General features: G+C 37.4%; 96 protein-coding genes. 43 read left to right on the forward strand and 53 right to left on the reverse strand.

Annotation, left to right across the window (positions count from 1 at the left end):
* The first annotated feature begins 131 nt into the window (after positions 1–131).
* Positions 132–626, forward strand: a complete 495-nt coding sequence (locus tag HC728_RS13970; RefSeq protein WP_190395689.1) for a DUF1415 family protein — start codon at positions 132–134, stop codon at positions 624–626.
* Between the two features lie 40 nt (positions 627–666).
* On the forward strand, positions 667–894 hold the full coding sequence (locus tag HC728_RS13975; protein ID WP_005423709.1) for a glutaredoxin family protein: 228 nt from the start codon (positions 667–669) through the stop codon (positions 892–894).
* A 100-nt stretch (positions 895–994) separates the two neighbouring features.
* On the opposite strand, the gene HC728_RS13980 is transcribed toward HC728_RS13975, so the two are convergent.
* From HC728_RS13980 to HC728_RS13990, 3 genes are all read right to left on the reverse strand, one after another.
* Positions 995–1,366: a YgiW/YdeI family stress tolerance OB fold protein gene (locus HC728_RS13980; protein WP_005423711.1), complete on the reverse strand. Its 372-nt coding sequence runs from the start codon at positions 1,364–1,366 to the stop codon at positions 995–997.
* A 347-nt stretch (positions 1,367–1,713) separates the two neighbouring features.
* Positions 1,714–4,173, reverse strand: a complete 2,460-nt coding sequence (locus HC728_RS13985) for an ABC transporter permease (RefSeq protein WP_190395672.1) — start codon at positions 4,171–4,173, stop codon at positions 1,714–1,716.
* Position 4,174: 1 nt separating this feature from the next.
* Positions 4,175–4,855 (reverse strand): ABC transporter ATP-binding protein, encoded by a 681-nt coding sequence (locus HC728_RS13990; protein WP_026029282.1) that lies wholly within the window; start codon positions 4,853–4,855, stop codon positions 4,175–4,177.
* Between the two features lie 155 nt (positions 4,856–5,010).
* On the opposite strand from HC728_RS13990, the gene tesA reads away from it, so the two are divergent.
* A complete protein-coding gene (tesA, locus tag HC728_RS13995; RefSeq protein WP_017018978.1) occupies positions 5,011–5,625 on the forward strand; it encodes a multifunctional acyl-CoA thioesterase I/protease I/lysophospholipase L1 in 615 nt (204 codons plus the stop codon).
* A gap of 78 nt (positions 5,626–5,703) precedes the next feature.
* Here tesA and HC728_RS14000 read toward each other — a convergent pair whose 3' ends face one another.
* Complete coding sequence (locus HC728_RS14000; RefSeq protein ID WP_158007223.1) at positions 5,704–6,093, reverse strand: DUF413 domain-containing protein; 390 nt, start codon at positions 6,091–6,093, stop codon at positions 5,704–5,706.
* Between the two features lie 79 nt (positions 6,094–6,172).
* On the opposite strand from HC728_RS14000, the gene hdfR reads away from it, so the two are divergent.
* Positions 6,173–7,033: an HTH-type transcriptional regulator HdfR gene (hdfR, locus tag HC728_RS14005; protein WP_005423718.1), complete on the forward strand. Its 861-nt coding sequence runs from the start codon at positions 6,173–6,175 to the stop codon at positions 7,031–7,033.
* A 153-nt stretch (positions 7,034–7,186) separates the two neighbouring features.
* Positions 7,187–8,536 carry a magnesium transporter gene (locus HC728_RS14010; RefSeq protein ID WP_005423719.1) on the forward strand — a complete coding sequence of 450 codons (1,350 nt, stop codon included), beginning with the start codon at positions 7,187–7,189 and terminating at the stop codon, positions 8,534–8,536.
* A 58-nt stretch (positions 8,537–8,594) separates the two neighbouring features.
* On the opposite strand, the gene HC728_RS14015 is transcribed toward HC728_RS14010, so the two are convergent.
* Positions 8,595–9,521: a LysR family transcriptional regulator gene (locus tag HC728_RS14015; protein ID WP_065597812.1), complete on the reverse strand. Its 927-nt coding sequence runs from the start codon at positions 9,519–9,521 to the stop codon at positions 8,595–8,597.
* Between the two features lie 148 nt (positions 9,522–9,669).
* On the opposite strand from HC728_RS14015, the gene HC728_RS14020 reads away from it, so the two are divergent.
* The 3 genes from HC728_RS14020 to HC728_RS14030 all read left to right on the forward strand — a co-directional run bounded on the left by HC728_RS14020 (position 9,670) and on the right by HC728_RS14030 (position 12,928).
* The gene (locus HC728_RS14020) at positions 9,670–10,863 is read left to right on the forward strand and encodes an MFS transporter (protein ID WP_190395673.1); all 1,194 of its coding nucleotides are present in this window, start codon (positions 9,670–9,672) and stop codon (positions 10,861–10,863) included.
* Between the two features lie 275 nt (positions 10,864–11,138).
* Complete coding sequence (locus tag HC728_RS14025) at positions 11,139–11,807, forward strand: SDR family oxidoreductase (RefSeq protein WP_190395674.1); 669 nt, start codon at positions 11,139–11,141, stop codon at positions 11,805–11,807.
* A 20-nt stretch (positions 11,808–11,827) separates the two neighbouring features.
* Positions 11,828–12,928, forward strand: a complete 1,101-nt coding sequence (locus HC728_RS14030; protein ID WP_190395675.1) for an alkene reductase — start codon at positions 11,828–11,830, stop codon at positions 12,926–12,928.
* 58 nt (positions 12,929–12,986) lie between these two features.
* Here HC728_RS14030 and HC728_RS14035 read toward each other — a convergent pair whose 3' ends face one another.
* The 3 genes from HC728_RS14035 to HC728_RS14045 form a co-directional block, all read right to left on the reverse strand.
* Positions 12,987–13,832, reverse strand: a complete 846-nt coding sequence (locus HC728_RS14035) for a universal stress protein (protein ID WP_065597814.1) — start codon at positions 13,830–13,832, stop codon at positions 12,987–12,989.
* Between the two features lie 10 nt (positions 13,833–13,842).
* Positions 13,843–15,330, reverse strand: a complete 1,488-nt coding sequence (locus HC728_RS14040) for a SulP family inorganic anion transporter (protein ID WP_190395676.1) — start codon at positions 15,328–15,330, stop codon at positions 13,843–13,845.
* Positions 15,331–15,666: 336 nt separating this feature from the next.
* Positions 15,667–16,542: a DMT family transporter gene (locus tag HC728_RS14045; RefSeq protein WP_065597816.1), complete on the reverse strand. Its 876-nt coding sequence runs from the start codon at positions 16,540–16,542 to the stop codon at positions 15,667–15,669.
* Between the two features lie 241 nt (positions 16,543–16,783).
* Between HC728_RS14045 and HC728_RS14050 the strand changes: the two genes are divergently transcribed.
* Positions 16,784–17,173, forward strand: a complete 390-nt coding sequence (locus HC728_RS14050) for a 3D domain-containing protein (RefSeq protein ID WP_155685435.1) — start codon at positions 16,784–16,786, stop codon at positions 17,171–17,173.
* A 107-nt stretch (positions 17,174–17,280) separates the two neighbouring features.
* Here the strand turns inward: HC728_RS14050 and HC728_RS14055 are convergent, their stop codons facing one another.
* The 10 genes from HC728_RS14055 to HC728_RS14100 form a co-directional block, all read right to left on the reverse strand.
* Positions 17,281–17,979 (reverse strand): hypothetical protein, encoded by a 699-nt coding sequence (locus HC728_RS14055; protein ID WP_017020220.1) that lies wholly within the window; start codon positions 17,977–17,979, stop codon positions 17,281–17,283.
* A 12-nt stretch (positions 17,980–17,991) separates the two neighbouring features.
* On the reverse strand, positions 17,992–18,639 hold the full coding sequence (locus HC728_RS14060; protein ID WP_017020221.1) for a DapH/DapD/GlmU-related protein: 648 nt from the start codon (positions 18,637–18,639) through the stop codon (positions 17,992–17,994).
* A 3-nt stretch (positions 18,640–18,642) separates the two neighbouring features.
* On the reverse strand, positions 18,643–20,778 hold the full coding sequence (locus tag HC728_RS14065; RefSeq protein ID WP_017020222.1) for a peptidase domain-containing ABC transporter: 2,136 nt from the start codon (positions 20,776–20,778) through the stop codon (positions 18,643–18,645).
* 3 nt (positions 20,779–20,781) lie between these two features.
* Complete coding sequence (locus HC728_RS14070; RefSeq protein ID WP_065622492.1) at positions 20,782–22,050, reverse strand: HlyD family secretion protein; 1,269 nt, start codon at positions 22,048–22,050, stop codon at positions 20,782–20,784.
* Between the two features lie 14 nt (positions 22,051–22,064).
* Positions 22,065–23,060, reverse strand: coding sequence for a radical SAM protein (locus HC728_RS14075; protein WP_190395677.1), 996 nt, complete (start codon positions 23,058–23,060; stop codon positions 22,065–22,067).
* A gap of 268 nt (positions 23,061–23,328) precedes the next feature.
* A complete protein-coding gene (locus HC728_RS20340; RefSeq protein WP_065622490.1) occupies positions 23,329–23,625 on the reverse strand; it encodes a hypothetical protein in 297 nt (98 codons plus the stop codon).
* Positions 23,626–23,691: 66 nt separating this feature from the next.
* The gene (locus HC728_RS14085; RefSeq protein WP_065604668.1) at positions 23,692–24,864 is read right to left on the reverse strand and encodes a glycosyltransferase family 2 protein; all 1,173 of its coding nucleotides are present in this window, start codon (positions 24,862–24,864) and stop codon (positions 23,692–23,694) included.
* A 12-nt stretch (positions 24,865–24,876) separates the two neighbouring features.
* Positions 24,877–26,262 carry a protein adenylyltransferase SelO family protein gene (locus HC728_RS14090; RefSeq protein WP_065604669.1) on the reverse strand — a complete coding sequence of 462 codons (1,386 nt, stop codon included), beginning with the start codon at positions 26,260–26,262 and terminating at the stop codon, positions 24,877–24,879.
* Positions 26,252–26,725, reverse strand: a complete 474-nt coding sequence (locus HC728_RS14095) for a toxin-activating lysine-acyltransferase (protein WP_190395678.1) — start codon at positions 26,723–26,725, stop codon at positions 26,252–26,254. Before HC728_RS14095 ends, HC728_RS14090 begins: the two co-directional genes overlap by 11 nt.
* 751 nt (positions 26,726–27,476) lie before the next feature.
* Positions 27,477–29,339, reverse strand: coding sequence for a PhoX family phosphatase (locus HC728_RS14100; protein ID WP_026029281.1), 1,863 nt, complete (start codon positions 29,337–29,339; stop codon positions 27,477–27,479).
* 255 nt (positions 29,340–29,594) lie between these two features.
* Here HC728_RS14100 and HC728_RS14105 point away from each other — a divergent pair, with 255 nt between their 5' ends.
* Complete coding sequence (locus HC728_RS14105) at positions 29,595–29,792, forward strand: hypothetical protein (RefSeq protein ID WP_065597824.1); 198 nt, start codon at positions 29,595–29,597, stop codon at positions 29,790–29,792.
* Positions 29,793–29,866: 74 nt separating this feature from the next.
* On the opposite strand, the gene HC728_RS14110 is transcribed toward HC728_RS14105, so the two are convergent.
* On the reverse strand, positions 29,867–31,141 hold the full coding sequence (locus HC728_RS14110; RefSeq protein ID WP_190395679.1) for an NRAMP family divalent metal transporter: 1,275 nt from the start codon (positions 31,139–31,141) through the stop codon (positions 29,867–29,869).
* 265 nt (positions 31,142–31,406) lie between these two features.
* Here HC728_RS14110 and HC728_RS14115 point away from each other — a divergent pair, with 265 nt between their 5' ends.
* Together HC728_RS14115 and HC728_RS14120 are read left to right on the forward strand one after the other, a co-directional pair.
* Positions 31,407–31,880, forward strand: a complete 474-nt coding sequence (locus HC728_RS14115) for a MarR family winged helix-turn-helix transcriptional regulator (RefSeq protein WP_005423733.1) — start codon at positions 31,407–31,409, stop codon at positions 31,878–31,880.
* A 155-nt stretch (positions 31,881–32,035) separates the two neighbouring features.
* Positions 32,036–32,992: an AEC family transporter gene (locus HC728_RS14120; RefSeq protein ID WP_190395680.1), complete on the forward strand. Its 957-nt coding sequence runs from the start codon at positions 32,036–32,038 to the stop codon at positions 32,990–32,992.
* Between the two features lie 171 nt (positions 32,993–33,163).
* Here the strand turns inward: HC728_RS14120 and HC728_RS14125 are convergent, their stop codons facing one another.
* On the reverse strand, positions 33,164–34,132 hold the full coding sequence (locus HC728_RS14125) for a DUF3187 family protein (protein WP_190395681.1): 969 nt from the start codon (positions 34,130–34,132) through the stop codon (positions 33,164–33,166).
* Positions 34,133–34,369: 237 nt separating this feature from the next.
* A complete protein-coding gene (gcvA, locus tag HC728_RS14130; protein WP_017018967.1) occupies positions 34,370–35,269 on the reverse strand; it encodes a transcriptional regulator GcvA in 900 nt (299 codons plus the stop codon).
* 128 nt (positions 35,270–35,397) lie between these two features.
* Between gcvA and HC728_RS14135 the strand changes: the two genes are divergently transcribed.
* Both HC728_RS14135 and HC728_RS14140 read left to right on the forward strand, forming a co-directional pair.
* A complete protein-coding gene (locus HC728_RS14135) occupies positions 35,398–36,072 on the forward strand; it encodes a cupin domain-containing protein (RefSeq protein WP_190395682.1) in 675 nt (224 codons plus the stop codon).
* An 8-nt stretch (positions 36,073–36,080) separates the two neighbouring features.
* Entirely contained in the window at positions 36,081–37,145 is a 1,065-nt protein-coding gene (locus tag HC728_RS14140; protein WP_190395683.1) for an FAD-dependent oxidoreductase, read from the forward strand.
* A gap of 59 nt (positions 37,146–37,204) precedes the next feature.
* Here the strand turns inward: HC728_RS14140 and pepE are convergent, their stop codons facing one another.
* Entirely contained in the window at positions 37,205–37,942 is a 738-nt protein-coding gene (gene pepE / locus HC728_RS14145) for a dipeptidase PepE (RefSeq protein WP_065597831.1), read from the reverse strand.
* A 313-nt stretch (positions 37,943–38,255) separates the two neighbouring features.
* On the opposite strand from pepE, the gene HC728_RS14150 reads away from it, so the two are divergent.
* On the forward strand, positions 38,256–39,113 hold the full coding sequence (locus tag HC728_RS14150) for a PA4780 family RIO1-like protein kinase (protein WP_017018963.1): 858 nt from the start codon (positions 38,256–38,258) through the stop codon (positions 39,111–39,113).
* A 31-nt stretch (positions 39,114–39,144) separates the two neighbouring features.
* Here HC728_RS14150 and HC728_RS14155 read toward each other — a convergent pair whose 3' ends face one another.
* The 3 genes from HC728_RS14155 to yddG form a co-directional block, all read right to left on the reverse strand.
* A complete protein-coding gene (locus tag HC728_RS14155) occupies positions 39,145–39,789 on the reverse strand; it encodes an acetyltransferase (protein ID WP_190395684.1) in 645 nt (214 codons plus the stop codon).
* A 120-nt stretch (positions 39,790–39,909) separates the two neighbouring features.
* On the reverse strand, positions 39,910–40,998 hold the full coding sequence (locus HC728_RS14160; protein ID WP_017018961.1) for an AI-2E family transporter: 1,089 nt from the start codon (positions 40,996–40,998) through the stop codon (positions 39,910–39,912).
* An 86-nt stretch (positions 40,999–41,084) separates the two neighbouring features.
* Positions 41,085–41,972, reverse strand: a complete 888-nt coding sequence (gene yddG, locus HC728_RS14165) for an aromatic amino acid DMT transporter YddG (protein ID WP_065622484.1) — start codon at positions 41,970–41,972, stop codon at positions 41,085–41,087.
* A 219-nt stretch (positions 41,973–42,191) separates the two neighbouring features.
* On the opposite strand from yddG, the gene HC728_RS14170 reads away from it, so the two are divergent.
* Positions 42,192–44,078, forward strand: coding sequence for a methyl-accepting chemotaxis protein (locus tag HC728_RS14170; RefSeq protein ID WP_190395685.1), 1,887 nt, complete (start codon positions 42,192–42,194; stop codon positions 44,076–44,078).
* Between the two features lie 29 nt (positions 44,079–44,107).
* Here the strand turns inward: HC728_RS14170 and HC728_RS14175 are convergent, their stop codons facing one another.
* A complete protein-coding gene (locus HC728_RS14175) occupies positions 44,108–44,278 on the reverse strand; it encodes a hypothetical protein (protein WP_005423765.1) in 171 nt (56 codons plus the stop codon).
* Between the two features lie 141 nt (positions 44,279–44,419).
* Here HC728_RS14175 and HC728_RS14180 point away from each other — a divergent pair, with 141 nt between their 5' ends.
* The 7 genes from HC728_RS14180 to HC728_RS14210 all read left to right on the forward strand — a co-directional run bounded on the left by HC728_RS14180 (position 44,420) and on the right by HC728_RS14210 (position 50,990).
* A complete protein-coding gene (locus HC728_RS14180) occupies positions 44,420–45,310 on the forward strand; it encodes a LysR family transcriptional regulator (protein WP_065622482.1) in 891 nt (296 codons plus the stop codon).
* Positions 45,311–45,769: 459 nt separating this feature from the next.
* Positions 45,770–46,822, forward strand: coding sequence for an ABC transporter substrate-binding protein (locus tag HC728_RS14185; RefSeq protein WP_065623298.1), 1,053 nt, complete (start codon positions 45,770–45,772; stop codon positions 46,820–46,822).
* Between the two features lie 9 nt (positions 46,823–46,831).
* Positions 46,832–47,647 carry an alkaline phosphatase family protein gene (locus HC728_RS14190; protein ID WP_065622480.1) on the forward strand — a complete coding sequence of 272 codons (816 nt, stop codon included), beginning with the start codon at positions 46,832–46,834 and terminating at the stop codon, positions 47,645–47,647.
* On the forward strand, positions 47,644–48,531 hold the full coding sequence (locus HC728_RS14195; protein WP_065621540.1) for an ABC transporter permease subunit: 888 nt from the start codon (positions 47,644–47,646) through the stop codon (positions 48,529–48,531). Before HC728_RS14190 ends, HC728_RS14195 begins: the two co-directional genes overlap by 4 nt.
* Positions 48,518–49,303, forward strand: a complete 786-nt coding sequence (locus HC728_RS14200) for an ABC transporter permease (protein ID WP_063648091.1) — start codon at positions 48,518–48,520, stop codon at positions 49,301–49,303. Before HC728_RS14195 ends, HC728_RS14200 begins: the two co-directional genes overlap by 14 nt.
* Positions 49,303–50,322: an ABC transporter ATP-binding protein gene (locus HC728_RS14205; protein ID WP_065621541.1), complete on the forward strand. Its 1,020-nt coding sequence runs from the start codon at positions 49,303–49,305 to the stop codon at positions 50,320–50,322. Before HC728_RS14200 ends, HC728_RS14205 begins: the two co-directional genes overlap by 1 nt.
* A gap of 2 nt (positions 50,323–50,324) precedes the next feature.
* On the forward strand, positions 50,325–50,990 hold the full coding sequence (locus HC728_RS14210; RefSeq protein WP_190395686.1) for an HAD family hydrolase: 666 nt from the start codon (positions 50,325–50,327) through the stop codon (positions 50,988–50,990).
* Between the two features lie 35 nt (positions 50,991–51,025).
* Here the strand turns inward: HC728_RS14210 and HC728_RS14215 are convergent, their stop codons facing one another.
* The 10 genes from HC728_RS14215 to HC728_RS14260 form a co-directional block, all read right to left on the reverse strand.
* Positions 51,026–51,235 carry a hypothetical protein gene (locus tag HC728_RS14215; protein WP_005423775.1) on the reverse strand — a complete coding sequence of 70 codons (210 nt, stop codon included), beginning with the start codon at positions 51,233–51,235 and terminating at the stop codon, positions 51,026–51,028.
* Positions 51,236–51,512: 277 nt separating this feature from the next.
* Positions 51,513–51,722 (reverse strand): cold-shock protein, encoded by a 210-nt coding sequence (locus HC728_RS14220; protein ID WP_005423776.1) that lies wholly within the window; start codon positions 51,720–51,722, stop codon positions 51,513–51,515.
* Between the two features lie 356 nt (positions 51,723–52,078).
* The gene (locus HC728_RS14225; RefSeq protein WP_065604683.1) at positions 52,079–52,975 is read right to left on the reverse strand and encodes a halovibrin HvnA; all 897 of its coding nucleotides are present in this window, start codon (positions 52,973–52,975) and stop codon (positions 52,079–52,081) included.
* 27 nt (positions 52,976–53,002) lie between these two features.
* Positions 53,003–55,192 carry a DUF1566 domain-containing protein gene (locus HC728_RS14230; RefSeq protein ID WP_065604684.1) on the reverse strand — a complete coding sequence of 730 codons (2,190 nt, stop codon included), beginning with the start codon at positions 55,190–55,192 and terminating at the stop codon, positions 53,003–53,005.
* Between the two features lie 25 nt (positions 55,193–55,217).
* Complete coding sequence (locus tag HC728_RS14235; protein ID WP_017018950.1) at positions 55,218–57,059, reverse strand: hypothetical protein; 1,842 nt, start codon at positions 57,057–57,059, stop codon at positions 55,218–55,220.
* A gap of 66 nt (positions 57,060–57,125) precedes the next feature.
* Entirely contained in the window at positions 57,126–58,328 is a 1,203-nt protein-coding gene (locus HC728_RS14240; protein WP_017018948.1) for a hypothetical protein, read from the reverse strand.
* A 139-nt stretch (positions 58,329–58,467) separates the two neighbouring features.
* Positions 58,468–60,348, reverse strand: a complete 1,881-nt coding sequence (locus tag HC728_RS14245; RefSeq protein WP_065604685.1) for a hypothetical protein — start codon at positions 60,346–60,348, stop codon at positions 58,468–58,470.
* Position 60,349: 1 nt separating this feature from the next.
* Positions 60,350–61,318, reverse strand: a complete 969-nt coding sequence (locus HC728_RS14250; RefSeq protein ID WP_065604686.1) for an outer membrane beta-barrel protein — start codon at positions 61,316–61,318, stop codon at positions 60,350–60,352.
* Positions 61,319–61,451: 133 nt separating this feature from the next.
* A complete protein-coding gene (locus HC728_RS14255) occupies positions 61,452–61,739 on the reverse strand; it encodes a hypothetical protein (protein ID WP_005423782.1) in 288 nt (95 codons plus the stop codon).
* 440 nt (positions 61,740–62,179) lie between these two features.
* Positions 62,180–62,983, reverse strand: a complete 804-nt coding sequence (locus tag HC728_RS14260) for a tyrosine-type recombinase/integrase (protein WP_005423783.1) — start codon at positions 62,981–62,983, stop codon at positions 62,180–62,182.
* Positions 62,984–63,247: 264 nt separating this feature from the next.
* Here HC728_RS14260 and HC728_RS14265 point away from each other — a divergent pair, with 264 nt between their 5' ends.
* The 4 genes from HC728_RS14265 to HC728_RS14280 all read left to right on the forward strand — a co-directional run bounded on the left by HC728_RS14265 (position 63,248) and on the right by HC728_RS14280 (position 67,151).
* Complete coding sequence (locus HC728_RS14265; protein WP_026029279.1) at positions 63,248–64,258, forward strand: HlyD family secretion protein; 1,011 nt, start codon at positions 63,248–63,250, stop codon at positions 64,256–64,258.
* Positions 64,255–65,724, forward strand: a complete 1,470-nt coding sequence (locus HC728_RS14270; RefSeq protein WP_065622476.1) for an MDR family MFS transporter — start codon at positions 64,255–64,257, stop codon at positions 65,722–65,724. The genes HC728_RS14265 and HC728_RS14270 overlap by 4 nt, the downstream gene beginning before the upstream one ends.
* Before the next feature lie 169 nt (positions 65,725–65,893).
* Positions 65,894–66,781: a halovibrin HvnA gene (locus tag HC728_RS14275; RefSeq protein ID WP_065622475.1), complete on the forward strand. Its 888-nt coding sequence runs from the start codon at positions 65,894–65,896 to the stop codon at positions 66,779–66,781.
* A gap of 154 nt (positions 66,782–66,935) precedes the next feature.
* Complete coding sequence (locus tag HC728_RS14280; protein ID WP_065596018.1) at positions 66,936–67,151, forward strand: hypothetical protein; 216 nt, start codon at positions 66,936–66,938, stop codon at positions 67,149–67,151.
* 52 nt (positions 67,152–67,203) lie between these two features.
* Here HC728_RS14280 and HC728_RS14285 read toward each other — a convergent pair whose 3' ends face one another.
* Positions 67,204–68,808 (reverse strand): mechanosensitive ion channel family protein, encoded by a 1,605-nt coding sequence (locus tag HC728_RS14285; protein WP_065622474.1) that lies wholly within the window; start codon positions 68,806–68,808, stop codon positions 67,204–67,206.
* 236 nt (positions 68,809–69,044) lie between these two features.
* The gene (locus HC728_RS14290; protein ID WP_065597844.1) at positions 69,045–69,566 is read right to left on the reverse strand and encodes an NADPH-dependent FMN reductase; all 522 of its coding nucleotides are present in this window, start codon (positions 69,564–69,566) and stop codon (positions 69,045–69,047) included.
* 178 nt (positions 69,567–69,744) lie between these two features.
* On the opposite strand from HC728_RS14290, the gene HC728_RS14295 reads away from it, so the two are divergent.
* Positions 69,745–70,647, forward strand: a complete 903-nt coding sequence (locus tag HC728_RS14295) for a LysR family transcriptional regulator (RefSeq protein ID WP_065622472.1) — start codon at positions 69,745–69,747, stop codon at positions 70,645–70,647.
* A 6-nt stretch (positions 70,648–70,653) separates the two neighbouring features.
* Here HC728_RS14295 and HC728_RS14300 read toward each other — a convergent pair whose 3' ends face one another.
* Positions 70,654–71,493 carry a hypothetical protein gene (locus HC728_RS14300; protein WP_005423791.1) on the reverse strand — a complete coding sequence of 280 codons (840 nt, stop codon included), beginning with the start codon at positions 71,491–71,493 and terminating at the stop codon, positions 70,654–70,656.
* A 91-nt stretch (positions 71,494–71,584) separates the two neighbouring features.
* Complete coding sequence (locus HC728_RS14305) at positions 71,585–72,172, reverse strand: LysE family translocator (protein ID WP_155661897.1); 588 nt, start codon at positions 72,170–72,172, stop codon at positions 71,585–71,587.
* A 106-nt stretch (positions 72,173–72,278) separates the two neighbouring features.
* Between HC728_RS14305 and HC728_RS14310 the strand changes: the two genes are divergently transcribed.
* Complete coding sequence (locus HC728_RS14310) at positions 72,279–72,722, forward strand: Lrp/AsnC family transcriptional regulator (protein ID WP_012535118.1); 444 nt, start codon at positions 72,279–72,281, stop codon at positions 72,720–72,722.
* Here the strand turns inward: HC728_RS14310 and HC728_RS14315 are convergent.
* On the reverse strand, positions 72,719–73,402 hold the full coding sequence (locus HC728_RS14315; protein ID WP_012535302.1) for a cation transporter: 684 nt from the start codon (positions 73,400–73,402) through the stop codon (positions 72,719–72,721). The two genes, HC728_RS14310 and HC728_RS14315, sit on opposite strands and share 4 nt — an antisense overlap.
* 140 nt (positions 73,403–73,542) lie before the next feature.
* On the opposite strand from HC728_RS14315, the gene HC728_RS14320 reads away from it, so the two are divergent.
* The 6 genes from HC728_RS14320 (at position 73,543) to HC728_RS14345 (ending at position 79,266) form a co-directional block, all read left to right on the forward strand.
* Entirely contained in the window at positions 73,543–74,427 is an 885-nt protein-coding gene (locus tag HC728_RS14320) for a LysR family transcriptional regulator (protein ID WP_005423803.1), read from the forward strand.
* 106 nt (positions 74,428–74,533) lie between these two features.
* The gene (locus HC728_RS14325) at positions 74,534–75,151 is read left to right on the forward strand and encodes a LysE family translocator (RefSeq protein WP_065622470.1); all 618 of its coding nucleotides are present in this window, start codon (positions 74,534–74,536) and stop codon (positions 75,149–75,151) included.
* A gap of 364 nt (positions 75,152–75,515) precedes the next feature.
* A complete protein-coding gene (ectA, locus tag HC728_RS14330) occupies positions 75,516–76,061 on the forward strand; it encodes a diaminobutyrate acetyltransferase (RefSeq protein WP_065622469.1) in 546 nt (181 codons plus the stop codon).
* 20 nt (positions 76,062–76,081) lie between these two features.
* On the forward strand, positions 76,082–77,347 hold the full coding sequence (gene ectB / locus HC728_RS14335) for a diaminobutyrate--2-oxoglutarate transaminase (RefSeq protein ID WP_190395687.1): 1,266 nt from the start codon (positions 76,082–76,084) through the stop codon (positions 77,345–77,347).
* Positions 77,348–77,361: 14 nt separating this feature from the next.
* The gene (locus HC728_RS14340) at positions 77,362–77,748 is read left to right on the forward strand and encodes an ectoine synthase (protein WP_017018931.1); all 387 of its coding nucleotides are present in this window, start codon (positions 77,362–77,364) and stop codon (positions 77,746–77,748) included.
* A gap of 90 nt (positions 77,749–77,838) precedes the next feature.
* A complete protein-coding gene (locus HC728_RS14345; RefSeq protein ID WP_005423823.1) occupies positions 77,839–79,266 on the forward strand; it encodes an aspartate kinase in 1,428 nt (475 codons plus the stop codon).
* A gap of 51 nt (positions 79,267–79,317) precedes the next feature.
* Here HC728_RS14345 and HC728_RS14350 read toward each other — a convergent pair whose 3' ends face one another.
* A complete protein-coding gene (locus tag HC728_RS14350; RefSeq protein ID WP_017018930.1) occupies positions 79,318–80,205 on the reverse strand; it encodes a LysR family transcriptional regulator in 888 nt (295 codons plus the stop codon).
* Positions 80,206–80,347: 142 nt separating this feature from the next.
* On the opposite strand from HC728_RS14350, the gene HC728_RS14355 reads away from it, so the two are divergent.
* A complete protein-coding gene (locus HC728_RS14355; protein WP_065641730.1) occupies positions 80,348–80,785 on the forward strand; it encodes a PACE efflux transporter in 438 nt (145 codons plus the stop codon).
* A 90-nt stretch (positions 80,786–80,875) separates the two neighbouring features.
* Here HC728_RS14355 and HC728_RS14360 read toward each other — a convergent pair whose 3' ends face one another.
* A complete protein-coding gene (locus HC728_RS14360) occupies positions 80,876–81,214 on the reverse strand; it encodes a hypothetical protein (protein WP_017018928.1) in 339 nt (112 codons plus the stop codon).
* Between the two features lie 397 nt (positions 81,215–81,611).
* On the opposite strand from HC728_RS14360, the gene HC728_RS14365 reads away from it, so the two are divergent.
* Together HC728_RS14365 and HC728_RS14370 are read left to right on the forward strand one after the other, a co-directional pair.
* Positions 81,612–81,899 carry a type II toxin-antitoxin system RelE/ParE family toxin gene (locus HC728_RS14365; protein ID WP_026029276.1) on the forward strand — a complete coding sequence of 96 codons (288 nt, stop codon included), beginning with the start codon at positions 81,612–81,614 and terminating at the stop codon, positions 81,897–81,899.
* Between the two features lie 10 nt (positions 81,900–81,909).
* Entirely contained in the window at positions 81,910–82,227 is a 318-nt protein-coding gene (locus HC728_RS14370) for a HigA family addiction module antitoxin (RefSeq protein ID WP_017018926.1), read from the forward strand.
* A 60-nt stretch (positions 82,228–82,287) separates the two neighbouring features.
* On the opposite strand, the gene HC728_RS14375 is transcribed toward HC728_RS14370, so the two are convergent.
* Complete coding sequence (locus HC728_RS14375; RefSeq protein WP_017018925.1) at positions 82,288–82,767, reverse strand: GNAT family N-acetyltransferase; 480 nt, start codon at positions 82,765–82,767, stop codon at positions 82,288–82,290.
* A gap of 447 nt (positions 82,768–83,214) precedes the next feature.
* Here HC728_RS14375 and HC728_RS14380 point away from each other — a divergent pair, with 447 nt between their 5' ends.
* Positions 83,215–84,198: a carbamate kinase gene (locus tag HC728_RS14380; protein WP_026029275.1), complete on the forward strand. Its 984-nt coding sequence runs from the start codon at positions 83,215–83,217 to the stop codon at positions 84,196–84,198.
* 72 nt (positions 84,199–84,270) lie between these two features.
* On the opposite strand, the gene HC728_RS14385 is transcribed toward HC728_RS14380, so the two are convergent.
* The 6 genes from HC728_RS14385 to HC728_RS14410 all read right to left on the reverse strand — a co-directional run bounded on the left by HC728_RS14385 (position 84,271) and on the right by HC728_RS14410 (position 92,198).
* Entirely contained in the window at positions 84,271–85,068 is a 798-nt protein-coding gene (locus HC728_RS14385) for a Cof-type HAD-IIB family hydrolase (protein WP_017018923.1), read from the reverse strand.
* A gap of 96 nt (positions 85,069–85,164) precedes the next feature.
* Complete coding sequence (locus HC728_RS14390; protein WP_017018922.1) at positions 85,165–86,127, reverse strand: LysR family transcriptional regulator; 963 nt, start codon at positions 86,125–86,127, stop codon at positions 85,165–85,167.
* 192 nt (positions 86,128–86,319) lie between these two features.
* A complete protein-coding gene (locus HC728_RS14395) occupies positions 86,320–89,472 on the reverse strand; it encodes an efflux RND transporter permease subunit (RefSeq protein WP_017018921.1) in 3,153 nt (1,050 codons plus the stop codon).
* Position 89,473: 1 nt separating this feature from the next.
* Positions 89,474–90,592 (reverse strand): efflux RND transporter periplasmic adaptor subunit, encoded by a 1,119-nt coding sequence (locus HC728_RS14400; RefSeq protein ID WP_065597853.1) that lies wholly within the window; start codon positions 90,590–90,592, stop codon positions 89,474–89,476.
* Between the two features lie 177 nt (positions 90,593–90,769).
* Positions 90,770–91,729 carry a 23S rRNA (adenine(1618)-N(6))-methyltransferase RlmF gene (gene rlmF / locus HC728_RS14405; protein WP_005423879.1) on the reverse strand — a complete coding sequence of 320 codons (960 nt, stop codon included), beginning with the start codon at positions 91,727–91,729 and terminating at the stop codon, positions 90,770–90,772.
* Between the two features lie 112 nt (positions 91,730–91,841).
* Entirely contained in the window at positions 91,842–92,198 is a 357-nt protein-coding gene (locus tag HC728_RS14410; RefSeq protein ID WP_005423881.1) for a YibL family ribosome-associated protein, read from the reverse strand.
* 86 nt (positions 92,199–92,284) lie between these two features.
* Between HC728_RS14410 and arfB the strand changes: the two genes are divergently transcribed.
* The 3 genes from arfB to HC728_RS14425 all read left to right on the forward strand — a co-directional run bounded on the left by arfB (position 92,285) and on the right by HC728_RS14425 (position 96,364).
* Entirely contained in the window at positions 92,285–92,698 is a 414-nt protein-coding gene (gene arfB, locus HC728_RS14415) for an alternative ribosome rescue aminoacyl-tRNA hydrolase ArfB (protein ID WP_017018918.1), read from the forward strand.
* Entirely contained in the window at positions 92,698–94,614 is a 1,917-nt protein-coding gene (locus HC728_RS14420; protein ID WP_017018917.1) for an ATP-dependent DNA helicase RecQ, read from the forward strand. Before arfB ends, HC728_RS14420 begins: the two co-directional genes overlap by 1 nt.
* Positions 94,615–94,723: 109 nt before the next feature.
* The gene (locus tag HC728_RS14425) at positions 94,724–96,364 is read left to right on the forward strand and encodes a DUF342 domain-containing protein (RefSeq protein ID WP_054775132.1); all 1,641 of its coding nucleotides are present in this window, start codon (positions 94,724–94,726) and stop codon (positions 96,362–96,364) included.
* A gap of 76 nt (positions 96,365–96,440) precedes the next feature.
* Here the strand turns inward: HC728_RS14425 and punC are convergent, their stop codons facing one another.
* Positions 96,441–97,634, reverse strand: a complete 1,194-nt coding sequence (gene punC, locus HC728_RS14430; protein ID WP_065623279.1) for a purine nucleoside transporter PunC — start codon at positions 97,632–97,634, stop codon at positions 96,441–96,443.
* 130 nt (positions 97,635–97,764) lie between these two features.
* Here punC and punR point away from each other — a divergent pair, with 130 nt between their 5' ends.
* Complete coding sequence (punR, locus tag HC728_RS14435; protein WP_065604822.1) at positions 97,765–98,673, forward strand: DNA-binding transcriptional activator PunR; 909 nt, start codon at positions 97,765–97,767, stop codon at positions 98,671–98,673.
* Positions 98,674–98,743: 70 nt separating this feature from the next.
* On the opposite strand, the gene pdxH is transcribed toward punR, so the two are convergent.
* Together pdxH and HC728_RS14445 are read right to left on the reverse strand one after the other, a co-directional pair.
* The gene (pdxH, locus tag HC728_RS14440; RefSeq protein ID WP_065595997.1) at positions 98,744–99,379 is read right to left on the reverse strand and encodes a pyridoxamine 5'-phosphate oxidase; all 636 of its coding nucleotides are present in this window, start codon (positions 99,377–99,379) and stop codon (positions 98,744–98,746) included.
* 124 nt (positions 99,380–99,503) lie between these two features.
* Positions 99,504–104,963 (reverse strand): Ig-like domain-containing protein, encoded by a 5,460-nt coding sequence (locus HC728_RS14445; protein ID WP_370539791.1) that lies wholly within the window; start codon positions 104,961–104,963, stop codon positions 99,504–99,506.
* Positions 104,964–104,974: the final 11 nt, after the last annotated feature.

Below are 104,974 nucleotides of genomic sequence, written 5' to 3' on the forward strand. Positions count from 1 at the left end.
GAAAGCGGGAAGCGTCTAATCCTGCCAAAAAAAAGAAAGCGAAAACCATTTCCGCGACAAGTGCTTTATAAAGCACCGCGCTACCCTTATAAAAAAAGAGCCGCTAGCTGTTAAGCGAGCGGCATTAGGTCATCGGCCTCAATCTTTGCCCTTTCGCAGCAAAACCTAACCGTAATAAACAAATCAAAATTTTTGTATCTGAAGCAACGACAGAAGAAGCATTGCTTGAAGATATTCTTCAAGAGTTAATGAACTTGGATTCAAAAACGGCTGAAGAGTTAGAAACAACGCTAGTTGCGATTCCTAATATGCTGCAAGATTTTATGGATTATAACTTCTTCTTAGATTGGGTTGACGCACTCATCAAACAGCAAGAATGGGAAGGTATTTATCAAATTGCGACGTTCCACCCTGATTACTGTTTTGGTGGTGCAGAGCCTGAAGATGATGAGAACCTAACTAATCGCTCTCCATATCCTGTACTTCACCTTATCCGTGAAGAAAGCATGGAAAAAGTGCTAAAACACTACCCAAATCCTGAAGCTATTCCAGATACAAACATTGCACGTGTTGAGGCGTTAACCTTAGAAGAACGTCGTAAGCTATTCCCTTACTTGTTCGTATGAGATAGGCTAGCAGCCATTAAGAAATAATTGAGAGAAATCGATGAAACGAGTTGTTTTATATGTTGCAGACAAATGCCCTCACTGCAAAGAAGCGCAACGCTACCTTGATTCTAAAGGCATTAAATATCGTTTAACTAACGCAAAGATGCAGCGTGGCCGTAAAGAGTTAGAAGCCATTGGTGCTCGCTCTGTGCCAGTATTAAAAATCGGTGATCAAATGATGGCCGGTTGGAATCAGAAGAATTTCGATAAGATGTATAATAGTTAATTAAAAATGGAGCTTATTTATAAGCTCCATTTTTTTACATAATTATAAATTTAAAAACACTATCAATAAGAGAATAATATTTAAAAATAATTAATTTATATTAATCAATAATCACGCTATCTACATAAATAATATAATTATCTTCTTTATTTATTTCACCTTTGATCGTCACTTTATCGTTTGGCTTCACTTGTAAACCAGACATCTTATCACCATCAATCTTTACATTTAAAGAGCCTGTATTATCTTTAAATACATAGACTTCCTTTCCTAAAGGTTCAATTAAGTACCCAGTTAATAGGATCGGTGTATCATCAATGACGGCGCTAGCATTTAATACCGATTCTACGCTATTTATTCCATCAACAGGTTTAGAAAATTCATCCTGATAATTAGCGGTTTGATCATTAGCCAATGCAAGAGTTGATGAACAAGCTAATATTAGTGTAAATAACAAATGTCTTTTTTTCATAAATAAAACCTTAACTATTATTATATGAAAAACCACATTAACATTTGTAACTCAATTTAATTACGACAAAAATAAGTTATAAATATATAGTAGTTTTAATCAATTTCATTTAGAGATTACGCCTAGTTTTTAATTATATCAAGACTTATATTTGTTTTTATATTTCGATTAAAAACATTGTTATAACCTATAAAGAAACAGTAATTAACCCACTGATTAACATCGTGTATATTGCATTTTCAATAATGTAAAATTTCATTCAAAAAAGCAAAATATAAAAATAAATAAAAAGCAGGTTTTAATATAATTAAAACCTGCATAAAAACTAAAATAATAACTTAAAATATCTACTTTAACGGTTTTAGTAACTGCTTTATCACACTCACCAAACTCATAAAGACAATGCTCATTGCAATTAATGGCAGTACAAACCACATACTGATATGAAGTGTCGGTTCTAATTTAAATCCCCATTTAACTAAGCTGAATACAATCGCTTCAGCTCCCATAACGGCAACAAACCCCGCCGCTAATGCCATCACACCATATTCACTCCATAGTGTGTTACTAATACGTTGACGACTGGCGCCTAGAGTTCGATAAAGAGTGATCTCACGTTGACGCTGATACAAACTCAAACGAAGTAACGTGAATATCAATAAAATACCACTCACTACGCCTAATCCGGCTAATACAGTTAATGACCACGTAATTTGAGCTAGCATGGCTTGGATCTTCCCTCCCATGGTTCTAAAGTCTAATAAGCTAACCGTTGGGTAATCACGAGCCAATTGATTCAATAACGTATTTTCATCGTCATTCACTTTAAAACTTACTAACCACGTCGCTGGTAAATCCGCAATCACATCGGGGGTGAAAATAAAATAAAAGTTCGGTTTCATACTTTGCCAATCAACAACACGAATCGAATTAACTACCGCAGTAAAGGGCTGACTATTCACCGAAAAACTTAATGTATCACCAATAGTAATATCTAAGTCATTCGCGACATCTTGCTCAACAGACACTCCATTTTCGCTTGTCCATGCACCTACAGTGACCTGATTATGAACGGGCAATGTATTACGCCAAGTAAAATTAATTTCACGACGTAGCGCATCTGAGCCTTGTCCTTCACCTTTCATTTTCTCTTTGGTACTTTCACCATTAATTTCTGTCAAGCGTCCACGAACAATAGGGTAACCTTCTGAGCGATCCAATTTTTCATTGTCCAATACTTGTAAGTACTCTTGTTGCTCATACGGAGCAATATTCATCGCAAACACATTAGGTGCATCCGGCGGTAAAGTTTGTTGCCAATCTCCTAATAAATCGGTTCTCACTAGCCAAATCACGGCCACTAACATTAAAGAGCCAGACAGTGCAGCCAATTGCATCATGCTGTTTTTTGGGGAGCGTTTAATCCGACTCAATGCCAATGCCATTGCAGCCCCCCATTTAACCCGCCCAAACAGGTGCACTAAACCGTAACTAATGCCAGCAAGCAAAACAAACAGTATGACTAAACCAACCGATACCATCCAAACTAGGCTGTTATTGCCATACATGAATAAAAAAGCCATGATGGGCACAGCAATAAGCCACCATCCTTTTTTTGAAGAAGTGTTTATTTGAGATTGCAAAACGGCAATCGCCGGCGTATCCAAAAGACGAATTAATGGAATACCAAGAGCTGGTAAACCAATGAATAAAGCAACAATAGAGCCAAATAAGAAAGGTTGCCAACCATAACTCGGTAAGTCTTCGGGTAGAATATCCGTTAAGGGAATACGTAATAACAACTCTAGTCCTAATCCGATTAAAGACCCTGCGATCACACCCATAACAAACATCAACCCAACTTGACTGAATAACCAACGCTTCAGCCACACTTTACTTGCCCCCATGCTTTTTAGCATAGCAACGGTATTCGCACGACTGGTTGCATAATGCTGACAAGTTAATACTAAAGTGACCGAAGCCATTAAGATCACCATCAAAATCGTCAGTGACAAATATTGCTTCGCTTTCTGCATTAAATCCGCAGTTCGACCTTGAGTTTCTTCACTTATCCAACTTTCTCCAGCTTGCAATTCATACTCACTTTGAAGCAATGAGACCTCATTATCATCCCCTTTAAATAACGTTCGATATTGCACTCGGCTGCCCAGTTGAATCGCACCTGTTTTATCTAAATCCGATTGATGAATAAACACACTTGACATGGTGCGAAATGGGTTAAACGCGAGCTCTGGCTCTGATTCAATCACACCAGATATCGGCAGCTCTGCATCACCAATGGCAATCACATCACCAATATGTAACTCTAGAAGAGATAAAAGGCGATCCGCGACCCACACCTCTCCTTGGTTAACCTGCGTATGTAATTCATTGTTTTCACCATGCAATAATAACTCACCACGAAGTGGGTAATTACTCTCAACAGATTTAACGCTCACCAATTGCATTCCGGTATCACTAAATGCCATGGTTTGGAAACGAACTTGGGAGGAAGTAACTAGGTTTTGCTCAGCAGCACGCTGTAAAATAGATTCAGGGGTAGGATTTGCTGAACGGAAAACCAAATCTGCCGCCATCATAGAGCGACCTTGATTCGTCATGACTTTTTCAACCCGGATAGCTAAAGCAGATAACGCAACAACACAGGCGACAATTAAGGTTAGCGCCGCCATTACAGGCCATAATTGTCCCTGCCAAATCTCACGCCAACTCCAACGTAATATCATCCAGTTTCCTGAAGGTAGATGATTACCTAAAGAGGTTGAGGTTAATGATTTCTCATTCATTTCACACCACCTCTTCAAAAATTCGCCCAGCATCTATCGTCAATGTTCGGTCACATCGCTCTGCTAATTTGGGATCATGAGTAATAAGAATCAAGGTAGTGCCATGCTTTTGGTTCATCTCAAATAAAAGCTCAATAATATGTTCAGCCGTATGCTGATCTAGATTTCCTGTCGGCTCATCGGCAAATAAAATTTGAGGTTGAGTCATAAATGCACGAGCCAATGCCACACGCTGCTGTTCTCCACCGGAAAGTTGAGATGGTAGATGTGTTTCTCGCCCAGACAGTCCAACAGAAGCAAGTAACTGTTTTGCTTTTTCAATGTCTTCTCCTTCTCCACGTAAAATGGCGGGTAAGGTGACATTCTCAAGAGCGCTCAATGATGGAATAAGCAAGAAACTTTGAAATACAAAACCAATAGATTCACTTCGGATCTGAGCTCGAGTCTCATCATCCAGTTGAGACAAATTTTGTCCTAATAATTCAATATCACCAGTAGAAGGAATATCCAATCCTGCAAGCAAGGTCATTAACGTTGATTTGCCAGCGCCAGAGGTACCAACAATTGCAACACTTTGGCCTGATAGAACCTCAAAAGAAATGTCTTTTAAAATGGTTAATTCTGCCTCGTTAGAAATCACAGACTTTCCAACTGAACTCACTTTTATGGCAATCGTCATTATCCTTTCCTTTTGATATTATTTTTATGCTGTTATACGTATTGTATACATAAGTTCTTATTAATCAGCAATTTCATTTACACTTCTTTAACCAATTTATATAGGCAGATTTACGCTTTCTGCTATTCTATTGTTATCCACTATTGTTAAGGTTACTCATGCGTAAATTACTGACTTTTATTCTGATACTTATTAGCAGCCAATTTCTTGCTGTAAAAACCGCTTATAGCCAAACCTTACTGATTCTTGGTGACAGCTTAAGTGCAGGATATAACATGCCAATAGAACAAAGTTGGCCTTCACTATTACCAGAGCAACTTAATGCTTTAGGTAAGCCAACCACGGTTATAAATGGCAGTATTTCAGGTGATACAACAGGCAATGGATTAGATCGATTACCTAATCTATTAGAACAACATAAGCCTAATTATGTACTTATTGAGTTAGGAGCCAATGATGGACTCCGTGGATTTCCACCACAAAAAATCAATGCCAATTTAGAAAAGATGTTCGCTCAAATTAAGGCGATTAATGCACAACCATTATTGATGCAAATTCAAGTACCACCGAACTATGGAAAACGATACAGCCAAGCGTTTGGATCACTTTACCCTAAATTAAGTGAAAAACACGCCATCCCTCTTTTACCTTTTTTCTTAGAACAAGTCATTGTAAAACCAGAATGGATGATGAAAGATGGATTGCATCCAAGGCCAGAAGCTCAACCATGGATAGCGGAGTTTATGGCAAAAGAGCTGCAACCCTATTTATAACCAAATTTATTCATAAAAAACAAAAAGCCCGCTTATATAAACGGGCTTTTAAAATTACGGTTACCAATACAATCGGTATTATTCTGTATCATCATCAGCAGAACCATTATCGTCATCATCTGAATTATCTGATGAACGCTGTGTTCCACATAATGTATGAAATCTTGGCTTAAAGTTAATTTTATTTTGATACTTCAACCAACATTGCGCAAATTCTGAAGTCTCAGCAGGTAGATGCTGTATTTGCTCAACAAATCGCAATTCTGCTTCTGATTCAGGAGCCAACGTACCGTCTAATAGAGACTGCATTGTTCGACCATAGGTTTCTAAAATCAACGCTTCGCGGATTGTAAAACCACTGCGACTAAAACCTCGTTTGAAGTTTTTGTCATCGTAAAATTTAGTAAGAGTTCGCATTGATGCTTCTTCGTGACCACAAAAAACGTATATGTAATTCAGTGCAGTCACATTGTACAACGAAAAATATTAGCGATTTCAATCAAAATATTTTATTGTGGCGGTTACCACCATCAAAGAGATGATAACTTTGGATACTGATCTGCTTAAAACCTTCTTAGAAGTCACAAAAACGCGCCACTTTGGGCGTGCTGCAGAGCATTTATTTCTCACACAATCTGCCGTGAGTTTCCGTGTTCGACAGCTTGAATCACAGCTTGGAAACCCATTATTTACTCGTCAACGCCATAATGTACAGCTAACCGCTGCAGGTGAGCGCTTACTTCCTTATGCCGAAGCGATTTTACAAACATGGGGAAGAGCAAAACAAGACGTTGCACTGACTGAAGATTATAATTCGCAAATAACTATTGGTGCCAGTGCACTAATCTGGGAATTTGATGGAATATCAGATTGGATAAATGGGATCTATGACACAATCTCTGGTTTGGCATTACGCCTAGAATCCATACCTCGTCAAGAACTGGCAAAAGCACTATTAGAAAAAAGTGTGGACCTTTTTATTACCAGTGAACCACCCAAAATTGATGGTATTCGTGTATTTAAAATTCGTGATTATCAACTGCAACTCGTTTCTAGTACTCCAAACAGTACGATGGAAACCATTCAATCTATGCCATTAGTGTATTTAGATTGGGGTGCTCGATTTGCGATTCAGCATAGTAAAATTGCTGAACTGCAAAAAACACCCATTTTGCATACTCACTCATCAAAAATGGCACTTGATTATTTAATGTCACATTCAAGTATTGGTTACTTGCCTGCCCCAGTTATTAACCAAAGCGTTGATAATAAAGAACTGTATGTTGTGGAAGGCGCACCAATTATGGAGCAAGAGCTGTACTTAGTATGGCAAGAAAAAAGCGAAAAAGCAGAGCTTATTGAGCAAATTACCAACATAAAGCCAAAAATGGTTACCTCTAGCGTTTAAAAAGCGATTTTCGATTTACGATAAGGGCTTACATAAGCCCTTTTATTTTATCTATTTCTATAATAAATCACTGTATTAAGTGGTTTAATTGCCTTTTCCTCGTTACTATAATTATTATCTTTTTAATCTTACTTCCATCCACGGAGTACGACATTGAACGAACATCAAGATTTATCATTCCAAATTGAAACCTTATTCAATGCCGACGACCAACAGCAACAAATAAGCTTATTGAGTGAATTTGTAGAAAACGGCTTAGATACAGGTTCTGTGGCTCGTATTTTAGAAGCTTTCCCAGTTGATGACCGTGTGCAATTATGGCGTCACTTGCCACTAGAAATGCACATTGAAGTATTAACGGAAATGCGCGCTGATGCTCGTGTAGCAATCCTTGAGGAATTGTCAGAAGCCGAATTAAACTTCACCTTAGCAAAACTGGATAACTTATCGTTAATCGAGTGGGCAGAATCTCTGCCTGACGATATTTTCAGCCTTGCATTACAACTTATCAGCCGTGATGAGTTGGACTTATACGACGATGCAAAACAATATGACGATGAAGAAGTTGGTCACTGGGCTGACAGAAAAATAGCAACACTGCCTTTTAATGTCAGTGTAGGTCGAGCTAAAAAGCTATTAAAAACCAATCTGTTTGAATCGCATCAATACATGCACTTAATTAATCGTGCCCATAAGTTTCACGGTATTGTGCAATATACAGATATTTTAACCGCTGATGACTCAGTCAAAATTAACACACTAAAATTAGAAGATTGCTTAGTTCTTAATGTTCACCAACCATTAAGTGAGAGTATTGAAGCAATCGAACACTCAGCTGTGCCAAGTGTTGCTATTGTTGATGATGAAAACACGTTAATTGGACAATTAGATTGGCAATTTGCGATTAATACACAACGTGAAATCTATGAAACCCGTTTAATGGCCGGTACCGGTATGGACGAAGGTGATGATCTATTCTCACCTATCATCAAGAGTTCGAAAAAGCGCGGTGTATGGTTAGGCATTAACTTGCTTACTGCTATTTTAGCATCGATTACTATCGGTTTATTTGAAGATGTCATTACCCAAGTTGTTGCTCTAGCGGTATTAATGCCGATTGTAGCCTCTATGGGAGGGATTGCAGGTAGCCAAACCTTAACGCTCATGGTTCGTGCAATGGCACTAAACCAAGTTACCGCTGGTAACCGTTTTGCCTTGTTAAAAAATGAACTAGGCATTGGTTCCATCAACGGATTGCTATGGTCGTTAATCATCGGTGGTATTGCTGGTGCGTGGTTCCAATCTTTTGCTTTAGGTGCCACGATTTCACTGGCTATCATTGTTAATATCGTTACCGCAGCACTATTTGGGGTACTTATTCCTATCACGCTAGATAAGTTTAAACTTGATCCTGCACTGGCAGGCTCAGTGATCTTGACCACAGTAACTGATGTAGTTGGCTTCTTTGCCTTCTTAGGTACAGCAAGCCTTGTAATGATGTAAAACTCTATAAAATTCCCTCTCTGAATTGATATAAGCGAATCAGAGAGGGTTTCTAATCTCACTCACCTATTTTCATCGTCTCAAATCTCTCCAAAAGAAAATCTAAGAATAACCGGATACGTTTTGGCTGATATTTTTTACTCATGTATACCACATTAAGATCAGCACTTGATACAGATGTCGATGTATTAAAATTAGCCATATATCCATTAAGAACAGTAACAAGACGTCGATTGTTAATGTCATCCTGCACGTCTAAAATTGACTTTAATGCTATCCCAGCCCCTTCAAGAGCCCAATAACGTACAACTTCTCCATCATCTGAAAATCGTTTAGGTAAAACAGTAATAACATTCTTTTTATCTGAGCCTTGGAAATGCCATGTTTTTAATTCCTCATGGCTACGAACCATCGCAAGACAATGATGATTAACCAAATCTTGTGGAGTTAACGGCGTTCCATGTTTAGCTAAATAGTTAGGTGATGCACACAACACTCGATGGCTAGATGATAATCGTCGAGATATCAAACTGCTATCGGCCAGTTCACCATATCGAACGACAATATCTACACCTGATTCGGCAATATTTGAGACATCATCATTCAAGTATAAATATGGCACTACCTCTGGGTATTTCTCACAAAACTCAGAAAGGATAGGAAGAATGTATTGCTTACCAATGTCTTTAGGCGCAGCTACTCTTAACGCACCTTTAACCTCTTTAACTCCGTTTAAAATCAAATTCTCGGTTTCGTTTACATTATCTAAAATTTCAAGACTGGCTTTATAATAAAGCTCCCCCGCATCGGTTAGAGATACATGTCGTGTACTGCGATTTAGTAATTTCACTCGATATCTTTCTTCAAGAGCTTGAAGTCTGGCTGTCATCGTTGCAGGTGATAAACCAAGCTCTCGCCCTGCTGCCGCTAAACCTTGATGCTTTACGATACTCACAAACATCGTCATATCAGAAAACTTATCCATCTATCGCCCCTTTAATTTTACGAATGCGCATTATTCATATTTTCCGAATAATGATTTTATATATTACCCAATTATCAAAATAAAGCGAACGAATATACTAGTTGCCATTAGGTCATAACAAAAAAGAAAGAAATTAAAGGTCATAGACATGAATCAAGAAAAAATGCCATTTCAAGTTTGGATACTCACATTAGCCGCATTCGCAATTGGTACTGCTGAATTTGTTATTGCAGGCATCCTACCTCAAATTGCAACCTCTCTTTCCATTACAGAAGGTCAAGCAGGCTACTTAATTAGTGCTTATGCATTAGCTATTGTTATTGGTGGTCCCATCCTAACCATCTATTTAGCTCGATTTAATAAAAAGGTCGTGTTAACGGGATTGATGACACTCTTTATCATCGGAAACATCTTGTCTGCATTAGCACCAAATTACCACCTATTGCTACTGAGTCGTGTCATAGCAGGATTAGTTCAAGGCCCCTTTTATGGTATCGGCGCTGTTGTTGCAACCAATTTAGTATCAGAAAAAATGGCTGGTAGAGCGGTAGGTCAAATGTTTGCAGGCTTAACCCTTGCCAACGTTCTCGGTGTTCCTGCTGGTACTTGGATTGGTCTAGAGTTCGGATGGCACGTTACCTTTTGTGTAGTAGCTACATTTGGTGCTATTGCCATGCTCTCAATTTTCACATCAATAAAATCAACTGGTCATGGTGAAGCTAAAGACATAAAAACTCAGCTTATGGCATTCAAAAATCCAATGTTACTTATCAGCTTAGCTATTACTGCATTATCGTGGTCGGGTTTTATGACTCTTTATGGCTACCTTGCACCAATTGCAATGCACATTACTGGCTATGGTGAATCAGCAGTTACATGGATTCTCGTTATTGTTGGATTTGGTCTTATTATTGGTAATACCTTAGGTGGTCGTTCTTCAGACAAAAACTTAAATAAGGCCTCTATGTTTTGGGCTATTGCAATGGTCGTATCTTTAATCGCTGTTGGCCTGACAATCGATAATAAACTTCTTTTCGTTGTGGCTGCATTTATCTTTGGTGTTGCCTCCTTCGCTAACGTACCAGCAATGCAACTTCGTGTAATGAATCACGGCGGCGAAGGACAAGAACTCGCTGCGACAGCAAATATTTCAGCTTTTAACTTAGCAAATGCATTTGGAGGATTCCTTGGTGGAATGGTGCTTGATAGTCAACTTGGACTTGGAGCAAGCATGATCCCTTTTGCTGCCATCATTGTTCCTATTATCGGCTTGCTGTTTATCGCAAAGGCTAATCGTAATGAAAAATCAATAAAAACATCGACACCAACATTCGCTAATTAATCCCTCAATAAAGGTTCATTATCCGAGCCTTTTATCAAAGAAATTTGACGATGCCTTTAAATTTTATAACAGAAAAGAAACCATCAAATAAAGCAACAATTAATGATATCACCTTTTGTTTTCCTATCGAGGATATCGATATTTTTAATTACCAATTTTTACGAAAAATAGAAAAAACGACCATGATTTTTTTGCTGTTTTTTATCTATTTTTATTGCGCTTAATTACTCATTCTCTCAGCTTTAAACCATAACGATATTTAAAAGGAATCTATTATGAATCAAGAAAAAACCATTTTCGTTGTCATTGGTGGCACATCAGGTATTGGTGAAGCCGTAGCTCAAAAATTCATTAATGAAAACACAACGGTTCATATCGCAAGTCGCTCTACAGGATTAGATATTAGTGATGAAAATGCAGTCCATCACTATTTTGAATCCATTGGTCCAATTGATCACCTTATTATTACGGCAGGCTCATTTGCTCCATCAGGAAAAGTAATTGATGTTGCAATCGAAGAAGCAAAAACTGCTTTTGATATTAAATTCTGGGGATCAATCCATGCAGCAAAACACGCGGCAAGATATTTGAAACCAAAGGGTTCCATCACACTAACAACCGGTATGTTATCACGTAAAGTAATCGCAAATACCTATACAAAATCAGCAATTAACGCTGCATTAGAAGCCGTAACTAAAGTCCTAGCAAAAGAGCTAGCTCCAATTCGAGTGAATGCCGTAAGTCCAGGTCTAACTGCAACAACTGCCTATAAAAATATGGATACAGCATCTCGTGAATCTATGTATGAAACCGCAAAACAAAATCTCCCAGTAGGCAATATTGGCAATGCTTCTGATGTTGCAATGGCATATGTACTGGCAGTTACCAATCCATATATGACAGGTTCTATCATCGATGTTGATGGTGGTGCATTAATTAACTAATACGATTAAAAGGCAAAAAAATGAAAACATTATTTGAAAAAACACATTTAAAAAATATCACATTACAAAATCGAATCGTAATGGCTCCAATGACTCGTGCTCGCACAAGCCAACCCGGTAATATTCCAAATGACATGATGGCAACTTATTACAAACAACGTGCAACTGCCGGTCTCATTATTTCCGAAGCTACTCAAATTTCAGATGACTCTCAAGGTTATTCATTTACTCCAGGTGTTTATACTGATGAGCATGTTAAAGGATGGCAATCTGTCACTAACGCAACTCATAAAGAAGGGGCTGCGATATTCTGTCAATTATGGCATGTAGGTCGTGTATCTCATCCTACTTTCCAAAAAGGAGAGCTACCTATTGCACCATCTGCCCTTGCTCCTGTAGAAACCAAAGTATGGATCTCTGATAAAGAAGGCAATGGCAACATGGTTGATTGTATTCAACCACGAGCAATGAACCAAGATGATATTAACCGTGTTATTCAAGATTTCGCCTATTCAGCTAAACGAGCAATCGAAGCGGGTTTCGATGGTGTTGAAATTCACGGAGGAAATGGATATTTGATTGATCAATTTCTTCGTACCAATTCAAATCATCGCACAGATAAATATGGCGATACTCGAGAGAATCGTATTCGCTTTCTACTTGAAGTTGTTGATGCGGTAAGTAAAGAAATTGGTTCCGATAAAGTTGGAGTTCGCCTTGCTCCATTTATCACATTTAAAGACATGGATTGCCCAGATATCGTACCCACAATTCTTGATGCATCAAGAGAGTTGCAATCGCGTAATATTGCTTACTTGCATTTATCTGAAGCCGATTGGGACGATGCACCGATTATTCCTGAAAACTTTCGTATTAAACTAAGAAAACTGTTCACCAATACGATCATAGTCGCTGGTAGTTACACACAAGAACGCGCCAATGAAATCCTCAACAAAGGCTATGCTGACCTTGTAGCTTTTGGCCGTCCGTTCGTATCCAACCCAGACTTAGTATCACGCCTAAAAAACAATTATGAGCTAGCAGCACTAGACGGTAATACTTTATTTGGCGGTAATGAGAAAGGTTATATTGATTACCCAGTCTACAGTGAAAATCTGTAATACCTATAAAAAACGCCTAAAGCAATTAACTTTAGGCGTTTTATTTATATATCAATAATTAACGTATTAACAATAAAGGTACTTCACTTTTTATTAATACCTTAGTTGTGTTACTTCCTAAAAAAAACTGTCTTAACGTTGAATGACCATAAGCCCCCATCACCATCATGCCAATTTGATGATCTTTCTGGTACTTCAATAACGCATCATCAACAGAGCCTGACAGTATGTCTTCATGCACACTAAGTCCTGCATTTTTTAATTTAATCGCCGCTTTCTCAAAAGCCGTACTCTTTACCGCAAAGTCATCCACCATCACTAAATGACACTCTAAACCAGAAAGCAACGGCGTATTAATTGCTTTTTCAATTAACTTTTCACTCGTTGGACTGCCATCAAAAGCAATGAGATAAGACGTTGGGATAGAAAATGGCGTATTCACCACTAGTGTATGAGATTTAATAGAACGAATGATACTCTCAAGTTGAGAACCTATCGTCTTATTACTGCTCTGATCTTCTCCTAGTTTACCAATAACCAATACTCTGAGTTGGTTTTCTAAATCAATCAGACTTTCAAGCAAACTTCCATGGCGTTGTAATTGCTCGACATTATCAATACCCTCTCTCATTACCCATTCAACAGCCTCTTCTAACAATTTTTTTCCATGCTTGAGCGCCACTTTACTACGAGCTTCATCTAACTCTGCAAGCTCATTAAGCAACTCTTCTTGGCTACCTAATCCTATTTGACCAGAGAATTCGCTCACAACCGGTCTCATCGTTTTATCAAGAGCATGTAATAAGATAAGCGGAGCATTAATCTTAGATGCAACCCATGAACTCGCTTCACATGTCGCGAATGTTGTAGGGGAACCGTCAATACAAGCTATTATATTTTTCATTCTTCAATCCTTAATGTCCGGCCAATAGTTTTTCAACTTCTTCAGGTTTATCATGCACACCAAATTTATCAACAATAGTCTTGGTTGCTTGGTTCATTCCAATAAGCTCTACTTGCGTCCCTTCTCTGCGAAACTTGACCACCACTTTATCCAAGGCTGATACCGAGGTGATATCCCAAAAATGAGCCGCCGATAAATCAATCGTCACACATTCGATCACTTCTTTAAAATCAAAGGAAGCAATAAATTTATCCGATGAAACAAAAAACACTTGTCCTATTACGATATATTCACGCGATTTAGTCTCTTCCGAATTATTTTTTATTACCATCATCCTACTGATTTTATTAGCAAAGAATAATGAAGCAAGCAACACACCGATTAAAACCCCAATGGCTAAGTTATGCGTCATTACCACAATAATCACTGTGACTAACATAACAATGTTTGTCGATAATGGGTGCTTTTTCAAATCAGTAATTGAGCGCCATGAGAAAGTGCCAATCGCAACCATGATCATCACTGATACCAAAGCAGCCATCGGAATTTGCTTTAACCAAGGCCCAAGAAAAACTACCATAATCAATAAAAACACGCCTGCTGACAGCGTAGATAATCGTCCACGTCCACCAGATTTTATATTAATCATTGATTGTCCGATCATCGCACAACCAGCCATACCTCCAAGAAATCCCGTAAAGATATTAGCAATACCTTGACCTTTGCACTCTCGGTTCTTATCGCTATTTGTATCTGTTAAATCATCAACAATCGTCGCTGTCATCATTGACTCTAGTAACCCCACCACAGCTAGACCAAGTGAGTATGGCAATACAATCAATAAAGTGTTTAGGTTTAAAGGCACATCAGGCCAAAGGAAAATGGGCAATGTATCAGGCAGATGTCCCATATCGCCTACAGTACGAACATCAATTCCAAACCAAATACTAATAATGGTTAATGCGATAATACACACTAAAGGAGAAGGAATTAATTTCCCGATCACTGGGAGGTATGGGAACAAATAGATAATCCCTAAACCTGCAACAGTCATCGCGTATACATGCCATGTCACATCAGTTAATTCGGGTAATTGTGCCATAAAAATTAATATAGCTAACGCATTTACAAACCCAGTAACAATAGATCGTGATACAAAACGCATCAGGCTCCCTAACTTTAAGTAACCCGCTAATATTTGAAATACTCCAGTCAACACTGTAGCAGCAAGCAAATACTCCAATCCGTGTTCTTTTACTAGAGTAACCATTAGTAAAGCCATTGCTCCTGTCGCTGCTGAGATCATCCCAGAGCGACCTCCAGCAAACGCAATAACAACAGAAATACTGAACGAGGCATACAAGCCAACTTTTGGATCAACACCTGCGATAATAGAAAAAGCGATTGCTTCAGGAATTAAAGCAAGAGCAACCACGATACCCGCAAGGAGATCACCACGGATATTAGACATCCAGTCAATTTTGAAATTTTTAAACATTGAATTCTCAATTTATGCACGGCAATACGCACCAGAAATAGATCTGGGGTGTAAATAAGTGCTTCGTTGATAAAATTTTAGCACGGAAAAGTAGCCGAAAGAGCGGCAAAGAATTAACAAGCGCAAAGAGTTAAGCCGAATACTCTGGTGAGTATAGTGCTTAGGTTAGCAATGAGAGCTATAGGGGGATGGAGCGTTTAAGGCGGCGTAATTAACACAGTGAGCAATATCCTCTAAATCAAACAGGTGGCCAGTCTATATTTATAAAGAAATCAATTCAATTTTCATTAACACAACCTAAGATTACATTCCTATGATAGTAAAGTAACGCTCAAATCATATTGATTTTTTAGACATAAACTTAGAAGCAAATCCAGTAACAAACATGGTGCCAATAACCACTAAAATCGTACCTATAATGGCATTTACTCCCACCGTTTCACCTAAGAACAAATACCCCCATAAAATCCCAAAAACAGGAATAATAAAGGTCACTGTTAAAGCAGAAGACGCACCAAGCTCCTTAATAAGTCGGAAATACAATAAATAAGCCAATCCCGTACACACGGCACCAAGTGCAAAAACAGCCGCAATAATGTCTGAAGTAACTTCTTCTCTAGCAGGCATAAAAGGAACAAGGGGTAATACAAGTAATACAGACGCCCACATACTGCCGTGTGCGTTATTAAACGGCTCAACGCTTGGTGCATTCTTGGCGTAATTGGTTGCAACACCATAACTAAATGCCCCAGTTAACGCTGCAATAATAGGCATAACCGCCTCACCACCAATATTAATCGCTTCCCATCCAACTAAAACACTCACGCCTATCATTCCGAGAATCAATCCAAAAATAACCTGCTTACTTAATCCAGTTCGAGTCCATACAGCACCAATAATCGCTCCCCAGATCGGGGCTGTAGAGTTAAGAATAGCTAAAGTAGATACATTTAAAACTTGTGCAGAATAAGCAAATAACAAGAAAGGCAAAGCCGAATTAAACAAACCTAAAATAAGAAAATGTTTAATATTAGACATAAAACGTAGCGATTTTTTAAGGAAAAATGAAACAACAAGCAGAGTCAATGCGGCAAAAGCGACACGTACTTCAATTAAAACCGCAGGACCTAACGGATTAGCTGCAATCCTAACAAATAAAAATGAGCCGCCCCACAAAGCTGCTAAGGTAAATAAACTTAATATATTGATCATCCATAATTCCAAAATGTGGGTAATTTTTTAGTGTGGTTGATAATGATAAATTACTCAACCAAATGACTTTAAAAATGCTGTTTAGTACTCACCTATACTTTAAATATAATTTGCATAGTCACATATTAAATAACTCATAGATTATCTCAATCTTTAGCAAGGTATGCATAGATAAAAAAGGTATTATGTACGGATACATTTATATAAAAACAACCTCTACATTAACTAAAGGAAAACAATGATGAAAATTCGCTTTTATCTTCTTGCAGCACTCGCTATGACTTCACTTTTTGGCTGCGGTGGAGGCGAACAATCTCTGAAAGTAACAGCAAGCGCATACACATCAAGTGTTGGTGAAACAGATGACACTCCAAACCTTGCAGCTTGGGGAGATACGCTTAAACCAGGAATGAAATCCATTGCTGTATCAAGAGATCTTATCGAAATGGGTCTGACTCATAATCAAGAAGTAAGAATTGAAGGACTTGATGGTACATACCGTGTACTTGATAAAATGAACAAGCGCTGGAAAAAGAAAATTGATATTTACATGGGTGAAGATGTTGAAAAAGCAAGACAATGGGGTAAGAAAGAAGTCGTTATCTACTGGACTGTAAAAGAAGAAAAATAAGACTTAGGTTATTTTAAATTTTAATATTCTTACTCAAGGTGGCTTCGTAATGAAGCCACTTTTAATTAAGCTTATAAAAAATAACTATACATATACAATGAATATAATTAATTAGAGAACAGTACCGACATCTGGCAGGATGTGATCTTATTATTGTTATATTGTAAATCAGTTAAAAGCTCCCCACCGTTAACTTTAATATTTTTTATTCCCATATGCTTTAAGTCAGATAAGGTATAATACCATCCGTCGGTTCTTTGCGTTTTTTGGCAGCTATTTGATTTTATTTGTCCGTAGTTTGCGATATTTATGTCTACATTCATTTCATTAAAAAATGCCATTTCTTTAAGTCTAAGTCGATTTAAATAAGCAAAAAAATCTTTTTGATACTTAATTGATACAGATTGTTTCCAAAGCTCATCTGCTTGCTTAGCCCCTCCGTGCCAACCAATCAACGCGTCTTTTTTTATCACAATGCTATTTGCAGCAGGAAGTACATAATTTGCACAGGCAGAGAAACACAATTGGCTAACAACAACGTTTAAATTTTTCTCTTTAATGAAATATCCAAACTCTATCCCTGAAGCCATATCACCACCGGGGCTAGTAATTCGCAATGTTGTTATTTTATTTTCACTTAATCTCACCAACCTAATTGCTTCTAGGATGGCATCACCTGTCATAAATCCATCGTAAACTAGAGTATCTCCTACTATCATTATTTTTTGAGGAGGAGGCATTATGGTGGTCATCGAGGTGCATCCTGAAAGAAATATAATAATTGCTAACATGTTAATATTACGCATCGTTGTTTACTCCTATTTATTATTGTTTTTTATATGACGTTTGACTACGCAAGGGTTTCCCGCTGCAACACTATCATTTGGAATATCTTTTGTTACTACACTACCAGCACCTATGACAGAACGATCTCCAATCGTTACACCAGGCAAAATGATTACGCCATACCCAAGCCATACATCATTTCCTATCTTAACGGATTCTATTTTTAAATTGCTTAATTCATCGGCGGATCCTCTATGGTCGACTGCATGGCCGCTACAGTCCATCACAACAACATTTGGTCCAAAAATAACTCGATCTCCAATGCATACAGATTGATAAGCGCAGATACATGTTCCTTGAAGTACACAGTCTTTACCTATCGTTATACTGCCAAATCCTATGTTGTTTACATTTACACAAGTGAGTTTAGTTGGGCCTGATGGAAATGCAGGTAAAAGAGACGACTCAATATAGCAGCCAGAATCAATAGAAATTAAGCTAGTAGGGTATTGTAAGGTCGATGGTTCATCATTACCGAGCCAAGTTAACGTTATAGATGGGCATTCTGAAAATGATACCCATGTATCTTCCCCAAAATATTTAGCATATTCTTCCATGAGCTGTGTATTGGAGAGAGCTAAGTTTTTCGTCGGGCATAAGATTCTTTTTGATGTATACATATACTACCCCTTGGTTTTAAATGAATTTGGAATTTCTGTGATTGAACCATTTTCGAGTAATAAAACACGATCTGCGAAAGCAATCGTTTCTGGACGATGGGCTATCATTAAAATAGGAATATTTAATTCTTTAAATGTTTGGCAAACAAAAGATTCAGTATGAATATCTAAACTACTTGTTGCCTCATCTAAGATTAAAAATTCTGGTTTTTTATATAAAGCTCTAGCAATCAGGATCCGTTGTTTTTGACCTCCTGATAAACTTGAACCCATTTCTCCAATCAGAGTGTGGTATCCCATATTCAGCCGTTCTATATCATCATGAACGCCTGCTTTTTGTGCGCAATAAGTTAACCATTCTTCATCGAAAGTAGTGCCAAAAAAAGTAATATTTTCAATGATGGAACCACTAAATAGCTGATCGTCTTGTAATACTGCCCCAACTCTTTGTCTAATTTCTTTTGTAGATATACTTGAATTGTCAAAAAAACTAATATGACCAGAGCATGACTTATAAATGTCGAATAATAGTTTTGAAATTGTAGATTTTCCACAACCAGATGGACCAACTAAAGCAACAATTTCACCTTTATTAATGGTGAATGATGCTTTATCTAAAATGAGAGGTTCATTAAGACCATAGGAAAAAGAAACATCAGAAAAACAAACAATTTGCTGATGATTTTTAAAAGATTTATTGTTATGAGCTATTATTGGATTATCGTGACATATTTCTTTTTTAGTTAATACTATATCGGCAAGCCTTTCGTTATAAACAGAGAGCATTTTATATTCAAAATACTTATCTATAAGTGAGCTGATGCTACCAGAAAATCGTCCTTGATATGAAAGAAACGCGATTAGCATACCGATGGTAAATTGCCCAGTTAAAACAAGGTTTGCACCAAACCAAAGAACAGCGGCTGATACTAGGCTCATAATTGTAATGTTTATAGTGCTATAAATCATACCTAGCTTCTGCTCATGTAATTCGGCATTACGTCGATTAATATTTAAATTTCGCCAAGCCGATTCTCTCCATGGAAGTGTTCCATTGACGCGTAAACTTAATACTCCTCGGATTGTTTCAATAAAATAACTTTCTTCTTTGGTGTTTGTTTCCCATGTATTTTCTTCTGCTCTTTTAAATGTTCCGAACCATGTAAAACGAAGAACAACATAAATTGCAGCAGCAATTAATGCGATAAAAGAAAGAGTGCTACTGTATAAAAACATAACAGTAAGCGTCCCTACAACAAGAACAACATCAAGTAATGCCTGTATAACACTTGTCGTTAATGTTGCTTGAATAGTATTAATGGCTGCAAATTTTGCACTAATACTCCCAATATCTCGTTTTTCAAACCAATCAATAGGTAAACGAAATAAATGATGGAAAACATTTGTCGTCCATTGCATATTGAAATTAACTGATAAGAGAATAGTTGCCCATTCCTTTGCTAATCCAATTAAAGTCTGAGTCGCCGTAATTAAAAGAATCGCAAATATAACTAATATTAATAAATTTTCGTCATAACCAACCAATACTTCATCAATGATGATTTGATTCAACATTGGAAGTAATAAAGCTAATGTTTCTAGTACTAAAGCAAAAATAAATATTTTTATTAGGGCTGATTTCAAACCGACTGTTTTTCCTATCAACGTTGACAGTTTTATTGTCGGTTTATCATCTCGCTCTTTAAATTCATGAGTTGGCGTTAATTCAAGAGCTATCCCCGTAAAATGTTTATTAACCTCCGCTAGTGTAAGCGTTACGACTCCGTTAGCAGGATCATGAATGATAACCTTGTTTTTTTTGACACTTTTGAGTACAACAAAATGATTTAGGTTCCAGTGCAAAATACAAGGCGTACTTAGTTGCTCTAACTCATTTAAATCTAACCGAATAGCACGACTAGAAAGTTTTAATAGTTCGGCACACTCAATTAATCTAGCAAATGACATTCCATGTTGTGTTACACCAAATGTAGCTCTTAAACTTCGCAGACTGACGCTGTAACCATACCAATCTGCTACCATAGCAAGGCATGCAACACCACACTCAGCACTTTCTGTTTGTCGGATTAGTGATAATTTCTTACCCCAACCCCAATCCATATTATTGATAAATTCCATATATTAGATCCTTCCTTGAATGGTATATAATGGCTCAAGGATCCATTCGTATATTTTACGTGTATCTAGTTCAACATCTGCCGTTACTGTCATTCCAGAAACATAATGCTCTTCTTTACCATAGACAGTGATGGTTGGTTTAGTCAGTTCAACCCTTACTTGATATAATCCTTCCACTTTTATGCTATTAATTAAACTTTGATTTGCAATCATTTCGGGAGCTACTGCTGATTTAGATACACCCGTAATAATTCCTGATTGGACTCCGAATTTTTCGTATGGGAAAGCATCGAAGCGTAATTTAACTTCTTGGCCGGCTTTCATAAAACCAATACTTCTACTTGGTGCGTACAATTCAACAAATGTTTTGTTTTCTTTTGGCACAATGACAAGCAAAGGTTGCCCATTGGTTACGGCATGTCCTTTTTCTGTCAAAATAGATGCAATAACTCCTTCAATTGGAGAAATAACTTGAGTGTCGCTTTGATATAAATACTCAACTTTATTCTGCGTAATAGCTTCTAGTTGTCGATCAATATCTTTTAAAGTGATTTGTAACTCAATCTCTATATTTTGTTTTTTAGTCAGAAGTTGCTCTTTCTCTCTTAATAGTCTTTGTAGATTTAGCATATGAGTTTCAGTCTGAGATTCTGTAGTAATAAGGTCTAACTGTTGTTTTTGGTAGTCTATTTCAGACATGAAATTTTTTTTAAGTAAAACTTGCTGTTTATTCACTAATTTTTGGGCGAGCTTAAACTCTTTATTTGATAGGTTTAAAACACGCCTCAAGATAACAATTTCTAATTCAAGACGGTTTATGTCATCATTCAGAGATTGAGTATTGAAATTCGCTTTATTTGACTCTTGTTTTCGCCGCTCAAACAAAAGTTTATATTGATTATCTATTGAAGTAAGAATCCGTTTTTTTACTGCAATACCTGAACCGTCAAATCGCTCAGTTCGGATTTTATAAAGAGGTGTAGAGACTTGTACTTTATCTCCTTCTTTGACAAAGATAGTGTCTATATATCCAATGTCATTTGATTGCACTTTTACCACGCCACCAAGAGGGCTAACAATACCTTTTAGCGTTTCTCGTCTCGTGTATTCAGCGAATATAATGAATAAAATGATGGAAATAAGTACCATTATCGAAAGGAAAAGGTAAATATTTTGATTGAGCGCTGATTTAAGTAAAATACTGCCTTCATTCTCATTTTTTTGAGCATCAAAATATTCGGGACGATAAAGTGACCTATTACGAATAACCATTTGTATACGTCCTTCTATTCTATATACTTAGTTTCGATACTATTTTGATAATGTTTTAGCAGTGTTGTGTTTACTTTTTTTGCTGAGATATCAGCCCCACATTGGCATATTTTTGTTCGGCAACGGGTTGATGTTGTAGGTAACGTAATTATTTCATCGTAGATGGAACCTATTGGCCCATCTTGCATGCACCATGCTCTATATATTTCACCAGAAAACGTGACTACCATGCTCTCAATTCCTGCATAGCAATCCCAACCGATAAAATTGACGTTATCGGTTATTAATAAGTCGAACGTTGAAAGTGTTTTTTTCGAACCATCTAAATATGTCACATCTAAATATGCACGAGGCTCTGGTAAATTTTTATTATCAGCACGCCCTCTAAATGCTTGCATTTCTTTTTCTTGCTCTAGAGTATAAATATATTTTTTAGTAATTCCGCCATGACCAAAACCTTCATATAGAGGCTGTAGTGCAATAGAGCATCGAATTTCTTTTTTTAGTTTTTTGGCAAAAAACAAACAATCAGAAAAACGTTCAGGATCCATCATTACATTGATGTGCAATCGAGTGTTTTTTGATTGCTCTAGAATTTTGGCAACGTTAATAAAGTGATTATTATCTTTGATATCATTAACGTGGTAACTAAGGCTAACCCCTCCTAAATAAGGAGCATTAGCTTTCCACCAATCAAGGGATTTAGAACCATTTGAAATAATAGAAATTAAACCATCATTTTTATGAATCAATTCTATCAGTTCATTAAAATAGCGTAATAAAGTTACCTCACCACCTCCAAATTCAAAGTAGGGGGTGAGATTTAATTGCTGGCAATGTTTTATGATTTTTTTTACAAACACAACCACAATATTGTATTCAGGCGATTTAATAGAACCACTATTAAGATCTGAATGGCAATATTTGCATTTGTAATTACAATTATTCATTAATGCCCAGTTTATAGACATATATCTAGTATCACTTAATCGTTGAGTTACATATATCATGTAAAATCCAATTTTTATATAAATGGTGCCATATGAGTCTAATGAAACACAAGGCACCTATTTTATAATAATGCTAACTATTTATTTTTTAAAAAATAAACACAAGCATTTCCAGATCAAAACCGAACAACCATAAGCAGTTAGTAATAAAGATATTACTTTTATATCAACTGATACATGTTCAGTAATAAATAATGGTGATAAATAACGCATAACTATCAATGTAAAGATAATTGCCAATATCTTAGATACATTAATATTGAATAACTTAAAGTCCTGAACCACCACCAAAACATCCTCCAGCTAAGCCACCACCAAGAGCCCCTAATCCCATACCTCCAAGTCCTCCGCCCATTCCAGCAACCATGCCTCCACCAACACCATTTGAACAACTACCTGAACCTAAACCTTGTCCTGCAGCAGAAGAATTACCTAAGTTTCCACTTCCTGTAGCATTAGATTGTCCACCATAGCCTGGACCAGATGACATATTACCGCCACCATTACTATTACCATCACCGCCGCCATCAACCATCAAAATTTCATTAGCATTTAAATTATACATAATAATTTCCTTTTATCATTTACAGTAATGAGTACTGCGCTCGTTTATATGGGTACGAGTTATATTCTATCTCGTTAACCATGTTTTCTTTTTTCCTGATAATTCATCAATATACCCAAACAAATTAGGCAGCCATGTTAATGATTCGAGGATCATAGAAAACATAGGTGCTTTAATGATTTGGTTTAGGGTTAATTCATTATCAAGCGAAAAATCTTTAATATAAGAGCGAACTAATATTATATAACAAATAATATTTACGATGCCTAATGCAATTGGGATCCATATATTAAAAGCAACCATAAATATTAATAAAATAATACTTGATGGGAAAACATATTGAATCGCAGTAACGATAAACCAAGGAGTCGCGCATAAACCTGCTATCCAATTAGTTTTCCAAGCTTCTAAATAAGCTTCTACACGGCCGCGTGCCCATCTTCGTCTTTGTTTGAATAACGCTTTAGCACTTATTGGGCATTGTGTCGTTGCTTTAGCTTTTGGCGCATATCCTGTTTTGTAGTTATTAGATATAGCCTTCCAACACCACGCGATATCTTCTACTAACCAATCACTCCATCCACCTAACTTTTTTACTACCGAAGCTCTGTGGGCTACAAATGCCCCTGCTAAAACAGGAACACAACCTAATCTATCTTGTGCGGCTCTGATTGCACCATAAAAACTGATGTGCTCGTAATGTTGCAACAATCCAATGAAACTATCTTTGTAATTATTTGGTGTAATATATCCACATACAGCTGCGTATTTATCATTTGACCAAAGTTTACTGACCAGTTCTTTTATGCCGTTGGGTTCAATAAATGTGTCACTATCAACAATGATATAGGCTTCACCATTTGCTATATTTAATTCTAAAGCATAATCAAGAGCAAAACCTTTTCGTCCTTCGTTTATTGGCTTACGCACTACTTCATAACGTTGTTTTTTTGGATGAGCTAACCATTTTTCAACATGCTCAATAGTATTATTGTCAGAGCCGTCATCGATTAACAAAATTTGTAACTGGCTAGGGTAGTTTTGTAATTCAATATGCTCTAAGGCTTTTAAAAGCAATTTAGGCTCTTCATTAAAAAAAGGGACAAACACAGAGACTAAAGGAAGCTCAGTTTTACAATTACTGTCCTTTTTTAGTTTATATGCAAGTAATAATGTAATTGTTGCCAATAAAGTAATGGATGATGTCGCTATTAATACAGTTTCTATTATGTAAATCATGGAGCCTCCAAATTAGCAATAGCTATCAATCAAAGAGGTAACGGCATGTCTAGAATAGTTTTCTATCTTTAACATCTTGTGATTTAAAATCGTAAATGATGAATATTTAAAATTTCTTAAAGTAAATTGTAATTTACCTAGCTTTAATCCTCGATCTTTTGCAAGCTGTGTTATTTGAGTTCTAAATTCAACATCATTAAAATTACTGATTGCTATTTTTGAAGTGTTTATAAGATTCAACTTAATATCATTAGCAATGTTTATACTGTTGTTGTCAATAATATCAACATTTAATTCTTTTAATATGGCAATGTTCTCATGTTTGTTTAATTCATATTTAAAAGTATCAATTAAGACCTGAATATCTCTTAAGCTGATTTTGTTTGTTGAGTATTTCCCTAGAGTAAGTGCTAAATTTTGAAGCCAATTTACAATTAAAAGGTGATCATCCCATGTCCCACCTACACCATCCGCAAGAATATAGTTACCAAAATCAGGAACGGCAGTAATGGTTCCAAAATCTAAAAAACGTCCATCAATGCTAATGTTAGAACTGGTTAACGATCCATGAGGGATCCCTTTAACACGAGAATATGCAATTTGTTTTGCAATAGAAAAAACCAGTTTTTGGAGACAAGACAAGGCAACATTGTTATTTTCAAGCTTTAATTCTTGTTTAGATAACTTAAATATACGAGGCAAAAATTGGATACAATCTTTTACTCTTTGTGCGTCATTATCTCTTAAATCCATATATTCAGGAAACGGCCAAAAAAAAGTGCAACGTTCAAAATGAGCAGGACGAACAGCAAATTCTCGAATAGCTAAAGCGCATGGTTTTAACGGTTTATGATCTAAATAATCAAATTCTTGATTCACATTTGTTTTTATAATCGCAAGTGTTCTAACTGCTCCACAAGGAAGATGCTTATGACATATCTCTCCCCATATTGCTTCAGAAATCGCTTCATCAAGAAATAATTTTCCGTTAGCATGACTTTTACTCATGTTTGTCGCTAGTAGTGGTGTTAAACCAATACCCTTTACTTGAAATTGCCCATTCAACCCACATCGAGCACTTCCACCATTGCATACTTCATGTCGTGATCCATATCTATCAGCTAGAAATATTTTTCGGTCACTTGTACTTAATCTATTTGTATTCGCGTAATTAGAAGCAACATAAGAATAGTTATTTAGGATGTCATTTTCGATTTCATTTGTAATGGAATCTATACCATAGCTATTTAACAGGGGCTTATTTATCCAAAGAAGCTCTGTATTTTTTAGGCGAAAGGTATCAAAAGAAGTAAAAGCTGATTTTGGAAGTTCTCCTTCTAATATCAGTGTATTTTCTTCATTTTTAATATTATCTTTGTGTAATATATTAACGCCCATAAATACATCTCTTATTTGTTCTAACAACTAACCCATTACTGTCTCTAATACAAATATAGATATCTTTAACATTACTCTTTATTTGATATCGTGCTTTTCGATAAAGGCTTTTAATTATTGAATTCCGTCTAGAACTATCATTATATAAAAAATCGACAATAATTAGATTTTCACCTTCATTCCAATTCATAGGATGAATAACAAAGCGATCTGCTTTCATATATTGATTTAACGTGTCATCATCAACCCATGCCCACATAACATAGCCAGAGTAATCTATATCCCCTTGATTCTTTATGAATACATATTGATTATGGAGAACAGCAGGTTTCACCCAATGTAAAAATGAACCTATACTTATTGACGCTCTTTCTTTGCTTTTAGAGCTTATTTCAAGAAAATTTCCAAGTTCAAGTAATATCTCATCTTTCAATTTACCTTGTTGCTCTAAACCTGTAAGCAATGCATTTTTTGGGTTATATTCAATTTATGTAAATTATTAATTTCATTCATCCACTTAGTCCTTAAGTGTTAAAAACTTTACATATCACCGCTTATTAAAATAAAAACTCATGTAACATATATAAGCATTATTTTATCTACATTCAATAATTAATTATTTCTTTCAAAGTCATACATTTTAATAAAAAATTTCAAATTTAATCTATTGCATCACTTGGTAGATATGCTTATGTTTTTATTTAAAATATAGGCACCTTATCTATTAAAATAACAACTAATTAAAAATTACATTATTTTACATTTGCTTACATCTATATAATGGTTATATACCCTTATTTTATTTGGAACAACAAAAAATGTATCACTATGTATGAATTGATACTATATTGCGATAGACTTCACATATATTCTTGCATGAACAGTATTTTTATTAATATCAATAAGTTGAACAAACAAATCTAAATAAATTAAAACAAAACCCGAAACCTACCCACACACCAAGAAGTAAGAATCAAATGGCTTGATGGTACATATTGCGTTCTTGATAAAATGAACAAGCGCTGGAAAAAGAAAATTGACATTTACATGGGTGAAGATGTTGAAAAAGCAAGACAATGGGGTAAGAAAGAAGTCGTTATCTACTGGACTGTAGAAGAAGAAAAATAAGACTTAGGTTATTCTAAATTTTAACACTCTCACTCAAAGTGGCTTCGTAAATGAAGCCACTTTTTTATACTTCGAATATAGAACCTCTAACTACCGATCACGCCGCCGTTATCTTTGGTGATCATCACAATAGTCGAACGAGGCTTACTATCCCCACCTTGTGGAAAATGCCCAGATGGATGCTGCACACCAACAAACATCGTCTTTTGATCTTCAGAGAAAGTTAATCCCGTAATTTCACAACCAATTGGGCCAGTTAAGAAGCGACGCACTTCTCCAGTATTAGGATCACCGCACAACATCTGATTATTACCTTGTCCCGCAAAGTCTCCTTTGTTCGAGTAATTACCATCAGTTTGGATCCATAAACGTCCAGTTTTATCAAACCCAATACCATCAGGACTATTAAACATATTGTCTTTATTGATATTATCACTGCCAGCATACAAATTATCTTTATGAACTGTTGGATTTCCGGCTATCAAGTATAAATCCCACTGGAAAGTATCACTCACATGATCGCCATTCGTTGGTTCCCAGCGCACAATTTGACCATAATGATTTTCAGCTCGAGGGTTTACTCCATCAACGTCTTGTCCCTCTTTAACACCACGGTATTTATTATTGGTTAAAGTACAAAATACATGCTTTTTGTCAGGATGAACCGCAACCCATTCAGGTCTATCCATTGTCGTCGCCCCTACTTGCGTTGCCGCACGACGAGCAAAAATCATCACTTCAGCTTGGCTATTAAACCCATTCTCTTTGGTTAATCCATTTTTACCATAAGCCAGCTCTAGCCACTGACCCTCACCTTCTAACTTATCGTCTTTCATTGCAAATTTAGCAACATATAAGGTACCTTCTTCAAGAAGATTACGATTTGCTCTGTTATTCCCTTCTTGGTATTTGCCTTTTGATACGAACTTATAAAGGTGTTCACCACGTTCGTCATCACCAAGATACACCACAACATGACCATCATTATTTACGACCAATGCAGCATTCTCATGTTTAAATCGACCTAGTGCCGTTCGTTTTAATGGCGTTGAAGTTGGATCATTTGGATCAATTTCAACCACCCAACCAAAGCGATTCGGTTCATTTGGGTTTTTCGCAACATCAAAACGATCATCAAAATTATGCCACTGATATTCACTCTGCTTTGCTTTAATACCGTAACGCTTATCATCAGGCGTTAATGTTGTATTTTGTTCTGAACCAAAGAAATCATTAAAATTCTCTTCACATGTTAAATAAGTACCCCAAGGCGTTTCGCCATTTGCACAATTATTAAAGGTACCTAACACCTTTTTACCAGTAGGATCGGCTTTGGTTTTTAGTAAATCATGACCTGCAGCAGGACCTGTCACTTCCATTTCAGTATTTGCGGTTATACGACGATTTGCTTTACCAGCTGAATCCATCGTCCATTGACCGTTCTTTCTGACGATTTCAACAATAGTTACACCCACAGCTGCTTGTGCCTTAGCTACATCATCCGCGGTCATGTTTTTACCTTGGTGAGCAAACAAAAATTCATAATTAGTGTATTCATTATTCACCGCGAGAATCGCCCGATCGCTTGATAATGGAAATACACTCATACCGTCAGTATTATCACCAAATTGCAGTGCTTGCGCTTTTGAATCCTGCTTTCCATTTGGATTAAATTGCGGAGCATTAGCAAAAATAGGATCTCCCCAAGACATCAATGTATTCCAACTGTAACCTTTAGGAAGCACAATAGAGTCACTTGTAGAGGTAGGAATGGCTTCAAAGTTTAATAGTGCACTATTCATATTACCTGCAATTGCTTTTGCTACTGGGTTTAACGCCAAAAAAGCGCCAGCACCTGCCGCAGCTGTTCCCATCAAAAAACCTCGACGAGATAAACGAGCATTCACCATATTGCTAAAATCAGATTCTTTTTCTACAAATTTATTCATCATACTTCCCTTTTCAAACTGTTATTTTTATAAGTGTATTTTTACAATCAGAAGTAGCCTAAAGGGGCTTTATGACAGAAATATTGAAAGGACATGACGATTTGATTGCGTATTTTTAAATCAAAATTTAGTACTCATCCCAGAATAAAAACATTCACTATCACAATAATTCTTTCTTTAATATTTATCTGATATAAAACTTATCCATTATTTCAGTCTGTATTGATTCATCTAACGTAGATATCAAGGAAAATCATGTTAAAGCAAACTCTATTATGTTTATTTTTGAGTTCATTATTTATAACAAGCGGTTGCGCTGAGTTAAAAGATGCAGGAAAAACCATCGGACATACTACACGTGATGTTACCACTGCTATTGGGCACGCCTCACGAGATGCAGCGAAATCAGTGAAAGCAGAATTAAATAAAGGGGAATGGGCAAGTGAACCTTAATTTCAAAATACGTGTTATGACATACAAATGAAAAAGCCTCTATTTGAAGAGGCTTTAAATCAACTAAAACGGTATTACATCAGCCATTTCCACCAAACAAAAATAGCTAAAAATCCAAATAAATAGATCAAACCAACAATGGATAACGCTTTTAATTTTGTTCCCATTTTTAGTTCATCTGGCAATTCCGTTTTTGTTACTAGAATATAATTCAGAGCAGCAAAAATTGGTGTTGTTATAAACGCCATGATCATTGCAAAATCTAACATACTCATTAAAGAAGAAATAAACAAAGTAACAATGGTAATCGCCAATACAGAAACAATCATAACCCAAGAGTTATAATGTTTTGGCTGATTTAATGGTTTACGCTGTAGCAATAATTGAGCTTCCGATACTGCTCTTGAATAGCCATCAATCACCGTAATAGTGCTTCCAAAAATACAGAAAAAGGCGATAACGGCTATCAAATACCGTGACCACTCACCTATTGTTGCAGCATAAATTCCCACTAACTGATGGGAAAAACCAATGCCTGATGCTTTGAATTCAATTCCCGAACCGTATAACACCAAAGATCCTAAAGATAAAAAAACCACAGCAAGAATCGCGGTTCCAATATAACCAACATTAAAATCAAACAAGGCAGATTGTGGGGTTACCTTTTGAATTTGACACTGACGCTTTAACCACATAGATGTGATACTTGAAATTTCGATAGGTGCAGGCATCCACCCCATCGTAATAACTAAAAATCCAATAGACGCAATTGACCAAACCGAAGGACCTTGATAATCAGTAGGAGCAACAGCACCATTAGAAAACGCAACACCTAAGGCTATCGTTGTCGCAATCGTTAATGTGGCCATAATTAATTTAGACAATTTATCTAAGGCTTTAAAATGTCCTGCAAATAATATTGTTATACAAGTAATTAGAACGATACCAGACAACACATTTAAAGAGAGATTAAAAGGTAAAAAATAACCTAATAAACTTGCACTAAATAACAATAAAGCAGCGGTATTAACGACAGCAGAAATCGCACTTAATACTAAAAACACCCATAAATAACCTCGCCCTAATTTATGATAACCTTGAATGATGCTGTCCCCAGTACCAAGGGTATATTGAACTCCAGCCCTGAAGAATGGATATTTCAGCAAATTAACTGCAAGAATTAGCAGCAACATTTCCCATCCATAGATTGCTCCAGCCTTAGTTGATGCAACCAAGTGAGAACCACCAACAGCTGCTGCGGCCATCATAATGCCTGGGCCTAACGACCGAGAAAGATCACTTATTTTTAATTTTGGCTTCATGCCATTTTGTGTACAAGACGGTTCCATATCTATCCTTTTAGTTACAACACTGCCTCACTAACCCTGTGAACAAGTACAATTTAATTTGAATTAACAATTAAGTTACATAAAGGCGTGATTTTAATCAATTGCAAAGTAGAGAATCAGTTCAAACAACACAGCATCGCTGCAAATAGTTATTGGAATCACTCATAAGCCAGGTAATTACATAGAAAAGATTGAGAATAGTGCGAACATAAGTACAATGCGAAAATAACCATTTAATCTCGCACTCATACAGAAGGTCTGTCACTTGGAAAAACATGAAGAAGTTCTGGTCGCTATACGCCAAATAATTCGAGCTATTGATTTACACTCGAAAAAGTTAAGCAAAGAGTATGGGTTAACAGGCCCTCAACTGATACTCATGCGCGCGATTCAAGAAATGGATAATGTGACAATCAAAGAGTTATCAAAACACACTAATGTAAGCCAAGCGACAACAACGACCATCATTGATCGTTTAGAACTTAACGGTTATGTTCAACGAATTCGTAGCGAATCTGACCGTCGTAAAGTTCATGCTCATTTAACGGATAAAGGAAAAGAGTTACTGGATAACGCTCCTCTTCCTTTACAAGACAGCTTTGTAAATAAATTTCATAATCTAGAAGCATGGGAACAGAGTCTTCTTTTATCATCGGTACAGCGTGTATCCGCGATGATGAATGCAGAAGATATCGATGCGGCTCCAGTACTACAACTTGAAGGCATTGCTAAAAGTTAGTAACCATACAAATCACCCACTTTCTAAAATAAAAAGCCTCTTTTTACAGAGGTTTTTTTGTTGAATCCTAATCAAAAAAATCGACTATTGCATCACTCATCATGCCGTCTTTGTGTAAACTGAACCCTTGTATTCAAACTCATAAAGAAGTCATTATGGATAACCTCATTACACAGTTATTATTTTCAGCTTCAATAACTGGCCCTATTTGTGTCATGTTGCTATTAGGTGTTCTACTTAAACGTATCCATCTTATTAATGATAATTTTATTGAAGTTGCATCAAAGCTAGTCTTTCAAGTGACCTTACCGGCCATGCTTTTTTTAAGTATTGTAAACGCCAAACATGATTTTTCCTCAAGCAGTCACTTAATCATTTACGGGCTTATTGCTAACTTTATTTTCTTTCTTTTCACTATTTATTCCACCCGATTTGCTTTTAAAGACAAGCAAAATCACGGCGTTATTATTCAGGGTGGATTTCGCGCCAACACGGCGATCATCGCTTTAGCTTATGTGGCTAATGCTTATGGAAATACTGGTGTTGCATTAGCTGCTATCTATGTTGCTTCAACAACTATTTTATATAATATTCAGGCTGTTATAGCCCTTACACCTAAGAATGATAACAATAAAAAACAAGCAATTGGGATAATAATAAAAACACTCACTAAAAACCCATTAATTATTTCCATTGTATTAGGTGTTATTTGTTCTCTTCTCTCTATTCCTGTACCTGATATGCTTTCACAAGCCGGACAATACTTTGCCAATATGACACTTCCTTTGGCTTTACTATGTGCGGGAGGTTCACTTAATTTGCATTCAATGAAAGAAGAGAGCGCTGCTACGTGGTTTGCAACAAGCTATAAACTTATCTTAAGTCCATTATTCATTACGTCAGGAGGGCTCCTCGTAGGGTTTAGAGGATTAGAGCTAGGACTTATTTTCTTTATGAGTGCAGCACCAACAGCTGCGGCAAGTTATGTAATGGCTAGAGCAATGGGGGGAAATGCAATATTAGCGGCAAACATTATCGCTCAAACAACCGTAGCCTCACTGTTTACTTGCACTCTAGGTATATTTATTTTGTCATCATTTAATCTAATTTAATAAATTTTTTGGAAAATGAAAAAACAGTATCCTATATATAGTAATACCAACATCGTTAATGTGATGCTCAATTATTACTGATGTTGGTACAATGTATCTACTATTGTTTTAGTTAATATCACGTTTTTCCAGAGAAGTTTCCCCTTAAGTTCTCTGGAATTTTTTTGTCTATTATAATGTGTAGCGCACACCAAAAGTAAATGCGATATCAGTTGAGTTATCCATATTTATCGCATTTTCGATAACAGAAAACTCAAACGCAGCCTTCTCCAATAAATAACGGTAGCCTAAAACATATTCATGAGAGGACTCTGAAAAATCGTCACTATCATCAACAGTTCCTTCATAGTTATGATAAGAAGTAACAATATGATGCGATGGCGTAATGGCGTAGCCATAACCAATAGCAAAAGAAACCGTATTGTCTTTATATGGCAATTCACTTATCACGCCACCGTCATGAAAAGTGACTCCAAGTGTAGAAAAAATAGCGTTTTTTTCATAGCTAAAGCTGTAGTTTGCCTGTAATCCTTGCTCAAAAGCCTCTCTTTTAAAATGACCACTATTCACTTTATTAAAATATAAACTAGCACCTAAACTTACTGCATTATGTTCATTGGCAAACAATTGATATTCTAAATAGCTATGAAGTGCACTTGATAATATCTCGTTTTCAAAATCTTGAATATCCACCCCATACTTAGGCACCGAGATAGAAAATTGATCATCTTCAACTTTATCTCTTCCATTTTGACCAATGCCAAAAAATTCATGGAAACCATAAACAAAAGAATCCAACCTATTGTTACCTGCGTAGTTATATTGATACTTTAACTCAGCTTTAAGCTTAGGGGTTATTTGCCATTGTGCTCCAGTGACTACTTGGTTTTGATAGTAATCCATACTGAAGCTTTCTGAATGAGCCCAAACACTAGAAATGGTACCAGTAGCGAACAGCTCTACAGAATCGTCTTTCATAGCAAAAGCAGAACGAAGCTCTGTCGTTAGGCTATTGGATTGTAGTGGAGACTGAGCGTAAGTTTTTAATGGCGTAACAGCATTATCAGCCAATACCCAAGAAGAAGACAAACCAACCGAGATTGGAATTAAAATGAAGGTTATCGGTTTTCTTATAGGCATAATACTTTTCACATAATTAACCGCTACCAATAGATTGATAACAAAAGAAGAAATAAGGTAATAACAACATTATTACTTATCTTTCCCCTCTCTCTCAATGCGTTAATAATATGGTGGGAGATAGATCATACACAAAGCAGTTAAACGGCCATAAAAAAAGCAATTAATAATAAAACCAAACAGATGCATACAAAAATTAAATAAAATAACCCATGTGCATACAATTTAACTATCAACTCATTCTGTTTGTTGATGTAGCCATTCTTTAAATACACTGATTTTATCACTCACAGTCCCTTTTTGTTTCCACACAACGTAATAGGCTAACTCTGTGGTCGATTCAAGATCAGGGAACAACTGTACTAATCGTCCGCAATCTAAATCATCTTTTACTAATACACTTCTCCCCAAAGCGATACCTTGTCCATTGATTGCAGCTTGAATAACAGAAGCAGAGTTATTTATTTTTAGTCCTTTTTCTGTATTTACATCAAAAATACCATTCTGTTCAAACCACGCATTCCAAGAAGGAAAACCACTTTCTTTAGGTAGAGAGATATCATGCAATAAAGGAAATTGAGCAAGTGACTCTATACTTTCAATACCTTTATTAAGTAACTCAGGAGAACATACTGGAAAAACAGACTCTGTCATTAATAGCGATGCTTCTAATCCTTCCCACTGACCTTTTCCATAACGAATCCCAACATCGATGCTTTCGGTAAGATAATCCACTGTACGAATATTTGTATCTAGTCTTAAATCCCACTCAGGGTAAGAGGTTTGGAAATCATCTATTCTCATCAATAGCCATTTAGCCGCAAATGCAGGGCTTACAGCTACAGTTAAAATAGGACTGTTTTCCGTTGGTTTTAATAAATCTAAACCTTGTGTTAAATGCTCAAATCCGCGCGTAATTTCAGGTAAACCTAACAGCGCTTCTTTAGTTAAGACTAAACGAGATACTCCTGATGTTCGCCTTTCGAACAAAGAAATACCTAACCATTCTTCCAACAATTTTACTTGCTGTCCAATCGCCGCGGGAGTAACGTTTAGCTCTTTCGCCGCTAAAGAAAAACTCAAATGTCGTGCTGAAGCTTCAAAGGCTCGCAAACCATTTAAATGATGCAACTTCATAAAACACCTCCCTAAAAACAAACACCAATAAAGAAAAACTTTAGTGGAAGTATAGAAGTTCTGATTTGTGAGTACGAGATAAAAATTACACAATAAACTTTATCATCACACACTCATGTAGGTTTATTATGAAATTACACACTGATTTATCAAAACACGCGCATGCAATTTTCTCTCAATCCACATGGGTGCCTTCTCCAATAAAAGAAGTGTCTCGCAAAATGCTTGAACGTGATGGTGGCGAAATAGCAACAGCTACGACCCTAGTTCACTATGAACCTAATAGCTATTTTTCTTCTCATATCCATACCGGCGGTGAAGAGTTTTTTGTTTTAGATGGCACTTTTGCTGATGAGCACGGTGACTACCCTATTGGCACTTATATGCGTAACCCTGTTGGCTCTTCTCACGCTCCAGTCGTAGAGGCGGGGTGTATGATTTTAGTTAAGCTAGGGCAATACCAAGAAGGCGACACAACACCCGTACATATTGATACTCATGCTCAAGATTTTCTTCCTGATCCTTCGCGTCATCACGTGCAATATCAAACGCTGCATTCTTTTAAGCATGAGAGTGTTCGTCTCGAAAAGTGGCAAGCAAATCAAACTATCGAACTGGAAAACCTAGGAGGAATTGAACTCTTAGTTCTTGAAGGGAGATTTAATCATAATAATACTGAATATCGAAAATTTGATTGGCTACGTTTACCTATTGGCCACTCCTTACGAGCTAGTATTGAGAAAGACACTTGTAAAGTTTGGATAAAAACAGGACACCACTTACATCAGATTCAAGATAAGTGAGAATTAATATGAAAACAGACTATCTAATTATTGGTTCGGGTTTAAGCGGCTTATACCTAGCTTATCAACTTGAAAAAATGGGTAAAAAATATCAAGTAATTGAATCACGTAAGCGTATTGGTGGCCGAATTTTATCATTAGATAACATGGATATGGGGCCATCTTGGTTTTGGCCACAAATGCATCCACGCATCACACAACTTATTGATGATTTAGAATTACCTATTTTCCCACAATATTCTCAAGGAGCCTATTTACTAGAAAATCAACCTAACAGCGCACCTATCAGATACGAATCAGGGTTTGAACAATCTCCAGTATCAATGAGAATTGCTGATGGAATGCAATCCCTTGTTGAGACGCTATTTAATTTACTTCCTGCTAGCCGCATTCGATTAGATAGCACGGTCACTCACGTTAATTACAAACAAAATGGTTATTCAGATATCACTGTTGATCAAAATAACAAAAAGCAAATTATCGAAACAAAGCATGTCATTTTTGCTATGCCTTTACGTCTTTTATCTGAGCGTATTACGTTTAATCCTAGCTTACCTACAGATGTAAAAAAACACTTTGCTTCAACGCCGACATGGATGGCAGGTCAAGCAAAATTCTTTGCAGAATATGACACGCCTTTCTGGCGAAAAAATGGATTATCAGGCTCAGCAAGCAGCCATATTGGTCCGTTAATTGAAATTCATGATGCCAGTACATTTGAGGGCTCAGGTGCTTTATTCGGTTTTGTAGGAGTCGATGCGTCAACACGTATAAAAGCAGGCAAAGCTCGTATTAAACAAGCGGCAATAGAGCAATTAAGTCGGATTTTTGGAGAGCAAGCCGCTTTCCCTACTGATGTTAAATTATTAGATTGGAGCCAAGAAGCTAATACGGCAACACAAGCAGATTACCAAACTCTAAGAAGTCACCCTTCTTATGGTCTACCAACGGCTGCAAGAGAGTTACGTCAATTACATTGGCACTTTGCAGGAACAGAATCAGCAGAGGAAAATGGTGGTTATTTAGAAGGTGCACTAGAAGCCGCCGATGCGGTTATTAACATTCTCGATTGAGATTAAAACAAAAGGCCAAGTCATGAATAGACTTGGCCTTAATGTATTCTTAGAACAACTTAACAGCTGTGAGCCATTAAGAATTGAATATCATCTCCAGCGCCGTAATACACAGGCTCTTTTCCATGACTGAATAGTTTTAATGGCTTTTCATTGGCTGTGTGATAGCTCAACTTACCATCAAGAATGTGCAGCCATGTACCTTCAGGAATACCAACGACAGGCTCATGCTTGTTCACTTCCAAAAACTCTTGAATACGCTCATCACGAGTTTCACCAAAATGCCCTTCAACGGATGCTTCTAAATAATGAGGGTTAATTTGGAATGGTACTAAATTTAATGAAGGCAGAATAGCGCCAGTAATGATAGGCATATCGTTCGTTGTACGAATCGTTGGGCAACCAATATTTGTGCCTGCACTCCAGCCGATATATGGAACGCCATTATCAAGTACAGCTTTACGAATAGGACCAATCAAACCTAAATCATGCAGTGTTTTATTTAATACCCAAGTATTGCCACCGCTAACCAAAATTCCATCCGCTTCTTGAATGGTCTTTACAGGGTCTTCTGAACGATGCAATCCTGTTACTTTGCAATCTAATCCAAGATGATCAAATGTTTGTTGTACCAAGGCAACACGATCATCATGACTTGAGCGAATAACAGCATAAGGAATAAGAACTAAATTCTTCGCTTTTGTACGTTGAATCTGTTCAATAATCGCGTCACTTGCGAACTCCATTACATGGTTATTGCCCGCAATTTTACCGTTACTTAATAATAAAATATCCATCTTCTTACAGCCTTATGTCTATTTAATATCGCCACAAATGTTTACTTTTATAAAAATAAGCATAGCGATCCAAGAGAGAGCAAAAACCATAACAGAAAAAATAAGGCTAAAACTTGTGTTAGATCTCACCTAACAATGATTAACTCAATGACTTAACATATAATTTTATTTTGGCAGAAGTAAGACAAAAATAAGTGTTTCAAGAAAACTTAACTTGTGAGCAGCCCGAATACAGGCATAATGCGCGTTAAATGATTACTTGGTCTACAATGACGTCTGTATATTCGACGTTTATTAAACTCCTTGAGGTGCAATGAAAATACCAAATAGATTACTGCCATTAGTTGAAGATGGTTTGATAGATGAAGTTCTAACCCAATTAATGAGCGGCAAAGAAGCCTCGGTCTACATTGTTCGTAGCGGCGATAATATTCAATGTGCAAAAGTATACAAAGAGATTGAACAGCGCAGTTTTAAACAAGCTGTCGCCTACCGTGAAGGTCGAAAAGTAAAAAACAGCCGCAGAGCTCGTGCGATGGAAAAAGGCTCTAAATTTGGCCGTGATGAGCAAGAAAAAGTATGGCAAAGTGCTGAAATCGATGCATTATACAAACTATCAGAAGCAGGTGTTCGAGTCCCTACTCCCTATGGTTGTTTTGATGGCGTATTATTAATGGAGCTGGTCACTGATGACGAAGGATCTGTAGCACCTCGCTTAAATGACGTGACCTTAACCAAAGAGCAAGCGATACGTGATCATGACTTAATGATCCAATACGTCACTCGTATGCTGTGTGCAGGTATTGTGCATGGTGACTTGTCTGAGTTTAATGTATTAGTCGATCACCTTGGTCCTGTCATCATCGACCTACCACAAGCCGTTGATGCCTCAGCAAACAATAATGCCAAATGGATGCTTGAGCGTGATGTAAACAACATGACCACCTATTATGGTCAATACGCCCCTGAACTACTTGGTTCTGAATACGCAAAAGAAATGTGGGCATTGTATGAAAGTGGTGAATTAACACCAAACACAAAGCTAACAGGCGTGTTTATTGATGATGGCAAAGATGCCGATGTCGATGGCTTAATGGCTGAAATCAATGCCGTAATGGAAGAAGCTCGTTTACGTAAAGAGCGACAACTTGAAGATCAAGATATCGATTAACCCTTTCAAATTGCAGATAATGGATTATCTGCTAACACTCCACGCTTTCTCTTTCTTCGACCACTTTCTTAAATTCATGATGATGAATAAAGTGATCAATTTGCTCAACAGTTTGTTTCGCATATATTAAACTGGTATGTGAATAATTTAGACACAGATGATCTTTAAGTTCAGGCAATAGCGTTTCTTCTACTGTAACTGTACCGTCAGAAGGCACTTTATCGCGAATAATCGAAGAACGAATACCAATAGACATAGTTCCAGCAATCGATCCTATCGGGCAATCTACGGTTAATTGGTTTACATCGACAAGGCCTTGTTCTTTTGAATTCCCTAAAATAAACCCAAATTTTCTACTTTGTATTTCTTTCGCAATCGAAGAACCTTGAAGTGGGGAACCAATAGTAACGATAGAATCGATAGGGGTATGTTTATCATTATGTGAATTGACAAAATGGACTGCGAGGATACCGCCTAGGCTATGGCCTACGATGACATTTTTTTCAGTTTCAGATAAACAATTACGGATCCGTTTAAAAAGTAATGCTTCATTAATTCGCACAGAATTATAGCTGATCACTTGAATAGTATGACCTTTACGTCTTAAGCGAGAAGCTAATGGTTTCATCACAAGACCATGCATATACAAACCATGTAATACAACAATATGGGCCATTAGCTACTCCTTCAAAATCCATCTATTAACTATGACTATATCAAGAAGTAATCGTTCTCTATATGATAAAAATCATTCAAGTTTAATTAAATACAATCCCATTAATATCTTTAACTAACTCTATCGATTGTCTTTTGCATTTTGAGTTTCTTCGGCTTCATTCTTTAACCATACAGTAAACATCTGATAGGTAAGACTCAGTACAACGGCACCAACAAATAACCCCACAATCCCAGACATTGCCATTCCCCCTAATGCCCCTAACAAAATCACAATAATAGGAATATGAGAGCCACGACTTAACAATATAGGTTTCAAAATTGCGTCACTACTGCTTACCAAAACGCACCAAATAGCAAACAATACGCCAGTAGTCGTAGTATCAACACTAAAAACATAAAAAATGATAGGCAGAAGAATCAAAATCGGCGGAAGCTGGATAATGGCAAAAACAAGAACAAGAAATACCCATAACCCAAGAACTGACACAGAAATACCAACCGCTGCCATTCCTAAGCCTGCCATTGTAGCTTGTATTACTGCAACCCCAATAACCCCTTGAACAACACTTCTTATGGTTACTTTAGAGAGCTTAATTAACTCTTCACCATGTTTACCGGTTAGTCGATTAGTAATCAAAATAAAGGCACGTTCACATTTAGTCGCATTGGCCATAAACACGCCAGCTATAATTGTAGAGACAATAAACTGAATAAAACCACCACCAAGTGAACCAACGAGTGACGCCGCTTTTGCTGCTACCACTTTCACTTCTGCGCTGTATTTAAAAAGTAAGCTTTCTAGGTTCGATGATGCTAAAGACATAAATGAATAAGCTTCATGACCAATAATAGGCCAATCTTGCATACGTTCTTTTGGCTTAGGTATAGCGATACTGCCATCTTGATAACCTAAAAAGAGCTCGGTACCACTGGTATAAATACCGGTAGAAAGTGCAATAAGCGGGATCAGTAATAACAGCACTCCAATAACCGTTAAAATGATACTCACTTTACTTTCGCTTAATGCTGTCTTTTTACTAAAGAAGGCAACAATCGGATACAAGGCCGTTGCAATAATTCCGCCCCATACCATCAATAATAGAAATGGTTTTAAAATAGAAAAACACCATAAAACAAGCACAGACAAAGCACTAATTTTAATAAATGCATCAATCGCTTGGTTAGAGAAATTATGATCAAGTTTCATAAACATTCCTTGTTACTTAAAAGGGATAACCCAAGGTAAATTCGGGTCAGTATTACTTATATGTATAGTGTATTACTCAGCTAAAGTTAGCTTTTTTCTCTTGTAAACCACCAACAGATCAATGATGCGATTGTCACCATTATAACCCCTTGCCAAAATTGAATTGTTAACTCAATGTCTAAAATCCAAGCAGAAAAGAAAGTTGAAAATATAGGAGTAAAATATGAGAAAGTCGCAAGTAATACCATGTTGCCACCAATAATACCGATATTCCATAAGGCATAACCACTTCCCATTACAATACCAGCCAGCAATAGATCGATTGCGGCCTCACTGGTCATCACAATCGAGCCTTCATCACTTATCGCGTATTTGCACCATAATGAAAGTGCGGTTGCAATAAAAAACCACGTAATTGCATTCTTACCATTTGCTAATTTTTTCGTAATATTGCAATAAATTGCCCAAAGAAATGCGCCAGTAAATGCCAAAGAATAACTAACCGGATTACTTGCCGCGTTGTTCATTAATTGAGATATAGATAAGCCCTGATCGCCACTTAGTGTCCACGCGACACCAAAAAAAGACAGTAAAATAGCAGGATAAATGACTTTGCTTACTGGTTTTTTACTCGCAAGCACAGCAAACAACACCGTTAACGATGGCCATAAATAATTGATAATACTCATCTCAACCGCTTGGTTACGACTGTTTGCCATACCTAACGCTAAAGATAAACACATTTCATAGCAAACAAATAAGCCACCACCAATGAGCAAATAACGAGGTGAAAACAATTTTAATTTAGGTAAACCTACAGTAAAAATTAAAAACAACGAACCCACGCTATAAATCATAGCAGCCCCACCTATCGGGCCAAGTTGTTCACTTACATTACGAATAAGCCCAACAATTAAGCTCCACAACAAAATAGCTGAACAACCCGCTACAGTATATTTATATGATGAATTCACTTTTTTTGTTCCTAATTACAAGGTCTCAGATAACATAGAGACACTTTATCATTTTCAATCGATTTTTATTAACAAAAACATCAATAGAAAAAAACAGATAATTATTTTTAAACCATTATTATCTTCAATAGAATTTTTATGTCATCATTTATTTTGAAGCTTAAAATTATTAAGACAAAGCACAAACTATTCACTAATAAAAAAAGATGATGGACTATTATGTTTAAAAATTTATCGCTTAAAAACAAGCTTGCGATCTCCGCAAGTGCTGCAATTATACTCGGGGGAGTATTGGTTGAAGCTCTTTCTTTCAAAGCCTCATTAGATCGCTTAGATACGGAAGTTGAACAACGATTAGAAAGCACCACCGCTTCATATAATCAATACGTAACAGACTGGATTACCTCTAAAGAACGCTCCTTAACCTCATTGCCTGCGGAAGCCAAAAACGACGCTATCGTTGTCCATCTAAAACAAATTCGTGACTCTGGTAAATTTGATAATATTTTTCTCGCCTACCCAGACGGTTCTCAAGTAAACGCTAACGATGTCATATTACCTCCAGATAATAATGACCCAAGAAAATGGGGATGGTACACAAACGCTGTTGCCGCTCCTTCCAAAGTCTTTATGGACAACCCAACCGTTGCTGCTGCAACTGGGGCAAATGTTGTTTCTTTAGGAAAAGCGTTAAATTTACATGGGCAACAAGTGGTATTAGGTGCTGATGTAGAAATTACCGATATTTTAAACAGCATGGAAAAAGTTATTTTCCCTGGTGACGGTTTCATGTTTATCGCTAATGATAAAGGGAACATTTTTACCCACCCTGATACTAACCTTCTAAATAAATCGGTATCAGAAGTCGGTTTAACCTTCGCAACAATTGAGCAAGCAGCCAATACCAATAGAGATATAACCATTGAAATCAATAATGACGAATTCATTATTTATGCTAAAAGAATTGATGGAACAAGCTTAATTACCGTTAGTGTTATTAATTATGACTCATTAGTTGCGCCATTATTTGATGCAATTTCAGGTCAAATATTAGTAACGGTTTTTGTTGTTCTTATCTGTGCCGTACTTTTCAATTTGCTTTGTACGATACTGTTCCGCCCATTAAATAATGTCTCTCAAGCCTTAGCTCAAATCGCTAATGGTAGTGGTGATTTAACGCAACGTATTCATGTTGAAAACAACGATGAAGTTGGACAATTAGCAAATAACTTCAATACATTTGTAGAGAGTTTACAACAGCTTATTCAACATATACGCCATCAATCACAACAGCTTACTGATGGTTCAGAGCAAAGCACTAACCGTGCAAACAACTCAGTAAAAGAACTTAATCTACAGCAACAAGAAATCACAATGGTTGCAACCGCTGTAACCGAAATGGCCTCTGCAACTCGTGAAATCGCATCACATGCAGAACAAACAGCTGAAGCCGCTCAAAACTCATCAACAAGCACTGAAAAAGGCCATTCATTAGTTGTAGAAACCAAAGCATCAATTAATAATCTTGCCAATGAAGTTGCTGAAGCAAGTAATGTAATTAGTGAATTACAGCAGCATTCACAAGAGATAAATACCGTTTTAGCTACCATACAAGGCATTGCAGAACAAACTAACCTGTTAGCACTAAATGCGGCAATCGAAGCTGCTCGTGCCGGAGAGCAAGGACGTGGATTTGCAGTCGTGGCTGATGAAGTTCGTGTACTATCACAACGTACACATACTTCAACAGAAGAGATAAAATCAACTATTGATATCCTACAGCAAACCACTAGCCGAGCAGTAAGCTTAATGCAAAGCAGTTCTTCGTTAGCTGGTCATTCAGTTGAAGATGCAGATCGCGCAGCATTAGCACTTGAAGAAATCAGTGCTTCAGTAACACTGATCAGTGATATGGCAACTCAAATTGCAACAGCTGCAGAAGAACAAACTCACGTTACTGGTGAGATAACTCAGAACGTAACATCAATCAAAGACGTTACTGATCAGTTAGTAATAGATTCTGAAGACAGTTTAACTCAATCACATGATCTTAAAGAACAAGCTATTGAATTAAGTGAAAAAGTGGCAACATTTAAACTATCGTAAACTGACAGCAATATAATAAAAGTGGTGAGTTAGCTCACCACTTCAACTGTTTTATGCTGAGGACCTAAATAAGTGCCTTCATCAATAAAATAACGCAGTGACTCTTCACACTCAGGGCATTCAAACACTTCATTCGGTTCAATCTCTTCATCTTCAACCCAATCCCAACCAATATGTTCTTCACAACTAGGACAATCCACTTTAATTCCTCATTAAACGTTTTAATATCATATTTATCTAAATACATTACTCGGATAAAAACATAAATTTATCAGTTATGTTTATCATCATAATATTTTGTTATATTGATAATCAACAATACACTAATGACATGGTGATTTATGCTTAACCCTTTATGGCTTAATACCTTTTGCACTTTAGTTAATGTCGGGCATTTTACTCAAACGGCAGAAAAGCTTTTTATGACACAACCGGGTGTCAGTCAACACATAAAAAAATTAGAACAAGCTTGTGATTATGACTTATTAAAACGTGAGGGGAAAAGTGTCGAACTTACTGAACAAGGCCGTCTTGTTTATGAATATGCCAATAGACAAAAGCAAAATGAAGCCCAACTCATTGAAGCATTAAGTTTTGATGACCCATATAAAGGACTATGTAAGTTATCTTGCTCAGGTGCATTAGCGCTATCTCTTTATCCTGAATGCATCAACTTACAAAAAGCACATCCAAATCTGACGACCTCTCTAGAGGCTGCACCAAATCATAAGATTTTGGACGATATTCAACGTGGATCCATTGATATTGGTATTGTTACTCATAACCCAACACCAAGCTTATTTAGTAGTGAAGAACTAACTGAAGAGCCTCTTTGCCTAGTATTACCAAAACATTATCAAAACACCCCCATCACTCTTGAAACCTTAATGCAATGCGGGTTAATAAAACACCCGGATGCAGAGCACTATTTATCACTGTATTTTGATAACTGTAAGGATCACGAATTAGAAAGTGGTAATGCAAATGAGTTTCCAGTGGCCAGTTACATCAATCAATTAAGCCAAATTTTATTGCCTGTTGCTCAAGGTATTGGCTTTACTGTATTGCCACAAAGTGCCATCGACGCCTTCCCCGATAAACAAGAGCTGTATATTCACGAGCCAACCCAATTGGTTATGGAACGTCTGTTTTTAGTTCACAAACGAAACAGAGACTTACCAAAACGCTATCAAACGTTAATAGAGAGAATCAAACAAGTATTACTTTCTTAAAGCCCTAAAACCAAAAAACTCCTGATTATCAGGAGTTTTATTTTTTACCACTTTTTAGCCACATCTTTTGCAGTGTCTTTCCAGTATTGAATTCGCGCACGTTGCAATTGGGCTTTTCTTGTTCTTTTCATAAGAGACTTCCTTCTAACATTCATTTACTCGTCAATGAGCAACTTCATGAATTTCCTTACCCTTTGAATCTATCGAAGAGTTGCTCACATTGCGAGGATCAAGATCACGAATATTTAAACGTACCGCGTGTTTTTACTTTATTTATATGATCTTAATACCACATCCACCCATTCTTAATACAAAAACACAATTTTTCTTTCACACCACAGTGAAACATTAATGACATGAAAATTCACTAAAACTGTCAGAAAATCGCCTCAAAATCGTCATAAAGACTCTCTAGGATGACAATCAAATTATTGATGTAGTCCAAAAGGATAGAGACAAATGAAAACATTGCTAACCAGTGCGACATTACTCGTTACTACTTTATCAACGCCATTAATGGCAAAAGAAGCCAACATTCAATCTCTTGTCAATGCTGCCAAAAAAGAAGGGCAAGTATACAGCGTTGGTATGCCGGGAAGCTGGGCAAACTGGAAAGATACATGGAACGATTTAAATAAACTGTATAGCCTAAAGCATCAAGATACGGACATGAGTTCAGCTCAAGAAATTGCGAAATTTGCAGCAGAGAAGAACAACGCTACCGCTGATATCGGTGATGTCGGTTTTGCTTTTGCACGAGTTGCAGTAAAAAAAGGCGTTACACAAGCCTATAAACCAACCACTTGGGATTCAATCCCTGATTGGGCTAAAGATAAAGACGGTCACTGGGCACTTGCTTATACAGGCACAATCTCTTTCATCTCAAATAATAAGTTAGTAAAAAATCCACCGACATCTTGGGACGATTTATTAGAAGGAAATTACAAAGTCAGCGTTGGTGATGTTGGTGTGGCAGCACAAGCAAATAACGCTGTATTAGCTGCCGCTTTTGCAAAAGGTGGAGATGAAAGCAATCTAAAACCTGCGATTAAATTCTTTGCAGAGTTAGCCAAGCAAGGTCGCTTATCTTATACCGACCCAGGTTTAGCTAATCTAGAAAAAGGGGAAGTCGAGGTTGCGCTACTGTGGGACTTTAATGCTTTAAATTATCGTGACAAATTAGGACGAGATCGCTTTAGTGTTAATATTCCTCAGGATGGCTCTGTTATTTCTGGATACACCACTATCATAAATAAATTTGCTAAAAACCCAAATTCGGCAAAATTAGCACGTGAATACATCTTCAGTGATCAAGGACAGATTAACCTAGCAGAAGGTTACGCCCGCCCTATTCGTAGTGATGTTGTGTTGCCACAATCAATCCAAGATAAGTTAATTCCTAACGATCAATACACCAATGTTCAACCTGTAAGTGATTTTAAAGCATGGGAAAAATCCGCGCGTAAATTACCTCGCCAATGGCAAGAAAACGTATTAATTAACCAGCAGTAAGAGAACTCCATGAGCAGTAAGACTATTCTTGTTGTTCTCGATGGCCTTAATTACCAAGTAGCTCATGATTGTATGGGCTACTTAACAGGGTTAATTGAGCATCAAAGAGCAACGCTATATAAAATTCAATCCGAATTACCTTCAATGTCTCGCCCATTATATGAGTGTTTATTAACGGGTATATCTCCTGTAAATAGTGGCATTGTAAACAATGAAATTGTGCGATTATCTAACCAAGATTCCATATTCAGTTTAGCGACAAGCCAAGGTAAAACAACGGCAGCCGCTGCTTATCATTGGGTTAGTGAACTCTATAATATCGCTCCTTATCATGCGACACGTGATCGCTTTACCAACAACAAGCAACTCAACATTCAGCATGGTTGTTTCTATCATTGGGACCACTATCCTGATGAAGCGTTATTTCTTGATGCTGAGCACCTGCGCCGTACGCACCAACCGGATTTTTTATTAATCCACCCAATGAACATTGATGATATTGGACATAAATTTGGTCTGGATTCTCGTCAATATCGAAATAGTGCCCGCACTGCTGACATTATTTTATCTAACTACATTGATAACTGGCTAAACGACGGCTATCAAGTCCTTATTACCAGCGATCATGGTATGAATAACGATCTATCACATGGTGGAAACCTACCAGAAGAGCGTGACGTCCCCTTATTTGTTATTGGAGAGCGCTTTACTCACCAAGCATCCGATAACATCCAGATTAAGCAAACGGATATTTGCGGTGTGTTATGTCAATTATTAAGCCTTAAACACAACAAAACTTATCCTCAGGAATTATTAGTATTATGAGTAGTTCTGCAGTCACTCACCCAAGCAACGCATCAAATAAATCGATTATTGCTTGGATAAAGAAAATGAAACCAGCAATTTGGATTGCTCCATTAGCACTGTTTTTTTATCTCTTTCAATTAGCGCCAATGATTTGGGTATTCATCAATAGTTTCATTTATGAAGATGAATACTCATTTGAAAACTACCAAGAAATATTCGATTCTAGCTTTATGCTACAAGGGTTTAGTAACAGTCTATGGTTATCGATATGGTCCAGCTTAATAGGCTTAATGATTGCGACACTCTTGGTTTCGTCACTTCGTCGCATTGATAGTAAGCTACGTGATGGCGTTATTGCTTTCACTAACATGAGCAGTAACTTTTCAGGTGTAACATTAGCGTTTGCTTTCATTATAATTCTTGGTGTCAATGGGGCATTTACCCTATTGCTTAAACAATATGGATTAATTGATGATTTTAATCTCTATGGGAAATGGGGATTGCTTTCTCTATACATCTACTTTCAGATCCCACTTGCCGTGTTATTACTTTATCCCGCTTTTGATGCATTAAGTGATGATTGGCAAGCGGCATCAGCATTACTTGGCGCTAAAACATGGCAGTACTGGACCAAAATAGCGCTGCCAGTACTCTTCCCTGCGCTACTAGGTACATTCATTATTCTTATCGCCAACGCCATAGGGGCTTATGCGAGTGTATATGCCTTAACCAATGGTAACTACAACGTAATTACTGTACGTATCGCTAGTCTCGTTTCTGGTGATTTATTCCTAGAACCAAATTTAGCGGCCGCTATTTCCGTTATATTAATGGCCATTCTGGCTTTTATTACCATAGTTAATCAGTGGCTTATCGCTAGGAGTTATCATGCAAAACGCTAATACCGCATTTCATAAATCGGTGGTTTACTCTATTGTCGGATTAATGATGATCCCCATCATCGCTACTTTTATTTATTCGATTTCATCTCGTTGGGGAGCCACCATTTTACCCGATGGATTTTCTCTACAATGGTATGGTCAACTCTTAACAGATGAGCGATTTTTAGCCGCTTTTGGACGCTCATTATTTATTGGCATTTCTGCATTAACGCTAAGTGTTGTCTTAATTGTCCCTGCTATTTTTGTTGTGTTTTATTACTTTCCAAAACTCGACAAAGTAATGAATATTCTGATCTTATTGCCTTTTGCAGTACCACCTGTGGTCTCCTCTGTTGGATTATTGCAAATCTATGCAGATAGCAGTATCCCTTTAGTGGGAACGCCTTGGATATTAATTGGAACCTACTTTACCATTGCACTTCCATTTATGTACCGTGCTATCGCAAATAGCTTTGAATCCATTAATTTACAAGATCTTATGGATGCAGCTCATTTATTAGGGGCCAGTACAACAAGAGCATTTCTCTTGATCATTCTTCCTAATTTACGTAAAGGACTAATGGCCTCACTTTTTCTCTCTTTCTCTTTTTTACTAGGTGAATTTGTATTCGCTAATATCTTAGTTGGCACACGCTATGAAACCTTACAAATCTATCTCTACAACATGCGTCAAACCAGTGGGCACTTCACGTCTGCATTAGTGATGACCTATTTCTTGTTTATCTTTTTACTGACTTGGTTAGCAAGTCGCTTTAACCGAGGTATTAAATAATGAGCTATGTAAACGTAAGTCAATTAACAAAACGTTTTGGTGACAATACGGTTTTTGAAAACGTAAATTTTAATATAGAGAAAGGCGAGTTTATTACTTTGCTAGGTCCAAGCGGATGCGGTAAATCAACCCTACTTCGTAGCCTAACAGGATTAGATCCTATCAATAATGGGGAGATTTGGGTTAATGGCGAAAACATAACAGGACAAACACCACAACAGCGTGGTATTGGCATGGTATTTCAATCTTATGCGCTTTTTCCAAACATGACCGTAAAAGAAAACATCGCTTTTGGTTTAAAAATGAAAAAGATAGACGCAAATACGATTGAAAAAGAAGTCTATAAAGTTATTGAATTAGTTGATTTAAACGGTAAAGAAGATCGCTACCCTCATCAACTTTCAGGTGGGCAACGTCAACGAGTAGCGCTCGCTAGAGCTCTGGTTGTAAAACCGAGGATCTTATTACTTGATGAGCCTTTATCTGCACTTGATGCCAAAATAAGAAAGCGTCTCCGTCAACAAATCCGTGATATTCAAAAAGAACTAAACTTAACTACGATCTTTGTTACTCATGATCAAGAAGAAGCGATGATCATGTCAGATCGCATCTTCTTAATGAATCAAGGTGAAATTGTTCAGCAAGGATCACCCGAAGAGATTTATACTCAACCTGCAAATGAATTTGTGGCAAGCTTCATGGGACATTACAATTTGGTTGATGCACCAAAAGCCAAACAATTATTTGATATTGAAACCGAATGGAAAGTCGCTATACGCCCTGAATCGATTTATGTAAAAGAAGAAGGCAGGCACTATGCTGAACATATTTCTTCACCAAAACAAGGGATTATCAAAAATCATCAACTGCTTGGTAATGTCATTCGCTATCAAGTGGATGTTAATGATTGCGACTTAACCGTTGATTTACTTAATCGTTCATCAGAAAGACTATTAGCAGCGGGAAGTAAACTAGAGTTACTTTTTAATCTTAACGAAATTCAGCCAGTGAGAGCCTAAACATGACACACCCACTTTATATATTTGATCTTGATGAGACCTTGATTAATGGTGATTGCGCCATGATTTGGAATGAATTTTTAGTTGATAAAGGCATTGTCACAACACCTGATTTTTTAGAAGAAGACAAACGCTTAATGACGCTGTATTCACGAGGTTTAATGGACATGGAAGATTATCTTACCTTTGCCATGTTCCCACTAAAAAACATACCAACAAATCAAGTAGAAGTACTCGTTGAAGAGTGCGTTAAACAACACATACTTCCTCTTTTATTCCCAGAAGCGAAAATACTCATTAACCAGCTAAAAGCAGATAATGTAGATATGATTGTTATTTCAGCTTCTGTCAGTTTTCTTGTAAAAATCGTAGCCAAGAACATAGGTATAGAACATGCAATTGGAATTGATTTAAAAGAAAAAAATGGCTGTTATACAAGACACATACTTGGTGTTCCAAGTTACAGAGAAGGCAAGGTATCTCGACTAACAGAATGGTTAAATGGAGGAGATAAAACCTATTCTGCTCTTCATTTTTATACTGATTCAATCAACGATTTACCATTATGTTTGTACGCAGATCATACGTACTTGGTAAATCCTTGTGAACAATTAGCAGTATATTCAAAAAAGAAAAATTGGCCGATACTTGCTTGGGGAAGCCAATAAATCAGAAATTATCCTTAAATTTCGTGATAACTGGTTTAAAACGAAACCATAAAATTACCAATAGTTTGATTATGGCTATTGGTAATACTGCCTTCACCTGTCTCTTCACTGTATGAGAAATCAACATCAAGCGAATCAAGTTGTCCTTTCATTAAAAGATTACGTAGTAATACATCGCTGTTTAATTGATGAACTACTGCGTCCCACGACACATTGTTTTTAAAAATTGTGAAATTTACGTTCATTAAATACCTTTGTTTTTTTAAGAGTTACTTTAAATTTTATTTATCAATTAGTTAGTTAAATAAAATTCAATTAAAATTGTGTAATTTTAGTATGTTAGAGAAAAATGATGGATTAAAACTAATGAAGTAGATGTTACTGAGAGATTTATGGCAAGTACGAAACAGGAGCAGGTGTTTGAAATGTTGCAATCTTACAAGTAGAGCTAATTTAAGTATTAATTGTGCATTATAAAGTAGCGCAAATGGCGTAAACACCACCTGCGCAACTTATTTGAAATTAAAGCGCTACAACGTTAGCAGCTTGAGGGCCTTTTTGGCCTTGCTCAACTTCAAAAGAAACTTTTTGGCCTTCAGCAAGAGTTTTGAAACCTTCTGAAGCGATAGCACGGAAATGTACGAATACGTCAGCGCCGCCGTTATCTTGAGTGATGAAACCGAAACCTTTTTCTTCGTTAAACCATTTAACGATACCAGTTGTTTTAGACATATTATGTCCCTTCTTAGTAAAAATTCATAAAAATCGCATATGCGATGTGCTTGAGCTTGAATTATTAAATGTGGCGATAAAGCTAAGGGAGACACTGAGGATAACAACACTTACGAAGAAATTCTGAGGGCTTACTTTTACTTGATGTTCACTAACAACTCTGAGCAACAGAGCGAGAACAATAGTACTTGATTACTGATCGTTGTAAAGACTTTTCTAATATTTTTAAAAAAACTGTAAAAAAACCACGACATAAACAGCAATATTTTCTTAATTTAATTCCTATATAAATACAAAAAGCCGCCATCAGAAATAGCGACTTTTTACTTTATAATCAATAACTTTTAAATGACAAATTAAATTGCCTGATCATTCCTATCAAATGTAAATTGAACATCTTGGCTTGAATAATTAGGCAATGTCAGTTTAATCACAGGAATTGCAATCCCCGTAGTTTGATAAAAATCTTTTTGATAACTTTGAGCTTCATTTCTTCCATGAGAACCCGAGTCTGCCGTATAAAAGAAAGTTTGAATAGGTAAAATATCTCCAATATTTTGATCCCATACAGCCAATCTTAATTCGTTCTGAGTTCCAAAAGATTCAGTAGAGATTTTAGCCATTGATTTGATACCTTCAGCAAAATTCTGTGTTGTATCAGAAGATGCATCCTCTCTTAAGTTAAATGAACATTGATGAGTATGACTATTATTTCCATTAGAATAATGGTTTTTCCATGCACTTGCGGTATAGATACCTTGTTCATCACAAGACTGACTACCAGAAACACCTGGATATGTTCCACATCCGTTTTTCGATCGAGTATTCGTGGCAGCATCAATAGGGTAAAAACATAAGTAATCTAAATCAATTTTGTCTTTTGGACCGCCAAAAATTTGATAAATGATATAGCCACTATCATAACCATAAGCTAGTTTCGAGTATTTAGAATCTTTACGAAGATAAGAAAAGGATACGCCTCCACTATTAATTGCATTTGGACTTGGATTCCAAACGTGATAATTACCAGGCTTATTACCACGGAAAGTAATCCCCGAACACAAAAACGCAGGAGAACCATTACAATCTTGCGAAGTATCATTGTAATCCTTCTTTAATGCATCGACTAATGAACTACCTTGCTGTTGTGTAATAACACTATTCCCACTACGACTTACTGCTGCATCATCATTTGCCAGCACAGACAAACTAAGAGGTAGAACAAACCAACTGATCAATTTTATAAATTTCATAATATATTCCATATATTTAAGTTTTAATTAATGCACATCACTGCGGTCAATACACGTTACGTAATCGGTATACGTGTCATAACCGTCATCACTATTACCATTACTCAAATCAAGCCAGAAATGAGCATCGGGATCAGAACCCGACCCTGATACGGTAGACGACCAGTAATATGTATTGGTTGGCCATTGATATACCCCCATATCACCATATTCATTCTGCAATGTTTTTAAGTCCCATATCGTTGGTAATGTCCATGATGAACTTCCACCAATACGTAAACCTTCACAAAATTGCTTTGCTGTGTCTGGATGATATTTAGGATATTTATAGCCGTTTTCATTGTTGTACCCATCATAATTATGATAAGAACCAACCTGATCTAATTGCTCAACATTGACTGGACAAGAAACTTTAGCACCGCTTGATAACGTCACTATTCCACCATCGTTTGAGCAAGTAGGTGTATATTTATCATCATCTTCAGTGATAGCTAATGACGTTATACAACTTTGATTTCCTTCAATTTGCCCTGTACTTTTAGGGACAACACAGAACTCAATGTGCTGGCCAACAAGAGAGGCATCATTTTTTAAATTGAAAGTAGAAGAGAAATGCTCTGTTCCTTTATCTCGATATAATTCTTCGTGAGTTTCCACCACAGTCCACGTGCGCAAACTGTTTTTTTCTTCTGCGCCAGAATCAGCAGCAACATAAAGATAATCACCTTTTAATTTCTCGCCTATAACGGGCACATCAGGGGTTATTCGTAACGACGATACCGAAGGTAAGCTCTCTTCCCCTGTCTTCCAGGTTGTTACTTCATCACCACAACTAGGATGGTATGCAAGAAAATAAGACACGCTGTTATCAGGGGCTTGCGTGGAATACAAATCAATAGGCATGCCATCGCAAGTCAACGTAATATCATCAACATTAGCGCCATTAGCCCAACTGTTTAAAATATTACTTCCTGCCCCCAAGCCTTGGTGGTTTACAGCAGCAAATGCATTACCACTAGCAATGGTTTCACTAGCAGGAGCAACAAATGCATTTAAAGCATCAGGTGACAGTTCGGCACTTTGTAACGCATCAATATAATTCCCGTCACTATCAAGTACCAAAGCACCTTCATTGGATGTTCTCGTCACTAAACGGGTATTTTCGCCATACGTTTTTTTGGTATGTAGATTCCCCCATTGCGCCAGTTTTCCAGTTGATACATCCGTGGCAATAAAGCTGCATCGAGTCGAACTTAACTGGGGACTTTTCATATTTGATAAGAAATCAGAAGTTGATGAATTTATCTTTCCTCCACAAGCATCATCCCCCCACGCATAGATAGTTGAATTAGAAATAACCGCAAAGGCTTTTTCTGTTGCTTGTATGCTCGAACTTCCAGAACTATTTAAAATCGAAGAAATATCACTAGGAATAGTGCCCGACTCTGAATTATTTCCCCCCCATGCAACGTATTTATTACTCTGTGTTTTAACTAAAAACGCATCTTTCGTGGTATAAATAGACTGCACAACTTCTTTTTTTAAAGCCTTCTTAGCATCCTCAGATATTGTCCCACCAGCGGCGGCGTCACCCCATACCTTAATCTTTCCTGATTCTAAAAGCGCAACCCAAGCGATAGGCTCACCGATAGTTCCTCCAGAGTGATAAATTGAGCGTATTGTGTTGGAAGAAGTAACTGCATCAATAGTGTTTTCTGTTCCTGTCGACGGAGTATACTCAATAAGTGAACCATCGGTTTTTACTATCATGAATGATTCTGTTCCTGGATAAACAGACTGGATATTTTCAATCGCTTTTTCTTCGCCACGAATAACACCATTTCCCCAAGCAACGCCATGGTGGAATACAGGATCTAAAGCCAGAAAAGCATTACCAGATGCATACATTTGGCTTGGTTTAATAAACGCTAATAATTCATCTAATGTACTTCCTGCTTCTATTCCCCCCCCAAACTGTGGATTACCAAATGCCATCACACTTTGATATTCACCCTTATTTTGAATAATAAAAGCGCCTGCTGCGAGGTTAATCCCAGCAGTACCCGGTAATGGTTCACTATTATTAAAGCGATAATTATTTGTTTGATTAAACCAACTGTTATTCGCTTCACTTTGAGGGATTAACATTGGTTGTGCAGCCATCACTACTGGACTTAATACATTAGCCAACAAAAGTGCGATAATAGACTTTTTCATTATTATTCCTTTTTTATTATTTTTATTACTCATTGAACACACCATCAGGAACAGAATTGCCCCACATCACGACAGCATTAGACCCCCTAACATAAAACCCCCCAGCGGTTTCCTCCTCGAACTCAGAAAACGTATTAAAACTACCAATTTGAGAAATATCAGAAAGATCATTAATGGCACTACGTAAGTTCAAACTAGAGTCATCAGAAGAAATACACTGGTGTCCATCAGGAATACAACCTCCTTGATTTAACCCTCCCCACGCATACACATCATCCATCGCCTTCATCAAGAAAGCGTGATTATTGCCAATGACATTAGCTATTGAAAAGGTAGGAATATTGCTTGGTAAAGTTCCGCCATACTGCTTATCTCCCCACACAAAAAGATGTGAACTGTCATATAAAGCAATGGCTTTTTCTGTTGATGCACAATGAAAATCATCGGTAATCGTTGTTGCATTTAACTCGGTTTGAATATTTGATGGAATATAGCCAGCACCGTAATCATTTCCCCAAGCAGCCACCCCTTTATTACCATCCGAAATAGCAACAAACGATGCATCAGAAGCACATAAACGGGTAATAGGGTTTGCATTAGTAAAGTCAGTAGCTGCAGAACTTAATAAGCCACCATAATATGAATCACCCCATGCTTTTACCTTCCCTGATGTGGTGATCCCAGCAAATGCATAACGAGTTGCGTACACCGCTTGGATATTTTGATGCTGCTCAAATGGATTATGTCCCCATGAATAAGCGTTTCCATCATTATCGAGCACAGTAAAACTGTCTTGAGACGAGACAATATCTTTAATCGATAAAGCAGATTTCATTTCATCAGGTAATGTGCCGCCATATATGGATTGCCCCCACGCAACAAGCTTTTGCTTACCGCTTGGCATATCAAACACAGCTAAAAATGCTTGAGCGGTATGATAAATTGCCTTTGGCAAACCATCTTTGCTTAACAACTTATCAATGCGTTTTTGAGATTCATTTGATATTGAACCACCACGAACCATATCCCCAGCCGTATTTATTCCACCATTTTTTAAAATGGCAGCCATTGCATAAGGGGCTGGAAAAATTTCTTCGACTTGACTTATATAAGATGGCGTCGTATCAAACTGTCCCCAAATAATGGCATCGTCTGACTCACTTTTAATCGCAAAGCCATCAAGCATAGAATACACTTCTTTTGCTTTAGGTAAGTTAGGAGCATTAGTCACTTCAGAGCCATAACCAATTAATGAAGCATAGCCCTCAGAGCTAAGAGATAACGCCGCAGAATTACTTGTTACAAAGGAAACATCATCTTTTGCATCCGTGGTTGGTGCACTGTATAAACTGAAGTTTTTAGTTTGATTTAAATAACTGAATAACGCATTTTTATTATCAATATCTCCATTAGTAATTAATTCACTTCTGCATTCATTTTCTGATGGAGCATAACTTCCAGGCAGATAAGTCACTTTAATACAGTATCGTAAATATTTATTATTTGTATCTTTTGGTACATTAATTGGAATTTCAGGAAACCCATCACCAGATATATTTCCGCAAGTTAATAAGCCATCTAATTCACATTCCTCCTTATTATTATTGATAATACTTTTTAACGTATCGTCCGTTATTTCACACTCAGATGATTCATCATTTAAAATACAAGCACTGTATAATACTTTTATATCTGAGTCTGGTGTTGTTTTATAATTTATATTTGTTATTTCATTTTCTTTTGGTGGTGAAGATAAATGAAGCTGATCAATAGAAACCCTTGGTAGCTTTGGAACAATAGCATTAGCCATATTCCAGCTACTGGATAGAATGGTAATAGTCATCCCTACCCAATATTTATATTTCATTATATTTATTCCGAACAGATAAAAGCCTCTAATAAAAGAGGCTTTATTATTATTTTATATTGTTATTTATTTAGGGATATCTTCACACACAACTAACGCTAGTGAAGCAGGATCTTGTCCAACAACTTTAAATTCGCCGCCACCAGTACTATCACTTGGTGTATTGTAGATATAACCTACTGCATTATAGTAATTAAAGTAACTACCCGGTTCTGTTGCATCTTTTTCTGAACTCCACAACATACGAACATCGTATGGCCAGTGTTCAGTTTTACCACCTGCTGTTTCAACCGTTAAGTAACTAGAAAATGCAGTTGGATTTGATACTAATCTTAAACCACGGTTAGTACACTCTTGTGCAGCAATATCTTGAGGTAATGCAGCAAAGCCATATACATCATCGCCTGTCATTTCATCTGTTGCTACACCGTTTCCATCAGTACGAACAATGAATTCTGATTCAGTAGCTTCATCACCTTCATCATAATCGGTTTCAATTGACAACATTGGACGATAATAGTTATCAGCAACATTACCACCAGGGAAGTTTTCTTGTATTGTGAAGTTATCACCACCAATACCAGAACCACCGCCTGCTTCAGAAGATAAGGTAACAGAGATCGATACCGTAAGTGGCATTCCTGCTTCTACTGGAACTTCAGCTGTACCTGGATCTTCATCGTCATCAAAAGTTTCAGGCACTAAAAATTGTTTATTTGATGGGCTAGTTACTGTTTTTACTAACGCCCCATCAATTCGCCATTGATAAATAGCATCAGTAATTGCACTTTCGTCAATCGGCGTTGTTTCACCCTTATTATAAACGTTATAAGAAAGGTTAACGATTTCTGTTGCTGCAATGAACTTTCCAACCAACACATCAGAAACTTCTTTTTCATTAATACGTGGGGCGAGGGCATCCAATGTTTGAACGCCATTTAATGACATTTCATTAGAACATTGAATAGAAGATGTAAGATCATTTTGATTAATATATGAAATACATGCTGTTAGATTTTGACTATTACCTAAAATATCAGGAGTAACAATCAATTTCTTACCAAGACCAACAATTGTGCCTTTTTCATCCTTCCATACAAATTTTGGATTTTTAATCTCATCTTTATTTAGATCAGATTTAACAACCAAAATACTATTTTCACGTATACCTTCATCGTTATGATCAATATATACATTTGCAGATGCTGTACCAACAACACCAACAGTTAATAAGGATACCATTGCCAACTGGTTTAATTTAAAATACATATTTATACTCCAACCACTATATGTGGCTATTATTTATAATTTAGATAAAGTTATTTAAACCTTATCTATTTAAAGTACTGCGTTCAATAATTTGAACACAGTGTTATATAATCAAATGAAAACTCATTTAATTATAAAATCATTGCCCGACACATAATGGATTAATAAATTCACTATATGGGTAAAAAAATAAAACTTCTCTTTCTTCTTCAAAAATGACGTCCGAAAGAACAAAACTAAAATCACCTATATAAGAAGAGGTAAAACTCGCATTAGACGCATGATGATTATTAACAGCCGTTATCCACCCTGTTGTAAATGAGTAATACGGAACAATATCGGGGTCTTTATACGTTCCAGATTCAGCTCTCTTCATACCTAAAATTGAACGGTTCAATGCAGCAAGACTATATTTAGATGATGCTAGTTCTAACATTCCTTCTTGATCTAAGGAATCAACCTCAGAACCTTCATTCCAAACATCGAGTCCCGGAACTGCCAAATACCATTGTTTAGTACCGCCACCACTAAGTAAATTACATGATTGAGCTTCTGTACTGTGTTCATACACTGACCATTTATAACCGAACACAACTAAAGGATTATCATTCGAAGGAGCAGGAAACTCACCTTCACTAAACTTCAGTTTTTGCGCATTTTTTGCTTCTGTGATTGTTAATGGACGATGGTAATAAGCGTCATCTCTTGTAGTAGCCAAAGAGTCTAAATAAGGTCCTTTTGCAGACCCAGAGATCAAGATTTCACGTATCGGCTCTATACCGCGAGAGTAAAATAATGGTTTATCTGGTGTTTCAGGATAATATGCACCACCTGTGACACACTCAGTATCATCCGTACATATCTCAACATCTCCTTTTGCCGAAAGAGGTGTTGCTTCTGAGGCATTAACACAATATTCATACCCAAGTTCGGTACTATCAATACAAAAACTGATGTCTTTACCAATAAAATACGTAGCATCTTTAGGTAGAGGATCTTTATTTTCTTCAGCAACAAGCCAATCCCAATCATCAAGTTGGTTATCAAGATTCACCAGTTGATCTCTACTGCGCCCCATATCCATCAAGCCCGGAACTAATTCCACAGCCTTATCTCGAGTGCCTATGGTGTAAGATAAATTAGTACCGACACCACCTTCTCCTTCAGCAATTTCAACTCTGTCTTCTGCCTTATCGTTTGTCCAACCATCTTGTGCGCTTAAATTGGCTTTCCATTTTGTAGCACCAGTTAGTCCATATATTTTCGCAGTTAACGTAGCGCCATATTCCAATGAGCCAGTAATTTTAGTGCCAATTCCTTTTGTTGAATCGCAATTCAGTGGACCAACTTGGGTACCCTCCCCAATTGGGAGAACACAAGCTCGGATGGTTTTATCAATATAACGGCGGTTAATATCATACATACAATCCGCACCAGCACCGGATTCACATTGAGTAAACTCTGGCATATGATCATCGCCCAAAGTATGAGTAACAAAACCAAATATACTCTTACCTTCAGGGATTCCTGCACCGTTATCATCATAGGTATAAGAAGCACTTATGGTATTTCCAGGTAGAGGAAGAACTGATGAATCTATCGACACTTCTGCAGAAATATCCGATGAAAGCCCAATACTTAAATCTGTACAATATTCGTCACCAATTAATTCACCTGTTTTTGCTGATGGAGTAACACATCCAGATACCGTTACGCCTAATAACGAACTGGCATCTGAAACAGGCAAGATATAATCATCAGCACCAGGAATATCGACACCATCTTTTAGCCAGCGAAAAGTAAACTGTTCAACATCAGGCTCGTCTCCTTCTTCATCGTAATATGTCCCAGTCAACTCCAACTGTTTATCTGCAATATTACCAATGATCTGTTCATCAAGAACTTGAGGAGCATGGTTTGATGTCGGATCCGTAGGCCGACTAGGCATAAGATCCGTATCCCCATTCTTACAACTAACTAAAGAAACCAAAGTAGTTAATACAATAATAGATTTATTCATATTAAGACCCAACCCTACGATTAAACTGAATAACTACTCGACGATTCAGAGCCGATTCATTTCGCATGAGGTCTTCATTTACAAGCGGGTCTGCTGAGCCTTTCGAATTAATGAGAATTCTTTCTTCATCCACACCAGCTTTAATCAGCATATCCGCGGCATATGTTGCTCTTCGTAAAGATTCGATATCATTTGCTGAATCAGTTCCTTTTGCGTCGGTGTAACCTGTGATGCTTACTTTCCCTTGTCCCTGCTTAACGCTTAACGCCAGTTCATTCCATGAGTGCCATTGCTTACTTTCAACAACAAAACGGCTTTCCCCAAATTCAAAATGAAGCGTAACTTGCTCTGGATAATAGGTTGCTTCAGGGACCAGTTTTACAATCGTTTCAGGCTTAGGTTCTGGTTTTGCTTTAAATTTATAAGTCAAACCAAGAGAGGTGAAGTAGAGGTCACTTTTACCCGTTTTAGCATTACCTATACCGTCAATAACTGAGGTTCCTAATCGTAAGCTCCAGTTTGGAGCAAGCGCATATTCCGCACCAATTTCCCAAATATCGTCTAAGCTAGAATCGGATTCGAACATGCCAAGATGTACATTATCGTTGCCTGAAACCGATAGATAGTTATAAGCAGCACCACCTTTCGCATACAAATCAAGATTATCGGTTACCGGCAGTGATAACTTCACAGATAAATCAACACCAGTGGCATTTGAATAATAACCATCACCAACCCCATAAAAAGTCTTAGGGCTTCCATAATCATGCCAGCTACCTTCTAAGGCAAACCAAGAATTAAACTGATAACCACCATAAAGGCCACCACCAGTGACATAATTTTTACACTCGATAGCATTTGATGAACACGCACCTAAAAAGTGGCTAACGCCAACCTGCCCACCTAAATACACATGAGATTGTTCTTCTTTTGATTCAGAAGCTACCGTTCCATTAGAGATAATTAACATTATTGCCAATAGTAAGGCTTTTATTTTTATTATGTAATTATCGTTATAAATTTTATGTTTTATCACTTTACTTTACCTTTATAACTAGCCAAATTTAAAACAAAGAAAAACTTCATTCTAATTTATATTCTATTTATGTATTTATATAAGACTCAGATTGAGCAGATGATTGAAATCGACACTTATTTGCCATCTCTAATGATTTCAATATACTCTTCATTCTTTCCTCACTTATTGACGATTTTTTTTCTTTAGGTTCTTTAATATCAAAGCTTTTCTTACTTACGAATTTATCGTCACTGTTTTTTATACGATATTCAAAATAGCTGGATAATATTAGATCTAAAGAAATACTTTCATATCTCTCATAACAACGCTCTAAGCGTTTAATAGTTCTTCTCTCTACAGGATTCATTTTCATTAGCCACGGGTTACCTAGTCAACATTTTTAATATTAATATTTTTTATATATAAGAGATTTCATTTTTATTTATATGAATATCTCCCCTCCAAAAAAAGATATTTCTTTTTAGAGTTTCTTCTTATTTAAATTAATATTTAATTCTATTTTACAAAGTAGGTAGAATGTAAGTTAAATAATAAGACTTGTTTTGGTAACGATGTTTGAAGGTGATATGAAAATGGATTAAAATGAACGCATGTTGTAACAAAACGTAAATTGATATTTGTAAGCTATTGATTTTAAAGTGGGTCCGACGCTAGTTTACCGTCTACCTATTTGGTTAAATAGATGAAAAAATACACCATTTACAACAATCTAAACCAATCAATAACAATAAATACATTTGCCAACCCAATAAAAAACGCCATTATTTTGGCATTGAGTCACAGAAATAAAACTTAGCTCGATAAATAGGTAATAAGTGTCTTTTGGGCCAATTTAATGTCATCGTCTGATACACCTATATACCTTAAGCTGACACTTTCTGATTTATGTCCTATGGTGGTCATGACAAGACTAATATCCTTACCCGTTGCGAAATATAAATGCCTCGCAAAACTCTTCCTTAATGTATGACACCCTACTTTAGCTGTACTCCCTATTTTTTCTAATACTTGAGTAAGCTTAGAAAACACGGTCCAGCAGGCTTGCCGAGTCAATAAACCATCTACTCCTTTAGCTCTATTACTCAATAATGTTTTCCGGCTAAAAACAGAATCGCTATTAATGTGTCTAAATTTCTCCTTTCTTTGTTTGAGCATAAAAACCATTTTTTTACTAAATAAGAAGGAACGAGTTACTGGTGGTGTTGCTTTTTTAGCTGCAGACACCCTTTCATTCACCATCAATATCCACTCTTTAGGAAGCAGTTTTTCAATTTGATAAAATGGAGTTATGTAGGTTGCCGTCAATTTTTTAACGTTATGTTGATAATGAAGGATAAGTTCCTCTTTAACTTGCTTCAGAACCCGATGTTTTGCTCTTGCTTTACGTGCTAATGTACCTTTACTTTCAATAACTTCACAATGGCCACTTCTAAAATCAATATCAGAATATTTTAATCTTAATATATCGCTGATCCGTAACCCTGTCTCAAGTCCAATATTCCAAATTAATGAAAATGCAGGATCATGATTCTTCTGTAAATATTTTGCCGCATACTTTAAATGCTCTTTGTTTTTTATTGGTTCTACATAAGCCATTACTTTGCTCCTCTATTATGGCTGTAAGTTGGTTATATTAACTGATAATTTTATAAGCTAACATACCTTGGACGTTAATAACAATAATATCAGTATAGCTCTATATCATTGAGTATCTTTAAAAATATTAACTACAATTTTCACTATCAACTTAAGTTAATTTAAGGTTTTGCCTTAAATAAAGCAGTTTTAAATTTCGCTGCATTGTCATTCAAAAAGCACTAGGTAGTATTGTTTATATTCTATAGCGTCTTATAAAAACTCATGAAAAAAAGCAGACATTTCAGTATTACTTTCACTTTATTTTTTGTCTCAAGTTTAATTGGATATTTAATCTACTTTGCCTGGCAATATTCTAATAATCACCCTAGCACCGAGAATGCTTACGTCCGCGCCAAAATAGTATCCATTGCGCCCCAAATAAAAGGACGAATTATCTCAGTTGAGGTGAATGACTACCAAAAGGTGAATAAAGGCGATCTGCTGCTTAAGATAGATCCTCAACCGTATCTTCTAGCAGTAAAAAGAGCAGAGTCAGCATATCAACTTGCAGTGCAACAACATCAAGTCGCTGACAGCAAAGTTACACAAGCTATTGCCAACTTAAATGGTGTAACTTCTAACCTTAAAGAAACACAAATTGAATTCAAAAGAACTCAAGCCTTAGTTAGTCGCAAATTAAGCTCACAACAAGAGCTAGACATAATCAAAAACAAATTAGCCATTGCACAGGCAAAACTAGAAGAAGCAAGAGCCAACGTAGAAGCCGCAATAGCAAACAGAGGGAACGACAATGGTGTTGATGCCGCAATAGTTCAACAAGCCTCTGCAGAGCTTGCTCAAGCTGAACTAGACCTAAGTTACACCGATATCACAGCTCCAACCGACGGTTTACTTGGAGAAATAAATGTTTTTGTGGGTTCTGTTGTTAAAAACAGTCAAATGCTCTTTCCTTTAGTGGTTAAAAACACTTACTGGGTTAGAGCTAACTTTAAAGAAACCTCATTAACCAACATTAGAATGGGGCAAACAGCAGAAGTCGTTATCGATATGTACCCAGATATCACTTGGCAAGCCAAAGTAAGCGAGCTTTCTCCTGCCAGTGGTACTTCGTTTTCTCTCATGCCACCAGAAAACGCAACTGGAAACTGGGTAAAAATAAAACAACGTTATCCTGTGAAATTAATTTTGGATATCCCCAAGGATGCTCCTCAGCTTCGCATTGGTGCAAGTGCTGAAGTCACTATTAATTTATTAGATAACTCAAGAACATGAGCAAAAATGGTGCAACGATTGCCGTCATGCTTGCTGTCTTGATGGTACAAATTGACATCACAGTTGCGAATGTTTCCTTACCCCATATCATGGGTTCTCTTGGTACAACAGTTGACAAGATCCCTTGGATATTAACCAGTTATAGTATGGCTGAAGCTATCTTTATTCCCATAACAAGTTTTTGGGTTGCTCGGTTTGGTGAACGCAAAGTCATGTTAGTTGCTATCATAGGTTTTACTATCGCAAGTATGCTTTGTGGTACCGCACAAACCTTAGCTGAGCTAGTTATTTACCGAATTTTTCAAGGAATGTTTGGGGCTTCAATGCTACCTTTAGCCCAATCGACCATTGCGCAGCTATATCCAGCTGGACAAAGAGGGCGTGGGATGGCCATTTTTTCTATTGGTATTCTTCTTGGTCCAATATTCGGACCTATTATCGGAGGGATTATTACTGATAACATCAACTGGCGATGGATTTTTTACATCAACCTCCCTGTTGGCTTAATTAGTATTTACCTTATTTATAAACACATTCACCTTAACAATCGCTCTAAATCCAAGTTTGACTGGTGGCTTGTTAGCTATATGGCAATATTCATCAGCTCACTGCAATTTATTCTTGATAGAGGCAATGAGAAAGATTGGTTCGATTCAAGATTAATTCAAATTTTACTCGCCTTTACTATTATTGGCGGAATAATGTGGATATACAGAAGTTTAAAAACCAAAGGTTCTATTGCTCCGCTATGGGTTTTAAAAGATAGGAATTTATTAGCCTCATCCATTATCGGAGGGTTAATATCAATGTGTACTTCAGGATTAGGAGTTCAATTATCTATTTTATTAGAAGAAGTTCTTAACTATCCGGTATTAGATACAGGGCTACTTATGACACCAAGAGGACTTGTTTCGGCACTCGTACTTGTTTTAGTCATTAAATTTAATCCCCAATTTGATCCACGGTTAAAAATACTCTTTGGATTAATATGTATTGGAATCGGCAATTACCTAATGACTAAGTACTCACTCAATATAGACATATTTTGGATCGTATTTCCTGGCATGGTACAAGGATTAGGTCTTGGGCTAGCCTTTTCCACATTATCCGTTGTTGCTTATTTGACTTTACCTACACAGCATTCCATTGCGGGTGCGAGTATTTATAACCTTTTCAGGATCTTAGGTAGTGCGTCAGGTATCTCAATTGTCACTACACTGCAATATCGAGATTCGCAACAACAATGGCACGGATTAACGGAAGGTTTTTCTCCTTACAATCCTGATTTACAAAAGTGGCTACAATTAAACGATTTATCGATTACTGATCCTGAGTCAATTCTACGCTATGAGAATATGATTTATGAACAAAGTCAGATCGTCGTATTTACGCATATGTACCAATGGATTGGTATGAGTGTCATATTCCTTATTCCATTACTCTTATTAATAAAAGTAAAAAAATAAGGCTTGGCTTAATTTAATAATAAACAAAAATCAATCTTTAATTTTCTTAAAAAATATAAAATGCGCATGTGAATGACAATCCAATAATAAATTAGTTGATAGTATCTCCTCCGTTGATTGGCTAGAAACATCAACATGATATTAACTAATTAAAATAAGGAAACATGTTATGAAACATACAAAAAAATTACTTTTTGTAACGACACTACTGGCAAGTAATATTTCTTTTGCAGGAAGTGCAGAAAGTATTATTAGTCAAGATCAAGGAAATGGCTTAGTTCAAGCTCTAACAAAAGATTACAACCAATCTGATTCAAGTTGTGGCGGAAATGGTAGTCCATCATTCCTTTGTACCGGTATTATGCTTCATGGTTCAGAACCAACGAAAGACCATGTATGGAACCCAACAAAGGCTGAAAAAAAATCAGATGGCGTATCATTCTCTTATCTGCGTCATGACTCCAAATACTCTGAATTGGCTTACCGCTTTGACAGTGGCTACATCGTATATCAAATCTTTGGCTCACCAAGTGATAAAATTGATTTAGAATATAACTGTTTCTTCCCTGTTGATGGCTCAACAGATGGACGTGAATTTGCAGGTTGTGGCGCTCATGAAAATTACCCAAGTGAGAGTGGTTCATGTGAATCACAAGGTATACATACAGCATATGAGTGGAAAAAACATTACCAATCTACATCAGGTTCTAAATCTGAGCACCAATGTTCATTTAATGTAAGAGACGGCGCTAGCAGTACCTCATATAACTTTGCACAAGGCTTAGCTGCAATGAAACTGATCTCTGATGAATCTATGCACATTCAAAATGAAGTTCGTGCTTCATTATGGCAGGACGATATCGGTGATGAACTTCCAATCCAAGCGTTTTTCTATCTTGAAGGTTCAAAATCTGTTGGCTTAAAAGAAGCACAAGACTACCAAACGGATTACTACAAAACGACGGGAATCGCTATCCCTGTGATTAAACTAACGCTTCCGAATAAATCATCTGAAGACGCTAAGTTTAAGTTCTCACGTAAAGAACAAGCAATCTAATCGTCATCATTAAGTTTAGACCACGACAATTTGTTCGTGGTCTTTTTTGTCAAAACAGTAATCTTACATTACTCACAAAGACCATTAAATTCTGTTTTGTTTCCGATATGATGTTTTTATCAATAGTTAATGAATATTTTAGCCGGAGCCACGCATGAAAAAAATCGTCCCATTTATTTTACTCGCCTTTTTCAGCTTGCGTTTATTTGCTTCTGTCGGTCCTCATATTCAACAGCTAGAACATGATGGTTTTACTATTCTACGTTCAGCTCTTATTGTTGGGGCGGTCTGTTTTGCCATTTCATTAATCATTAAAAAGTTTAAAAAACCAAATCAGATTGAAACCAAATCAGAAGATAATCTAGATTAAAATCCATAAAAAAAGAGTGACCATTTGGCCACTCTTTTTTTATTTCTGCATTTTATGCTTCGTGTTTATAAATATGCAGGTCACGTTGTGGGAATGGAATGCTCACACCTTCCGCATCCAAACGTTTTTTAACGGTTTCAGTTACTTCCCAGTACACATCCCAGTAATCATCAGTCTTAACCCAAGGGCGCACAATAAAGTCCACAGATGATTCATTTAAAGTATGCAATTTAACCATAGGCTCTGGCGTTTTTAATACTGCTGGGTGGCTTTCTAAAATATCAGTAAAGATAGCTTTTGCTTTTTCAATATCGTCTTGATAACCAATACCAAACACCATGTCTACACGACGTTCAGTTTCAATAGTTACGTTCTTAATTACGTCACCCCAAATCTTATTATTAGGGAAAATTAAGTTTTGGTTATCAACGGTTTTAATCGTTGTTGATACCAGGTTCATGCGATTAACTTTACCGACAATACCACCGATATCAACCAAATCACCCACATCAAACGGACGATAAATCAGGATCATCATGCCTGATGCAAAGTTAGATAACGTGTCTTTTAATGCAAAACCAATGACAACACCAGCAACACCAAAACCAGTTAATAGTGGGCCTAAATTAATACCGATTTGAGATAGAGCAATTAAGATACCAATCATCATGACGAACTTTGAGCCCATAGACACAAAGAACTCTTGCATTAACTTGCTGAATTTCATTTTTGAATGAGAAACACTTCTCTTAATTGCACTCTTCGCAAGACGAGAAAGGAAATTCGTAATCCAAAGAATAACAGCAAAAATGATTAACTTAACAATGATAGATGGTGCATTTTCTACCGCCCAATCTTTAAAGCGAGTAACCCACTCTTCAGTTAGACCATATGCTACGCTGATATCCAATACATCGCTGTTAATATCACCTGTCACAGAGAAGATAAGCTGCTTATACTCTGTAATATCAATGTTATTTTGTTCCATTAATGCGGTAGTTACTTCTAAACTCGCAATCATTAATGAAATACGTTCAGTCAAGTTAGTCGCATTTTGCGTAAGAAGCTCTTTCTTCTCAGCAGATGCATATTGCATACGCTTAGCAATATCTGACTTTTGTGACTCAAGGTAGTGAATAATATTAGACAGTAAATCAGCACGATTTGTTAACTCTTTTAAAATCGCTGTTTTTTCTTTAGTGAAATCAATATTTAGTATTTCACCCCATGACAATGTTTTGAATGCTTCTTCATAATATACATCCATAATGCCAAGACGTTTTTGCGCAGCAAATTCTAGATCGTCTTTCTCTTCACCTTTTGCTTTACGAACCGCTTTAGTTAACTCAACCAGATCTTGATGACTTAACTGCAATAGCTTGCCCATAAGCGTCATCTCTGAACGAACAACACCATCCAATCCTTTTATGCTTGGGTTATCTTGTAGCTGTAATTCAATATCAGCTCGAATCTTGTCATTTTTACGACGCAATACATCTTCAAAAAACAATTTATCGGCTGGATCAGCCGTTGATAGCTGAACTAATCTTTCTTTTAACTCTTGTTGAACCGTAACCATGCTATCAATAGATTGAGCATAGGCAGAAGCCATCATACTCATCATTAATAACAATGCGGCAAAATACTTTTTAATCATAAAAAACGTCCTATATAAATCATGACCATATAATAATTGATACCAAGCTATTCTCATCTATAACAAATACAAATAACAGTGACGAATGATGAAAGCTTGTTCATTTGTTGGAATTTTGTGAGATTAAAAGTATCTATTTGAATTGATAAATCAGTTTTTTTGTTTTCAATCTGCGGTTTTCTTGTATAAAAAAAGGCGCATCCATCAAATGGATACGCCTCTATTTTCATGAAAACTTATAATGCTGACATGATTGTTTTTAACTCAGCAATCAATGCTTCATTACGCAGTTCACCTTTTTCCATATCAAAGTTATCGTAAAAACTTGGGACAGATAATGAACCTTTAACATCAGCTGCGAAGTAAGGAGCTGAACCAGTAGCAGCAGCTAATACTGTTGCTGCACCACCAGGACCTGGAGATGTAGCTAACATCACAACAGGTTTACCTTGGTACACTTTCATATCAATACGAGAAGTCCAGTCAAACACATTCTTAAACGCTGTAGCATAAGAGCCATTATGTTCAGCATAAGAAATAACAACCGCATCCGCTTCACCAATTTTTTGGAAGAAACGCTTAGCCTGCTCTGGTTGACCTAATTCTTTTTCTTTATCTTCACTAAAGATAGGCATTTCATAATCATTAATATCTAGCACTTCAACTTCAGCACCGGCAACTAAACCTGCTGCATACGTTGCTAGTTGTTTATTAATTGATGTTGAACTGCTGCTTGCTGCTAATGCTAAAATTTTCATCGGGGTACCTTCTCATATTCTATTTAAGTAAAAAGAGTAGTTAATGCTCTGCTCTTTTCAAATCTATTGTTCTTGTTTGCGATGGGATAACTATAATTCATTCACAAATATTGATTAATAGCCTAAATGTGCAATGATTATTTCCATATGACTCCTAATAAAATAAAAGATACGTAATATGGCATTTAATTCAGCATTGTTTGATGGCATGGTCATTTTCTCAGAAGTAGTGACCAGTGGTAGCTTTACTCAGGCCGCTCATAATAGTGGGCACTCAACCTCTTACATCAGTAAAGAGATTGGAAAATTAGAAGAGCGCTTGGGTGTTCGCCTACTTCATCGCACCACTCGAACGTTACGATTGACTCCTGAAGGCGAACTTTATTTTCAACAATGCCAACAGCTAATTGAAGATGCTCAAATGGCTGAAAATTCGATTACAGGACAACAAGAAAAACCTAAAGGTCGATTAAAAGTTAGCTGTCCTGTTGGCTTTGCTCTTTCACGCTTACGTCCAATACTAGGGAAATTTACTGATTTATATCCAGATATCACACTGGAGTTAGATTTAAATGATAGAAAGATTGATATTGTTGCAGAAGGGTTTGATATGGCGATCCGTGCATCGCATCAACTTGAAGATTCCAGTTTGATCAGTCGTCGATTTTTACGTTCAAGAGCGATCACTATCGCCTCACCTGATTATCTAAAAAAACACGGAGCACCACTGCATCCTAATGAACTGCCTTCACATAAAACCATAGGCTATGCGTATGTTAAACAAGGAGCCGTTTGGGATTTTACCGATAAAAATAGCCAACCACTGGCGATTCAATTAAACAGTCAAGTGATTACCAACAATTCGTTTATGGAGTTATCATTGTGTTTGGCAGGACAAGGGATAACTCGTATCCCTCATTTTCATTTAACCGATGAATTAGAAACAGGTAAGTTAGTTGAGTTGTTTGCGGACTATCCAAAATTAACCATTGATATATTTATGGTTTATCCAAGCCGCAAACATATGTCAGCCAAGGTGCGATGCTTTATGGACTTCATCTCTGAACACCTTGGTGATTAATAGGTATTACTCTTCTAATAGTGTTTCAAAGCGCTCTAAGCCTCTTAGAGGGTCAAAATCAGGCTCTTCCAATACAAGCTCACGCATAGACGTACTCGCCTCAATAGAACGCTGCAAGTCATCAATGGCTTGCACTTCTGCCCCTAATTGCGCATATGCACAAGCACGTTGGAATAGTGCGTGTGCATTTTGATCATCCACTTCTAAAACACGATTACATAAATTCAGTGCCCAATGAAATTCACGCATCTCCATTGCCGCATCCGCTTTATACGTTAACGCTTCTAAATCACCCGGTCTTACTTTTAAAATCTCATCATAAATATCCATTTTTTGCTCAGGCGTTTGTACACTTTGAGCACGAAGCCACAAATTATGCACTTCATTGATGATCTCGATTTCACGGTTATTCTCAGTAATAATTCGCGTTTTACGTTTTAAATCGCGCTCTAACGCCACAAACTTCTTCTCATAATCTTGCGCTATTTTATTGAGTTGCTTGTCTGCCATTTCTTTGGTGTTTTGTTTCATTTCTCTTAATGATTGCCAACCAATAAGTGCAATCAAAGAAGCCACAGCCGCAATAACATAGAAAAAATAAGTAACCGTTGTATTAGAATAATTTAATGATTTATCTGCAACCGCTAGCTCACGGTCGGTAATTTGAATGGTTAAACGTCGCTCTAGATCTTGTTGTTCGATACGCAAAGCCTTCAGCTCATCTAAAATATAGCGCTCCATTAATGGACGATCTAAATACTCTTGTTCTGAATAAGTCACTTCCTCTGCTTGTAATGACAGTGAAGTAAAAAGAGTGATGAGAAGCAAAAAGAAGTGTCGATACATAGGGATACCCTTGTTAATCGTGTATTTAGAAGTGATATACATAAAGATAACACATCAAAGACAGCAACACCCGATTAACAAAGAAAACCAATTAAAATCCCATCACCATAGAGCCTACAAGTAAACCAGCCATACTGTAGTTAAAAAACTTTAAATGCTTCGGTGTTTTCAACCTCTTTTGTAGTTCTTTACCTGCAACGGTCCAAAAACTTACTGTAGGGACATTAATACAAATAAACACGAACGCAATTAACAATACACTGAACATATCTGAGCTTGTTGCATAGATGCTCATTACTGATAGTGCCATCGACCACCCTTTTGGATTTACCCACTGAAAACTTGCCGCCGCTAAAAAAGACATGGGTTTATAATCGCTATTGTCACTGTTTATCGGCTCACTTCTCGCAATTTTATATGCTAAATAACTCAAATAAATCGCACTAACAATCTGCAAAATAAATTCCAACTGAGGATAAGTTTGAAAAATTTGAATTAACCCAAACCCGACCAATATCAGCATAAAAGCAAAGCCAAATATCACGCCAAGCATATGTGGAATAGTACGAACAAATCCAACATTAGCCCCAGATGTCATTAACATAATGTTATTTGGGCCAGGAGTAAACGCGCCCACAAAAGCAAAGGTAATTAACGCAAATAAGTAAGTGTAATCCATCATAACCATCTTAAAATTAAATTCTGCTTGTATCTTAATGCGAGACTAAGTAAATTTTCTGTCTATATTTGTTTAAAATGAAAATAATTCGCAAGGTATTGTCACTATGGATAGATTTGACGAAAGAATATTGCAAGAGTTGAAATTAAATGGTCGATTAACCAATGTGGAGTTATCTGAACGTATTGGATTATCACCTTCGGCAACACTTAGACGAGTACAAGAATTAGAACGTAATGGAACTATTCAAGGCTATCGTGCAGTATTAAATCCGAATAAGTGTGGAATAGGATTTGTTGCTTATGTGACGATCGGATTATCGGATCACAGTAAAAAATCACAAAAAGATTTCGAAGCGCAGATAATGGAATCAAATGAAGTAACAGAATGCCACAATATTACGGGAGCGAATGAGTATCTATTGCGGGTTGAGACTGAGAGTCTATCCTCATATAAGCAGTTTCATTCAAACGTACTTGGAGAGATCTCTCAGGTCAACTCAATTGGCACCTTAGTGGTGATGGACACGCCTAAAGATGAACGAACCTAGGCGTGTGAATACTTTGCTAAAACACCATCTCGATTTAATTGGTGTAATTGCTTTGATGAACTAATGATCATTTTAACTGGCACAATAATAAAATAGATAGATGCCATTACAACCATGATTGGATCAGCAAGTTGTGCATAATGCGCATATGATGTTAGTAGCAATACTTTTGCAATCATAAAGCCAACAAATACAGCAGCACTAATTACAGTATCCATTAACCATTGTTTTGCTTCTGCATCAACAAGAGCCGAGTTAACTTCACGACCTTGAGTTTTCATTACCCAATAACTTGTATAACAACCTATCATGCTAAAAACACCAAAGGCTAATGCGATACCAGTATTCACTTCTCGACCACCTTCCATTATTGCTTGAACAGCAGCTACAAATGAAAGTACACACATTAAGGTAATTGCGATCCCTTTAAGCAAAATTACTGAAGACTCAATTACCTTAACACGCTTGATATTCTTCGAAACATCTTCTTTTCGAATGTACAGCACTGTCACTAGCGAAACTAGGGTTAAACCTAAACTCACTAATGAGTAAACACCATCAAAAATAATAACTAATGAATGAATCAGCGTACCTAATACAATGCCTAACATTGCAAACAGTAAAGCTGAAAACGTTGAAACCAGTAATAATTGCCTTTCTTTTTTAATTGAATACGACATATTTTCCTCCATCGACTTATTTTTCGTCTTTTTTGTGTATACAGATCATCATATAGAGAAAATTGGTGATAGGATAATCAGTCAGCGTCAACTAATTCGTCGCTTAACATTAAACGGCATAAATTAACGAGAAAAAGATCATGAAAACCAGTCAAATTGAAATGCTCTTATATACGGTTGAACTGGGTTCTATTGCAGAAGCAGCTCGTAAACTTCAAAAAAGTCGAACCACCGTCAGTGCTGCGTTAAGTACTCTTGAAGATGAGCTTGGAGTGACTTTATTAATTCGCACAGGTAACCGTATTACTCCAACAGAAATTGGCGAGTCGATTGTGAATGATTGCCAACGTATGATGATCATTAGCAATGATATTGTTAGTAAGTGCTTACAATATAACGAAGGTATAGCCTCAACCATTCGCGTGGTTAGAGATGACTCACTACCTGAGCCCATTTGGCGTGATATTTTAACTCGCATGAGTCGTAAATTCCCAAACACCAGTATCTCTATTTACGTTGCCCCATCACCAGAACTTGAAGAAATGGTAGAACAAAATGTGGTTGATGTAGCGTATGGCATTTTACCTATCAATAGCCAACTTCTGCATGTTCAACAAAACGAGTTAGGCCAAATTCGCATGATGTCGGTCGCACATAAAGAGCACCCATTAAGTCAGCTAAGAAAAGTAAGCCCAACAGATCTAGAAAGCCACACTGAAATCATTCTTAACTACATTGATGATGATGAATTAATGGTGTTTGAGCCAACATCCAGTAAATACATTGCTCTTACATTTTATGAGCACCTACGTGATGCTGTATTAGACAAAACAGGTTGGTCGTCCGTTCCCGCGCTATTAATTAATGAGCATTTACGCGATGGCACTTTAAAGGTTCTTAAACATAATCGTGCGATGAACTGGCAATCTTTCGCTGAAATGACAAAGACTACCATGCCCCGTGGTGTGATTATTGATTGGTTATCAGAACAAGTTGAGGACTATTTATTAGAAGTCTCAGAATAATGATTTCTTTCGTTCAAAATAAGCAGTAAATTACCCATGATTCACATATGAAAATGGGCTTAATCATAGCCCTTAATACCAAATGCAGCAGTACATGGAATTATTTATGAGCATTGAAACTTATCTTCTTTTTATCGCAGGGATGTTCGCCTTTTGTGCGATGCCCGGCGCCGATTTCTTTTACGTTCTTTCAAGAGCCTTAGGCGGTGGTGCCAAAACAGGGGTTTATGCCGCTGTGGGTATTGCCACAGGTGTTCTTTTTCATACCTTTTTAGCTGTTGTTGGCTTAAGTGCACTACTGCTCTCTTCAGCAACCGCGTTTATGGTAATTAAATACATAGGTGCCGCTTACCTGTGTTATATCGGATTTAAAATGTTCACAGCAAAAGGCGGTTTTGGCCAAGTAGAAACCACTAATCGTACATCTGATATAAAAGTGTTTCGCCAAGGTATTCTAACCAATGCCCTCAACCCAAAAGTGTGTTTGACCTTTGTTGCTTTTATTCCTCAATTTTTAACTCCAGAGACATCATCACCTTTAATGTTCGGAATGCTTGGTATCACAACCGCTATTATCGCTTTGCTATGGTTTACTTGCGTTGCCGTTTTCGCTGCAAAATTCAGAACGGTTATTGCCGAGAGCAAAGCATTCTCAAACCTCTTAAAATACGGTTTAAGCTCTTTATTAATGGGCTTTGGCGCTAAGTTAGCAATGACTAACTAATATTGGTCTAAAATCAAAAAAAGGGGTGAAGCTATCGTAGCTTCACCCCTTTTTTTATCACTTCAATATTTGCTTATTTTAATCAAAAATAGATTAGCGATTTAAACGTTGATCAATTTCTACTGCCAGTGCTACTGATTCTCCAACTATTGGGGTATTTCCCATTCCAACAAACCCTTAAAGATACTAAGAGAACTAATCTATTTCTCTATTTATAATTTTAGCAACCAAGCTTAAGCGTGATATGAGTCGCATTTAATTGGGTTTAATCGTCTTTTTCGCACCATTAATTTGCTTTTTAACTGCTAAAAATGCCCATAATAAAAAGGAATTTAATTAGAGTACAAAGGATATGTATTTACATATGGCTATCGCAGCGCCCAGAATCTTGTGTTCAGATATGGATTCTGACACAACAAAAAAATGGATTTTTCGAGAACCTTCGAGGACAGACGGTGACGATGTTTACGCATTGATCACCGAGTGTCCTCCTCTTGACATCAACTCTTCATACTGCAATTTTCTTCAAGCTACTCATTTCAGTAAAACCTGCGTTTTGGCAGAGAAAGATGGCGATCTCGCTGGCTTTATCTCTGGGTACCAAAAACCTGATGAACCGAATACGCTGTTCATATGGCAAGTCGCCGTCTCCCCACGTTACCGAGGTAAAGGTTTAGCGTTTTCAATGCTAGCTACGCTTTTAGAGCGAAAAAACCTTCTGCATATCGAATTTATAGAAACCACAATAACCAAGGAAAATAACGCCTCTTGGTCACTATTTAAAAAAATTGATGCCCAATATGGAAATCAAGGGCAAATCACCACGTTTCTAGACAAAGAATCACACTTTAAAGGCAAGCACGATACAGAGTATTTGTATCGTATCCCTCTAAAATCTTCACAAAAATAGGAATCATAAACGGACTCATCATGAATATTTTCAAGAAGCAAGAATCACAAGTACGCTCATACTCAAACAATTTCCCAGTTGTTTTTCAAAAAGCAAAAGGCAGCTGGCTAGAAACTGAAAATGGAGAGCGTTACCTAGACTTCCTTGCCGGAGCCGGATCACTTAACTACGGTCACAACAACCCAGTCTTAAAGCAAGCTTTACTTGAATACATCGAAAACGACGGCATCACTCATGGCTTAGATATGCACTCTAGTGCAAAAGCAACATTTTTAAATGCCCTGAACCGTTATATTTTCGAACCAAGAAACCTAGAGTACAAGGTACAGTTCACGGGACCTACGGGAACCAATGCTGTTGAGGCCGCTTTAAAACTGGCACGAAAAGTCACTAACCGAACCAATATTGTCGCGTTCACTAATGGCTTTCATGGTTGTACAGCCGGAGCACTGGCGGCAACGGGGAATCAACACCATCGCCAAGGTGCCGGTTTTAGCTTAAACAATATTACACGCATTCCTTTTGAAGGTTATGCTGATATCGATGGACTTAACCTGTTTGAGACCATGCTATCTGACAATTCAAGCGGTTTAGATAAACCAGCTGCGATACTTTTAGAAACCGTACAAGGTGAAGGCGGTTTAAACGTCGCTTCAAACGAATGGCTACAACGTCTAAGTAAGATCTGTAAAGCCAACGACATTCTAATGATTGTTGATGATATTCAAGCAGGTTGTGGGCGTACAGGTACTTTCTTTAGTTTTGAGTCATCTGGTATTAAACCAGACATGGTAACTCTATCAAAATCAATTGGTGGCTACGGCTTACCAATGGCGGTTGTTTTACTTAAACCTGAATTAGATGAGTGGAAACCCGGTGAGCATAACGGTACTTTCCGTGGTAACAACCATGCCTTTATTACTGCAGCAAAAGCGCTTGAAATTTATTGGGCGAACGATAACTTTGAAAACCACATCAAACAATCGTCTAACAAAGTCAGCGACGTAATCCTTCGCACCATTAAACGTCACCCTAAGTTATTTGTTCAACAGAAAGGCCGTGGCATGATGATTGGCATTGAATGTAAAGACGGCATCATCTCAAGTGATATCGCAAAAACCTGCTTTGAAAACGGTATGGTAATTGAAACCGCAGGTCCTGATGACGAAGTGGTTAAATTCTTCTGTCCATTAACCATTACTGAATCAGAGTTAGACCAAGGATTGGCTATCTTTGAAGACGCAGTTGATAGTATTGCAGCAAAACATTTTAAAAAAGCATCTTAATCAAGGAAGATACGATGATAGTAAGAACATTAGATGAATGTCGCGACAGCGAACGACGTGTAGCATCTGAAACATGGGAAAGCGTAAGAATGTTATTAAAAAATGACAACATGGGCTTCTCTTTTCATATCACGACCATCTATCAAGATACTGAAACACACATCCATTACAAAAATCATTTAGAGTCAGTCTATTGCATGAGTGGTGAGGGGGAAATTGAAGTCATTGGCGGAGAAACCTACCCAATCAAATCGGGCACTTTGTACATTCTTGATAAACACGACGAGCATTATTTACGAGCATATAAAGATAAGGAAATGGTCATGGCGTGCGTTTTTAACCCGCCAATTACAGGTACCGAAGTTCATGATGAAAACGGGGTTTATCCTGTTCTCGATTAACCCACATTCTCAATTAACCACTTACCTCCCTATATCAACCTGAATAATCCATTGTTCAGGTTGATATCAAAGTCAAAAAAGGACTTACTCATGACTTATACCGTAGAAAAAATCGGCGGTACCTCAATGACTGCATTTGATGCCGTTTTAGATAATATTTTTCTTCGCCCTAAAGACCCATATAATCGTGTTTTTGTTGTTTCAGCTTATGGTGGTATTACCGATTCACTTTTAGAATGTAAAAAAACCAGTAAGCCGGGTGTTTACCAACTTATAGCCAAACGTGATGATAAATGGGAAGAAGCATTAGAATACGTTGAAAAGCGTATGCTCTTAACTAACGAACATATCTTCATTGACCCAATGAACCGCATCAGAGCAGACAAATTCATTTGCTCTCGAATCAAGCAAGCAAAAAACTGTATCGCTAATATTTTAGAAACTTGCCAATATGGTCAATTTTCATTACGTCGTTACTTACCCCAAGTTCGTGAGTTTCTCTCATCTATTGGTGAGGCACACAGCGCCTTCAATACCGCGCTGAAGCTAAAAACCATGGGAATTAATGCCAAGTTTGTTGATCTATCCGGCTGGGATAATCAACCTCCTCGTTCATTAGATGACACCATCATCAACGTATTTAAAGACATTGATGTCACCAAAGAACTGCCAATTGTCACCGGTTACGCCTACTGTCAAGAAGGGTTAATGGGGACATATGATCGAGGTTATAGTGAAATGACCTTTAGCCGTATAGCCTCATTGACTCAAGCCGATCTGGCAATTATCCATAAAGAGTATCACCTAAGCTCGGCTGATCCTCGTGTTGTTGGTACAGACAAAGTATTTCCAATTGGACGCACCAATTATGATGTAGCCGATCAGCTTGCTAACTTAGGTATGGAAGCTATCCATCCTAATGCGGCGGCAGGTCTTAGAGAAAGTAACATTGAAATCCAAATTAAAAATACCTTTGAGCCTGAACACAAAGGCACATTGATCTCATCGGATTATCAGCCAGAAACAGACAAAGTTGAAATCATTGCAGGTAAAGAGAAAGTATTTGCTTTACATCTTTTTGATCAAACCATGGTTGGTCAAGTAGATAACGTTAGTTATGAGCTCATGGAAATCATCTCCGATGCGCACGTTAACTTAATCGGTAAAGAAATGAACGCCAACTCGATTACCTATTACCTCGGAGGCAATACTGAGAGCTTAAATAAAGTGCTATACAAAACCGAAAAACGCTATCCGAACGCTTCTATCAAAGGTCGTATGGTGGCATTAATCGCTGTCATCGGTTCACAGATTGATACCAATAAAGCACTCGCAAAAGGGGTATTATCATTAATGAACAGTGACGTAACACCTGTTGCTTTGCACTCTTCTATGCGCAATGTAAACGTACAGTTTGTTGTCAGCGATAAAGACTATCAAAATGCGATTAAAGCGCTCCACCACGAGTTTTGTGAAGAAGTACCAGCAAAACAAGTAAAAACGAGTCAGGTTGCTTAATTCATTAACTATATACCAATCCAGATAATGATTAGAATATTTGGATTGGTATTAATGAACCGCCTTACTTAATTCTTGCAGTGATGACAATAGATCCTCTAATACCGGACCAAATGCATGACGCCGAGAGACCAAGCAACCCATAGGCGTTAACCAACCATGAAACTCATGAGCAATCGGCAGCGCAACTAACTTTTTCTGCTCAATAAAACTTATCACTGTATGTTCTGGAACGATAGTCCAACCCACACCACGGCACGCTAACTCGATTAAGGCTTGATGCGTGTTGGCATACCATAGTTTTGAACTGATCCCGTAACTGAACCATAACTCTTTTCCCTTCGAGCTTCGATGCACTAACTGTCGATGTCCTTTCAATGCTGCATCATTCACCATTGGTAAAGCCGCTAATTCATGATCTGGCGCAGCCACAGTAAGAAAACGGGTTTGTCCTAAGGTGAAAAAATCCATATCAACTTTAAGCTCACCATCAGCATAGACGATACCTACTTGTGCTTTTCCCTTTCTAACCAGATCTTCAACATCAAAGGTTGAAGTCGTAATAATTTCAACATCGGTAACGGGAAACTTATCCGCCAATGTCGCTAAAATTTGCAATAAATCATCATTAATTAAGCTCTCATCAATCGCAATAACCAACTCATATTCATGCTCTCTTTCTAACGACTCAACCTTTTGATCAAAGTATTTCTGTTGGTGCAAAATAGACTGAGCAATCGGCAATAAAGCCTTACCCTTCTCTGTCAGTACTGGCGTATTTTTCTCACGATTAAACAGCTCTTGGTTAATCGAGATCTCTAAATTAGCAATGGCCTGACTCACGCCTGATTGAGCACGTTTTAATTGACGAGCCGCAGCCGAGAAAGAACCGCACTCACATACGGTGACAAAAATTTTTAATTGCTCAAAACTGTACATAACATTTAGCTCAAGTAAGTAGATCCACCCTTAAGCTATCACGATTTGTGATAGCTGTTAACTTTATCTCTTTTACTCACTCTTTATAATCGCGCTTCTTTATTTTAGAACTGCCCCATTTTTTGAGAATACACCAATGAAGATGAAAACCAATGAGCGCATTTTTCATGCCGTTTTATTTGAAGTATTAGCCGTTAGCTTATCTATTATTGGATTAGCTATTTTTACTGATCATGATATTACGGCACTATCAGGAACCATGATAGTCGTTGCTACTATCGCCATGATTTGGAATTTCATTTATAATTGGATTTTCGATCAATTTTTCACAGGTGAAAAAACACAACGCACGCTTTCATTACGCGTTTTCCACGTTATCTTATTTGAAGTTGGGTTACTGTTTGTCACAGTGCCAGTAATGGCTTACTTATTAAGCGTTGGGATCTGGCAAGCCTTTATGATGGATATTGGTGTAACTATCTTTATCACCATTTACGCCTTTGCTTTTAATCTTATATACGACAATGTACGAGCGCTATTAGTGAAAAGAATGGCGAGAGATGAGTCAGTCACCGCGTGATAGATTAAATATGAGAGCTAGATAGTAAACAACCCGCTGATTGGCGGGTTGTTTATTTTTTAGTTACTCGGGATATAAACTGAATCATCTTCAATCCATTCGGGTAATAAAGGTTTGCTCATCACCTACAAAAGCCACAAAGCCGCCATGATAGATAAATACTCGACCACGCCCCTCAACTAGGCAAGCAAGCTGTGGGAGCAAGTCTTCTTCGTTATTCTGACGTTGATATGTGCCAGTATCAGTAATTACACCACTAAGTGCAGGCAAATACCCATAAGTGCGCTTGGCTTGATCAATCAGGCTCAATTCACTACTGGTAGAGAAGCAAGCTGGAATCGAACCGGCCTCTTCGATAAACATGGGTTTCAGTTCTTCAAAAGCTGTAATCACCAGCCAGTCGATGTCGTTAACATGATGGATAAACATAGAGTTTCTCGGTTATTCTGGTACGAAGATTTTATCACTATTAAGGGATAATCGAGTAGAGATTTAGTGGCTAAATTATTTCCGGACATTCATCAGGCCAACTTGAAACACGTTTTGGTCATTTTCTAAACCAATCACTTATTTTCAGCATCACTCCTTATATTCTCTACTCCCTCGCGCAAGCACTCTACTTTCAAAAAACATATTTACATGATTTATTTAGCTCACTCGCAATCCAATGCCTTTTCACTCATTTCTTAAAATAAACCACTAATCTAATACCATCAAAGACAATGAGCACTCATTCATTGTTTAAATCTACATCAAAACTTGTGCACATCATAATTGTGCGATACTCTTTCACTTATTAGGTGCACAATAGTATTGTGCAATGAAAATGTCATTAAAATTTAAAGAACAATGGTTAGAACAATTTTATGAACAGGACAAACGACATCGTTTAATTCCTAAAAGTATTGAAAATGCTCTATATAGAAAGTTAGAAATCTTAGATGCCGCCCACTCTGAATCTGATTTACGTGTACCTCCAGGAAATCGTTTCGAGCACTTAACTGGTAACTTAAACGAATGGTGCTCTATCAGAGTAAATAAACAATATCGATTAATTTTTCGATGGGATAATGGTGTCGCTAAAGATACCTATTTAGATCCTCATAAATACTAAGGTAAGCAATATGCGTAAAACTAAACGTCGCCCAATAAGCGTTGGGGAGATGCTGAAAGTCGAGTTTCTTGAACCACTAAAAATTACATCTAAAACATTGGCTGAAGCTATGGGTGTTCACAGAAATACGGTAAGCAACCTAATTAACGGTGGGATCTTAACGGCACCTATTGCGATAAAACTGGCTGCTGCACTGGGTAACACGCCTGAGTTTTGGCTTAATATCCAGCATGCTGTTGATTTGTGGGACACTCGAAATCGCTATCAAGACGAAGCTAAATTCGTAAAACCACTAAATATTAATTTTGAACAACAAACACAAGATTAACGCCATAAGTTAACATTCTCCATATTCAACTTATGGCACTTACTTAAGTTCGGCTACACCTTACTCGTGACTAAAACGCTGTCTTGTCACTATGCCCCATTGCGGGTCATCTAATGTGTCTTCTTGGTAGCCTTGTTTAATATTATTCTCAGTAGTGTAAGTACCCACGACATCGCGCCAAAATTTAACCGCGTGATCAGCCCCTTCAACTTGCTTCATCTCCCACGAGCCACCTAATTGTTTAAATAACGTTGAGATAAAAGATTTACCTACTTGGTTCTTTCTAAAGAATGGTACGACATAAAAATCGCACACTTCAAAATGCTTATTCGCTTCATTTGCAATTGCTGTGTGCCCTGCAGGTACACCATCAACATAAAGTAAGTAGCCACTTACTTTTCCGCCAAGCTCGGTATCTAAAGGGAATACACCATTATCACCTGGCTTTTTCTGCATAATTTTTGAAAACTCAGCCTCATAAGCTTGAGCTAAGTTCATATAAACATGCTGATTGCTGCTGTCTACTTTAACTATCTTCATAGCACCTTCTCTTTAATGCAAAAACAAATTAGAAACGCGAAAATAATATCATAAAGATAGTACTCTACTTTTACTCTTCACTATTAAAAGCCCAATATCAGCAAAAATTCATTTACGGTAAAAACAACAAAGAAAAAGAACATTTATCTACATATTCACTCACTGCAGTTCAATATACCAGTAAGCCATCACATACAACTCATCAACCTAAGAAACAACTGGTTACATATATTTCTCATTTACGAGATAAATACGGTGCGTTGCTGATATTTCCAGTATAGAATCCCCGCTCAATGTCCAGTCTCTGTATTCGTAGAACCTTTTCTGACTAAGTAAGGGAATGCTGAACACAATAGATTTGTGATAAATGGACGCTGGCCAAATAGAGATAAAAATAAATCTCTATTTAGCGATAACAGCACTAATGTGGCATTGAGAAAATTAAAAATGAGTCGTACAACAATGAAACCAACAATTGTTATTGCCCTAGGTGGCAATGCACTATTGCGTCGTGGTCAGGTTCTTTCTTATGAAAATCAACTTGAAAACGTAAAGGTAGCGGCAGAATCTATTGCGAAATTAAGCAAAGAATACCGTATTGCTATTGTTCATGGAAATGGCCCACAAGTTGGTTTATTAAGTCAACAAAATGATGCCTTTGATGCTGTTCCTTCTTATCCTCTTAGTTGTTTAGTTGCCGAATCTCAAGGGATGATAGCAACCATGCTTGCGCAAGAATTACGTAACCGTGTTGATTGTAACGTAACGACAATTCTTACCCATGTCGATGTTGACAGAACCGACCCCGCTTTTAATGACCCTAGCAAATTCATTGGCCAAGTGTATTCTGAAAAAGAAGCGTACGATCTTGCTGAAGAGTTTGGCTGGTCTATTCGCCAAGATGGTGACTACTTTAGACGCGTCGTTGCTTCTCCTGCTCCTAAAAATATCCGTGAGAGTGAATTAATTTCATTGGCTTTGCAGCACGATAATATTGTTATATGCTGCGGTGGAGGCGGTATTCCTGTTTGTACTGACAACCACGGCATCACTTCAAATATCGATTGTGTTATTGATAAAGACTCAACGGCATCACTGCTTTCTCAGCAGATTTCAGCTGACTACTTCTTAATTTTGACCGATGGTGATGGGGTATTTTTCCATTACGGCAAGCCAAACCAAATCAAACTAGACATTGCGACTACCGAAGAATTAAAAGGCTACTCTTTTGATAAAGGCTCTATGCAGCCCAAAATTGATTCGATGATCAACTACGTTGAAAATGTCGATATCTCTATCGGTATCATTGCGGATTTGCACTTAGCTTTAGATGCGCTAAATGGCACGGCTGGTACAAAAATCGTAAAAAATAAGTTCTATGATGACTCTATTTCTCATCAACAAAATGATGGCGAATTAACACCAGCATAGCAGTTGCTTATAAAACAAAAAGCCCTAACGTGTTGTTAGGGCTTTTGTATCAAATCGTAAATAAGGAAAAACTTACAACACTTGCTCTTTAATCACAGTAAAGACCCCAGCATCTTTATTACTTGGAGCCATAAAGCGTGCTGTCTCTTTTACTTTTTGATGCGCATTTTCCATCGCATAAGAGTAATAACTCTCTTGCAGCATTTCTAAATCATTTAAGTAATCACCAAAGCTCATTGTCTCTTCAAAACTAAAGCCCAGTGTGTTTTGTAGGTGTTTGATCGCCGCTCCTTTAGAAGCAACTGCATTCATTACATCAAGCCAGATCTTAGCACTCACCACCACTTGATGACTCTCACCAAAGTTGGCATCAAAAGATGAGAAAACGAACTCTTCTGTTCCATCAAAATGACAAATAGCCACTTTAATAAACTCGTCATCTACCGCAAGTAAATCTTCAACATATTCACAACGCTGGTAGTATTTTGAAAATTCTGCCAATGCTTTTGGAGCTTGTGTTTCAATGTATGCAGAACGCTTTCCACAAAGCACAATGTGTGTACCTTCAATCGCACGAGCAGTTTTGATGATATTGATTACCGATGGTGTATCCATTGAACAGCTATAAAGTTCTTCACCTTGATACATCACTAGCGTGCCGTTTTCAGCAATAAACATCATACGATCTTTTACTGGCTCAAACGTTTCTAACAAGCTGTAGTATTGACGCCCAGAGGCAGCGGCAAAAATGATGTTTTTATCTTCTAATTGCTGATAAAGATCGAAAAAACTTGGATCTAATTGGCTGTGTTCATTAAGCAGTGTGCCGTCCATATCAGCAGCAATAAATTTTACGTTATGTTTTTGCATTAATTGGTACTCAGAGATAATTTAAATTCAATAAACACCCAGAAGTATATACTGTTCAGGACGTTACACCGAACAACTCCACCGTAAAATGAGAGGCTACTGCCCCTTTTTTACTGGATATAAAGAGGCAAAATTTGGGATATGTTGCTCCCAAAGAGGAGGATAACCAATGTGCTTTTGCACGGCACTAATGAACTCTCTAACCAATGCAGTCTGTTTTCGATGCGGATAAAGTGCGTATATTGCTAAGCCTTGATTACATAATGGGTAATCCGTAAGTAACGTTGTTAATCCCATGCTTTCGATAGAACGCTCAAGGTTTGATGAGGCAACCACAGCATAACCTAAACCGTCTTGAACGGCTGACAATAAGGTTCGAACATCATTTACCTTATAATTACCTTTCATTTTATAGCTTTTAAATTGAGATGAATCTGGGCTTTCACCTAATCGAACGGTATCTACCGTTAATGTGCCATTGCTGTAAATAACAGAGGGTAAATTTACCAATTCTTCTGGTGTACTTGGCTCTCCAAAGCGTTCGATAAATGAATGTGAAGCAAGAATCACCCCTCGAATGTCTGCCACTTTTTTCGCTATCAAGCTTGAATCATCCAATCGGCCTAATCGAAAAGCGACATCAAAATGCTCTGAAATAATATCGGAGCGCTTATCATCCATCATCAGAACCACCTCAACATCTGGATAAGTGGCCATAAACTGACTGATAACAGGTTGTAAATACCCTTGCCCAATATGCAATGGAGCTGTAATTCTAATTCGCCCTTTTGGTACTGCTTGATATGAGTCTGCAATGGATTTCACATTATCTAATGAGCCAACTAACTGATACGCTTGCTCTAAGATCTCTTCGCCTGCAGGTGTTAATGAGAAAGTACGAGTCGAGCGGTTAAGTAACTGAACACCTAGCTCTGCTTCTAATTTTTTGATCTGTTTTGAAAGCGCAGAATTATCCATATCATGCAATGCAGCTGCTTTAGTGAATGAGCCTTGTTGCACCACATCAATAAATAGAGAAAGTTGATTAACCAGAGACATACCTTTACCTAAAACACCCGTCGATTTGATTTAAAATGAAACCGATCCAAATACATTGTGATATTAAACCTTAATTTTAGTGCGAATACGAAAATTATTCAGACTATTCGGTTATGGTACGTATAAAAAAGGAGCCACGAAGGCCCCTTTAAATTTATATCTAACCGCTTAATGCGTTAGCTTCTTGCCAAATTACTCATCGTCTAAAGGAATAAGTTTGGTGCTTCCGCCGTGCAGCTTTTCACGACGACGTTGTACCATGGCGTAGAAACCAGGGATAAGTAGCGTACCCACTAATAACACACACAATAGACCACCAATCAGTGACACACCTAGTGAGTTTTGGCTGATGTAACCTGCCCCCGATGCGAACACCAGCGGTAAGATACCTAGGATAAACGACCACGATGTCATGTTTACCGCACGAAATCTTAAACGACCACCGTTCACTGACGCATCATCTAAGCCTACCTCTTTCTCTTCACGCTCATTTTTCGCAAATTCAACAATCAAAATAGCATTTTTGGCGGCCAATGCGATTAAAAGAACCAAACCAATTTGTGCGTATAAATTCAACGGCATCCCCGTTAAATTAAGCGCAAAGAAGGATCCAAAGGTTGCCACTGGCACCACAAGAATAATCGCAAGAGGAATACTCCAACTCTCGTATTGTGCCACCATGAATAGATAGATAAAGATCAGCGCTAGCGCAAACGCATAAATCGCTTGGTTACCCGCTTTCACTTCTTGATACGCCATACCTGTCCATTCATATTGGTAACCATGTGGAAGCACTTCAGCTGCAACACGTTCCATCGCTGCAATAGCATCACCGCTTGAATACCCAGCGGCAGGCTGCCCTTGGATCACCGCTGAACGATACATGTTGTAACGCCACGCTACATCAGGTTCAAATACCGTGTCATAAGTAACTAATGTACTTAATGGTACCATTTGACCAGAGCTTGCACGAACGTGGAATTTATCCAAATCATCCATGCTGCTACGATACTGTCCATCAGCTTGCATAGTAACTCGGAAGTTCTTACCAAACATAGTAAAGTCATTCACGTACATTGAACCTAAGTTACCTTGCAGTGTTTGGAAAATAGAACCTAATGAAACACCTAATTGTTTTGCTTTTTCACGGTCAATATCCACATAGTAGTGTGGAACATTGGCACGGAACGTACTGAAGGTATATTGAATTTCAGGTTGCTGATTTGCCGTTTGAATCACTTGATTCATAACATTAGCCAAATCAGTACGGCTACGACCTAAGGTATCTTCAAGAACAAATTCAAAACCAGACGCCGCCCCCATTCCCGGAACCGCTGGTGCACCCATTGCAAAAATAACCGCTTCAGGTAACTCCATGGCAGCACGCCCATTAATACGGTTGGTAATTGCAAATGAAGAGTTGTCTCCCTCCATGTCATTACGCTCACCCCAAGGCTTTAATTTCACAAACAGTGACGCACCATTTGATGCAGCAGCACCGGTTAAAAACGCATAACCATTGGCTACAGTGACCCCATCAACACCTTGCTCTTGCTCAATGATCTCAAGTACTTTGGCAGACACTTCTTCAGTACGAGAAAGTGACGCTGAGTCAGGTAGTTGAACGTTAACCAGTAAAATGCCTTTATCTTCTTGTGGTACAAACGCAGTTGATGTGGTCTTTGCAAAGAAGGTTACTGCACCTAAAGCAATCACAAAGAATGTCATCAGGATCATGGTTTTTCGTACAAAGAAACCAGCAATCTCACCATATTTATCGGTTACTTTATCTAAACCACGGTTAAAGGCTTTAAACCAACGAGCCGTATTATCCCCTCCTTGTTTTAGAACCAGAGAACACAATGCAGGCGACAATGTCAGTGCATTAATGGATGAAATAATTACCGCAATACAGATGGTTAATGCGAATTGACGATACATGATGCCAGTGATCCCCGGAAGCATAGCAACAGGAATAAATACCGCAAGCAGTACCAGAGTAGAAGTAATGATTGGGCCTGTTACTTCTTTCATCGCAATCAAAGTGGCCTTTCTTGGGCTTAATGAAGGATCACGCTTCATAATAGTATCGACGTTTTCTATAACCAAAATGGCATCATCCACCACAATACCAATGGCAAGAATAAGTCCAAATAACGTCACGGTATTAATGGTGAACCCTGTCATCAGCATGACAGCAAAGGTACCAATTAACGACACTGGAATCGCAACCACTGGGATTAACGTCGCACGAGCACTGCCTAAAAACAGATACGTTACAGCAATAACCAATAGAATCGCTTCAATTAAGGTTTTTACTACCCCTTTAATGGATTCTGCAACAAACAGCGTAGTGTCATAACTGGTTTCATACGCCAGACCTTCAGGGAAAGTCGCACTTAGCTTTTCAAGCATCTCCATTACCGCTTTTCCACTCTCCAATGCGTTCGCATCAGATTGCAAAGAAAGCGTTACGATAGAGGCATCTTTTCCTCTAAATTGACCATTACCGTCATAGAATTTCTTACCTAACTCAACACGAGCAATGTCTTTTAAATAAACAGATGATCCATCGTTATTTGCTCGAAGAACGACATTTTCAAACTCTTCAACCGACTCTAAACGTCCTTTAGTTACTAGGTTAAACTGCACATCTTGCGCACTCGCATAAGGTGCTGCACCAATTTTACCCGCTGCAACTTGTACGTTTTGTTCGGCTAACGCGGCATGAACATCGGATGTGGTTAACCCTAAGTTGGTCATTTTGTCTGGATCAAGCCAAACACGCATCGCGTATTCGCCACCACCAAGCACTCCAACTTCACTAATGCCAGTAACACGAGCAAGTTGATCTTTGATATTCAGGTTTACGTAGTTAATTAAGAATTGATCGTCATATTTCCCATCAGGCGAGTAGAAGTTCAATACCATCAATAAGTCAGGAGAACGCTTCTTAACAGTCACCCCTACCATACGCACTTCTTGTGGCAATTTAGATTCAATCTGCGCCACACGGTTCTGAACGTTAACCTGTGCCATGTCAGGATCGGTGCCCACATCAAAGGTGACATTTAATGAATATGAGCCGTCGTTGGCACTTTTTGAAGACATGTAAATCATGTTCTCTACGCCATTGACGGAGGTTTCTATGGGATCAGCAATCGCCTGTTCAACTACCTCAGCACTTGCCCCCGTGTAGTAAGCACTTACACTAACCGATGGCGGACTGATTTTTGGGTATTCAGCAACAGGTAATACTGCTAATGCAATGGCTCCGGCAAGAGTGAGGATAATAGAAATAACCAGAGCAAATTTAGGACGCTGTATAAAAAATCGACTTAGCATATTAAGACTCCGTGTTCTCTAAACGAACCTGAACTCCGTTTCTTACACGTTGTAATCCTTTTACTAATACTTGTTCATTGGCATTAATTCCTGAACTTATGATCACTCCCTCTGGTAACTGTTTACCTAGAGTGACATTACGACGCTCTGCAATATTACCTTCGGTTAATACCATGACAAAATCGCCTTCTAAATCACTTTGCACTGCACGTCTTGGAGCGACTAAGACTTCTGTTGGCTGCTTCTCTCTCAAATTTACATTGATATGTTGACCAGGAAGTAGCGTATGCTCAGGGTTATCAACCAAAGCACGCAGTGTTAATGTGCCGGTTGTTTTGTCGATACGGTTACCAATGAAATCGACTTTGCCAAGATGTTTATACTCTTTACCATTTTCAAGGTTCAATACCACTTCCACTTGGCTTGACGCCCCTTTTCCATCACCTTCAATCGCATCAATTCCCATCATCAAACGCTCACGCTCACTGATGGTAAAACGAGTATGAATTGGGTCTAAACTAACTAAAGTAGTTAACACACCAGATGCTGGAGATACTAAATCTCCAATACTGGCTTTACTGTCACTGATTCGACCTGTGAATGGCGCTGTAATGGTGGTGTAAGACAAGTTAACTTGTGCCAACTTCAATTGCGCTTGAGCAGCCTCAACTTGTGCTTCCGCACTCAATAATTGCGCGGTTAGACCATCAAATTCAGCTTGGCTAATATTGCCTTTGGGTAATAGATTTTTGCCACGATTAAAGTCTAACTGGGCTTTTTTAAGCGCTGCATTGGCTTGAGTAATTCCGGCTTTTGCGTTGGCAACTTGGGCTTCGAAAGAGGAAGGATCAATTTGGAAAAGTACATCCCCCTTCTCAACCATTTGGCCTTCTTTAAACTGGCGAGACTGAATGTATCCTGAAACTTGAGCTGAGATAGAAGCATCTTCCATGGCTTCGATTCGACCGATGTAGGTTTTTCCTTGTTGGTACGAAATAGGCTCAACGGTGTAAGTTCCAACAAGTGGGGCTTGCGGAGCTCGTTGAGCAGTTGATTCATCACTACAGCCAACGAGTAAAGCTGCACTAATAATTGAAGCAAGAAGCGTTTTGGATTTCATAATATAACCATTTAACTGTTGAATTACCTATATTCTGACAGTTAAATGGTTAAAATTATTAATCTAAATAAAACGAGTATGTTACTGAATGTGTCTGTAATTTACGTTGATGTTTATTGATAATGAGATAATTAATAAGTTCTTTATTATCAATAACTAACAATCAAACCTAAAAGCTTACAAATTTACATTCGCTTGGTAAGTCCAAGCCACAAAACGACTGATTTTTTGCCCTTGAGCCATTTCAATGGTTTTAATCGTTTTAACGCCGATCTTTTCTAATTCTTTATACAGCTCAGCTACATTTTCTTTCTTAGAAATCAATGTAGTAAACCATTGTACTTGTAGTGAAAATTCACGACTTTGCTGAGCCATTTTAAGAATAAAGGCTAATTCACCACCTTCACACCACAATTCTGCTTTTTGACCACCAAAGTTCAATGCTTTTGCATTCTGCATCTCTTGGAAAGCGTGGCCTTTTTTCGCTTTATTTGCTGCTAGATTTTTTTGCTTACGCTCAGTTCCTGCTGTCGCTTCGGCTTCTGATGCATGGAAAGGAGGATTACACATAGTAAAGTCAAAAAACTCAGTTGGCTTAATAATGCCTTTAAAAATGTTCTCTTCATTCTTTTGCAGACGACACTCAATACCTTTTAGACTTGGGTTGTTATTAGCAATGAACGAGGCCATTTTAATCGATTGAGGGTCGATATCTGAGCCAACAAAACTCCACTGATATTCACGATTACCAATAATTGGGTAAACACAGTTTGCGCCCACTCCCACATCTAAGCCTTTTACTTTCTTACCTGTTGGGATTGTCCCTTCATTTGTAATCGCAAGTAAATCAGCAATATTGTGAATGTAATCAGCACGCCCCGGAATAGGTGGACACAGGTAACCCTGAGGAATATCCCAAAACGGTACATTGTAGAAATGCGCTAATAACGCTTTATTTAACGCCTTAACCGCTTGAGGATCTGAAAAGTTAATTGATTCATTACCGTATTGATTGGTCTCAACAAACGGTTTTAATTCTGCACACGCCTTAATCAGAGCTGGAAAATCATAGTTTCCTGTGTGTTTATTACGTGGGTGCAATGATTTCTTAGTAACGTTTGATTTAGTATTTGTCATATCAACTTACGAGTAATACCAATCACAATCTGTGATCAGAAATAGCGAAAAAAAGAAAAAGGCATCGAGTGAACTGACACCCGATGCCTTCTAAACTGAATACACTCTATAATTAGAATGCTTGTGGTGCATAACCTGTCATTTCTTTAATGCCAAGTTCTTTACCTAGTGCTGTCATTGGGTGAACAACAACTAAACCACGAACTGATTTTTTAAGTTTACCCATATCAGCTTGTTCAGCTTTAGTGATTGCACGCTTGAAAGGAAGGTTACGTACTTCAGTACCTTTGTTACCTGTTTCAAACTGTTGCTTACCTTTAAGCTTTGTTAGTTTTTTTTCAAGCGTTTGAATTTCATGCAAGAATTGCTTAACGACAGGTTGATCATCACGCTTTTGTGCAGCCGCTAAACGGTGCTTACAACGATCTAAACGGTTATGAATTTTTTGCAGTTCTTCTTTTACACTCATGAAATTACCTTTGTATTGAAAATGGTGCGCATTGACGCTAACTGGTAGTATACCCTCTATTAGAACAACGATCATAGGTTTATTACATGCTAACCATCTCAAACCAAGTCCAATTAGCCGATTGGGAAATTGAACTTACTGCAATTCGAGCACAAGGTGCTGGTGGTCAGAATGTAAATAAAGTCTCTAGTGCCATTCATCTTCGCTTTGATATTAGCCATTCAACGCTTCCTGCTTTCTATAAAGAGCGTCTACTGAAAATGCGTGATCACCGTATCACCAAGGAGGGTATTATCATCATTAAGGCACAACAATTTCGGACACAGGAGAAAAATCGAGAAGATGCCCTTGATCGTTTAAAGCAACTCATTCAATCTGCTACTGAAACTCAAAAAGCACGTAAAGAGACCAAACCAACACGAAGCTCACAGCATAAGCGTATGGATAAAAAATCGCAGCGCGGTCAAACAAAGAGCATGAGAAAGAAGGTAGATTACTAATGTATCAACAAACGTTAAAAGAAACATTTGGCTTTGATTCTCTAAGAGGCGGTCAACAGCAAGTGATTGAGAAAGTGCTAAATGGTCACTCATCTGCTGCTATTTTTCCAACTGGATCAGGTAAATCTCTTTGTTACCAACTGCCTGCGCTTATTTTACCAAATCTTACCTTAGTCATTTCTCCACTTTTGGCTTTAATGAAAGACCAAATTGCTTTTTTAAAAAGTAAAGGTATTGCTGCTGCATCCATCGATTCAACGCAAACAAGAGAAGAAACTCAAGCCATTTTACAAGGCGTAAGAAACGGTGAAATTAAAATATTAATGATTTCAGTCGAACGCTTGAAGAATGAACGCTTTCGTCAATTTATCGCTCAAATTAATATTTCATTATTAGTGGTGGATGAAGCACACTGTATTTCGGAATGGGGTCATAATTTCAGACCCGATTACCTAAAACTACCACAGGATCGCGAAGCTCTGAATATTCCTCAGGTATTACTTCTAACGGCTACAGCAACACCTGCGGTTATTGAAGATATGAGTAAAAAATTCAATATTGCTCAAGATGATATTGTGATTACAGGCTTCTACCGTTCAAATCTAGATATCTCAATCATTCCGGTTGAAGAAGAGCAAAAACGCTCAGCGCTATTTGCAACATTAAAACAACGACCAGACCAACCAAGTATTGTATATGTCACACTACAGCAAACCGCTGAAAACGTTGCTCAGTGGCTACAAAGTAATGGTATTCAAGCTAAGGCTTACCACGCAGGTTTAAAAAATGACGTCCGTGAAACGATTCAACATCAATTTATGCACGGTGAAATAAATTGTATCGTAGCCACCATAGCATTTGGTATGGGAGTCGATAAATCGGATATTCGACAGGTTATTCATTTTGATTTACCTAAATCTATTGAAAACTATTCACAAGAAATTGGTCGTGCAGGGCGTGATGGTTTACCTTCTTTCTGTACAGTGTTAGCAAACACCTCTGGTTTAAATGTATTAGAGAACTTTGTGTATGGCGATACACCAGACAGAGAAGCAATCCAGTATGTGCTAGATGATATTTACCAAGCAAATGAAACGTGGGAGACACAACTACTGCGTTTATCTAAAGACAGCAATGTTCGTCAATTACCCTTAAAAACATTACTCGTTTATTTAGAATTGAAAAAAATCATTCAAGCTAAATACAGCTACTATGCCGATTATCGTTTTAAAACACTTATTCCTATAAACGATATTATTGCTAAGTTTCAAACGGAACGTCAGCAATTCGTATCAACTATTTTTCAGTGTTCACCAAAAGCAAAAACCTGGCACACAGTCGATTTTGATGCCTTATGGATGGGATTCCGAGGTGAGCGAAAACGTGTGATCGCTGCATTAGACTATTTTAATGAACAAGGTTGGATAGAGCTTGAAAGTAAGCAAATGACTGAGGTTTATCAGGTTTTAAACAAAGTTGAAAGTACGCATGTTCTCTCTCAAGAGCAGCATCAACTATTCAAAAATAAAGAACAGAGTGAAATAAATCGAATTCATGCCATGTTGGATTTTTTTGAAACCAAAAGCTGCTTAAGCCATGCCCTTGCTCATTACTTTGCTGATTTTAATGCGCCAGAAAAATGTGGTCACTGCTCTGCTTGTCGATCTGAAGCTGCCGTTTTGCCTCGCAGTTCGTCTCACTTTATTGCTGATGATGAAAATGTAAAAGCATTGTGCCAAGAGCTTCAAAACAGCAGCAAAGAGCCATTAGCCAATGCCGTTTTTGCTCGTTTTTTATGTGGTATTCCAACCCCACTAACCAGCAAAATTAGAGCAAATAAAATGCAAGGATTTGGGAAGTTTGAGTCTCAACCTTTTTTTGAAGTGCTTGAATTAGTCGGAAAATTGAACGGATAATTTATAAAGTGTGAGCGTGTTTACATTTCATCAACACCATGTGAACCCCATACGCTATAAATGATAATATCATCCTATACTAATGAAAATTCATTACTTGGGAAAAAGGATGATTGAAAAGTTTTTAGCGTTTTCAGAAAAAAAATCTGCTGTACATTTTGTGATCCCAGAAGATACATCACTTACCTCTCCTATTGCTTACTCAGACATAGATAATGCGTTGAGTGCAATGGGAGTGGGTCATTATTACCAATATCAAAGTAATATTGATGAAATCACTGCTGCAATTAACAATGGCGAAATTACCGCACTTAATAATGTCATGATTGCTCAATGCTTAGATGCTCAACTCGTCGTTCATATGCAAGATGATGAAATGAAGGCATCAATGACAGTGACTGGAGCTTATGGCGGTCACCCTGTTCGTGGCCCTGAAATCATTCAAGCATTAACAGAAAATGGCATCACTAAAGGCGTAAAAAAGGAGGCTTTAAAAGTTCTCTTGCTCAAAGGAAAAGATCTTGCTCCGGGAGAAACCTACTCAGATGTTATTGCTGTTGGTCGAGAAGCAGTGGAAGGACAAGATACACAGTTTGAAGCCTTAGTACCCAACATTCATGAACGTGTACTTCAGCCACAAGAAACCGATGATGGCCATGTAGATATGCGCGATCTAGGTAATGTCATTAGCGTTAAACAAAATACGCCACTAATGAGGCGGATCCCTGCAACACAAGGCATAAATGGCAAAACCATTACTGGAAAAATCATTACTGCTACACCAGGAACGGACATTCCTTTCCAACTTTACCCTGGCTCTTCTCTTGCTCCTACCGATCCAAACTTACTGATTGCAGATATTGATGGTAGCCCATTAATCAATAAATCTGGCGTTGGTATTGATAACTTACTGACATTAAAAACCGTTAACGCTACATCTGGTCATGTCTCTTTTGAGGGCAGTATTTTCATTCAACAAGATATTGAATCAGGAATGAAAGTTACCGCCACAGGGAGCATTACTGTCGGTGGTTTTATCGAAAATGCAGAAGTAACGGCAAAACACGATATCACCGTCATGCACGGTATTATCGGTCGTCCTGTTCAAGATGGAGAGCCATTGACCTGCATAGTGAGTTCAGAAGGTACTATCACATCAAAACTGGCTCAGAATGCACATTTAATGGCGCATCAGGATGTTCATATTACGCTCCATGCTAATCATTGCTTAATTGAGTCGTTAGGTTCGATTTTTGTGATTGATAAAGCCGAAAGAAATGGAACCATTAGCGGTGGTAACTTAGTTGCAAATGGGGCAATTAAAACCGCTAACCTTGGTATAGAAGGTGGCGCATATACCAAAGTTCAGGCTTTTCATGATTTTGAAACTCAAAAAGAGAACCTTCATTTACTTCAAAAGCAAATAAATGAAGTTAAAACTCAACTGATTAAAATTTCAAATATTCATATGGAGCAACAACCCAATGAATTAGCTGAAAAGATCCTGCGTTCAAAGGAAAAATCAGAGCAAGACTTGCAAGTTTTAGGTTCAAAACTTCAACGAGAGCAAATCACATTTAATAATGGTTTAAAAGAAAATACGGTCTTTGTAACCAATAAGATTTTCCCTAGAGTAGATGTTCAATTTAACACACATCACTTAGTTACAAAGAGAGAATATAGCCCTAGTAAAATTTCTTATTCTGGTTATGAAATCGATGTAGAACCCATCATGATCAAAAAGAAATAATCTCTTTTCTTCAGATAAAAAAATAGCATTGGCAATAATGCTCAATGCTATTTTTCTTCACCAATATATTAATTGGTTATTGAGTAACAAGTGCTGCTCTTTCTTCTTTATTTACTTTGAATACCATAACAGCACCAATAAATAAGAACACAAGTTGCAATAACATAATGCTACCCATAGAGATTGCACCTAGGTAACTAATGCTTGAAACCATCGCACTTGCTGCTACACAGAACAACATTTGTAAAAAGTTAAGTAGACCAGAAGCTACTGCACTGCCTTCTTTAAAATCAACTAATGCGTTATTTACTACGATTGGGTAAATTGCACCATTTGCTGCTGCTAAGAAACAGAATGGAATTAGCATTGGGATAATAGAAGATACATCCATTCTCCACGATACTAAGAACACCGTACCCACACTTGCAATAGACAGTTTTAAAATCCACGGCAGTACTTTTTGTGCATCAAAACGCTCTAATGCCCAACGACAACCGTATCCACCAACGATGAACGCAATAGTTTGTGGAACATAACTTAAACCGATATCAGCACCTGAATAACCCATTTGCGTCATTACGAACGGTGAACCGGTTAGCCACGCAAAGAAAATTGCTGAACTTGCTGCGTAAATTAGCATATTACCTGTGAATTTTTTTGACTTGATAACATCACGAAATGTGATGCTTTTTGTTGACGTCGATTTTTCTTGTTTTGGTTCTTTATCTACAAAAGTTCGCAATGCTAGACCAACACCAATCACAGTTAGTGTTACAAAAATCATTGACCAACCGTAGAACTTTTCAATCGCAGCACCCAATAATGGCGCTAACGCAGGAGAAAGTGCAACAAGTGGCATGATGGTAGCGAAAACACGTTGTGATGTTTTTGCATCATAACGTTGAATTACCATTGCTTGCCAAATAACGTTTGCACTACACGCACCTAACGCTTGGAAAAAACGAGCAACTAATAACATTTCTACACTGGTTGAAAATGAAGCAGCTAAACTGCTGATAGCAAAAATACTTAGACCAATGATTAATGATTTTTTCGTACCTAATTTTTGAGTTAATCGACCGTAAAAAAGTTGACCAATCGCCATACCTAACAAGAAAATGCTTAGGGTTAAACCAATCATATTTTCTGTTGTACCTAAATCACCGCGGATGATATCGAATGCAGGTAAATACATATCTGTTGCTAAGAAACCAAGCATACTTAAGCCAGCAAGCCAAATATAAGGAATCGATTGTTGTTTATTTTCCATGTTCTTCTCCAAAGCTGAACATTCTTAAAATTCGTTGCATTCTATGTGCTAGTTGCTACTCTTGTGAAACGATATAATTTGCACTTTGCATCAAATTATTTGATGTGAATAAATAACCATCAGGTATTTTATGTTTTCATATCATGAATTAATCACTATTGAGTCCGTAGCTCGACTGGGCAGCTTTAGCCAAGCAGCAGATGAATTACACAAAGTACCCAGTGCGATTAGCTATACGATTAAATCAGTAGAAGATCGCTTAACTGTTGTTTTATTTACTCGACTTCATCGGCGAGTAGAGCTCACAGCCGCTGGTACTTATTTTGTAGACCAAGCCAGAAAGTTATTAAAAGATATGGAAGAAATTCGCTTTAATACTCAGCGAGTTGCTAATGGTTGGCAACAAAGTGTTTCGGTTGCATTGGACAATGTGGTTCGAGAAAACAGTGTAAATCAACTCGTACGTGATTTTTACGCTACTTTTCCTGATATTGAACTTCAACTAACGATGGAAGTGTTTAATGGGGTGTGGGATGCATTAATGACAGGTAGAGCGGATATTGGTATTGGTGCAACAGCAACAATTCCTATTGGTGGTGACTTTTCTTATCGCCCTATGGGAGAGTTAGCATGGGATTTTATCGTCAGCATCAACCATCCTCTAGCAAGTTTTGAACATGACATCCCTAATGAAGAATTAGTTAAATACCCAGCGATTTGCCTTGAGGATACCTCTCAAATCTTACCTAAGCGTTCAACATGGCTATTAGATAATCAACGTCGATTAATCGTTCCCAATTGGCACAGCGCTGAACAGTGTTTTATTGATGGCTTAGGAGTTGGGGTTATTCCTAATCACAGAGCTAAACGATTATTAGAAACCGGGCAAGTAATCAGTAAAAAAATTGAACACCATATAGCTCCTAGCCCATGCTGTTTAGCTTGGAATAATAATAATCAATCTATTGCGATTCAGTGGTTACTAGACTATTTAGGTGATAGCGACAAGCTTAATAGTGAATGGCTAAAAGAATTTTAGGTTATTAAAAAAGCGATGGTCATAAGATCATCGCTTTTTCAGCTTTAATACAAAATGAATAACGACAAGATCATGGCGCTAAACGATCGATCTGCCAATCATTTTGATCTTTACTGTATAAGAATCGGTCATGAAGTCGATGATCTCCTCCCTGCCAAAACTCTATAGAATCGATCTTAATTCTAAATCCGCCCCAAAACTTAGGAACAGGGATCTCTCCTTTTGCAAACTTTTGTTTTAACTCGAGGTACTTACCTTCAAGAGCGGCTCTTGCCGTTAAACGACTACTCTGTTTACTTGCCCATGCGGCTATCTGACTTTCTTTTGGTCTTGATGTGAAATATTTCATGTTCTCAAGAGCCGTTAATTTCTCAGCAGTGCCTGTAATATGAACCTGACGCTCAAGTGGGTGCCATGGGAAATGCAGTGATATTTTACTATGATGTTCTAACTGTTGCGCTTTACGAGAACCTAAGTTGGTATAAAAAACAAAACCTGTTTTATCAAAATGCTTTAACAGCACTATGCGCTGAAATGGCTGCCCATTCTCATCCACCGTAGCTACTGTCATCGCTGTAGGATCTGTTAATTTAGCTTCTACTGCTTGCTTTAACCATAACTCAAATAAGTCTACAGGCTCTTGAGGTAAATCGGCTCTTCGTAAACCACCAAGGCTGTAATCACGACGAATATCTTCTAATTCCATGTAAATCCCACTTCGACTTCTTTAATTCCAATCCACATAAATTGTGCTCTTTTGAAACGAGCTAAACAAGAGGTGATATAAAAAAAGGGCCTAATTAGACCCTAAATTTTGTATTAACAATAAGTTAGATAGTGTCATCTAATTTAAAAAGCTGCTCATCAAGTAGTTTAGTTAGGATCTCCGCTTGATTTGAGAAATTAGCATTGTCCAACCCAAATGAACCAACACCTCCCTCAACAACAATCGTATGATCTTTACCTGCATCATCCGTAATCGAGAGCGTTAAATCATCACCATCTTCAGAGATGGTTATATGTTCAAGTAAATCATTAAGATCATTTTGATGAATATCATCATTTAATATTTCAGTAATATCAATTAAGTCTTCACCTTTAGTGAAATCTTTAATGGTATCAATTCCTGAATCAGCACCTTGATCAACCCATTTAAAGATGTCATCACCAATACCCCCAACTAAGATATCATCTCCGAGACCACCTATTAGAATATCGTTACCTTGATGAGCAAAGATAACGTCATCTTCATCGCGACCAATAACCACATCATTACCGGTTGAACCACTTAATGAATGATTGATCTGTATATTCGTTTCATCAGAAGGACTAACATTAAGCGTTGCTTGCTGTAAATGCTCAACACCTTCGCCATCAATGACAGTATAGGCAAGTTCATATGTAACCGATTTACCACTATCAATGAGAGTCGGGTTATCGATAGGTTGGAATAAGTAACTTCCATCTTTACTAATCAATAAATTACCGTAATCAGTTACAAGCTGAAGCTTCTCTTCATAAAGATTAATGTCCACATTTTCTGAGGATGCATTTCCATCTTGATCTATAACTTTTAATACATTGATTTTAGATGCCTCAATAACAAGCTCTGAGTTAGCAATTCCAGTTAAAGAACCAGTAAGTGCTCCTTGCTGCCCAATAGTAGGTTTAAGCTGAGGGAGTACCGTATATAACTCTTTATCTTCGATATAAATAACATTATCACTAATATCAGTTAACCCACCTAAATATGGATTATTTGTACCATCATTTATAACGCCTACCGCTTTGACTTCTTTATCTTCAATGAACTCATTCCATTGAACTAAAAGATCTGCAGGTATTACTTCGTTATTTTGGCCATCACTAATAAAGTAAATCACATCATTTGTATTTGATAAATCAACGTCATTCGGAATCTTATCATTCGAATACCCATCAAGTATCGCATAGATAGCTTCACTATAATCTGTTCCTCCCCCTATGTGGTAAGGGTCAGAAATCATCTCAATCTCGATAGCATCTTGTAGATGAGTAATTGCATCGGCAACAGAATACCACCCTAAAGAGGTGGCTGTGTCATTTTCATCATCATAATAACGATTATCAAAATCAATCAGTTGAACTTGCACTGTTCCTGAATTTGGTTGATTTTGAATATCTTCTAATAGCTTAATAGATGATTCTAAGACTAATTGCATTCTTTCTTTATCATCGACTTCAACATCTCCCATGCTTCCTGATGAATCAAGAGCAAGAGTAATTAATGTTGTCGGTAATGAACCACCCTGATCAACTAAAATATCTTGTGGTAAGGTTGCTTCAGCCTCCCCAGAAGAAGTATCAGAATTTGATGCTTCAATCGCTGTTGCTGTCGCCTTTAATGTAAAGTCAGATTCAGACTTAGGAACTTGAATACTCAGGTTACTGAAATCAACAGTCTGATTTCCCGTACCAACTGGAAGAATCCAACTACCCGTAGCCTCATCATAAGTACCAATCGGCTGCTTATTCTCATCTAAAATTACTGCATTTTCACTTAGTCCAGACAATACTAACGATTCCAGCGACTCACTGCCATCAAGGTCTGTAACACTTGCCGATAGATCTAATGGGATCTCAACATTTTGTATGATCGTATAACTACCATCTGGGTTTAACTCAACGATCGCATCAGAAAACACAAGTCGTTCAATTTGATATAACTGATCTCCATTATCTTCTGGTGCTGTATGATCGTAGCCTGTATCACGCCCCAATGTATCTGTAACTACCCAGTGATCAACGCCTCCACCATGTGATCCACCTTGGTTCGTAATTAAATATTCATCGATGCTTCCGCTATAAATAACAGCATCAACACCAGAATCAAGAGGACCTGTACCACCATAAATAGAGTCATTTAACCCGCCACCAACAAAAACATCATTGCCTGTTCCGTGAATAGAATCACCAATTAAGTTATCACCTAGTGGAGTACCTATGATTAAGTTATTTCCATCATCAGCAACAACCATCGCAGCGTTGTAAGTTACATTGCCAACCCCAGGAATAGTGCCGCCATTTTCAAAATATTCTTTAATCGCTTCAACATCACTAGTATCAAAACTAGGTGCTGAATTAGTAATAACTGGCTCGCCTAAAACTAAAGAAACCGTTGGTTTATCTGCTTGAGCATTAACAACCATTTCTGCAGTTCCTGTTGAGGTTTTATGCCCATCGCTCACCGTAATCGTAAATTCAACAGGTGAGTTACTATCGAAATGTTTATTTTCAACTGGAGTAAATGTGGCCCCAATTACTTCATTACCATTGAAAATAAGTTCTAAAGAACCAAATGCTGGATCAACGGTAATATTAGTTAGAGTTACATCATCACCATCCAAATCACTTATCAGTAACTCACTTAAGTTTAGTGGAATAGCTACATCTTCATACGTTTCACTAAATACTGAGTTATCAACAATTGGAGCATTATTCGTGGCTTTATCAGTACTATCGGTAGAAATAGTAATAACACCAGTATCTATCGCATCATCGCTATCTGTAGCTTGATAGTGAATATCTTCACTTACCATGGCATCAACTACTTCAACACCTTGTAGGGTCAAATTAGAATTTGATGATGTCGAACCTTCACCATGAATGGTATAAACTCTAATTTGGTCAAAACCGCTATCAAGCTGAATATTGGCGGTAAACTCGCCACTACCATCATAAATACCGTTACTTTCATCATCAAAGGTATAAGGACTTTCACCAACTAAAACCCCATCTTTGAAAAGTAATACTTGAACTTTGGCATCAGCACTGCTGTTTTCTGAATAATTTCCCCAAACACTACCAAAATCCATATTAACTTCAGTTATTACTACCGCTGTGGTATTTGGTGACCCAACATTGCTGAAGTCAATTTCAACATAATCTTTTGTTTTTACATCGATTTCGCTGTTACCAACACCTAAACCTGTTTCTTGAGCAACGTTATCATAATAAAGCGTTTCAGGGGTTAGCGTACTGGTATTATCAGGACTATCTCCGGTAAATTGTCCACCAGAAATAATAACACCACTTGCTAATGTAAATGAGTTAACACTTCCGTTTGAGTAATTTGGAGCAAAGTCTTCTTGAGCATTAAAACTTAAATCGTCATTGATCGATCCATCCAGAACATATTCAATTTGATCTGACTCCGTTAATATTGTCGAAGATGTAATTTCAGTTCTAGTATCTCCATCAACAACATAAAGCGTACCAAACTCTGGCGAATCAGTTATCGTAATGTCTACAAACTTGTTATCTGTATCGTTTTCGTCATCTTCAAGATCACTGACATATGCGTCGAAACTAAATTGAGCGCTAATATCATCAACCAACTGAATGTCAAAATCATTAGCAATAGGATCTACGTTGATAGTGACATCTTGTATTACTTCTGTCTTATTACCTGCAATATCTATTGCTGTTACGGTTAATGCATTTGCTCCTTCATTTAACTGATACGGAAGAGATATGGTGTATTCACCATTCTGATTTGCTGTCACTTCGTCGGTGGTATGAATAACACCATCTTTATCGGTATAAGTAATAGTAACCTTAGCACCAGCTTCAGTTACACCGGTGATATCTGGCGTTGTATTATTCGTTACGGTATCAGAGTTTGAACCTGTATTAGTATTATCTGTAATATCAGAAGTAATACCTAAATCACCATCCCCAACCGTTTCTGTCAGCACTTTAGTATCAACCGTTACATCTTGTGTAGTTGATACGGTATTTCCTGCTGAATCAACAGCAACAATATCAATAAGGTTAGAACCTTCAGCTAAAGCGTGCAAAATTGCGATGGTATAAACACCGTTAGCACTTGCTGTACTCGTAGCTGTGCGTAACGTGTCTGATGCGTCCCTATAGGTAATGGTTACCTTAGCTCCCGCTTCTGTTACGCCCGTAATATCAGGCGTTGCATCATTAGTGATTGTGTCATCATTAGAACCACTATTTGTAGCATCAGTGATATCTGAAGTGATACCAGTATTACCATCGCCATCGGTTTCCGTCAGAACGTCAGTATCAACTGTATGTGTTGATGTCACCTTACTTTCTACGGTATTACCAGCATCGTCACTTGATTTCACAACAACTTCAAACTCGGTATCCTCAGCCAAGTCACTACCCGCAACCTCAGCACTCCAAGTACCATCCTGATTAACTACCGTTTCGTAAGATTGGCCATTGATAATCATAGTAACAACATCATCTTTACTGATGTCACCACCAATTGCGGTACCCGTAACTATTATGGTCTCGCCACTTTCGCTAGCATTAATAACATCATCTTCTGTGATATTAGCAACCGTAACAGCGCCACCTTCTGCTAAGGTATCAATTACCGCAACGTCTTCGCCAGTCTCTGATTCATTTCCATATTTATCCGTTAGCGTTGCAGTAACTTTAATCTCATTACCTTCACCAGGACTTGGGAACGTTGTTGTTATAGTACCAGCGATTAAATGAGCAGCCGTTAAAGTGATCTCTTTTGTTGTGTTACCATCACTTACGGTAATGATCTCACCTTCTAAAGCTCCTATCGGTAAACCAATGCTCACGTCAATATCACCAACTAACTCAGAAGCGCTAATTAAACCATCATTAGGACTACTATCTTCTGTGATCACTACGGTTGGTGCAGCGCCGTCAGTACCAGTCTGAGTATCAACAGTGTGAAGCGATGTAACTTTACTCTCGACTATATTGCCCGCATCATCACTTGAGCTGACAGATACTTCAAATTCGGTATCTGCCGCTAAATCACTACCTTCAACAACCACACTCCAACTACCATCTTGATTAACCGTAGTTTCATAAGATTGCCCATTGATAATCATGGTGACAACATCATCTTTACTTATATCGCCACCTATTGCTGTACCTGAAACCATGATGGTCTCGCCACTTTCGCTAGCATTAATTACATCATCTTCAGTGATATTATCTACAATCACAGAACCTACATTTGCAGAAGTATCTAAAACAAAATCAAGTGTGTTTGAGCCAGACACATTACCTGCAGCATCAGTTTCACGAACTGTAATTGAGTTGTCACCTTCAACCACCGCAGGAGGGATTGTTGACCAACTGCCATCTGCAGCCTGATATTCAACTGTATTGCCAACTTCGCTTGGCGTTACTGTGAATGAACCATCATTCGTTAATAAATCACCATCACTAATACCCGAGTCAGTATCCAATGTGATCGTCGGAGCATTCGGCGCTTGCGTATCAAGCACAAAATCTAATG

Source organism: Aliivibrio sp. S10_S31, assembly GCF_014694495.1.
Classification (GTDB): Bacteria; Pseudomonadota; Gammaproteobacteria; order Enterobacterales; family Vibrionaceae; genus Aliivibrio; species Aliivibrio fischeri.

Bases quoted from the DNA above. Each gene is read 5' to 3' on its own strand.
- HC728_RS13975 (WP_005423709.1), top strand. From the start codon at position 667: ATGAAACGAGTTGTTTTATATGTTGCAGACAAATGCCCTCACTGCAAA.
- HC728_RS13980 (WP_005423711.1), bottom strand. From the start codon at position 1,366: ATGAAAAAAAGACATTTGTTATTTACACTAATATTAGCTTGTTCATCA.
- HC728_RS13985 (WP_190395672.1), bottom strand. From the start codon at position 4,173: ATGAATGAGAAATCATTAACCTCAACCTCTTTAGGTAATCATCTACCT.
- tesA (WP_017018978.1), top strand. From the start codon at position 5,011: ATGCGTAAATTACTGACTTTTATTCTGATACTTATTAGCAGCCAATTT.
- HC728_RS14015 (WP_065597812.1), bottom strand. From the start codon at position 9,521: ATGGATAAGTTTTCTGATATGACGATGTTTGTGAGTATCGTAAAGCAT.
- HC728_RS14020 (WP_190395673.1), top strand. From the start codon at position 9,670: ATGAATCAAGAAAAAATGCCATTTCAAGTTTGGATACTCACATTAGCC.
- HC728_RS14025 (WP_190395674.1), top strand. From the start codon at position 11,139: ATGAATCAAGAAAAAACCATTTTCGTTGTCATTGGTGGCACATCAGGT.
- HC728_RS14030 (WP_190395675.1), top strand. From the start codon at position 11,828: ATGAAAACATTATTTGAAAAAACACATTTAAAAAATATCACATTACAA.
- HC728_RS14035 (WP_065597814.1), bottom strand. From the start codon at position 13,832: ATGAAAAATATAATAGCTTGTATTGACGGTTCCCCTACAACATTCGCG.
- HC728_RS14040 (WP_190395676.1), bottom strand. From the start codon at position 15,330: ATGTTTAAAAATTTCAAAATTGACTGGATGTCTAATATCCGTGGTGAT.
- HC728_RS14045 (WP_065597816.1), bottom strand. From the start codon at position 16,542: ATGATCAATATATTAAGTTTATTTACCTTAGCAGCTTTGTGGGGCGGC.
- HC728_RS14050 (WP_155685435.1), top strand. From the start codon at position 16,784: ATGAAAATTCGCTTTTATCTTCTTGCAGCACTCGCTATGACTTCACTT.
- HC728_RS14055 (WP_017020220.1), bottom strand. From the start codon at position 17,979: ATGCGTAATATTAACATGTTAGCAATTATTATATTTCTTTCAGGATGC.
- HC728_RS14060 (WP_017020221.1), bottom strand. From the start codon at position 18,639: ATGTATACATCAAAAAGAATCTTATGCCCGACGAAAAACTTAGCTCTC.
- HC728_RS14065 (WP_017020222.1), bottom strand. From the start codon at position 20,778: ATGGAATTTATCAATAATATGGATTGGGGTTGGGGTAAGAAATTATCA.
- HC728_RS14070 (WP_065622492.1), bottom strand. From the start codon at position 22,050: ATGGTTATTCGTAATAGGTCACTTTATCGTCCCGAATATTTTGATGCT.
- HC728_RS14075 (WP_190395677.1), bottom strand. From the start codon at position 23,060: ATGATATATGTAACTCAACGATTAAGTGATACTAGATATATGTCTATA.
- HC728_RS20340 (WP_065622490.1), bottom strand. From the start codon at position 23,625: ATGTATAATTTAAATGCTAATGAAATTTTGATGGTTGATGGCGGCGGT.
- HC728_RS14085 (WP_065604668.1), bottom strand. From the start codon at position 24,864: ATGATTTACATAATAGAAACTGTATTAATAGCGACATCATCCATTACT.
- HC728_RS14090 (WP_065604669.1), bottom strand. From the start codon at position 26,262: ATGGGCGTTAATATATTACACAAAGATAATATTAAAAATGAAGAAAAT.
- HC728_RS14100 (WP_026029281.1), bottom strand. From the start codon at position 29,339: ATGAATAAATTTGTAGAAAAAGAATCTGATTTTAGCAATATGGTGAAT.
- HC728_RS14105 (WP_065597824.1), top strand. From the start codon at position 29,595: ATGTTAAAGCAAACTCTATTATGTTTATTTTTGAGTTCATTATTTATA.
- HC728_RS14110 (WP_190395679.1), bottom strand. From the start codon at position 31,141: ATGGAACCGTCTTGTACACAAAATGGCATGAAGCCAAAATTAAAAATA.
- HC728_RS14120 (WP_190395680.1), top strand. From the start codon at position 32,036: ATGGATAACCTCATTACACAGTTATTATTTTCAGCTTCAATAACTGGC.
- HC728_RS14125 (WP_190395681.1), bottom strand. From the start codon at position 34,132: ATGCCTATAAGAAAACCGATAACCTTCATTTTAATTCCAATCTCGGTT.
- gcvA (WP_017018967.1), bottom strand. From the start codon at position 35,269: ATGAAGTTGCATCATTTAAATGGTTTGCGAGCCTTTGAAGCTTCAGCA.
- HC728_RS14135 (WP_190395682.1), top strand. From the start codon at position 35,398: ATGAAATTACACACTGATTTATCAAAACACGCGCATGCAATTTTCTCT.
- HC728_RS14140 (WP_190395683.1), top strand. From the start codon at position 36,081: ATGAAAACAGACTATCTAATTATTGGTTCGGGTTTAAGCGGCTTATAC.
- pepE (WP_065597831.1), bottom strand. From the start codon at position 37,942: ATGGATATTTTATTATTAAGTAACGGTAAAATTGCGGGCAATAACCAT.
- HC728_RS14150 (WP_017018963.1), top strand. From the start codon at position 38,256: ATGAAAATACCAAATAGATTACTGCCATTAGTTGAAGATGGTTTGATA.
- HC728_RS14155 (WP_190395684.1), bottom strand. From the start codon at position 39,789: ATGGCCCATATTGTTGTATTACATGGTTTGTATATGCATGGTCTTGTG.
- HC728_RS14160 (WP_017018961.1), bottom strand. From the start codon at position 40,998: ATGAAACTTGATCATAATTTCTCTAACCAAGCGATTGATGCATTTATT.
- HC728_RS14170 (WP_190395685.1), top strand. From the start codon at position 42,192: ATGTTTAAAAATTTATCGCTTAAAAACAAGCTTGCGATCTCCGCAAGT.
- HC728_RS14180 (WP_065622482.1), top strand. From the start codon at position 44,420: ATGCTTAACCCTTTATGGCTTAATACCTTTTGCACTTTAGTTAATGTC.
- HC728_RS14185 (WP_065623298.1), top strand. From the start codon at position 45,770: ATGAAAACATTGCTAACCAGTGCGACATTACTCGTTACTACTTTATCA.
- HC728_RS14190 (WP_065622480.1), top strand. From the start codon at position 46,832: ATGAGCAGTAAGACTATTCTTGTTGTTCTCGATGGCCTTAATTACCAA.
- HC728_RS14195 (WP_065621540.1), top strand. From the start codon at position 47,644: ATGAGTAGTTCTGCAGTCACTCACCCAAGCAACGCATCAAATAAATCG.
- HC728_RS14200 (WP_063648091.1), top strand. From the start codon at position 48,518: ATGCAAAACGCTAATACCGCATTTCATAAATCGGTGGTTTACTCTATT.
- HC728_RS14205 (WP_065621541.1), top strand. From the start codon at position 49,303: ATGAGCTATGTAAACGTAAGTCAATTAACAAAACGTTTTGGTGACAAT.
- HC728_RS14210 (WP_190395686.1), top strand. From the start codon at position 50,325: ATGACACACCCACTTTATATATTTGATCTTGATGAGACCTTGATTAAT.
- HC728_RS14215 (WP_005423775.1), bottom strand. From the start codon at position 51,235: ATGAACGTAAATTTCACAATTTTTAAAAACAATGTGTCGTGGGACGCA.
- HC728_RS14220 (WP_005423776.1), bottom strand. From the start codon at position 51,722: ATGTCTAAAACAACTGGTATCGTTAAATGGTTTAACGAAGAAAAAGGT.
- HC728_RS14225 (WP_065604683.1), bottom strand. From the start codon at position 52,975: ATGAAATTTATAAAATTGATCAGTTGGTTTGTTCTACCTCTTAGTTTG.
- HC728_RS14230 (WP_065604684.1), bottom strand. From the start codon at position 55,192: ATGAAAAAGTCTATTATCGCACTTTTGTTGGCTAATGTATTAAGTCCA.
- HC728_RS14235 (WP_017018950.1), bottom strand. From the start codon at position 57,059: ATGAAATATAAATATTGGGTAGGGATGACTATTACCATTCTATCCAGT.
- HC728_RS14240 (WP_017018948.1), bottom strand. From the start codon at position 58,328: ATGTATTTTAAATTAAACCAGTTGGCAATGGTATCCTTATTAACTGTT.
- HC728_RS14245 (WP_065604685.1), bottom strand. From the start codon at position 60,348: ATGAATAAATCTATTATTGTATTAACTACTTTGGTTTCTTTAGTTAGT.
- HC728_RS14250 (WP_065604686.1), bottom strand. From the start codon at position 61,318: ATGTTAATTATCTCTAATGGAACGGTAGCTTCTGAATCAAAAGAAGAA.
- HC728_RS14255 (WP_005423782.1), bottom strand. From the start codon at position 61,739: ATGAAAATGAATCCTGTAGAGAGAAGAACTATTAAACGCTTAGAGCGT.
- HC728_RS14260 (WP_005423783.1), bottom strand. From the start codon at position 62,983: ATGGCTTATGTAGAACCAATAAAAAACAAAGAGCATTTAAAGTATGCG.
- HC728_RS14265 (WP_026029279.1), top strand. From the start codon at position 63,248: ATGAAAAAAAGCAGACATTTCAGTATTACTTTCACTTTATTTTTTGTC.
- HC728_RS14270 (WP_065622476.1), top strand. From the start codon at position 64,255: ATGAGCAAAAATGGTGCAACGATTGCCGTCATGCTTGCTGTCTTGATG.
- HC728_RS14275 (WP_065622475.1), top strand. From the start codon at position 65,894: ATGAAACATACAAAAAAATTACTTTTTGTAACGACACTACTGGCAAGT.
- HC728_RS14280 (WP_065596018.1), top strand. From the start codon at position 66,936: ATGAAAAAAATCGTCCCATTTATTTTACTCGCCTTTTTCAGCTTGCGT.
- HC728_RS14285 (WP_065622474.1), bottom strand. From the start codon at position 68,808: ATGATTAAAAAGTATTTTGCCGCATTGTTATTAATGATGAGTATGATG.
- HC728_RS14290 (WP_065597844.1), bottom strand. From the start codon at position 69,566: ATGAAAATTTTAGCATTAGCAGCAAGCAGCAGTTCAACATCAATTAAT.
- HC728_RS14295 (WP_065622472.1), top strand. From the start codon at position 69,745: ATGGCATTTAATTCAGCATTGTTTGATGGCATGGTCATTTTCTCAGAA.
- HC728_RS14300 (WP_005423791.1), bottom strand. From the start codon at position 71,493: ATGTATCGACACTTCTTTTTGCTTCTCATCACTCTTTTTACTTCACTG.
- HC728_RS14305 (WP_155661897.1), bottom strand. From the start codon at position 72,172: ATGGATTACACTTACTTATTTGCGTTAATTACCTTTGCTTTTGTGGGC.
- HC728_RS14310 (WP_012535118.1), top strand. From the start codon at position 72,279: ATGGATAGATTTGACGAAAGAATATTGCAAGAGTTGAAATTAAATGGT.
- HC728_RS14315 (WP_012535302.1), bottom strand. From the start codon at position 73,402: ATGTCGTATTCAATTAAAAAAGAAAGGCAATTATTACTGGTTTCAACG.
- HC728_RS14320 (WP_005423803.1), top strand. From the start codon at position 73,543: ATGAAAACCAGTCAAATTGAAATGCTCTTATATACGGTTGAACTGGGT.
- HC728_RS14325 (WP_065622470.1), top strand. From the start codon at position 74,534: ATGAGCATTGAAACTTATCTTCTTTTTATCGCAGGGATGTTCGCCTTT.
- ectA (WP_065622469.1), top strand. From the start codon at position 75,516: ATGGCTATCGCAGCGCCCAGAATCTTGTGTTCAGATATGGATTCTGAC.
- ectB (WP_190395687.1), top strand. From the start codon at position 76,082: ATGAATATTTTCAAGAAGCAAGAATCACAAGTACGCTCATACTCAAAC.
- HC728_RS14340 (WP_017018931.1), top strand. From the start codon at position 77,362: ATGATAGTAAGAACATTAGATGAATGTCGCGACAGCGAACGACGTGTA.
- HC728_RS14345 (WP_005423823.1), top strand. From the start codon at position 77,839: ATGACTTATACCGTAGAAAAAATCGGCGGTACCTCAATGACTGCATTT.
- HC728_RS14350 (WP_017018930.1), bottom strand. From the start codon at position 80,205: ATGTACAGTTTTGAGCAATTAAAAATTTTTGTCACCGTATGTGAGTGC.
- HC728_RS14355 (WP_065641730.1), top strand. From the start codon at position 80,348: ATGAAAACCAATGAGCGCATTTTTCATGCCGTTTTATTTGAAGTATTA.
- HC728_RS14360 (WP_017018928.1), bottom strand. From the start codon at position 81,214: ATGTTTATCCATCATGTTAACGACATCGACTGGCTGGTGATTACAGCT.
- HC728_RS14365 (WP_026029276.1), top strand. From the start codon at position 81,612: ATGTCATTAAAATTTAAAGAACAATGGTTAGAACAATTTTATGAACAG.
- HC728_RS14370 (WP_017018926.1), top strand. From the start codon at position 81,910: ATGCGTAAAACTAAACGTCGCCCAATAAGCGTTGGGGAGATGCTGAAA.
- HC728_RS14375 (WP_017018925.1), bottom strand. From the start codon at position 82,767: ATGAAGATAGTTAAAGTAGACAGCAGCAATCAGCATGTTTATATGAAC.
- HC728_RS14380 (WP_026029275.1), top strand. From the start codon at position 83,215: ATGAGTCGTACAACAATGAAACCAACAATTGTTATTGCCCTAGGTGGC.
- HC728_RS14385 (WP_017018923.1), bottom strand. From the start codon at position 85,068: ATGCAAAAACATAACGTAAAATTTATTGCTGCTGATATGGACGGCACA.
- HC728_RS14390 (WP_017018922.1), bottom strand. From the start codon at position 86,127: ATGTCTCTGGTTAATCAACTTTCTCTATTTATTGATGTGGTGCAACAA.
- HC728_RS14395 (WP_017018921.1), bottom strand. From the start codon at position 89,472: ATGCTAAGTCGATTTTTTATACAGCGTCCTAAATTTGCTCTGGTTATT.
- HC728_RS14400 (WP_065597853.1), bottom strand. From the start codon at position 90,592: ATGAAATCCAAAACGCTTCTTGCTTCAATTATTAGTGCAGCTTTACTC.
- rlmF (WP_005423879.1), bottom strand. From the start codon at position 91,729: ATGACAAATACTAAATCAAACGTTACTAAGAAATCATTGCACCCACGT.
- HC728_RS14410 (WP_005423881.1), bottom strand. From the start codon at position 92,198: ATGAGTGTAAAAGAAGAACTGCAAAAAATTCATAACCGTTTAGATCGT.
- arfB (WP_017018918.1), top strand. From the start codon at position 92,285: ATGCTAACCATCTCAAACCAAGTCCAATTAGCCGATTGGGAAATTGAA.
- HC728_RS14420 (WP_017018917.1), top strand. From the start codon at position 92,698: ATGTATCAACAAACGTTAAAAGAAACATTTGGCTTTGATTCTCTAAGA.
- HC728_RS14425 (WP_054775132.1), top strand. From the start codon at position 94,724: ATGATTGAAAAGTTTTTAGCGTTTTCAGAAAAAAAATCTGCTGTACAT.
- punC (WP_065623279.1), bottom strand. From the start codon at position 97,634: ATGGAAAATAAACAACAATCGATTCCTTATATTTGGCTTGCTGGCTTA.
- punR (WP_065604822.1), top strand. From the start codon at position 97,765: ATGTTTTCATATCATGAATTAATCACTATTGAGTCCGTAGCTCGACTG.
- pdxH (WP_065595997.1), bottom strand. From the start codon at position 99,379: ATGGAATTAGAAGATATTCGTCGTGATTACAGCCTTGGTGGTTTACGA.